Below are 113,073 nucleotides of genomic sequence, written 5' to 3' on the forward strand. Positions count from 1 at the left end.
GTCGGCATCGCTGACCGGCGTCAGATCCGGCTTGGTCGCGACATGCAGGTCGAGCGCCTTGTAGCGATCCATCGTGGTCGAATCCGCGTCGTCAGCCAGAATGTGCGCGAGCCGCAGGTCGTCCGTGTGCGAAGGCATGCCGGAAGGCTACCTGCGATGGGCTCACGGTGGACGTGCGGTCCGGGGTGCGGCGGGGAGGCTACCCGCGATGGGCTCACCATGAGCGCGCGGTCCGGCGTACGGAGGGACGGCCGGTTACGGGCCCGAGCCGCGCCCGGCAGGCTGCGGCGCGCAACTGCCGGTCGGTGGGCCGACCTGCACCACTGATCAAGCACCCGTGACGAGCGCGTTCCACGCTCAGGGCGCCGCCCGAGTTCGGCTGTTCGGCGGGTTGATCAGTGGTGCATGTCGGAGCCGGGCGCGGCGGTGCACCGACTCCGAGTGGTCGCCGGCCACTAGGCTGATTGAACCGTTCTGGGTGGTTGAACGTGCAGTTAGTGTCAGTTCACTACGGCCGGGCCACGGGAGGCGTCATGTTCGAGCGCTTTGGGGATCTTCCTCTGCATGTGTTGGTGATCCATGCGGCCGTGGTGGTGCTGCCGGTGGCGGCGCTGACCGCGATCGTGTTCGCGCTGGTCCCGAAGTGGCGCTGGCTGCTGCGCTGGCCGGCGCTGCTGCTCGGCCTCGGCGGGCTCGTGGTCGCGTTCGTCGCGAAGGAGAGCGGCGAGGCGTTCCTCGCGGCGATCCCGGAGCTGGAGCCCGCGGTGAAGCTGCACCAGGATCGCGGCGACCTGCTGTTCTGGTTCGTGGTCGGCTTCGCGGTGCTGGTGGTGCTCGCGTTCGTACTGCTGGCCGGGCCGTCCGCGCTGGCGAGCGGAAAGGGCGCCAAGGCAACGAAGAGCCAGCCACTCGAGTGGGTGCTGAGCGCCGCGGTGGTTGTGGTCGGCGTACTGGTCATCTACCAGACGATCCGCACCGGCGACGCCGGCGCGAAGGCGGTCTGGGACGGACAACTCCCGCCGAAGTAGTCAGCCCTCCGACTGCCCGGCTTTCCAGTAGCCGCCGAAGTAGTGCGGCTTGCTGTCCCAGCCGAGCGTGCCGGTGAGATGCCGGCGGATGTCGCGCACGATGCTGGTCTCACCCGCCACCCACGCGTACGGCGTACCGTCCGGCAGGTCGGCGGAGCGGACCGCGTCGGCGAGCCCGCCGCCGACGCACCATTCGACCTTCACCTGCGCGGCGGTCTCGAACTCGCGCACGTCCTCCGCGTGCGGCACCTGAATGAACACTCGCGCCACCGCCACCGCCTCCGCGGGCAGCGCCGAGATGATCGACGCGAGCGCCGGCACCGCGGTGTCGTCCCCAACCAGCAACTGCCAGTCGGGCCTGCGCGGCATGTACTGGTAGGCCTTCGGGTTGTCGCCGATCTCCGGCCCGATGATCCCGAGCCGGCTCCCCGGCGCGGCCGACAACGCCCACGCCGCCGCCGGGCCCGCGTCCCCGTGCAGCGCGAACTCGATGTCGATCTCCTCGCCGCGCTGCGCCCGGATCGTGAACGTCCGCATCACCGGCCGCACGTCGTCGGCCATCTCGCGGTAGACGCCGTACCAGTCCTCCGCAGGCGGAAGCACAGGCTCGGCCTGCCCCGGCTGCGCGAGCAGGATCTTGATCCGCTGATCGAACCCACCGGTCTCCAACGTCGAGCACCCGGCCAGCGTCACCGTCAGAAACGACGGGCTGGTACGCCGTACGCCGGTCACGGTCCCCATCACCACGGTGGGCATCAGACCGCCTCGAGCGCGAGAACGGACTGGAGGTCAGCCTGGTCGGCGCCCGCTGTCAGCGGCGGACGCGTCGACGTCCTGTCGTGGATCGGCTCACTGCGCATACTCCAATCGTAGCCTTAGGTAAGGCTAGCCTCACAAGCGCTGTCCCAGTCGGCGGCGGGACCTCCAGCTGCAGCCCGGCTCGGGGCAGGCATCAGGTCGGGCCGGGGGCCGTCGCGGCTGCTCAGGTCGGGTCGGGGCGACCCTCTCGGCTGGCGAGGAGGCGGCGGAAGGAGGCGACGCGTTCGGCGTCCACGCGGCCTTCGGCGACCGCCTCGTCGAGGCCGCAGCCAGGGTCGGACTCGGAGTGGCCGCAGGCGCGGGGGCAGTTGGCGGTTTCGTCGGCGAGGTCGGGGAAGGCGTGGATGAGCTGGTCCGGTTCGACGTGGGCGAGGCCGAACGAGCGGATGCCGGGGGTGTCGACGATCCAGCCGCCCTCGGGGAGGCGGAGGAGGAGGGCGCTCGTCGAGGTGTGGCGGCCGCGGCCGGTGTTGTCGTTGACGACGCCGATCGCGCGGTTGGTGCCGGGGACCAGCGCGTTGACGAGGGTCGACTTGCCGACGCCTGAGTGGCCGACCATCACGCTCGTGCGGTCGCGGAGTTGTTCGTTGAGGTCGTCGAGGTTCCCGCCCTGCTGCGTCGCGACGGACTCGACACCGAGCGGCCGGTACGTCGAGAGCAGGGGCTCGGGATCGGCGAGGTCGGTCTTGGTCAGGCAGAGCAGCGGGCGCATGCCGGCGTCGTACGCCGCGACGAGGAAGCGGTCGATCAACCGCGTGCGCGGCTCCGGGTTGGCGACCGCGACGACGATCACCAGTTGGTCGGCGTTCGCGACGAGCGGGCGCTCGACCGGGTCGTCGTCGTCCGCTGATCTGCGCAGCAGGGTTGTCCGGGGGAGGACCTCGACGATCCGCGCCAGCGTGCCCTCGGCGCCGCTCGAGTCGCCGTCGAGCTTGACCCGGTCGCCGACGATCACACCCTTTCGCCCGAGCTGCCGCGCCTTCATCGCGGTCACCACGCGGTCGCCCTCACCGACCCAGGTGGTGTACCGCCCGCGATCACGCGTGATCACGAACCCGGTCACCGCGTCCTCGTAGGCCGGCCGATCCTTCGTCCGCGGCCGAGTCCGCCGCTTCGGCCGGTCGTACTTGGCCTCCTCGTCGTACCGCGACATCAGCAGCTCACCTGTGCAGAAGAACGCATCAGGCGACCAAGCCCGACCACAGCTCGGGGAACTCCGGCAAGGTCTTCGCGGTTGTTGCGATGTTTTCGATCTCGATGCCTTCTACGGCGAGGCCTAGTACCGCGGCGGCGTGGGCCATGCGGTGGTCGTTGTAGGTGGCGAAGACGCCGCCGTGCAAGGGCTTCGGGCGGAACTCGAGGCCGTCGGGGGTTTGGGAGACGTCGCCGCCGAGGGCGTTGAACTCGGTTTCTAGGGCGGCGAGGCGGTCGGTTTCGTGGTTGCGGAGGTGGGCGATGCCTCGGAAGTAGGAGGGGCCGTCGGCGAGGGCGGCGATGGCGGCGAGGACGGGGGAGAGTTCGCCTACTTCGCTGAGGTCGAGGTCGACTGCGGAGATGTGGCCGGTGCCGCGGACGGTGAGGTCGCCGTCGGACAAGGTGACCTCGGCGCCGAAGCGGGAGAGGAGGTCGGGGAGTTGACCGCCGGGCTGGGTTGTCGATGTCGGCCAGTTGGTGACTGTGACCGTGCCGCCGGTGACGACCGCCGCGGCCAGGAACGGGGCGGCGTTGGAGAGGTCGGGCTCGATGGCCGTGTCGAGGGCGCGGATCGGGCCGGGGGCAACGATCCAGCGGTTGGGTTCGGAGTCGTCGACGGTGACGCCGCGTTCGCGGAGCATGGCGATCGACATGTCCAGGTGCGGCTGGGACGGGACAGGCTTGCCGTCGTGGCGCAGGTCGACGCCCTCGTTGTAGCGCGCGCCGGCGAGCAGCAGGGCGGAGACGAACTGCGACGAGCCGGAGGCGTCGAGGGTGACCTCGCCGCCGCGGACCGAGCCCGAGCCGTTCACGGCGTACGGCATCCGGCCGGTGCCGTGGTCGTCGATCTCGACGCCGAGCGTGCGCAGCGCGCCGAGGATGACGTTCATCGGGCGCTCCCGCGCGTACGGGTCGCCGTCGAAGGAGACGATGCCGTCGGCGAGCGCGGCGACCGGCGGGACGAAGCGCATCACCGTCCCGGCAAGGCCGCAGTCGACGGACGCCGGGCCCTTCAGCGATCCCGGGGTCACCGTGACCAGGCCGTCGTGCTCGGTGATGCCGACGCCGAGCGAGACCAGGGCGGCCTTCATCAGCGCGGTGTCCCGGGCGGCGAGCAGGCCGGAGAGGGTGGAGGGCCCGTCCGCGAGCGCGGCCAGGATCAGCGCGCGGTTGCTGATCGACTTCGATCCGGGCACGGTGACCCGGCCGTTGACAGCCCCGGCCGGGCGCGGTGCCGGCCAGCCCTCTGACGTCCCCATTGCACTCCTCAAGCGAATTCCGATGTCGCTCAAGAGCCTAGGGCATGGCCACCGAACGCCGTCGCGCTCTGTCCACAGGTCGCCCGGACAGCAGAAAACCGGCCCCCGGAAGAAGATCCGGAGGCCGGTTGTCCACAGGTTCTAGATGAACGGCAGCTCGGCGCGCGCGGTCTGTGCAGCGAGCTTCGCCTCGCGGCGGGCCGTCTTCGCCAGCTGCTTGGTCTCGCGCTTCGCGAGCTTCGCGCCGCGCTTGGTCTCCCGCTTGGCCGCCTTCGCGCCGTGCGACGCACGCCAGACCAGCCCGGGCTGACCCTCGGTGTCGACCGCCGCGAGCAGCAGCCCGCCGAACAGCCCGAGGTTCTTCATGAACTGGACCCGCTGCACCTGCTTGGCCTGCTTGTCCTTCTCCAGCCAGAACGGGTGCCCGGCCATCGTCGTCGGCACCAGCGAAGCAGCCAGTACGGCGGCGCCGACGCGCCGCCCCCTGCCGCTGGCCAGCGCGAGCCCGCCGAGGACCTGGACCGCGCCGTTCAGCCGGACGAGGTTCGCTGTCGTGTCAGGGATCCGGTCGCCGACCTGCGGCGGCGCGACCCGCTTGGCCAGCGGCACCAGGCGGTCCGTCACCGGCTGCGCCTTCGGAACCAGCGGCTCCGGGTTGCGCACCTGGTTGGCGCCCTGCACGACGAAGATGATGGACAGCAACGGCCTGGCCAGTGCGCGCACGACAGTCATGGCTCCTTCTTACATCGTCCGGCAAACCGATCTGGGCACCAGGTACCCGTGTGTCTCCGGCTCAACCCCTCAGACCGGGCAGCCGTCCGGGCCGCAGGTCGCGTCGTCGGTGCTGCCGGGGGCGGTGATCAGCGTCACCGGCTTGCGGTCGGCGGCCGCGCGCCGCAGGGCTTCCTGGAAGACCTCGGTCGGCTGGGCGCCGCTGACGCCGTACTTGTCGTCGATCACGAAGAACGGGACGCCGTTGGCGCCGTACGCGAGGGCCTGGGCCTGGTCGGCGGCCACCTCCTGCTCGTACGCCGTACTGGCGAGGACCGCGGCGACGCGGTCGGCGGGGAGGCCGCACTCGGTGGCGAGGGCGGTCAGCGTCGCGTGGTCGCCGACCGGGAGGCCGTCGGTGAAGTAGGCCTTCAGCAGGCGCTCGTTGAGGCGGGCCTGGGTGTCGGCCGGGACCTCGCCGGAGGCGCCGAGCTCGCGGGCCAGGTGGAGCAGGCGGTGCGCGTCGACGGTGTTCGCGGACTTGGCGATGCTGAAATCGAAGTCGAGTCCGTGCTCGCGGGCGACGGTGGTGACGTGCTCGTTGGCCTGGAGGCCCCACTCGCGACCGCGGCCGTACTTCTCGCCGAGGCGGGTGGCGAGGTCGCGGGGGTCGTCGTTGGTGGCGTCGGGGTCGAGTTGGAAGCTGTGGAAGACCACCTCGGCCTGCTCGCCGGAGGCGGTCAGGGCCTCTTCGAGCCGGCGCTTGCCGATGTAGCACCAGGGGCAGACGACATCGGACCAGACATCAATACGCATAAAGAGTTTCAAGAGCTGTGGTGGGGGTTCTATTCCCACAGCAGAGGAGCAGGTGCCGAGTGGCACCTGCTCCTCTGGTGATTTTCAGCGGGCAGCGCGTTCGATCAGGTTCGTCACCTTCTCCGGCTGGGACAGTGCGACCAGGTGGGAGGCGTTGACCTCGACGATGGTCGCCTTCGCGCGCTTGGCCATGAAGCGTTCGCCGGCCGGCGGGATCGCCTTGTCGCCGGTCGCGACGACCGCGTACTTCGGGAGGTTCGCCGGGGCCGACTTCGCGACCGTCTCGCCGAAGACCGAGGCCGAGACCGGGCGCTGGGACGCACCGAGCAGGGCGGCCTGCTTGCGGGGGAGGTCCGCGGCGAAGACCTGGCGGAAGGACTCGGGCTTCATGACCAGGTCGGCGCCGCCGGCGTACGTGATCGTGTTGGTGGTGTCCGGGCCGATCTCGCTGCCGGGGTACTTCGCGGTCAGGTCGCCGAGGTTCTCGCCGGCCTGCGGGATGTACGCCGCGACGTAGACCAGCGACTTGACGCCGGGGGCGCCGGCGAGCTGGGTGATCAGCGCGCCGCCGTACGAGTGGCCGACGAGCACCTTCGGGCCGGGGATGCCGGCCAGGACGCCGGTCAGGTACGTCGTGTCGGTCGCGATGCTGCGCAGCGGGACCGCCGGTACGACGACCTGGTAGCCGTCGCGCTGGAGGCGCTCGGACACCTCGTTCCAGCTGGAGCCGTCGGCGAAGGCGCCGTGGATCAGGACGACGGTCGGCTTCGGGGTGGTGTGGTGGGCGGGGCCGGCGGCGGCAGTGGTGACGCCGGCGGTCAGGAGGGCGGCGGAGGCGACACCGGCGACGGTGGCGAGGAAGCGGCGACGGGTGCTCACTTGTCCGCACCTGCCTCGACCGCGCTCGCGACGAACTCGGCGACGGCCAGCGGCTGCGAGACCGCGACCGCGTGCGAACCGTCGACCTCGGTCACCTTGGCGCCGATCCGCTCGGCCATCCCGCGCTGGGCCACCGGCGGGATCGCGTTGTCGGCGGTCGCGACCAGGTAGTAGCTCGGCAGCCGCTTCCAGCTCGCCGGGCCCGACTTCTCCTCGAAGGCCGAGGCCGCGATCGGCCGCTGCGAGCGACCCATCACCAGCGCCTGACCGGCCGGTACGTCGGCCGCGAAGATGTGCTGGAACTTGTCCAGGTCGATCCCGAGGTAGGTCTGCTCACCGAACTGGTGCGGTACCAGCGAGGCGCCGAAGTCGTTGGCCGGGTAGTTGGCGAGGTGCTCGAGGATGCCCTCGTTCTCCTCCAGCGCGAACGCGGTCACGTAGACCAGGGCGACGACGTTGTCGGCGTCGTTGGCCGCGGAGGTGATCACCGCGCCGCCGTAGGAGTGGCCGACCAGGACGACCGGGCCGTCGATCTCGCGGGCCAGCGCCGCGACCTTGGCGCCGTCGGCGGCCGCTCCGGCCAGGTCGTTCGGTACGGCGATCGCCGTGATGCCGCGGTTCTCCAGCTCGGCGATCACGCCGGCCCAGCTGCCACCGTCGGCGAAGGCTCCGTGCACCAGCAGCGCGGTGGGGTTCTTCTCGCTCATCTCTCGTCCTCGGTTCTCGTTCGCGGTTTTCGTTGTGCCCCTAGAAAACCGCTCCGGGGCGGTTCGCCGGATCGACCGAAAACAGGAACTTCACCACCCCCAGGCCAGGCTCAGGCCGGGGTGGTGCACCCAAAACTCATGCGTTCGGGGGAGCGCTGAACCGCTGGAGGACCAGACGGGTGAGCTGGACGCGTGAGTTCACGTCGAGCTTGCTGAAGACGTTGCGCAGGTGGGTGCCGACGGTGCTGGCCGACAGCACGAGCTCCTCGGCGGCGGACCGGTTGGTGTGGCCGTCCGCGACGAGCAGCGCGACCTTGCGCTCCATCGGCGTCAGCGCCTCCCAGCCGGACTCCGGCCTGGTCGGTACGGCGGACCAGCGGCGTCGCCGTACGCCCGCTGCTTGCAGAACAGCCTGCACCGGTACGGCGAGCGCTGTGGCGCCCAGCTGGGTGTAGGAGTCGAGCGCACGCTCCAGCGCGGCGATGGCGGTACTACGGTCGCCGTGCTCCAGCTCGACTCGCCCGTGGAGCTCGTCAGCGGCTGCTGCGAGGAGGCGGCGGTCGCTGGTGCGCAGGTCGTCGGCTGCGCTGGCCAGGGCGGTCAGGTCTCGGTCGCTGGCCGCGGCCACGAGTGTGGCCGCACTGGTGGCGGGCGTAGCCGCTGCCTGCTCGGCCAGGAGCCCAGCGACTGTCTGCGCGGCGACCGGCGCCGAGGCGCCAAGTGAGACCGTTGCAGCGCGGACCAGCAACTCCAGCCGGAGCGGGTGATCCAGGGGAGTGGTGAGCAGCCGTGAGGCTGCAGAAGCGTCGCCATCGGCCAGTGCGAGCAGGGCTCGGACTGGTTCGTCCGGGACCTTGCGGGCAGCCGCTAGATCACTCTGGAGCACAGCGATCAGCGCGAGGACCTGTCGGGCCATCGGCTCGACCGACGGCTCGTGGAACTCAGCGGACCAGCGGAGACTGGCTCGGGCCGCTTCGCCCGCCGCCGGGAGGTTGCCGACAGCAAGCTCCAGCTGGGCCCGCAGCAGGGCGACCTGTGGTGCCAGCCAGGAGTCACCGGGCAGGCCTTCGGAGAGCCGCTGGAGAGCGGCGGCTGGTTCGCCTGCGTGGGCACGGCTGAACAGCTCCGCCAGCTCGACCCGCACGGCTGGTGGCGCACCGACAGAGTCACCGGCGGTTGAGCGGGCGACGGCGTACGCCTGCGCGGCCTCGGAGAAGCGGCCTGCGGCTGCTGCCTGCTCGGCTCTGGCGAGCTGGAGGACAGCCGATGCCACAAGGTCATCTGTCGGGAACGGCTCGGCTGCCCCGGCCAGTACTTGGTAGGCCGTCAGGCGGTCGGCCAGCGGGCTCGATGCTCCGGGAACGGTGAGGCGAGAGGGGTCGAGCGCGCCCGTGGCCCACTCGTGCGGAGCGAGCAGCAGCCTGACTCGCGCTGTCAGCTCCGGTGTGATCGGGCCCTGGTACAGCGCGGTCCCACCGACCAGGTCGTCGGCGAAGGCCCGTGCCGCGTCGTACTGACGGGCGACCAGCAGGATCTCGACCACGTCCGCGCCGACCTCGCCGCGGATCGCCTGGTCGACCGGAGTCAGCTCGAACGTCTCCTGAATCACCGACATCGCGGTGATCGACATGGTGCTGAGCAGGTCTCGCGCAGCCGTGCGGAGCGTGCTGATCGCGCTCAGGTCGCCCACAGCGGCCGTCGCCAGGATGTGGGGCGCCGCGGCGGACGCGCCCTGCTCGGTCAACAGCAGCTGGTCAGCCACCGCCGAGTGCAGCGCCCGCTGGGCCGACGGCGGCACATCAGCCAGTACGGCGGCCCGCAGCAGCTCGTGCCGGAAGGTCAGGTGGGCGCCGCTGTCCGCCAGCAGCCCAGCACGGATCGCCTCGTCCAACGGCTCGGCCAGGCGCGCGACACCCTCACCCATCAGCGCAGCGACGTCCTCCAGCCGGAACTCGCTGCCGAACACAGCAGCAGTTCGCAGCAACGACCTGGAGAGCTCAGTAGTGCCAGCGGTCCGTCGGCGAACGCCCTCGACGAGCCCGGCGGGCAGCGGGCCCTGCGGCGACTCATCCGCCAGGTAGAGGCCTGCGACAACCTGCTCGACCAGGAACGGGACGCCCTGGGCGCCTCCGAGCCGCACGGTCAGCGCAGCATCGACCGGCTGGTTCAACCGATCAGCAGCGATCTGCAGCACCGCCTCGGTGTCCAGCGGAGCCAGCTGCACCAGATGCACCGGCAGCTGATCGCCCAGCGCATCGACAAGCTGGTCGGTCACCCCACCCGGCGCCGGACGCGTGGCCAGCAGCCACATCACCCGCCGGTCAGCCAGCCGCGACACCACCACCCGCAGTACGAACCCGGTCAGCGGGTCCGACCACTGCGCATCGTCCAGCACCACCAGCGCGGCCGTCCCTGCGAGCCGCTGACCGATGAGGTCGGCCAGCCGTTCAGCCAGCCACAGCGGCTGCGTGTTGAGCGCAGCCAGCTCCAGGAAGTGCTCGGTCCCGATCAGCGGCTCCTTGCCGGCCCGCAGCGCCGGAGCAAGCGAGGCCAGCGGACTGATGTTGTCCGTCTGGTGCGCCGTCGCCGTAGCGACGAGCATCCCGTGCCGCTCAGCCTGTTCGACCGCCGCATGCAGCAGCGCCGACTTCCCGATGCCCGGCTCGCCGGTCACCACCGTCAGCGAAGCAGCACCCTGATCCGCCGCGCGCATTGCCTCCAGCAACCGGCCCAACTCAGCCGAGCGCCCACGCAGCGGATCCATGGCCACTTTGTACCACTAGGCGCAGCGGCGAACAGCCAGCAACGCATAGACCCGCGCGCAGTGCAGCACCTCGGCCAGCGCCACGTGCTCGTCCGTCGCGTGGGCTACCCGGACGTCACCAGGCCCGTACTGCAACGTCGGTACGCCGGCAGCGGCGTACTGGCGCAGGTCCGACCCGTACGGCCCGCCGCGGACCTCAGCAGCACCAGCACCCGTGTCCGCGATCGCCTGCAGCGTGTCGGCGAGCAGCGGGTCGCCCTCCGGCAGCAGCCCCGAGGCGAACACCCCGCCGGGCCAGCTGACCTTCACCGGGTGGTCCCGCAGCCAGTAGTCCTTCTCGCACGCCGCAGCAACAGCCTCCTCGAACGCAGCGCGCGCCTCCTCGACCGGCTCACCCAGCCGTACGCCGTACCGGCCCTCGGCCACCAGTTGGTCGGGCACTGTGCTCGCCCAGTCGCCGGAGCTCACCCGGCCGATCGACAGCGGGTTGGCCAGGTCCAGGTGCGCCAGCAGCGGATGCGGCTCTCGGTTGCGCAAAGCCTCGAGCTCGCGCAGCGCGGCGTGCACGGGCTCGAACTTCTCGATCGCGCTCACGCCGCGGGTCCGGGTCGAGCCGTGCGTGGCCAGCCCGGCGACCTCCAGCCGGAAGGTGAGCGAGCCGGCGTTCGCGGGGATCACCGTGCCGGCGGTCGGCTCCGCGATCAGGCAGGCCGCGCCGGTGTGCCCGCGGCGCAGCGTCGCGAACGTGCCGAGGCCGCCGTCCTCCTCGCCGACCACCGTGTGCACGGCCAGCGGGCGCCGCAGCTCGATGCCTGAGGCAACAACCGCGCGGACCGCACCGAGGATCGCCGCGATCCCGGCCTTCATGTCGCAGGTGCCGCGGCCCCACATGATCCCGTCCGTGACGCGGGCGGAGTACGGGTCACCGTCGGGCCAGAGCGCGAGGTCACCCGGCGGTACGACGTCGACGTGCCCGTTGAAGATCAGTCCTGATGTCCCGTCGCCGAGCGTCCCGACGCAGCCCCAGGCGTCGGTGCGCGCAACCTCCATCCCGGGGAACGCGGGATCACCGACAATCGCCGGCAGGTCGAACTGCCAGTGGTCGACCGTCATTCCGAGCGTGCTCAGCCGCCCGGCCACCCACTCCTGGGCCACGTTCTCCTCGGCGGTCCCGTCGACACTCGGGATCTGCACCAGTTCGCGCAGCTCTTCGACGATCAGGTCGTCGTCCAGTGCCGCCAGCACGGCCCGCTCCACGTCAGCACTCATGGCGCACATCATGCACCGGCACGTCGCCCATCACCTCTCAAGTACCAGCCACCTTTCGGGGGTCGGGACTTGAGAGGTAGGGGGCGACGTGGCTTTCAAGTACCAGCCACCTGTCGGGGGCTGGTACTTGAGACGGGCGTGCGCTAACTCACGGCGTCAACCGGTGCAGGTCGCGCGGGAACAGCGTGACCTCCCGGACGTTCTCCGCGCCGGTCAGCCGCGCGACGAACCGCTCCAGCCCGATCGCGAACCCGCCGTGCGGCGGCATGCCGTGCTTGAACGCCTGCAAGTACGAGCTGTACGCCGGCGCCTCGGCCGACTCGCCTCTGGCCTCCAGCGCCGCCACGTAGTCGCTGTAGCGGTGCAGCCGCTGCCCACCGGTGACCAGCTCCACGCCGCGGAACAGCAGGTCGAAGGAGTTCGACCAGGTCGGGTCCGACGGCTGCGGGTGCGTGTAGAACGGCCGCTTCACCATCGGGTAGCCCTCGACGGCCACGAAGTCGCTGCCGTGCTCCCGCAGCGCCCACTCGCCCAGTGCCCGCTCGTCGGCCGGCGACAGGTCCGGCTCGCCCGGGTCGGCCCCAGCCAGCTTCAGCGCCTCCGAGAAGTGCAGCACCGGTACGTCGACCGGGATCTCCGGCAGCTCGACGCCGAGCCGTTCCAGCGCCGTACCGGCTCTGGAACCGACAGCAGCGAGCATGCCTGCCACTACCTCGCGCAGCACCGCCAGCACGTCGCGGTGGTCGTTGATGAACCCCAGCTCCGCGTCCAGCGACACGTACTCCGCCAGGTGCCGCACTGTGTCGTGCGGCTCGGCCCGGAACACCGGACCGACCTCGTAGACCCGCTCGAAGACACCGACCATCGTCTGCTTGTAGAACTGCGGCGACTGCGCCAGGTACGCCGGACCGCCGAAGTAGTCGAGCGCGAACACGTTCGCGCCGGACTCGGTCGCCGTACCGACGATCTTCGGCGTCTGGATCTCCGTGAAGTCCAGCCCGTCCAGCGTGCTCCGGAAGCCGTGCAGCGCAGCTGCGGCGACCTCCCAGCCGGCCCGGACCGCCGGGTGCCGCAGCGCGACCGGCGCGTTGTCCAGCACGACCGGCAGCCCTGCGCCGACCGCCGGACGCCACAGCTCGATCGGCGGCGTACGGGCCGGTTCGGTCAGCGGGACGATCACCGGGTCGACCAGCTCGGCCCCACCGGGCGCCTGCGGGTTGGCGGCGACCGTACCGGTCACCTGGACGACGGTCTCCTCGCTGAGCTCGTCCAGCTGCTCCTGAGCGCCCTTGAGCACGATCTGGGCCAGGCCGGAGCGGTCCCGCAGGACCAGGAAGCTGACCGCGGCCAGCCGTCGTCTTCGGTGCACCCAGCCGGCCACCGTGACGGTCTGGCCCACTGCTGAGGGGATCTCGTGGTTGAGAATGCGCATCGCTGTTTTCACCTCCGTCGGATTGCTCGAACCCCGGAGGTGTGGGCGAAGGGGACTCGCGGTGCCACCACACCTTCACCGAGCGATGCTCGGCCTCTTGCTACGCATTCGCTCAGGAGTGTCTTCACGGCCGGGCCTGTACGTCGCCTTCGCAGCTACCGGCGACTCTCTCCAGCACAGGTGTCCGGCGCTACTCGGTTCCGTCAGCGCGAACATCCACCAGCCTAGGGCGCACCAGGCACAGCGCCAAACCTGTTCAGCGCTTGCCGTGCCCGGTCGGCGGGATCTGCGCCGTGTCAGTGTCGTACCGGCCCGGGGTGGTCGCCTTGACGGTGATCTGGTTCTTCACGCCGCCGCCGGGCCAGGCGGCCCACTCGGTGTTCAGCGCCTTGGTGTAGTTGTCCGTGGAGCAGGTGGCCTGCCGGACGTCGGTCGAGCGCGAGCAAGTCCAGCCCTTGGCGATGTAGGTGACCAGGCTGACGTTCCGGCCCCAGGTGATGTCCAGCGTGACCGGACCGGTCGTCCCGCTCAGGTCGAGGAACCTGTTGTAGACGAACGGGTTCGGGTCGTTGTGCGGGTCCGGGGTGAGGATGCGCAGCAGCGACTCGTCCATCCGGACCGGTGCCAGCGTCTCGGAGTCGGTGTCGTGCAGCAGACCGGCCGTCGCCGTCACCGTGTACGTCCGGGCCGCAACAGAGCCACCGGCCGGTACGGCGAAGTCGGCGGGCAGCGGAGCCGGCTTGGTCGGCGTCGTCGACGTACAGGTCCTGGCGGCCTGGTTGCACTTCCAGCCGGCCGGGCTGGCGGCCAGCGGCCATTCCAGCGAGGCGCCGTACGTCAGCTTGAGCGTGACGCCGGTCCGGTCGGTGCCGGGGGCCACGGTGATCGTGCGGAAGTAGCGGTCCGGGTCGGTCTTGCGGACGGCCAGCTTCAGCAGGTTCTCGTCGAGGCGCGGGGGAGCGGTCAGCGTCGCGGAGTCGTCGTCGTACAGGCGACCGGACTTGCCGGAGACGGTGAACGTGCGGTCGGCGACCGAGCCGCCGGTGGGCTCGGTGAACGTCATCGGGAGCACCGGCGGCGCCGCCGGATCGACAGCCGTGCAGCTGCCGCTCTTGCCGTCGGCGGCCTTGGTGCAGGTCCAGCCCGCCGGGCTCCCGGTCAGCGGCCACTGCAGGGCGTTGCCGTACTTGATGCCGATGACCACAGGGTTCGTGTTGTTCGCCGGGACCTTGATGGCCACGGTGGCGCGCAGCCCGGCCTCCCGCTCGGCGCCGCTGCGCGCCCACGGCCCGTACGCCGCTGGGCTGCCGCCACCCAACGCCGCGCCGCCGCGCGCCGGGCCGCCCGTCGACGGGCTACCGCCGCCGGTGGGCAGGCTGATCGTCAGCAGGCCCTCGTCGAGGATCGGTGTGGTCGGCGACGGCGGTGTCGGCACCGGGGTCGTCGGGGCGCTGGTGGGTGCGCTCGTCGGCGCAGTGGTCGGCTCTGCCTGAGTCGGCTCGGGCTGGCTCGGCTCCGGTTGCGTCGGCTGGGTGGCCGGCGGCTTCTGCGTCGGCGGCTTCGCTGACGGCGGCACCGGTGGTGGCGGGGGCGCCTGCGTGGGCTGCTGCGACGGCGGCTGGTCGATCGCTGCCGGAGGCGCCTCGCCACCGGTCAGCGCGAGCGCGGCCATCACCGCTGCCGCCACGACCACGACAGCTCCGCCGGCGCTGAGCGCCGTACGGGTGCTGTTCTCGGTGGCCTTCTGCCACCCGGTGACGAAGAAGCCGACCAGCCCGACCTTCACGCCGGAAGCAGCGGCCAGGTAGCCAAGGCCCGCCGTGCCCAGCAGGGCCGGAGCGAGCAGCGCCGGCAGCGCGCTGTTGACCTCGACCAGCTCGAGGTAGACCGCGGTGCACTTGGCGCACTCGTCCAGGTGCTCGCGGACGTTCCGGTTCTCGCGCTTGGTCAGGCCGCCACGGACGTAGGCGCCCAGGCGCTCGGTGGTCCAGCGGCAGCGGTCTCCGGCGACGTCGGCCAGGTGCTGCTGCAGGTACGCCTGCCGGAGGCCCTCACGAGCCCGGTACGCCAGGGCGGAGACGCCGTTGGCGGTCAGGCCGAGCAGGGGAGCGATCGCCGCGGGCTTCTCGCCCTCGACCTCGGTGTGCCACAGCACGGCCTGCCAGCGCTCCGGCAGCGAGGCGAACGCCTTCGCCGCCGCGCCGCTCTCGAAACCGGTCACCGTCGGGTCGTCGAACCCCTGCGGTTCCCGCTCGTACGCCGCGATGTCGTCGGTCGAGGTGACCTTGCGCCCGGCCCGGATCCGGTCCACGTGCACCCGGCGGACGGTCGTCAGCAGGTAGGCGCGGAAGGAGACGTCCGGGCCGCCGCCGTTGCGCAGGGCATCGAGCACCTTCGCGAACGCGTCACTGGCCAGGTCGTCGGCGTCGTTGGCCGGGACCAGCTGCCGGGCCATCCGCTCGGCGGCCTGGTGGTGCCGGGCGAACAGCTCGCCGTACGCCTCGAGGTCGCCCGAACGCACGCGCGCGATCAGCTCCGCGTCGCTCGGCACTTCCTCCATCGAGGCTCTCCCCCTGCTGTCATCGAGTCGTCACAGTCTGTCACAAGTTGCCGAGGACAAGACTCCTCTGATTGACGACCGCGGCCAGTCAGAGGTTACGGAAAAAAATCTCTGAAATCTGCGTCATGAACCCGTCATCACGCTGTCTCTCCCTCAGAACGACGCTTCCGGCCACCTGGTCGGGAGGCTGAAAGGGCTGCGTGAAGGAGGGTCATGTCGCTGTACGCGGACATCCGCCGGCGGTTCGACTCGCTGCGCGGCCCGAACCTGGCGGGGTCGCTCGCCCGGGACCGGCCGGAAGCGTCGTCAGCAGCGCAACCGTGCGGAAGGAGGGAGCCGCACGGCACAGCTGGTTTCGACCGGAGTGCCTACCTCGCGATCGCCGAGGCGCTCCAGGACGGAGCCGACGTCGTGCCTGCGAGTGACGAGGTCGGCCGCCAGCTGGCGGCCGACGGAGTCTCGCTGCTCGAGGCACTTGATGGACTGAGTGCGTTGTACCGCTCGATCGCCGGGGGCGAGCCGGCTTTCGCCGCGGTACGCGCACTCAGTTCCAGCTGGGCCGAAGCGTCACTCATCTACCTGCACTCGCTGAGTTGCGAGGACCCGCTGACCGGGCTGTCCAGCCTGGCCCACCTGCGGTCCCGGCTCGGCGAGATCTACCGGGAGGCCGATCTCCGTGGAACTTCCGTACCGGCGACCCACGCACTGGTGGTGGTCGAGCCGCTCAACCCGCCCGGCACCACGCCGTTCGACCGCGAGCTCCGGCTCGTCGACGTCGCGGAGTGCCTCCGGATCGTGTTCGCGGGCGGTGACGTACTGGGTCGCCTCGGCTCACACCGCGCGGCGGCGCTCGTCGATCGCGAGCCGAACCTGCCGGACCAGGTCGCGACGGTCCGAGCCCTGATCACCCAGTGGCGGCTCGACACCGACGAGCCGCAGCTGGCCCGGATCTGGATCGAGGGACTGCCGGCCTCCGACGCGATGGCCGTGCGGCTGCTGGACGAACTGACCCGGCGCTAGAGCTTGCGCCCGGACGTCTACAGGGGGATGCCCGGGCGCGACAAGCAGGCGGTGGATCGCCGATCACGGGGTCGGCGATCCACCGCCGCTGTGCGTTGCGTCGTACGGCGAACTGTCGGTGGCTGTCGCTAGGCTGATCTGCATGTGTGGCCGTTACGCGAGCAGCCGGGACCCCTCCGACCTGGTGGTCGAGTTCGAGATCGCCGCGGGCAACGTGAAGGAGTCCGTGCAGGAGCTGCCGGACAACTACAACGTCGCGCCGACCGACCCGGTGATCGCCGTGGTCGAGCGGAAGAACCGTGAGCAGCCCGACCAGGTGGTCCGCAAGCTGACCACGGTCAAGTGGGGCCTGGTCCCGTCCTGGGCCAAGGACACCTCGATCGGCAGCCGGCTGATCAACGCCCGGATGGAGACGGTCGCCGAGAAGCCCGCCTTCAAGAAGGCGTTCGCGACCCGGCGCTGCCTGCTGCCCGCCGACGGGTACTACGAGTGGTACGAGACCGAGCAGAAGAAGAACGGCAAGCCGGTCAAGCAGCCGTACTTCATCCGTCCCGCGGACGGCGGCGTCCTGGCGATGGCCGGGCTGTACGAGATCTGGCGCGACAAGTCGGTCGCCGACGCCGACTCCGACGCCGCCTGGCTGTGGACGTGCACTGTGTTGACCACGTCGGCCACCGACGACCTCGGCCAGATCCACGACCGGATGCCGCTGCTGGTCGAGAAGGACCGGTACGACGCCTGGCTCGACCCGCTGTCCTCCGATCCCGACGACCTGCTGGAGCTGCTGGTCCCGGCGGCCCCCGGCCGGCTCGAGGCGTACGCCGTGTCGAAGGCGGTCAGCTCGGTGAAGAACAACGGCCCGCACCTGGTCGACCCGCTGCCCCCGGACGGCGAGGACCCGGCGGACAAGCCTGGCCCGCCGACCCAGGCCGAGGACAATCCGCTGTTCTGAGCTGTGTGGGTGACCGGTCAGCGGCCCTTCCAATGACAGGATGGGCCCGTGACCGACGAACGGATTGTGGCGACGCCGCACGGTGAGGCGCGGATCGTGGCGCACCGGGCCCGGCGGCCGGTGGCGACCTTGGCGCTCGGTCACGGCGCCGGGGGTGGCATCGAGGCCGGTGACCTGGCCGCGCTGGCGGCCCGGCTGCCGAAGCAGGACATCAACGTGTTCCTGATCGAGCAGCCCTGGCGGCGGGCCGGGCGCAAGCTCGCGCCGGCGCCGAAGATCCTCGACGAGGCCTGGGTCGCGATCATCGGCCAGCTCCGGATCCGGACGCCGCTGGTGCTCGGCGGCCGGTCGGCCGGGGCGCGAGTGGCCTGCCGTACGGCGACGGGGCTGGGGGCGTCCGGCGTACTGGCGCTGTCGTTCCCGCTGCACCCGCCGGGCAAGCCGGACAGGTCGCGGGTCGACGAGCTCCAGGCGGCGGGGCTGCCGACGCTGGTCGTCCAGGGGGAGAAGGACCCGTTCGGGACGCCCGAGGAGTTCCCGCCGCTGACCGAGATGGCCGTCGTACCGGACGCCGACCACAGCTTCAAGGTGCCGAAACGGGCCGAGCTGAGCCAGCAGGAGTCGTACGAAGTCCTGGTCGAAGCGGTCTTCGAATGGGTGTCGCGCGAAGTCTCCGGCTAGCGCCGGCCGGGCGGGAATGAGCCCGTCGCGGGGTGTGTTCTACCAGACATGACGGTTACGAGCCTGGACAGAGCACCGAGTTCTGGGGTCGCCCCGGTATTCTCGATAGTGATGCCGACATCGACGACCACCGAGACTCCCGAGCAGCGGACCGAGCGCTTCGAGCGCGAGGCGCTGCCTTTCCTCGACCAGATGTACGCCGCGGCGATGCGGATGACCCGTAATCCGTCCGACGCGGAGGACCTGGTCCAGGACACCTTCGCGAAGGCGTACAGCTCCTTCCACCAGTTCACGCCCGGGACCAACCTGAAGGCGTGGCTGTACCGGATCCTGACCAACACCTTCATCAACGGCTACCGCAAGCGACAGCGTCAGCCCACGCAGTCGCCGACCGAGGAGATCGAGGACTGGCAGCTCACCGCCGCCGAGTCGCACACTCCTGGCGGGCTGAAGTCGGCCGAGGCGGTCGCCCTCGAGCACCTGCCCGACTCCGACATCAAGTCGGCCCTGCAGTCGATCCCGGAGGACTTCCGGCTGGCGGTCTACCTGGCCGACGTCGAGGGCTTTGCCTACAAGGAGATCGCCGACATCATGGGGACTCCGGTCGGCACCGTGATGTCACGGCTGCACCGCGGCCGGCGCCAGCTGCGCGAGCTGCTGGCCGACTACGCCCGCGACCGCGGCCTGATCCCCGCGACCGACGCGAAGACCGAGGAGGAGTCGTGAGCTGCGGCGAGCACCACGACGTCGACTGCAGCGAGATCCTGCAGCGCGTGTACGTCTTCATCGACAACGAGCTCGAAGACGCCAGCAGCGACGAGATCCGCACCCACCTGGAAGAGTGCGCCCCCTGCCTCGACCAGTACGACCTCGAACGCTGCATCAAGAAACTCGTCCACCGCTCCTGCGGCGACGACCAGGCACCGGACGCGTTGCGGGCCAAGATCCTGCTGCGGCTGACCGAGGTCCGCGTCGAAACCACCACCACGGACTGACCTTCAGGCCCGCGCCGAAACGACGACGCCGGACTGACCTTCAGGTCTGCATCACCCCCGACCGCGCCACCCTCAGGGTGCCGCGGTCGCGGCGTCTCCGGGGACAGGGCGCGACTCGAGGTCGCGGGCGTTCCCGTGGACCGGCGGGCGACTCGGGTCAGCCGCCTCGACCGGTGCCGGCGGCTCGACCTCCCGGGGATCGGGGTGCTCGGCCAGCAACGTCAGCGCGACCGCGGCGTCGCCGGCCGAGTGTGAGTGCAGCAAGTCGGCTGCCTCGCGCCAGTGGTTGCGGGCAGCGGCGAGATCTCCGACTGTTTGCTCGACCTTGCCGAGCTCGATCAGCGCCTCGCCTTCACGCTGGCTGCTGTCGATCGCCCGGCCGAGCTCCGCGGCCCTCAGGGCGTGGTCGCGCGCCGTCGCCAGGTCACCCGTCACCCGGTACAGAGCAGCCAGCTCGTGGTGGCACTCGGACAGGCCGTTCTTGTCCTGGACCTGCTGGAACGTCGCGAGCGCCTCGGTCATGAACTCGATCGCCGGCCCGGGCAGCCCGGCCTTCCGGTAGGACTGGGCCGCGATCTGGTAGCGCCGCCCCAGCGAGCGCAGGTTCCCGGACATCTTGGCCAGCGCGATCGACCGGTTGAAGGCGCGTTCGGCCCGGACGGTGTCGCCCGCTCGGTTGTAGAGGTTGGCGAGCGCAACGTAGCTGATGCCTTCGACGGTCTGGTCGCCGATCTCCTGACTCAGTCGCAGCGCCTGCTCGGCCCGCTCCACCGCCTCGTCCAGCCGGCCGAGCCGCTCCAGGACGTGGCTGAGCGAGCTGGCGCACCGAGCCTGACCGGCCGCGTCGCCGATCGCGCGGAACATCTCCTGGCTCGCTCTCAGATGAACGAGCGCCTGCTCGAGCGCTCCGCGTTCGGCGTTCGGGATGGCCAGGTCGTGCTCCAGCCAGGCCGCGAGGTGCGGGTCGCTGCCGAGACGGTCCGCGAGGTCCCGCGCGACGGAGTAGAACAGCCGCATCTCGATCCACTTCGCATGCGTCTCCAGGAACCCGAACAACGCCAGCGTGAGCTCGGGGACGTAGTGCTGCAGCTCCGGTGTCCGGTGGGCCTGGTGGAGCGCTCCGGAGATGTTCGGCCACTCGGCCTCGACCAGCTGCAGATCGTCGATCCCCGCGCCGGCCTCCACGACAGCCGGAACCTGGACCGTCGCGGCCCGCATCCGGCCCTTGTGCGGATGGGTGAACTGCTGACTGCGCCAAGCGAGCTCGGTGTAGTAGGTCAGCACCCGAGCCAGCGCCTCGATCCGGGTCGGTTCGGTCAGCCGTCGTCCCGAACTCTCCCGGGCGTAGGCCTGGATCAGGTCGTGCATCCGGTAGTGGCCCGGCGCGGTCGACTCGAGCAGGTTGAGGTCGACCAGCCGCTCCAGCATCTCCTCGGTGTGCTGATCGCTCTCGCCGAGCAGGCTGGCGGCCGTGGTCGTGACGAGCTCGGTGCCGTCCGGGAGGCCCAGGAAGTCCAGCGCCTCGGCCGCCTGTCGCTCGACGAGCTGGTCGCTGCCGGCCAGGAACTCCACCGACGCCGCGATGTTCGACCGTACGCCGGTGTGGCCGGACCCGAGCTCGTCGAGCCGGCGGCGACCGTCCTGCAGCTGGTTCTTCACGTGCTCGACCGGCCAGCCCGGTCGCGCGGCCAGGCGGGCGCCGATCAAGCGCACCGCGAGCGGCAGCCGGCCGGTGAGGCGAGCGATCGCTTTCGCCGACGGCCCCTCGGCGGCGACCCGGGACTCCCCGGCGATCCGGCCCAGCAAAGCGACCGAGTCGGCCTCCGACAACGGGGACAGGCGGATCTGGCGGAAACCTGGGAGCGTCGTCAGGCTCCGGCGGCTGGTGACGATCACCGCGGCCCCCGGTGCCCCCGGCAACAGTGACCGGACCTGGGCGGCACCGGTCGCGTTGTCGAGCAGGACCAGGATCCGGAGCCCGGCCAGCCGCGAGCGGTACAGCGCCGCGGACTCCTCCACGCCGTCCGGGATCGACTGTCCGTCGACGCCGAGCGAGCGCAGCAGCTGGGCCAGGGCCTCGATCGGCCGGACGGGATCGCCTGGCCCGTAGCCGCGCAGATCGAGGTAGAGGTGGCCGTCGGGGTACAGGCCGGCGGTGAGGTGGGCGGCGTGCACCGCCAGCGACGTCTTGCCGACCCCGCCCATCCCGGTCACCGCGACCGTACGCACCGTGCCGATGGTGACGTCGTCGGTCAGAGCGGAGACCAGCGCCTCGACCTCGGCCGGACGGCCGGTGAAGTCGGCCAGCGTCGGCGGGAGCTGGCGAGGTGGCGGCACGGTGTCGCTGCTCGGCGGCCGGGCCGGCGTGACGGCCGGTTCGCGTGATCCCCGGGCCGCGTCGGTGAGCAGGGTCGCCGCGTCGGCATCGAGCCCGAGCGCTCCGGCGAGAGCCTGCAGAGTGCTGATCCGGGGACGCTTGCGGGTCCCGCGCTCCAGCAGGCTGACGGCCTGCTCGCTCAGCCCGGCCTTCTCGGCGAGCGCGCCCTGGGTGAGGCCGGCGGCGATCCGGAAGTCGCGCAGCAGCTCGCCGAGCGTGGTCTCGGGTGCCACGTCCGTCCACCTCCCCGTACGTCCGATGGTCCGCGGTATACAACCGCGATCGACAGACCCCACTGTAGGAGTCCGCACCGACGGTGCGCCGAGGTTGTCCACAGGCACGGAATCAGAACGGGAAGACTCGGACGCGACGACAAACAGCTGTTTGAATTATAGCGTTCAGTAGTCGCGGGCAGACGCTCCGAATACAAGACCTCTTTTATTGGTGGTCTTGTCGAAACATGTGACCAAATTGCAAAGACCCCGGAAATTGTCCCGGGGTCCTCGCTGTCCGTAGCTGCCTGAACTCAGGCGTTCGGGCGCTTACCGTGGTTCGCGCCCTTCTTCTTGCGTGCGCGGCGCTTGCGGCCGGTCTTGCCCATCTGAAGCCTCCTTGTAACAACTGCAAAGAGTCACAGTCTCTCATACCACACAGGTTCCCGAGCACGGTGCGGCGAGTCAGGCGCTGCCCTACAGTGTTTCGCGGCGCGCCTGATGAGCAAACTTATGACTAGTCAGCGATGTGCTGTCTGCCCCCTGTGCCCTGCTGGTTGCGGGGCCAAGACGCAAATTGCTGGTTGGAGGTGACTGGGCATGATCGGTAGTGACGGCTGGGAGTGGTGAAGGATAAGGTTCGCGAGTGAACAGCCGCTGGCCGCTCCGACTCACGGTGGCGTTCAGTGCTGGCGTCGCCGCCGTGGTGCTCGTGATCGCGCTGGTTCATGCCAGGCCGGACGTCCCGACGGTGACCTTGGGCCTTCTGCTGCTGGTCGGCGTGCTGCTCCGGTCCCGGGTCGGGCCGGTCCGAGCTTCGCTGGACTACGTTGTTCACATCGCTTTGTTCCTGCTGTCCGGTCCTGCCGCGGCCGTGGTGGTCTCGGTGTTGCTGCCGTTGACGCAGGATCGTCGGCTCCCGCTGATGCGACGGGTGTTCAACGGCGCGCAGGCTGTGCTCTGCGCGACCGCTGCCGCCGGTGTCTACGTCGGGATGGGCGGGGTCCGCAAAGCTGAGGTGCTGGAGTCACCTGGGCGTGCGCTGATCGCGGCGACGGCCGCGATCATCGCCTGGCTGGCGGCGAACGCGCTGCTGATGTGCTTGGTGCTCTGGCTCGATCACGGCGCGACGTCGCCGCTCACCTTCCTGCGGAAGGTCGCCGCGCCCACGGTGCTTCCCCTGACGGGGTACGGGTTGCTCGGGGTGCTGCTCGCGGTGGTCTGGATCGGCGGGCTCGGCGTCGGCGCGATCCTGCTGGTCGTCGTACCGCTGCTGGTCGCGCGCTGGACCCTGTCGCTGTACCAGGCCGAGCGGGACGCCCAGGCCGCGACGATGCGGGCGTTCATCCAGGTCATCGAGACCAAGGACCTCTACACCCGTGGCCACTCCGAACGGGTCAGCACCGGCGTCGGCATGCTCGGCCGGCATCTCAAGCTCGGCGAGGACCGGCAGCAGGCCCTCGAGCACGCCGGGCTGCTGCACGACGTCGGCAAGGTCGGCGTACCGACCAGGATCATCCAGAAGCCCGGCCGGCTGGAGGACTTCGAGATGGACGCGATCCGGCTCCACCCCGCGCGGGGTGTCGAGCTGATCGGCAGCATCCCCTTCCTGGAGGAAGTGAAGTCGGCCGTGCTGCACCACCACGAGAAGTACGACGGCACCGGGTACCCGGCCGGCCTGAGCGGCGAGAACATCCCGTACTTCGCCCGGATCATCGGCATCGTCGACGCGTTCGACAGCCTGACCTCGACCCGCTCGTACCGGCCCGCGCGCAGCATCGAGGAGACCCTCGAGATCCTGCACGCCGACCGGTTCTCGCACTTCGACCCGCACCTGGTCGCGGACTTCATCCAGGTGATCCGGACCGAGGGCTGGATGGCGGCCGCCGCCGACCAGCCCGCGCCGGACGGCACCGTCAAGGCCGGGATCGACCACGACGACCTCAGCCTGGGCACCAGCGGTGGCGCCTCCGGCTCGGCCGCGGGACCGACGGAGTCGTGATGACCGATCCCGAGACGAGCGTCCCACGGCTGGTCGGCAGCGGCTTCGTGATCCTGCTGGCCGGCGCGGTCCTCGGTGTCTCCGCGCTGGGTGTGACGATTCGCAACGGCATCACCGAATGGCAGTACGCGCTGGCGTTCGGTGTCCTGATCGCGGTCGGCGAGATGGTCCAGTTCCGGGTCGACAGCAGCCGGAACCGCGCGCCGATCGCCACCAGCGCCGCCCTCGGGTACGCGCTGCTCCGGCCGCCGGAGGTCGGTCTTCCCCCGGACGTCGCGCAGGTGGTGGCGGTGACCGGGCTGGCCACGCTGGCCGGCGTCGTACCGCGGATGTTCGTGGGCCTGCGCTGGGATCTCGCGGTGTCCTGCCGCCGGGTCCTCTCGGTGGCCTGCGCGGCGGCGGTGTTCACGGCCGTCGTACCAGGGGATCTGTACTGGAGCGGCTCCGCGACTCATGCGGTCGCGCTGACCGGGGCGATGCTGCTCGGCGTTCTGGCGGCCGCGACCGTCGACGCGCTGATCGGTGCGGGGCAGGCGACCGAGACCCTCAACCAGCCCTTTCCCTCGGCGCTGCGCGACGAGGTCGTGATGGCCGCGCGGATCGGGATGGCGATGGGCATCAGCGCGATCCTGCTGGCGATCGGGACCTCGCTGATCGGGCTGTGGGGTCTGCCGCTCGTGGTTGTCCCGCTGCTGCTGACGCAGTTCGCGTTCCGCCGTTTCGCCTCCGCGCGGCGGACCTACCGTGCGACGGTCCGGTCGATGGCCCGCAGTACCGAGATCGCCGGTTTCAGCAGCCCCGGCCAGAACGCCAGGACGGCCAGTGTCGCGGTGGCGATCGGCAACGACCTCGGGCTGCGTCCCGACCGGATGGAAGCCCTCGAGTACGCCGCCCTGCTGTCCGGTGTCGGTCAGCTCGCGCTCGCCGATCCCAGCCCGGGCGGCGCGTCGCTGCTGCGGAACCGCGCCGAGCGCCAGCAGGCGGCGGAGATCGGGGCCTCGGTGATCGAGCGGTCCGGCGTCCTGGATCACGTCGCCGAGATCGTGCGGCACTCCAGCGACCCTTACCGGCAAGGCCGGGCGAACAACTCGCAGATCCCCGTCGAGAGCGGGATCGTCAACGTCGCCTTGGCTTACGAGCAGCTGGTCGGCGAGGGGTCGGGGCAGTCGCCGGAGAAGGCGATGGAGTCGATCGGGCTGGGGATCGGGGCGGAGTACGACCCGGTGGTGGTGGAGTCACTGCGCCGGGTGGTCGGGCGCGGGTTCCGCTTCTAGTTCGGCCCACGAAGGGGCACGGTCGGCCGGGACGCGGCCGGTGCCGCCGAGGCCGGCGTACAGGAGGAGGCCGGCGCCGGCGGCGATCAGGACGTCGCCGGGGCTGACGGCCTGGCCGAGCCAGGGGAGGGCGACCGGTACGACGTCGCCGAGCCAGGGGAGCAGGGTCCGCGCGTCGGCGAGCTCGTGGCGAGGGTCGACGACGAAGGTCGTCAGGCCTGCCTGGCCGAGCGCTTCGCGGGAGACCGGCATCGCACCGTTCAGTACGACGACCAGCGCGTTCGCCGTGAAGCCCAGCGCCAGCAGGGCGACGCCGGGGTGGCGCAGGTTCTGGCGCAGGAAGACCGCGATGCAGACGGCCGAGCCGATGAGGCCGACCGGGTACGCGATGCCGCCGGTGACCGAGCCGAGGAGCTGGCCGGTGGCTGCTGCGGCCAGCCAGTGCAGGCCGGCCAGGCTGCTGTCGGCCAGGCGAACGAGCCGGCCGCCGGTGAGCAACGCCGCTCCCGCGGCCAGCACCATGACGAGCAGGACCAGCAGCACCCTCGCGATTCTGCCCCGCCGGTTGCCCGGATCCGGGCAACATGACACTCCTGAGCGTGTCGACATAACCGCAAAGCGTGACGGGCGGTCCCTCCGAGGAGGAACCGCCCGCCGGAAAAGCCAACCAGGTCAGGGTTTCGCGGTCGCGCCACCCTCGTCGAGCAGCTCGTCCAGGTCCTTCACGCCCGGGTCCCCGGCGTCGGCCGTGTAGTCGGTGCGGTGCGTCGAGTCGGTGCCCTCGGCCACCTTCAGCGCCCGCAGGACGACCGTCAGCACGAGCACGACGACCAGGTTCAGCCCGAACGCCGTCAGGCCGATGTAGACCTTGGTGTCGGTGAACGGGATCATCGCCAGCGAACCGCCGAAGTGCTTGCCGGTCGCCGGGTTCACCACGTTGTACGCCGTGATGGTGCCCCAGACCATGCCGACCGCCCAGCCGGCCAGCAGCGCCCACCGGTGGAACCACCGGGTGAACAGGCCGACCACGATCGCCGGGAAGGTCTGCAGGATCCAGATCCCGCCGAGCAGCTGCAGGTTCAGCGAGATCGTCTTGTCCATCCCGAGCACGAACACCAGCGCGCCGAACTTCACCAGCAGCGAGGCGAGCTTGGAGACCTTGGCCTCCTGGGCCGGTGTCGCGTCCGGCTTCAGGAAGTCGCGGTAGATGTTGCGGGTGAACAGGTTCGCCGCCGCGATCGACATGATCGCCGCCGGCACCAGCGCACCGACCGCGATCGCCGCGAACGCGATCCCGGCGAACCAGGCCGGGAACTCCTGGTCGAACAGCCGCGGGATCGCCAGCTGCGGGTTGGCCAGGCCGTCCAGGCCCTTGATGTCGACGTTCGCCTTGATCGCCATGAAGCCGAGCAGCGCGAGCAGGCCGAGCAGCAGCGAGTACGCCGGCAGGATCGCGGCGTTGCGGCGTACGACGTTGCGGTTCTTCGTCGACAGCACCGCGGTCACCGAGTGCGGGTACATGAACAGGGCCATCGCCGAACCGAGCGCCAGCGTCCAGTACGACGAGTAGCCGGCCTCGCCCGGGATGAACGCGCCGATCGGCTGCCCGGTGGTCGGCGACGGCGTCTGCATCTTGGTCTGGGCGGCGTCGAAGATGCTGTCCCAGCCGCCGAGCTGGCCCGGCAGGTAGAGGATCGCGGCGCCGATCACCAGGTAGATCAGGCCGTCCTTGACGAACGCGATCATCGCCGGCGCCCGCAGGCCCGAGGAGTACGTGTACGCCGCCAGCACCGCGAACGCGATCAGCAGCGGCAGGTCCTTGGCCAGCAGGTTGTCGCCGCCGAGGCCCATCACCTCGAAGACGGCCTGCATGCCGACCAGCTGCAGCGCGATGTAGGGCATCGTGGCCAGGATGCCGGTCACTGCCACCGCGAGCGACAGTCCCCGGCTTCCGTAGCGGCCACCGACGAAGTCGGCCGGGGTCACGTAGCCGTTGCGGTGCGAGACCGACCACAACCGGGACATGAACACGAAGATGATCGGGTAAACCACGATCGTGTAGGGCACCGCGAAGAAGCCGCTGATCGCACCCGTCGCGTACATCGCGGCAGGCACCGCGACGAACGTGTACGCCGTGTAGAGGTCGCCACCGAGCAGGAACCAGGTGATGAAGGTGCCGAAGCCCCGCCCACCCAGGCCCCACTCGTCCAGGCTGTCCAGCTCACCGGTCTTGCGCCAGCGGGCCGCCATGAACCCCATCACGGTGACCGCGACGAAGATCACCACGACGATGATCAGCTGGACCCAGTCGACGTGCTTCACCGGTCGCCCTCCTTGACCGCGCCCAGACCCTCGGCGGCGCGTCGTTTCTTTTCCTCACCGGTCACCAGCCAGTACGCGATGCTCACCGTGATCGCGGAGATGAACACCCAGAGCAGCTGGTACCAGTAGAAGAACGGAAAACCCCACAACCGGGGTTCGTCCTTGGCATAGGTGGAGACCAGGAGAGGAACCACGACTGAGGCCGCCAGCAGAACGCCGGCGATCCAGTACGCGGGTCTCACCGCGGACAGCTTGGACACAGCAACCTCCTCGGGGACACAGGCTGGCGCAACGGTGAACGCTACCGTTCGCTGATGGAACGCGACTAGACGTAGGGGGACACTGATGGACAACGAAACCGCCTGGCGGGTCCGCAGCGTCGTGCTGTCCACCCTGTTCCTGCTGGTCGTTGCCGTACCGCTCTATCCCGAGCTGTTCGGGCTGGACGAGGTGACGCCGTTCCCGCAGCTGGTCGCCTTCCGTCCGCAGCTGCTCGGGCTGGTCCTCGTCCTGGCCCTCCTGATGCTCGTACGCCGAAGCTGGCGGCTCGCGTCGGCCCTGGTCGTGCTGCTGGTGCTGACCGGTGCCGCGCTGACCGCGCCGCGGGCGATCTCCGACCCGAAGCCGCCCGAACCGGGATCACGGGCGCTCACCGTGATGGTCGCGAACGTGCTCGGCGGCGGCGCCGACCCGGAGGAGGTCGGCAAGCTGATCCGCTCCCAGCGGCCCGACCTGGTGTCGTTGCCCGAGGCACAGGTCGACGTCCGCGAGCAGATCCAGCAGCAGCTCGACGGGCTCGGTTACCACGGGTACACGGTGCAGGCGAACGCCGCACCGGAGAGCGCGACCAGCGTGCTGGTGGCGAGCTCGCTCGGCAAGGTCGCCTTCACCGCCGACACCCTCGACCCCGGCCGGGTGAACGCCGTGGTGCCGAACGGTGCCGCGCCCGAGGGCAAGCCGGCGCTCGACAAGGCGGGCGTCGTGCAGCAGACGACGACCCGGTTCGGGCACATCGTCGTCACCGGCGGGACGCTCGGCAAGCTGCGGCTGATCGCCTACCACGGCTACCCGCCGCTGCCGTCCGAGATGAGCACCTGGAAGCAGGACCTCGTCGTACTGCGGAAGTGGTGCTCGTCCGACGCACCGACGATCGTCGCCGGGGACTTCAACGCGACCACCGACCACGCGGACTTCCGGGACGCGCTCGGCAAGAACTGCCGCAGCGTCGGCCCGGCCGTGGGGGAGGGACTGCAGGGGACCTGGCCCGCCGACCGGCCGGTGTTCGCGCGGACGCAGATCGACCACGTCGTGGCCGGCGTCGGGGTGGAGCCGAGCCGGTTCAAGACGTACGAGATCGACGGCACCGACCACCGCGCGGTGATCGCGACGGTCGCCGTACTCCGCTAGTGCCCCGCGTCGGAAGTTCTGTTGCGCTACCGGCGCCCAGGCACGCACCTCGCGGCAGCGGAGGAACGGCCACGATGGAAAACATCGAGGCCGCCCCTCCGCCACCGCGAGGCACGCACCTGGACACCGCTATCGCTAACACAACTTCCGACGCGGGGCACTAACTGCTGCTCGGCGCCGGCCGGTAGATGTACGGCTGCGAGGCGCGGACCGCCTCGGTGACCATCAGCAGCAGGTCCGCGCGAGACTCGATCGGGCGGCCGAACAGGTCGTCGTCGCCCGGGATCGGGAAGCCCTTCACGCCGATCGCGAGCTGACTGAGCAGCACGTGCAGCACGCCGCGGGCGTTGAACACGTTCGGCGTCGGCCACTCCGGCAGCGTCTCGTGCATCATCGGCTGCTGCGCCGCCGTCGCCGCGACCGGCTTCAGCCAGCGCTCCAGTTCGTCGCTGGTCAGCATGTTGCGGTGCAGGATCGTCATCACCGCGTGCGCGACCCGGTCGTGCTCCTCGTGCACCCAGCGGTACTGGGTGTCCTTGACGATCCGGTCGGCCAGTACGTCGAGCAGCGCGCGCAGGACGCCGGCGTCGCAGTGCCGGGAACGCGCCAGCGCGCCGATCGCGTCGGCTCCGTGCGCCACCGTGTGTGCCCAGCCCGAGTCCGGGACGAAGCCGCGCAGGTCCCGCTCACGCAGCAGCCAGGTCGCCAGCCGGTCGCCCCAGCGCATCACGACCTCGTCGTGGACCAGGAACTCCGCGTTGTCGCGGTGGATCACCTCGGCCAGCGTCAGCGCCGTGAACGAGCGCCGGAACACCGTGTCGGTGCCGTCCTCGCCGAGCCCGTAGTTCAGCCCGGCGCAGAGCCCGTCACCGAAACCGGGCAGCAGGTCGTCGTACACGCCACGCTCGAGCCAGGTGGCCAGCGTAGGGTACGCGAGGGCGTCGCGGATCTGCGGGTTCGTACTGGCCAGGCCCCGGACCAGCTCCTCGGTGAGGTCGCTCAGCCCACGGTCGTGCGGGACCGCATAGTCCGCGGCCATCACGTCCTGCCAGTACGACGTCGACTCCACCAAAACATCCTTTCACTCGAACCGTGGTTCGGCACAGATCAATCAACACCCAATGCGCGAATCTGTCGAGCCGGGTGCTACGACTACGCTCAGGTGGGTGCCCTCCCTGAGCGACGTGGCCCGTAACCACACCACCCTGGACTCCGCCGACCTCGACCGGCTGCAGCTGCTGGTCTCGGACTGGCAGATGCTCGCCGACCTGTCCTTCGCGGACCTGGTGCTCTGGCTGCCCGACACCGAGGGCCTCGGCTTCTGGGCCGGTGCGCAGATGCGGCCGACCACCGGGCCGACGGCGTACCTGGACGACATCGTCGGCAGCTTCATCCCGCGCGACCGGCGGCCGCTGCTCGACCAGGCCTACGACGGCGGCCGGATCTGCCGCGAAGGCGACCCCGAGTGGCGCGACGACGTCCCGGTGCGGGTCGAGACGATCCCGGTCCGGCGCGGCGACCGGGTGATCGCGGTGATCGCCCGCAACACCAACCTGCTCGGCGTCCGGACGCCGTCCCGGCTCGAGATCGCCTACCTGCAGAGCGCGACCGACCTGGCCCGGATGATCACCGACGGCATCTTCCCGTACGGCGGGGAGCGGCTGCTGTCCACCACGCCCCGGGTCGGGGACGGGTGCATCCGGGTCGATCGGCACGGAATGGTGACGTTCGCCAGCCCCAATGCGTTGTCGGCGTACCGGCGGATGGGACTCGTCACCGATCTGGTCGGGAGCCGGCTCAAGGACGTGACCGGGGAGCTGCTGCACACCGGGCACAAGGTCGACGACGTGCTCGCGTCGGTGCTGACCGGGCGGGCCGCCAAGGAGCTCGAGATCGAGAACGCGGACGCGACGCTGTTCCTGCGCGCGATCCCGCTGCGGGCCGCCGGCGAGCATGTGGGTGCGCTGATCCTGCTCCGGGACGTGACCGAGCTGCGGAGCCGGGAGCGGGAGCTGGTCACCAAGGAGGCGACCATCCGGGAGATTCACCATCGTGTGAAGAACAACTTGCAGACCGTCGCCGCGTTACTCCGGATGCAGGGACGGCGGATCACGGTGCCGGAGGGACAGGCGGCGCTGGCGGAGGCTGTGCGGCGGGTGGGGTCCATTGCGATCGTGCACGAGACGTTGTCGGAGTCGTTCGACGAGCACGTCGACTTCGACGATGTGGCTGATCGGGTGGCGGCGATGGTGGCTGATGTGTCGACTGTCGCTACGGCGGTGTCGATCCGGCGGGCGGGGTCTTTTGGGGTGCTCGACTCCGAAGTGGCGACTCCGCTGGCGATGGTGCTGACGGAGTTGATGCAGAACTCGGTTGAGCATGCTTTCGGGTTGCGTGAGGGGGAGGAAGTCACGGGGACGATCGAGCTCGAGGCGAATCGGTCGGTGGGGCGGTTGCATGTGGTCATCACGGACGACGGCAAGGGGTTGCCGGAGGGGTTCGACTCGGAGACCTCGGGGAATCTCGGGTTGTCGATCGTGCGGACGCTGGTGCTGGGGGAGCTGGACGGGACGCTCGAGTTCCACGGTCGACGCGGTGGACCGGGGACGACTGTGGTGCTGGATCTGCCGATCAAAGACTGAGGCGGCGGAGGGACCGGCTGGGGTTGGGGTTGCTTGTACGGCGTCCGCCGGGGCCGGGGTTGCTTGTCGGCTGAGCGGCTGGGGTTGGCGTACGTAGGGCGGGTGCGGGTGGTTCCAGCCTCGCGGCGCCGGCTGCGGGTTGGCGGTTGGGTGCGGGTAGGTGCCACCTGTGTCCTTCTCGCCTGCTTCCGCCGACTGTCAGGTACAGGCACGCTGTTGGGCGAGAAGTCAGCAGGCGTCACCTTGGGGTGGGTCTTTGCCCTCGTCACCTTTGGCTTCGGGGGTGGGCGGTGGTGGTTGCTGTTGTTTTGTCTGTTCGTTGGTTGTGAACAACCGTGGGGGACTTCAACTGTTGGTGGTGACCCATGGTTCTTCGCAGCCAGCGTGGGGGCCTGGGGCAACGGGGAAATCAAAAGGCCCCGCGGATCCCGCGGGGCCCCATCGTGTTGCTGCGTCAGGCGGTGCGGATGCGGGCCCGGGCGTTGCGGCGCTTCAGCGCACGACGCTCGTCCTCGCTCAGGCCGCCCCAGACACCGTGGTCCTGGCCGGCTTCCAGTGCCCAGGCCAGGCACTGCTCACGCACGTCGCAACGGCGGCACACCTGCTTGGCCTCCTCGATCTGCATGATCGCGGGCCCGGTGTTGCCGATGGGGAAGAACAGTTCCGGGTCCTCATCGAGGCAAACGGCCCGGTGGCGCCAATCCATGGCGAATCCCATCTCTCTCGGTAGTCGAATTACGCTGAAGGCTGGTCTGTGCCCGATCAGCGTGGAAGTAATCGCACGGGGGTGGTGCGAAGCGTTGTGAACGTTTTCACGAACGACACCATGTTCCCAATCTCGCGCTGGCGAAACAAGGGTTATGGACTTGTCGATCCGATCACAACGCTTCCTTTACGTTCCGAACCGGTGCAGAGCGGACCGCCCCGTCCGTTATCCGAACGCGGGGCCTGAGCTGCGATCACCCGTTCACTGCAAGTAACCGATCGAACAGCCTCGGGGTTACGCAAAACCTGGAATCCCTGTGGGGAAAGGCTCTCCGACCCTTCGCCGCACCTGGGGCAGGGGTGGGCCCAGGTACGTCGTGCCCAGCGCCGGACCGCTCCTCACAGCGGTCCGCCGGGGCTTCGAGTTGCCCAGCGACGGACGTTCCGTCGTACTGGCAGGCACACCAGTACGCCCGAACCTCCGCCGCGTAGGCTTGCGGTGTGCCGACCGATTCCTCCACAGCCGCACCGCGTCCGCTCAAGTTAGCCGCGGCTGTGGTCGCTGCGGAAGGGCTCGTGGTCGCCGTTCTCGGATTTGCCGAAGCGTTAACGCTCGACTCCGGACGGTTGGGGCTCGGCCTGACCACCACGGTGTTCCTGATCGCGTACGGGGGCGGCCTGCTGCTGATCGCCCGCGGGCTGTTCCGCGCGTCGACGTGGAGCCGCGGCCCGGCGGTCTTCACCCAGCTGATCCAGGTCCTGATGGCCTACAGCTTCTGGGGCGGCTCGACCCGCCCGGTCTCGGTCGTCCTGGCACTGGCGGCGGTCGGTGTACTGCTCGCGATCTTCCAGAAGGCCTCCACCGAGGCCCTCAAGGACGACCCGGCCCGCGACCACCCGCCAGTGCTCTAGAACTCCTATTCCTTGAGCAAGCCTGCCCTCAGCTCGGTCAGCGTCCGGGCGAGCAGCCGCGACACGTGCATCTGCGAGATGCCGATCTCCTCGGCGATCTGCGACTGGGTCATGCCCCGGAAGAACCGCAGCGTCAGGATCCGCTTCTCGCGGGTGTCGAGCTGGGCCAGCAGCGGCTTCAGGGACTCCCGGTACTCGACGCTCTCCAGCGCCTCGTCCTCGCCGCCGAGCCCGTCCAGCACCGTCGTCGCATCGGCCTCGTTCTGGTCCGGCGCGTCCAGCGACAGCGTGTTGTACGCGTTCGCCGACTCCAGCCCTTCGATCACCAGGTCCGGCGCCAGCTCCAGCCGCGTCGACAGCTCCGCGACCGTGGGCGCCCGGCCGAGCTCCTGGGTCAGCTCCGCGGTCGCCGCGGTCAGCGACAGCCGCAGCTCCTGCAGCCGGCGCGGCACCCGGATCGCCCAGCCCTTGTCGCGGAAGTAGCGCTTGATCTCGCCGAGGATCGTCGGGGTCGCGTACGTCGAGAACTCGACGCCGCGCTCCAGGTCGAACCGGTCGACGGCCTTGATCAGCCCGATCGTCGCGACCTGCACCAGGTCGTCGTACGGTTCACCGCGGTTGCGGAACCGGCGGGCCAGGTGCTCGACCAGCGGCATGTGCAGGGCGACCAGGCCGTCGCGGGCCAGGGTGTGCGCGGGGTCGCCGGCCGGCGCGGCCCCGAGGGCGGCGAACAGCTCGGCGGTCCGGGTGCGCAGGTCGGTGCTGGGTTCCTGGGGTTCGCCCAGGGATCGCTCGTCGGTCACGCCTTCTCCGCGGCGGTGGCGGTCGCCGTCACGGTGATGGTCAGCCGGCCGTCGACGGTCTCCGCGGCGGCCGACTCCACCAGCGCGGTCAGCACGGTCCACCCGAACGAGTCGGTGTCCGGCATCCACCCGGCCGGCACGACGGCCGACGTCCGGACGGTGATCTGTGGCGGGTCGATCGCGAAGACGCACTCCAGCTCGCCGTCGGTGGCCTGCGGGAGCAGCAGCGAGCAGGCCTCGTCGACGGCGATCCGCAGGTCGTCGATCGCGTCGACGGTGAAGTCGTTGCGGGCGGCGAGGTTCCCGACCACCGAGCGCGGTACGGCGATGTAGGCGCTGTCGGCCGGGATGCTGAGGCGGACCTCGGCGGCCTGTCCGGTGTTGCTCACTGCTGCCTCCCTGGCGGGCTGATCTCTGGGCGGGTCGGCCCACACCGCGTACATCTTCCCCGCTGCGGCCCGGCAATGCACAACCGCCCCCGATCGATCTGGGTTGCCCTGACATATTGCGCGTAGATGTCGAGCATGCTGGGATACCGAGCAATATCACGCACTTCTTCTCGCCCCGCCCGACGACAGGAGTTCACCGTGGATCCCACCAGCTCACGCCGGACCGTGCTTGGCGCCGGAGTCGCCGGCGTCCTGGCCGCCGCCGGCGCCGCCGGACCGGCCGCCGCCTCCGGCGCCTTCGGCGCATCGGCCGCCGCCAACGCATCCGGTACGACGGCCGGCCAGTCCACCCGGGCCGCCGCCGCCGAGCGCCGGTCCAACCAGCGCTCGATGGTCGACGTCCCCTTCGCCGAGCACGAGACGGTCCGGATCGGCCTGATCGGTCTCGGCAACCGCGGCGCCGGCATGCTGACCGGCTGGGCGGCCGTGCCCGGCGCGGTCGTCACCGCCGTCTGCGACATCCGCGCCGACCGGGCCAAAGCGGCCGGTGACAAGCTCGTCCAGCTCGGCAAACCGCGCCCGACCGAGTACGGCGGCTCGGCGTCGGCGTACAAGGATCTGGTCCGCAGCAGCGACGTGGACCTCGTCTACATCGCCACGCCCTGGGAGTTCCACTACGAGCAGGGCAAGGCCGCGCTGCTCGGCGGCAAGCACGTCGGGGTCGAGCTGCCGATCGCGACCGAGCTCAAGCAGCTCTGGGACCTGGTCGACACCTCCGAGCGGACCCGCCGGCACCTGTGGCTGATGGAGAACTGCAGCTACGGCCGCAACGAGCTCGCGATGCTGAAGATGGCCCACGAGGGCCTTTTCGGTGAGATCACCAACGGGCACGGCGGCTACCTGCACGACCTGCGGGAGCTGCTGTTCAGCGACACCTACTACACCGACGCGTGGCGGCGGAAGTGGCACACCCGCAGTACGGCGAGCTTCTACGCGATGCACGGCCTGGCCCCGATCGCGGCGGCGATGGACATCAACCGCGGCGACCGGATGACCACGCTGCGCGCCACCGCGACCGCGCCGCGCGGCCTGGCCGACTACCGCGAGCGCAACATCCCGCGCTCGCACCCGTCCTGGAACGAGACGTACGTCAACGGCGACCTGGTCACCTGTCTGATCGACACCGCCAAGGGACGGGTGATCCGGGCCGAGCACGACGTCAGCTCGCCGCGCCCGTACAGCCGGATCAACAGCCTGGCCGGCAGCCGCGGCATCTTCGAGGACTACGTCCCGGTCGGCAGCACCGGCGGCCGGGTGTACCTGGAGCCCGACCACGGCGGCCACAGCTGGCGCGACTTCGCGCCGTACCGGCAGGAGTTCGACCACTGGCTGTGGAAGAAGATCGGCGACGACGCCGAGAACAACGGCGGCCACGGCGGGATGGACTACGTGCTCCAGTGGCGGATCGTGCAGCAGATGCGCGCCGGCCTGGTGCCCGACATCGACGTGTACGACTCGGCCGCCTGGTGCGCACCGGTGCCACTGAGCGTGGAGTCCCTGAAGCGCGACGGACGCCCGGTCAACGTACCGGACTTCACCCGCGGCCGCTGGTCGGAGCTACGGCTCGGGCTGGACTCCCGCGAGACCGACATGCCCCCGGTCGGCTGAGCACGAAAGGACGAGGACGATAAAGCCAAGCTGTCCGGTACGCCGTTGCCGAACCTCGCGGCGGCCTTCAACAACGTCGGGGTCACCAACGAATCCACCCCGGCGCCCGGCGACTTCGACGGCGAGGGCAACAGCTTCGCGGCGCAGCGCCTGGCGGCGGCCGGGGTGACGCCAGGCTCGACCGTGAGCGCGCTCGGCGCGACGCTGACGTGGCCGGACGCCCAGCTGGGCACGAAGGACAACGCGGCCGGCGGCGGTCAGACCGTCCAGTTCGCGGGCCAAGGGCAACGACTCGTGCTGCTCGGCTCCGGCTCCAGCCAGGCCGCGGTCGGCACGGTGACGATCTGGTACGCCGACGGTACGTCGTCCACCGGCTCGTTCGGGTTCCCCAACTGGTCGTTCCAGGACGCCGGCGCGCACGGCGCGACCCAGGTGATCGGCGTGCCCGGCCGCAACACCCCGGGCGGCTACGCCAACGCGGAGTACCAGTACCGCGTGTTCGCCAACTCGGTTCCGCTCGACCCGGCCAAGACCGTTGAGCTGATCACGCTGCCGTCGACCGGCAGCCTGCACGTGTTCGCGGCGGCCGTCGCCTGAACGTACGAACGGCCGGTCCCCTGGGCAGGGGACCGGCCGTTCGTCGTACGAGGAACTACGTCGGCTCGACGTGGGTCGGGTTCAGCACCCGGCGCAGGAAGTCCTGCGTGCGGGGCTGCTGCGGGTTGCCGATCACGTCGCCGGGTGGGCCCTGCTCGACGATCACGCCGCCGTCCATGAACACCACGCGGTCGGCCACCTCGCGGGCGAAGGCCATCTCGTGGGTGACCACCAGCATCGTCATCCCGTCCAGGGCGAGCTTGCGCATCACCGTCAGGACGTCGCCGACCAGCTCCGGGTCGAGCGCCGAGGTCGGCTCGTCGAACAGCATCAGGGCCGGGTCCATCGACAGCGCCCGCGCGATCGCGACCCGCTGCTGCTGACCGCCGGACAGCTGCGCCGGGTAGGCCGTCACCTTGTCGTCCAGGCCGACCCGGGACAGGTTGGCCCGGGCGATCTGGTCGGCCTCGGACGCCTTGCGCTTCAGCACGGTCGTCTGCGCGACCGTGCAGTTGGCCAGCACCGACAGGTGCGGGAACAGGTTGAACTGCTGGAACACCATCCCGATCTGCTGCCGGGCGGCGTCCAGGTGGCAGTCCCGGTCGGTGATGTCCTCACCGCGGACGATCACCTGACCCTCCTGCGGGACCTCGAGCAGGTTGACGCAGCGCAGCAGCGTCGACTTGCCCGAGCCCGACGGGCCGATCACGCAGACCACTTCACCCTGCTCGACGGTGAAGTCGATCCCGCGCAGGACGTGGTTGCTGCCGAAGGACTTGTGCAGGTTCTTGATCTCGACCAGTGCCATCAGCGGGCCCTCGCAGCCTTGGCTTCGAGCCGGCGGACCAGGATGCCCAGCGGCAGTGTGATGACCAGGTAGCAGAAGCCGCACGTGACCAGCGGGGTCAGGTTGGAGTACGTGTTGGCCAGGTCGCGGCCGAACCCGGTCAGCTCGAACGCCGAGGCGCTGGTCCCGATGATGAACACCAGCGACGAGTCCTTGACCAGCAGGATCAGGTCGTTGGTCAGCGGCGGCAGCACGATCCGGAACGCCTGCGGCAGCACGATCTTCCGGGTCGCGAGGCCGGCCGGCATGCCGAGTGACCGGGCCGCCTCCAGCTGCCCCTTCGGGACCGCCTGGATACCGGCCCGGATCACCTCGGCCATGTATGCCGCGGCGACGATGCCGAGCGCGAGCCAGACCACGCCGTACGGGTCGAACGGGATGGTCATCCCCTCGAAGGCCAGCGGCAGCAGGCTGAACGCGATGAACACCACGATCGCCGGCAGACCCCGGAAGAACTCGATGTACGCCGTCGCGATCCACCGGTACGGGCCGACGCTGGACAGCCGCATCAGCGCCAGCAGCGTGCCGCCGAGCAGACCGATCACGAACGCGCCGGCGGTGTACTCCAGCGTCTTCACCAGCGCGGTCAGCAGACCGTCGGCGAAGGCCGACTTGATGTACTCGGGCTTGAAGAAGACGCTGGCGATCTGGCCCCAGTCCGCGGAGAACGCCGCGACCAGGACCAGCACCACCAGGACGGCGTACTGGATGTAGCGGGAGCGCTGAGCCCGCTGCCGCGGACTCAGGCCCTTACGGACGACCGTGTCGTTGGGCGCGCTCACTTCTTCGGCTCAACCCCGAACCACTTCTTGTAGATCTCGTTGTACTTGCCGTCGGTCTGGGCGGTCTTCAGCAGCGCGTTGAACTTCTCCACCAGCTTCGGGCCGCTGCCGTCCTTGAGCGCGCCGAAGCCGTACTGCTCGCCGGTGTCGAACTCGGCCGCGACCGCGGTGTCCGGGTTCTCCTTGACGAAGTCGTACAGCACGCCGTTGTCGTTGATCCCGGCGTCGACGCGGCCGGACTTGACGTTGTTCTCCTGCAGTGCGAGGTCGTTGAACACGACCACCTCGAAGCCGATCTTCTTCGACTGCTCGGTGGCGAAGTCCTTACCGGTGGTGTCGGCCTGGACCCCGACCTTCTTGCCCTTCAGGTCCTCCAGCGACTTGTACGGCGCGTCCTTCTTCACCAGCAGCACCTGGGTGGCGTCCATGTACGGGTCGGTGATGCTGATCGCGGCCTTGCGCGAGTCGGTGATCGTCATCGCGCCCATGCCGACGTCGCACTTCTTGGCCTGGAACGCGGCGCCCGAGGTGACCTGGGCCCACTCGATGTTGACCACTTCCTGCTCCAGCCCGAGGTCCTGGGCCAGCAGGTCGAGCAGATCGACGTCGAACCCGACCACCTTGGTGCCGTCCTTGTACTGGAACGGCTTGTACGGCAGGTGCGTGCAGATGGTCAGCTTGCCCGGCTTGACCAGGGTGATCCCGGCGGCCGCGGCCTTGTCCTCGCTACCACCGCTGCCCGAGTCGTCGCTGCCACAGGCGGTGAGCGCGAGGGCGAGCGCGGCGACCGTGGCGGTGGCGGCCGCTGCACGACGTTTGCGGAGGGTGGAGACGATGTTCATCGCGAATACTCCTCGACACTGGTTGTGATCGTCCTGCCGGACGTTACCGGTCAGGATTCCCGCATCCTGACACAGCAGGCAGCGCGCTGTCGGCCGGTAACCGGGGCCGAGACTCGATCGTCACCGCGCCGTTGCCGTGTGGGGGGCCTCACAGATCAGACCAGTGCGGCCTGTGGTTTACTCGTTGCGACGGGTGACCCCCTGGCCACGGCGGTGTTCGACGCACCCTTTCCGAACCGCCACTTGTTGATCACGCTCCGCACACGCCTGCCCGCTGTCCGCCGGGCTGATGAAGGGTCTCCTGATGGTTGCCGAAGCCGTTCCGTCCGAAACTCCCGCCTCCGACCGGTACGCCGGTGACCCGGTCTTCGAGCTGCACCGCGGCGGCAAGATCGAGGTGACCTCGTCGATCCAGGTCCGCGACGCCGACGACCTGTCGATGGCCTACACGCCGGGCGTGGCGCGGGTCTGCACCGCGATCGCCGAGGACCCGGCGCTGGTCCGCACGTACACGTGGAAGTCGAACGTGGTCGCGGTGGTGACCGACGGCACCGCCGTCCTGGGCCTGGGCGACATCGGCCCGGCCGCGGCGCTGCCGGTGATGGAGGGCAAGGCGCTGCTGTTCAAGGAGTTCGGTGGCGTCGACTCGGTGCCGATCGCGCTCGACTGCACCGACGTCGACGAGTTCGTCGACACGGTCGCCCGGATGGCGCCGACGTTCGGCGGCATCAACCTGGAGGACATCTCCGCCCCGCGCTGCTTCGAGATCGAGCGCCGGCTGAAGGAGCGGCTGGACATCCCGGTCTTCCACGACGACCAGCACGGTACGGCGGTCGTCGTACTGGCTGCGCTGCGGAACGCGCTGCGGGTGACGGGGAAGTCGATCTCGGACATCCGGGTGGTGATCTCGGGCGCCGGTGCTGCCGGCGTCGCCTGTGCGCGGATCCTGCTGCAGGCCGGGGTCGGCGACCTCGCGGTCGTCGACAGCAAGGGTGTCCTGCACGAGGACCGCGCCGACCTGTCACCGGTGAAGCTGTCGCTGGCCCGTGACACCAACACCGCTCAGCTCTCCGGGCGCCTGGCCGACGCCCTGGACGGCGCCGACGTCTTCGTGGGCGTCTCCGGCGGGACCGTCCCCGAGGACGCGCTGGCCCGGATGGCGCCGGGCGCGATGATCTTCGCCCTCGCCAACCCGAACCCCGAGGTCCACCCCGACCTCGCCCACCGCTACGCCGCCGTCGTCGCGACCGGGCGTTCGGACTTCCCGAACCAGATCAACAACGTGCTCGCCTTCCCCGGGATCTTCCGGGGCGCCTTCGACGCGGGCGCGACGCGGATCACCGAGGGCATGAAGCTGGCCGCGGCCGAGGCCCTCGCGGACCTGATCGCGCCGGAGGATCTGCGCGCGGACTACATCATCCCGTCGCCGTTCGACGAGCGCGTGGCGCCGGCGGTCGCGAAGGCGGTCGCCGAAGCGGCCCACCGCGAAGGCGTCGCCCGCAGCTGACGTACTCACTGCTGGTTCTCCACCCGGGATAAGGTCTGTCGGGTGGAGAACCGGCGTGCGATCGAGTGGTCCGAGGCGGCCTGGCTGAACGCTCCTGAGGGGGTGCTTGCTGATGGCAACGACCTGGTGGTGTCGGCGCGGGAGGGGAGCGACTTCTGGCGGACGACCAGCTACGGGTTCGTGCACGACGACGGGCACGCGCTGCTGACCGAGTTCCCCCAGGACACGGCGATCGAGGTCGGCTTCGTCGCCGCGTTCGAGGAGCTGTACGACCAGGCGGGGATCCTCGTCCGGGTGGACGAGGAGAACTGGATCAAGGCCGGCGTCGAGTTCACCGACGGGGCTCCTCAGCTGGGCGCTGTGGTGACGCGCGGGGTCTCCGACTGGTCGATGGCGCCGGTCGCCGAGTGGGCCGGGCGTGAGGTGACGATCCGCGTGAGCCGCTCGGGTGACGCGGTGACCGTCCGGGCGCGCGTCGACGACGAGCCGTGGCGCATGGTCCGGCTGGCGCCTCTGGACCCGGGAGCCGAAGCCACCGCGGGACCCATGTGCTGCGCGCCGACCCGGAGTGGGCTGAAGGTGCGCTTCACGTCGTACGCCGTCACCGAGGCGGACGCCGGCCTGCACTGAGCCGGTGACGTTGCTAACTGACGGGCACGGGACCAGCGCCTAGGGTGGGCTCATGCTTGCTGCCTATGCCGCCAAGTTCAACGCCGACGACCCGGTGTCCGCGCTCGAGGTCGGGGAGCGGCCGGAGCCGGTGGCGCAGGACGGGTGGGTGACGGTCGACGTGAAGGCGTCGGCGCTGAACCACCACGACCTGTGGTCGCTGAAGGGGGTCGGGCTGGCGGAGAAGAGTCTGCCGATGATCCTCGGGTGCGACGCGGCGGGGATCGACCAGGACGGCAATGAGGTCGTCGTGCACGCGGTGATCTCCGACCCGGCGTGGAAGGGCGACGAGACGCTCGACCCGAAGCGGTCGTTGCTGAGCGAGCGGTACCAGGGGACGCTGGCCGAGAAGGTCGTCGTCCCGGCGCACAACGTCGTACCGAAGCCGGCTGGGTTGAGCTTCGAGCAGGCTGCTTGTCTGCCGACGGCGTGGCTGACGGCGTACCGGATGCTCTTCACGCAGTCGGGACTGAAGCCGGGTGACACCGTGCTCGTGCAGGGCGCGGGCGGTGGCGTCGCGACCTCGCTGATCACGCTGGCGCGCGCGGCCGGGATCCGGGTGTGGGCGACCAGCCGGGACGAGGGGAAGCGGGCGAAGGCGCTGGAGATCGGCGCGCACGACGTGTTCGAGTCGGGCGCGCGGCTGCCCGAGCGGGTCGACGCGGTGATGGAGACCGTCGGTGAGGCGACGTGGTCGCACTCGCTGAAGTCGCTGAAGCAGGGCGGCACGGTGGTGATCTCGGGCGCGACGTCGGGGCAGGCGCCGAAGTCGGCCGAGCTGAACCGGATCTTCTTCCTGCAGCTGCGGATCCAGGGCTCGACGATGGGAACGCGGCAGGAGCTCGCGGAGCTCGTGCAGTTCATGGCGAACGCCGGGATCTCGCCGCACATCGACACGACGCTTCCGCTGGCCGACGCGCGGACCGGTTTCGCGAAGATGAACGACGGCGACGTCTTCGGCAAGATCGTTTTCACTGTCTAGATGAGCGCGGCGAGCTTCTCGCGCGCCGACGCGGCGCGGGTCGAGATCCGGCGGGCTGAGATCGGCGACGCCGAGGCCGGCGCGTGGTGTCACCTGTTGTGCTGGCAGGAGGCGTACGGCGAGCTACTGGACCCCCAGCGGTTGAAGGAGAAGACGGACCCGGCGGGGATCGGGCGGCGGACCGAACGGTGGATCGGTGCGATCGAGGCGGGCGTTGTCCGTTGGCTGGCCTTCAACCCGGGCCAGGACGTGCCGATTCAGGACCGGGTGATCGGGTTTTCGTCGCCAGGTCCAGGTCGCGATCCCGATGCTCCGACACCACTGGAGCTGTACTCCGTGTACGCCCGGCAGGCCTGGTGGGGGAGCGGGCTCGGGCAGCGGCTGCTCGACGTCGCGATCGGCCGGGAGGCGGCGAGTCTCTGGCTGCTCGAGGGCAACGACCGCGCGCTGGCCTTCTACCGGCGCAACGGGTTCGTCGAGGACGGTGCGCGGGAGGACGAGGAGTTCTTCGGCGTCCCCGAGATCCGGATGGTTCGATCCGCGCAGGAGCCCTTGCCTAATAAGCCAACCAGCATGTTACATTGAGGATGTAACGATGCCGGGAGGTGCTTCATGCACGACACGGACGACACCGCACGACGCCTGCTCGCCTCGGCGGCGCAGCTGTCCCGCGATCCGGAGACCGAGATCGACTGGGACGCGCCGGTCGGCGACGACTACGGCCTGAGCCCGGAGTGGAGCACGCTCTACGCGACGCCGTACTGGGACGAGCTGACCGAGGCGCAGCGCCGCGAGCTGACCAGGCACGAAGCGGCCTCGGTCGCCTCGACCGGGATCTGGTTCGAGCTGATCCTGCAGCAGATGATCCTGCGCGACGTGTACGACGAGAGCCCGGCCAGCGCGGAGTTCCAGTGGGCGCTGACCGAGATCGCCGACGAGTGCCGGCACTCGATCATGTTCGCGAAGGCGTCCGGCCGGCTGGTCGACGCCCGCTACCGGCCGGGGCTGCCGGCGCGCGAGCTCGGGCGCGGTTTCAAGACCGTCGCCACCGGCGCCACGGCGTACGCCGCGATCCTGGTCGCCGAGGAAGTCCTCGACGTGATGCAGCGCGACTGGATGCGGGACCGCCGGGTCGCGCCGCTGGTCCGCACGGTGAACCACATCCATGTCGTCGAGGAGTCGCGGCACATGGTGTTCGCGCGGGAGGAGACCCGGGAGCGGATCGCCGCGGCCGGGCCGGTCCGGCGCTGGATCAGCGCGCTGGTGATCGCGCTCGCGGCGGACATGATCGTCAGCAGCATGGTCAGCCCGGCGGTGTACCGGAACGTGGGCCTCGATGTCGGGAAAGCTGTCACGCTGGCCCGCGGCAACCAGCACCACCGGTCGCTGCTGCGGACGAGCTGCTCGAACTTGATGGACTTCCTGGCCGAGGTCGGCTTGCTGACGCCGGCCGCGCGGCGGGTGTACCGGCGGACCGGGCTGCTCTGAGATGACCTACGCGATCAGCGGCGAGTGCTGCTCGGACGCGAGCTGCGTCGCGGTCTGCCCGATGAACTGCATCCACCCGTCGCCGGGGGAGCCGGGCTTCGGGACGACCGACGGGCTGTACGTCGACCCGCGAGCCTGCATCGACTGCGGGGCCTGCGCCGACATCTGCCCGGTCGACGCGGCCAAGCCCGCGGACCGCTCGGCGCCGGTCGACGTACAGCTGAACGCGTCGTACTACCGCGAACGCCCGCCGCTCGACGGCCTCGACCTCGACACCTGGGAGCCGCCGCGCTTCGACCCTTGGTCGAACGGCCCGCGCCGGGTCGCGGTGGTCGGCGCCGGGCCGGCGGGGATGTACGCGACACGGGAGCTGCTGCAGCGCAGTACGGCGGAGATCACGCTGTTCGACCGTCTGCCGGTGGTCGGCGGCCTCGCGCGGTACGGCGTCGCGCCCGATCACCCGCTGACGAAGCAGATCGTCGAGACGTTCGAGCGGATCGCCGCGCACCCTCGCGTGCACTGGCGCCCCGGTACGTCGGTGACGGTGGCCGAGCTCGAGGGCCGGTACGACGCGGTGGTGCACGCGTCGGGGTCGTCCGAGAGCCGGCGGCTCGGCCTCCCGGGCGAGCTGACCGCGGACGGGATCGTTGCCTGGTACAACGGGCGCCCGGGGGCGCGGCGGCCTGAGCTGAAGGGGCCCCGGGCCATCGTCGTCGGCAACGGCAATGTCGCCCTCGACCTCGCTCGCCTGTTGCCCACCCTCCCCGGCACCGGCATCACCGAGGTGCTGGTCCTGGGTCGCCGGGGACCGGAAGCTGCCGCCTACACCGCTTCGGCGTACCGGGAAGTCGAAGGCAGGAAGGAGATCGTCTTCCGGTACGGCGTGACGCCGGCCGGCTGGGACGAGCGCGGCCTGACCACCGCCACCGGCGAACTGATCCCCGCCGGCACCTTGGTCTCGGCGATCGGCTTCACCGGCCGGCCGATCGAAGGACTGCCCTTCGACGAGACGCTGGGCGTCGTGCCGAACGTCGGCGGCGCGGTCGTCGGCCGGCCCGGCCACTTCGTCACCGGCTGGATCAAGCGCGGCGCCCAGGGCGGAATCGGCGTGAACAAGGCGTGCGCGCAGGAGACCGTGCGCACCCTGCTGACCGTCGGCGTACCGCAGCCGGCGTAGCACGGGATACCGCCGCTGGGCGATGCCTCGACCCAGGGCGGCTCGGCACCATCGGCTGGTATGAAACCATTCCGAAGAACCGCAGCAGCACTGCTTTGCCTGACCGTTCTCGGCGCGTTCGCCCCACCCGCCGAGGCCGCGACCGAGCTGGTCCGGATCGACACCGGACTGCTCCACGGCCGGACGACGCCGACCGGTCTCCAGGTCTTCGAGGGCATCCCGTACGCCGCCCCGCCGACCGGCACCCTGCGCTGGTCCGCACCCCGCCCGCCCACGGCCTGGTCCGGCGTTCGCGACGCGACGCGGCCGGGCCCGATCTGTCCGCAGGCCGGATGGTCCGCCGGCGGCCCGACCGTCGACGGTGCCGAGGACTGCCTGACCCTCAACGTCTGGACCCCGCCACGCGCTGAGCTGCGCGGCGGCGCGCCGGTGCTGCTGTTCCTGCACGGCGGCGGGTTCACCAGCGGTGCCGGGTCGCTGTACGACCCTTCCGAGATGGTTGCGCGGGGCAACATCGTGGTGACCGTCAACTACCGCCTCGGCGCGCTCGGATTCCTCCGCCACCCGGGGATGCGCGACCGCGCCGCCGGGAACTTCGGGCTGGCCGACCAGCAGCAGGCGCTGCGCTGGGTCCAGCGCAACGCCCGCGCGTTCGGCGGTGACCCGCGCCGGGTGACGCTGTGGGGCGAGTCGGCCGGAGCGTTCAGTGTGTGCGCGCAGCTCGTTTCCCCGCAGGCGCGTGGGCTGTTCGCGCGGGCGATCGTGCAGAGTGCGCCCTGCGTGAACGACCTGCTGCCGGCGCGCACCGCGGAGCTCCGGGCGGTGCAGACCGCGGCCGGGGTCGGCTGCTCCGATCCGCGGACCGCCGTGGATTGTTTGCGGGCCAAACCGTTTCAGCAGCTCACCGGACTCGGGGACGACAGCAGCCTGGACCGCCGGACCACCGACCGGTCCTGGCTGCCCACGGTCGGCACCAGCGTGCTGCCGTTTCAGCCGCGGGTGGCGCACCTGGCCGGGCTCGCGGCCGCCGTACCGGTTCTGCAGGGCGGCACCAAGGACGAGATGCGGTCCTTCGTCGGAAGCCGGTACGACGAAGCGGGGCGGCCGGTCACCGCCGAGCAGTACCCGCAGATCGTCCACTACCTGTACGGCGACGCCACCGCGAAGGTCCTTGCCGCGTACCCGGCGGCGGCGCATCCGACGCCGAGCCTCGCCCTCGCGCAGGTGCTGACCGACGAAGGACTCCTGCTCGGCGCCTGCTCACAGCTCCGGGCGAACGACCTGATGCGCCGCCGCGCGCCGGTCTACGCGTACGAGTTCGCCGAACCGCGGACGCCGCGGCCGGGGGAGTTCCCGTACGGGGCGCACCACGGCGTCGAGATGCCGTACTTCTTCGCGAGCACCGACCCCGGCCCGTGGCAGCCGCCGCCGCTCACCCCCGCGCAGCGCGAGCTGTCCGGACGGCTGCTCGACCAGTGGTCGGCGTTCGCGCGCGGCGGCGATCCCGGCTGGGCGCCGTACCGGCGGGACGTCGTCCGGTCGGTCGGCGTCGCGTCGACCGGCCCGGTGAACCTGCGCGGCACGCACCACTGCGACCTGTGGGACAAGGTGTCAGCGGCACCGATGTGACACCGCGCGGCGCCGACGTTTCACGTTGGAAACATCGGCGTCGCACCGGGGCAACGAGCCGGGCGCAAGCTGATCGGGTCCGCGGGAAACCCCCGCGGATCCGGTCCGCCCGACCGGACGACGAGCAGGAGGGCCCATGAGGCCGACCTTGACGGTGATCGCCGACCCCGCCGACCGCTGGATGTCGAAGGCCGCGTGCGTCGGCATGTCCCCGGCGTACGACGAGACCGCCACCCAGTGGGAGCAACGCAAAGCCCAGGCGATCTGCCTGACCACCTGCCCGGTCCTCGAGGAGTGCCGCGCCTGGGCCCGCCGAATTAAGTTCACCGGCACCGCGGCCGGCGAGAAGTTCCTCGACGGCCGCCGCCGGGGCCGCCCCGGCCCCGCCGATCGTCGCCGCACGCCGGACCAGCAAGCCAGCTGACAGCACGAGGGCCCGCGGACGCATCCGCGGGCCCTCGGCAACGCTCAGACCCCGACGAGCTCGTCCGTGCGCTCCTCGGCGGTCTTCTTCGTGCGGCGGAACGGGTCGGTGAGGACCGGGATGATCTCGCGGCGGTGGTGAACGAACGCGGCGATCGCCAGTACGGCGTACACGCCGGAGATGACGTAGCGACCGGTCTGGCCCGGGACGGCGAACTGGACGGCGAAGAGCGCGAGCAGCGTCCACGCCGCCCAGCGCGGGAAGCGCAGGGCCAGCAGGATCGCGATGCCCAGCATCGTCTGCGTTGCCGTCAGCAAGAACTCCTCGACCTGGCGGCCGTCCAGGTGCAGCGCGGCGGGGCCGCCGCCGAGGCCGTAGGCGATCGGGAGGCTGCCGATCAGCAGGGTCCACTGGTTCACCTTGGCGGAGATCAGCAGGCCGAGCGCCGCGGCGCCCTTGCCGCGCCAGGCGAACAGGAGGGCGACGATGAACTCGGGGGCCTCCGACGCCAGCGGCGCGAGCCACTGGACCAGGAGGAACTGGTCGATGCCCAGCGCGTGCCCGCCCTCGACGAGCGAGTCGGCGAACGGTTCGGCGGAGAACAGGATGATCGTCGCGGCCGCCACGAACATGGTGATGACCGTGATCCGGCGCTGCACCTTCGGCAGGCCGCCGATCCGCGCGGCCGGGCCGACCAGGTCGGGCTCGTCGCCGTGCTCGCTCGCCGCGGCGCGCCACAGGTAGTACGCGAAGAAAGCGAGCAGCGCGATGCCGAGGACCAGGTGGATCTGGCCGGTCAGCGGGATGATGAACGCGACCACGCCGGCGATCAGCAGGAAGCCGAGCTCACGCTTGTAGCCCGAGTCGAGCACAAGCGCCTTGACGGTCCGCCCGCTGCGCTTGCTGGCGACGTACAGGCTGACCAGGACGACGCTGGACCAGCCGAGGCCGAGCAGGAGCCGGTTCGAGCCGGTCATGTTGGCGGCGGCGTACTGGACGTACTCCGGGTTGCTGCCGGCGGTGTGGGCGAAGTAGAGGTCCACCGCGTACTCCGGGAGCACGGCGATCACCGCGAGCAGCGCGATCGCGAGCCCGCCGGAGATGTCCATCTCGGCGGCCTCCGCGGCCCAGGCCAGCACGAACGACGCGGCGACGACGCCGAGGCCGAAGACCAGGATGCCGAGCGGGGCGAACGGGTGGGTGCCGGTCAGCCGCAGGACGACCGCGGGGATCGCCACGGCGAGAAGGAGCAGTACGGGGCGGAAAGCTCTTGCCATGCCTCCAGGCTGCCATCGTTTCGATACTTTCGCAATTGCGAAAGTGTGAGACCGTGCTCACCCTCGGCCTGCCGACTCCCCAGGACCCGCTCGACCGGTCACAATGACCGCGAGATGACGACCTTCCCCGAACCGACGAAGGCGCAGCTGGAGTCCGCCGCCGGCACCTTCGCGATGCTGTCCGCCCCCGTCCGGCTGCATCTGGTCTCACTGGCCGCCCAGGGCGAGTACGACGTCGGCACGCTCGCCGACCGCGTCGGCGTCAGCATCGCCACCGCCAGCCAGCACCTCGGCAAACTCCGCCTGGCCGGCATCATCACCGCCCGCCGCGAGGGCCGCCGCCACATCTACACCGTCGACGACCCGCACGTGCTGAACCTGGTCGACCAGATCTTCGAACACATCGCCCCGGACGGCTCACTCGCGCCGGACCCACCACGGAGAACCCGGCCGCCGCACGCCGACTGAGTCCACAGAGTGGATCGGCGGCGCGGCCGGGAATAGCGGACGCCGGCGGGCAGTTGCTGATGGCTGGCGACAGCGACGTCGCGCCCTGTTGGCCTGCCGATTTTCGAGGAACCCATGGCGATCTCCGATCCTCCGATCACGTCCGCCGATTCCATCCAGCAGCAGCCGGTGATTCGTCCGCTCGGGCGGATCAGGCTGGTCCTGACGCTCGGGTTCATCGTGGCGCTGGGCCCGTTGACCATCGACATGTACCTCCCGGCGCTGCCGACCATCACCACCGATCTCGCCGCCTCCGAGACGGCGATCCAGTTCACCCTGACCGGCACCTTCGCGGGCCTCGCGCTCGGGCAACTGCTGGTGGGCCCGCTGTCCGACACTGTCGGGCGGCGACTGCCGTTGATCGCTGGCGCAGGCCTGCACGTGCTCGCCTCCGTGCTCTGCGCGATCTCGCCGAACGTCGAGACGCTCTCGGTCTTCCGGATCCTGCAGGGCGTCGGTGCCGCCGCCGGGTCCGTGGTCGCGCTGGCGATCGTCCGCGACCTGTACGTCGGCCGCGCGGCCGCCACGCTGTTGTCGAGACTGATGCTGGTGATCGGCGTCGCCCCCGTGTTCGCCCCCACCGTCGGCGGCGCCCTGCTGGTAGTGCTGCCGTGGCAGGGCGTGTTCGGCGTACTGGCCGTGCTCGGTGTCGCGCTGATGCTGCTGGTGACGTTCACTCTGCCGGAGACGCTGCCGAAGGCCGGCCGCCGCCCGTTCGGCCTGGCGCAGATCGCTGGTACGGCGGGCCAGCTGGTCCGCGACCGCGTCTTCGTCGGCCTCACCCTCGTCGCCGGCCTCGCGATGACCGGCGTGTTCGGGTACGTCGCGGGAGCGTCGTTCGTGTTCCAGGAGCAGTTCGGTGTCAGCAGCCAGACCTTCGGGCTGCTGTTCGGTGTCGGCGGGCTCCTGCTCGTCGCCGCGACCCAGCTCAACCCGGTGCTGCTGAAGCGCTGGGAGCCCGAGCAGGTGCTCACCGCAGGTGCGGTCCTCGCAGCACTGGCCGGCGTAGCGCTGCTGCTCACTGCCACGCTCAGCCTGGGCGGTCTGATCGGCATCCTCATCCCGGTCTGGGCAGCGCTGTTCGCCGCCAGCCTGGCGCTGCCGAACGCGCCCGCCCTGGCGCTGTCCCGCCACGGCGAAGCAGCCGGTACGGCGGCCGCCCTGCTGGGCGCTGTGCAGTTCGGGATCGGCGCGATCGCCGCACCGCTGGTCGGTGCCCTCGGCACCGACGCGGTAGCGATGGCCGTAGTCATGTCGGCCGGTCTGGCGCTCTCCCTGATCACCCTGCTCGCAGTGGTCAGGCCCTGGCAGCCCGGCGTACAGGCGACCACCACCGAGCCGGTAGTGGTCGTCCACTGAGCTAGAGCACGTGGCGCAGGTACTGCTCGGGGTGCTGCAGGTAGGCGCGCCAGTTCTGCACCAGCTGCAAGTCTTCCCACTCCGTACGACGGATGCCCCACTCGCCGACCTCCAGGATCGTCGCCCCGGGGAGGGCGGCGATCACGGGGGAGTGGGTCGCGCACAGCACCTGTGACTTGGTATCGGCGAGCTGCTTCAGGACGCCGACCACCGCGAGGCTCGACGAGAAGGACAGCGCCGACTCCGGCTCGTCCAGGCAGTAGAAGCCGCGGCGGGTGAAGCGGGACTCGATCAGGGTCAGGAAGCTCTCGCCGTGGCTCATCCGGTGGAATGCGATGTCGCCGTGGTTGTTCGGGTTGTCCTCCAGGTAGGAGTAGAACCCGTGCATCGTCTCCGCGCGCAGGAAGAACCCGGCCCGGGCGGCACCCGCGCCGCGGGTCAGCTGGATCTCCTCCGACAGCGGTGACTCGGTGACGCGCGTGGTCAGCCGCGCGCCCGTCGAGCCGCCCTCCGGCGACATCCCGAACGCGACCGCGATCGCCTCGACCAGCGTCGACTTCCCGGCGCCGTTCTCACCGACCAGGAACGTCACCCCCGGCCCGAGGTCCAGCCCGTCGGCCAGCACCTGCCGGACGGCGGGAATCGTGTGCGGCCACTCCCCGGACGCACGAATGCCCTCCGCCGCGGCAACCCGTCGTACGGGATGGTCGGCGAAGGGCATTCGCTCACACTACAAAACGACTAGTCGTCCTCGTCGTCCAACCGCGCGAGCCAGGTGGCGAACCGCTCGATCGGCGTCTCGAACTCGGGGTTCAGGTCGACGAACTCACGCAGCCGCTCGGCCACCCAGGCCAGCGAGACATCCTCCTCGCCGCGCCGGCCCTCGAGCTCCTCGATCCCTCGGTCGGTGAAGTACACGTCAGCTGAACGCCTGCTTCAGCAGCGTCTGCTGCTCGGCCTGGTGCGCGCCCATCGAGCCCACCGACGTCGCCGACATGGCCGGCCGGGACACCCGGTAGAACGGCTTGCCGCCCAGGTGCTCGGTCAGGTTCAGCGCCATGAACGGCCACGGGCCCTGGTTGGCCGGCTCGTCCTGCACCCAGCGGACCTCGGTCGCGTTCGGGTACTTCGCGAGCTCGGCCTTGATCTCCTCGGCCGGCAGCGGGTAGAGCTGCTCGACCCGGATCACCGCGGTGCTGATCTTGTCGGTCTCGGTCTTCTTGCGCTCCGCGAACAGGTCGTACGCGATCCGGCCGGACGACAGGATCACCCGGTCGACGGTGGCCGAGGCGGCCTCGGCCTCCGCGTCCCCGAGCACCGGACGGAACGTGCCGCTGGTCAGCTCCTCCGGCTGCGACACCGCTTCCTTGCGCCGCAGCAGCTGCTTCGGCGTGAAGACGATCAGCGGGTTGTGCTCCTCGCCGAGGGTGTGCCGGCGCAGCAGGTGGAAGTACGACGCCGGCGTCGACGGCTGCGCGACGGTCATCGCGTTCTCGGCGCACAGCGCCATGAACCGCTCGATCCGCGCCGAGGAGTGGTCCGGGCCCTGGCCCTCGTAGCCGTGCGGCAGCAGCAGCACGACCCCGGACTTCTGGCCCCACTTCGCCTCACCGGCCGAGATGTACTCGTCGATGATCGACTGGGCGCCGTTCACGAAGTCACCGAACTGCGCCTCCCACAGGGTCAGCGCGTCCGGCCGGGCCACCGAGTAGCCGTACTCGAAGCCGAGCGCGGCGTACTCGCTGAGCAGCGAGTCGTAGACGTAGAAGTTCGCCTGCTCCTCGTCCAGGTTCTGCAGCGGGACGTGGTCCTGGCCGTTGACCCGGTCGATGACGGCCGCGAACCGCTGCACGAAGGTGCCGCGGCGGCTGTCCTGACCGGCGAGCCGGACCGGGCGGCCGGCCAGCAGCAGCGAACCGAACGCCGTCATCTCCGCGCTGGCCCAGTCGACCGGGCCCTGCGTGATCGCGGCGGCGCGACGCTGCAGCTGCGGCATCACCTTCGGGTGCGCGGTGAAGCCCTCCGGCAGCGTGGTGTACGCGTCGGCGATCTTCTTCAGCACCTCGGGCGTGGTCGCGGTCGCGTCCGGGCCCTCCGGCTTGTCCGGGTAGACCGGGACGGTGACGTACGGCGCCGGGGTGTCCGGCTGGCTCTTCGCCTCGCGGACCTCGGTGAACACGCGCTCCAGCCGCTGCTGGAAGTCGCGCATCGCCTGCTCGGCCTCCTCGACGGTGATGTCGCCACGGCCGATCAGGGCCTCGGTGTAGAGCTTGCGCACCGAACGCTTCTGCTCGATCAGGTCGTACATCAGCGGCTGCGTGAACGACGGGTCGTCGCCCTCGTTGTGACCGCGGCGGCGGTAGCAGACCAGGTCGATGACGACGTCCTTGTTGAACGCCTGCCGGTACTCGAAGGCCAGGTCGGCGACCCGGACACAGGCCTCGGGGTCGTCGCCGTTCACGTGGAAGATCGGCGCCTGGACCATCCGGGCCACGTCGGTGCAGTACATCGACGAGCGCGACGAGGCCGGCGAGGTGGTGAAGCCGACCTGGTTGTTGACGATCACGTGGATGGTGCCACCGGTGCGGTACCCGCGCAGCTGCGACAGGTTCAGCGTCTCGGCCACGACGCCCTGGCCGGCGAAGGCCGCGTCACCGTGGACGAGGACCGGCAGCACCGGGAACGCGGCGCCCTGGTCGAGGATGTCCTGCTTGGCCCGGACGATGCCCTCGAGGACCGGGTCGACGGTCTCCAGGTGCGACGGGTTGGCCGCCACCGACACCTTGATCTTGTCGCCGAACTCGCTGACGAACTCGCCCTCGGCGCCCAGGTGGTACTTGACGTCACCGGAGCCCTGGACCGTGCGCGGGTCGATGTTGCCGTCGAACTCGCGGAAGATCTGCCCGTACGACTTGCCGACGATGTTGGCCAGCACGTTCAGCCGGCCGCGGTGCGCCATCCCGATCACGACCTCGTCGAGGCCGGCGCCGGCGGCCTCCTCGCAGATCTCGTCGAGCAGCGGGATGGTGGTCTCGCCACCCTCCAGCGAGAACCGCTTCTGGCCGACGTACTTGGTCTGCAGGAAGGTCTCGAACGCCTCGGCCTCGTTCAGCTTGGCCAGGATCCGCAACTGCTCCTCGCGCGGCGGCTTGGTGTGCGGCCGCTCGATCCGCTCCTGCAGCCACTTGCGCTGCTCGGGGTCCTGGATGTGCATGTACTCGATGCCGGTGGTCCGGCAGTACGAGTCCCGCAGGATGCCGAGGATCTCGCGCAGCTTCATGAACCGGCGGTCGGTCGCCGCACCGAACGAGCCGGTGGCGAACTCGCGGTCCAGGTCCCACAGGGTCAGGCCGTGGGTCGCGACGTCGAGGTCGGGATGGCTGCGCTGCTTGTACTCCAGCGGGTCGGTGTCGGCCATGATGTGGCCGCGCACGCGGTAGGCGTGGATCAGCTCCAGGATCCGGGCCTGCTTGCTGATGTCCTCCTCGTGGCTGTGCGGGAGGTCGGCGGCCCAGCGGATCGGCTCGTACGGGATCCGCAGGCTCTGGAAGATCTCGTCGTAGAACCCCTCGGCACCGAGCAGCAGCTGGTGCAGGCGGCGCAGGAACTCACCCGACTGGGCGCCCTGGATGATCCGGTGGTCGTACGTCGAGGTCAGCGTCATCACCTTGCTGACCGCGAGCTTGGCCATCGTCTCCTCGGCCGCACCCTGGTACTCGGTCGGGTACTCCATCGCGCCGACGCCGATGATCGTGCCCTGGCCGCTCATCAGCCGCGGCACCGAGTGCTGGGTCCCGATCGTGCCCGGATTGGTCAGGCTGATCGTGGTGCCCTGGAAGTCCGGCAGCGCGAGCTTGTTGTCGCGGGCCCGGCGGACGATGTCCTCGTAGGCCATCCAGAACTCGGCGAACGTCATCGTCTCGGTCGCCTTGATCGACGGCACCAGCAGCTGCCGGGTGCCGTCGGGCTTCTGCATGTCGATGGCCAGGCCGAGGTTGATGTGCTCGGGCTGGACCAGCGTCGGCTTGCCCTCGGTCTCGTCGTACGACGCGTTCATCTCCGGCAGCGTCTTGAGCGCCTTGACCAGCGCCCAGCCGACCAGGTGGGTGAACGAGATCTTGCCACCACGAGCGCGCTTGAGGTGGTTGTTGATGACGATCCGGTTGTCGATCAGCAGCTTGACCGGGACCTGGCGGACGCTGGTCGCGGTCGGGACCTGGAGGCTGATCTCCATGTTCTGGGCCGTCCGGGCCGGGGCACCGCGCAGGATCTTGCGCTCCGCGTCCGCGCTGGTGGCGGGTGCGGGCTTGGGCTGCGCGCTGGGCGGTTGGTTCACCGTTCCTCCGGTCGGGGCGCCGCCGGCCGCGGGCGCGGTCTGCTGCTGGGCCGCTGCTGCGGGCTTGGTCTGGGCTGGCTGGGACTGGTTCTGCGCCGCCGTCGTCGCGGCGGGCGCGGCCGGGGCCGGCGTCGTCGCGGCGGCCTGCGCGGCCGGCTTGCTGGCGGCCGGCGCGGTCGCCGCCGTACCGCGGCCGGCGGCCTCCGGGGTCTTGTTGTCGGACACCGCATCGGGTCGGGGAGCGTCGGCCGGGGCGGTGTTCACCGGCTTCGCGTCACCCGGGGTGTAGTCCTTGAAGAAGTCCAGCCACGCGGGATCCACCGACTTGGGATCCTGCTGGTACTTCTCGTACATCTCGTCGACCAGCCATTCGTTCGCTCCGAAGGCTGCAAGGGGATTTGTGTCTGATGGCTCGGTGGCCACTGGGCAGTTCGCCTCTTCCGATTGCGGGTCCGGTACCACTGTTATGACTACAGGAGTTATGGGGTGCTCCCGAGCCAAGGCTAATAGCACCGGCAACCGATCTACAGCCCGGGACCACCGGACCAGTGTGTCGAGTGGTTGCGCCACGGCGAGTTGATCGATCGAGCCCTGGAACACTGTGGATTCGGGTGTTTCAGCGTCGTTGCCCCCGGCCCCGCTCCCGGTGCCGCCGTCGCGGGTCGGTGGGACTGCCGGAGACGTTGCAGAGGTGGGGTTCCAGGCGTGGCTCGGGGCTGTTCCGGAGTACCGGCTACGCCTGGGCGTGCACAGTATGCAACTGCGCGGACGCCGGTCGTGATGACCGGCTGTGCACAGAAGTGTGGCCAACGTCACGCAGCGGATCAGTCCAGTTCTCAGCGATTGGCCAGCCGCCGGACCAGTTTCAGGCCCGACCAGGTGGCGTCGACCGCGCACACCTTCACGTCCACCACGCCGAGCGGCAGCGCGAGCTCGCGGACGCCGTTCTCGTCCAGGTCCGTCGGTACGCCGGACGAGCGCTTCGGCCAGGCCACCCAGATCATCCCGTTCGTGGCGGTCTTGGCGAGGAGCTGGGGGAGGCGTTGCGCGAGCCGCTTGCGGTCCGCGCAGAAGGTGAGCGTGAGGTCCAGCTCGGCGCGGCCCGGGCGGGTCAGCGGGGTGACGCCGCCGGGCAGACCCTCGATCACGAAGCCCTCCGGCGCGCGGTCGAGCAGTACGGCGTACCCGGGCTCGATCCCGAGCTTGGCCGCCAGCGGTTTGCCGGAGTAGCCAGTCACCACGGTTCGAGGATACGAGCGGGTGGGCGACCTCGGCGGCATACTGATCCGATGGCGCTGACGGACGAGGCGATCGTCAAGATCAAGGAGATGATCACCTCCGGCGAGCTGGGCCCGGGCGACCGGCTGCCCAAGGAGGCGGATCTGGCTGCCCGGCTCGGCCTGTCGCGGAACTCGCTGCGCGAGGCGGTCAAGGCGCTGACGCTGGTCAACGTGCTCGACGTCCGGCACGGCGACGGCACCTACGTGACCAGCCTGACCTCCGCGCACCTGCTCGACGCGCTCAGCTTCATGGTCGACCTGCACCGCGACGACTCGGTCCTGCAGTTCTTCGAGGTACGCCGGTTGCTCGAGCCCGGGGTCGCCGCGCTGGCGGCCGCGCGGATCACTGGTGAGCAGCTGACGGCGCTGAGGTTGCTGACGAGTGATCTGTCGCCTGGCGCCGAGGTCGACGAGTTGGTGGCGAACGATCTGCGCTTCCACCGGGGGATCGCTGAGGCGACAGGCAACGCGGTCGTCTGCTCGCTGCTGGACGGGGTGTCGGGCGCTACTCAGCGGGCGCGGATCTGGCGAGGTGTCACCCAGGCCGGCGCCGTCGAGCGGACGCTGGCCGAGCACACCGCGATCCTCGACGCGCTCGAGCAGCGCGACGCGGAGGCCGCGCGGGCGTGGATGACCGCCCATATCGCCGGCGTCGAAAGCTGGCTCCGCAAAGCACCGTAGCTCCGGGGCGTCGGCCGCTCTGACCCCACTCCCCTCCGCCCCTTCGGGTGCTTAATCCGTTGCAGTGGCGGCGCGAAGGCCGTTAGCGTTGGGGTGTCTTGTCGTCCACGTCAGGGGTGCGGGTTGTCGTACTGAGATCTCTCTTCAGCAGCGGTTGATCGCCACCGGTCGGTGCGCGGTCTCGTTCGAGATCTCGGAGTACACCCTGATGACTGCCTCTTTGACGTGCAACGACCTCTACTTCGCCTGGCCCGACGGTGACGTGCTGTTCGACGGGCTGACGTTCGCGGCCGGTCCGGCGCGCTCGGGTCTGGTCGGCCGCAACGGCGCCGGCAAGTCCACGCTGCTGCGGCTGATCGCCGGGCGGCTCACCCCGCAGCGCGGCGCGATCCGCGTCAGTGGCGAGCTGGCCTACCTCCCGCAGGACCTCACCCTCGACACCTCGCTGCGCGTCGACGCGGCGCTCGGGATCGCCGACGTCCGTACGGCGATCGCCGCGATCGAGTCCGGCGACGCCTCCGACGCCAACTTCGCCCGCGTCGGCGACGACTGGGACGTCGAGGAACGCGCCGAGGCGATGCTCGGCAAGCTCGGCCTCGGCGCGATCGGCCTCGACCGCTCGGTCGGCGAGCTGTCCGGCGGCGAGACGATCCTGCTCGGCCTCGCCGCCGAGCTGCTGAGGCGGCCCGGCGTCCTGCTGCTCGACGAACCCACCAACAACCTCGACCTGCGCGCCCGGCGGCACCTGTACGACGCGGTCGACGCGTTCCGCGGCGCCCTGCTCGTGGTCAGCCACGACCGCGAACTGCTCGACCGCGTCGACCAGATCGGCGAGCTCCGCAAGGGCGACCTGACCTGGTACGGAGGCAACCTCACGGCGTACGAGGAAGCCGTCGCCGTCGAGCAGGAGGCCGCCGAACGGATGATGCGCGTTGCCGAGTCCGACCTGCGACGGCAGAAGCGCGAGCTGATCGAGGCACGCACGAAGATCGAGCGCCGCCAGGCAGGCGGGCGGCGGGCCTTCGAGAGCGGCAGCGTGTCGAAGATGGCCGCGGGCGCGATGAAACGGTCGTCGCAGGTGTCCGCGGGCAAGCACCTCGGCATGCACGGCGACCGCATCGAGGCGGCGCAGGACGCGCTGGCCGAAGCCGAACTGAAGATCCACGACGACGACCACATCCGCGTCGACCTCCCCGCCACGGCCGTTCCCGCGGGCCGCATCGTGCTGCGCCTCGACGACCTCGTCCTCCGCACCGGCCTGCACGTGTCGCTGGAGATCCGGGGCCCCGAACGCATCGCCCTGGTCGGCCCGAACGGCGCCGGCAAGTCCACCCTGCTCCACGCCGTCACGTCCGCGGACCTGCCGTTGGTCCCCGCCCGCCTCCTGCCCCAACGCCTGGACCTCCTCCAGGACGACCTCTCGATCGCCGACAACCTGGCGATCCTTGCCCCCGGCACCGACAACAACGACCGCCGCGCCCGCCTGGCCCGCTTCCTCTTCCGCGGCCGCGCGGCCGATCAACCCGTCCACACCCTCTCCGGCGGCGAACGCTTCCGAGCCACCCTCGCCGCCCTGCTCCTGGCCGAGCCGCCCCCACAACTCCTGATGCTCGACGAACCCACCAACAACCTCGACCTCGCCAGCACAGCCCAACTCCAGGACGCCCTGTCGTCGTACCAGGGCGCACTGGTGGTCGCCAGCCACGACCTCCCGTTCCTGAGAAGCCTGTCGATCACCCGCTGGCTGTCCATCGAAGACAACCAGCTCCAAGAGATCGAGGCCCTCTGATGAGAAGAGCCGGCAGCCTCCACTGCATCCGGCGGGATCCTGCTCAGGCGCCTCCCCGGGCGACCAGCAAAGCTCCGGCGCGGCGGCGGACTGATCCGTGGCCGGTCATTCCGCATCCGCATTACTCCCACCGGGGACCGCGCTAGCTTCCTCCGTTGTGCTCGAACAGCACCCACTCCAGGTCGGCCGCCTTCTCCAACTTTAAGTCGGCCGACCACTGGTGGAGCGCTTCGACGTACGCGCGGTACCGCTTCGCTCGGCGGTGGGACCCGGCGAGATCGATCGTGCTTCGCTTGAGCGTCTTGTTGAGCGTGCGGAAGACCCGGTCGTCGAGGATCAGCGGCTGCCAGCTGCGGCCCTCCGTGACTCCCGCGAAGGCGAACCACTTGGTGAAGAACGACCGCCCGACCCTGGGCAGGTTCCACGCGCGGTAGACGTTCTCGAGCGATCCGTCGGCGAGTTCTTGGATCGCTCGGAGGTCGAGCGCCGTCCGACGCAGCACCGCGTGCGCCCGCGCGGGGTCGGCGATCGCCTCGCGGGTGTTGTAAAGCCCGCGTCCGCTGTTCGCGTTCCCCCAGGCCATCACCAGGACGAAGGCCTGCAGGACCTGCAGTTCGTTGTCGGGATCCATCGCCGCGCAGGCTGCGTGGACCTCAGGTCTGCCGATCTTTCGCTGGTCGCCGTCGGCAGTCCCCGCGGTGGTCAGCAGGCCGGCGTACTCCGGGTTAGCCGGCAAGTACCTCGCCCAGGTCGCCGGTCGGATCTCGACCGGCTTCTGCTCACGCCGATTCATTGCGACGAGGGCTGCCAAGCCGTCCGGCTGCTGCATGTTCCGCTCTGACATGCACGGGAACCTATGCCGGTGCCGCCCCGAGGTACAGGGCTCGGACGAGGCTCGGGCCGGAACCCGTCGGCGACGAAGTCCGCGCCGGCACCTGCAGACCAAGTCGCGCTGGACCAGGCCCGTTCCGCGTGACCGGCCTGGCCCCTCGCGCTTTTAAGATCTGGGAGATCGGTCGCGGGGACCGACCTGGGCGAAGGAGTCGCATGTCTGGTCCTCAGTACCCTTCGCCGCAGGGGCAGCCTCCGCAGCAGTGGGGACCGGGCGGGCAGAATCCGCAGCAACCGGGGCCGCCGCAGTATGGGCCGCCGGGACAGCCGCAGTACGGGGCCGCCGGGCAGCAGCCGTACGGCGGCGCGCCGGGCCAGGCGCAGTACGGGCCGGGTGGGCAGCAGCCGTCGTACGGCCCGCCTGGGCAGCAGCCTCCGTACGGCCCGCCTGGGCAGCAGCCGCAGTACGGGCCTCCGGGGCAGCAACCGCCGTACGGGCCGCCGCCTCAGCAGTGGGGGACGCCGCCGGGGCAGCAGCAGTTTGGGTGGGGGCCGATGCCTGCGCCGCCGAAGAAGCGGCGGGGGGCTGGGATCGTGGTGCTGGCTGTGGTCGGTGGGTTGGCGGTTCTCGCGGCCGTGGTGATCGGGGTGGGGTTCTCGCTCGCGGGGAAGGCCGACTCGTCGGCGACTCCGCCGGTGGCTCAGCCGACGTACGAGCCGACGGCGGACGAGCCTGAGGTGCCGACGGCAACGAACGCGCCGCCGACCACCAGGCCGACGGCGACCAGGCCGACCGCGACGAAGCCGACGCAGAAGCCGCCGCCGCGGCTCACGCCGTACCAGATCGCGGCGACGAACAAGCTGTACCGGACCGGGACGCAGGCCTCGGTCGGCTGCCGGGAGTCGCGGGCCGGGCTCGGGAACCAGGCTGCCTCGCTGGCGTACTACCGCTCGATGCGAGCCTGCATGGATCGCGCTTGGCGGCGCCAGGTGACCGCGGCCGGGTACCAGTTCCGGCCGCCGGGGCTGATCTCGATTGCCACCAACGGGAGCTCGCCGTGCGGCACCGCCGTGCAGGCACTGGCGTTCTACTGCCCGACGAACCACACCATGTACATGAAGGCCGACCTGGACATCCAGTACTGGCGGCAGTCGCAGACGTTCAGCCGGGCGGTCGGGTCGCACGCGGCGGCGCACGAGTACGGTCACGCGGTGCAGGAGCTGACCGGGATCCTGCGGGCGCAGCGGCGCATGGCCTACGACGCGCCGACCCGCGCGGCCGCGCTGGAGACGGAGCGCCGGCTCGAGCTCCAGGCGTCCTGCTTCGGCAACCTGTTCCTCGGCGCCAACAAGAACAGCTACCCGATCCGCGGCGCACTGCGCACCCAGTGGCTGTACGTCGTCAACAACACCGGCGACCGGGCCGACACGGGCGCGCGCGACCACGGCAGCACCCGTAACCACGGCGCCTGGTCCAGGCGGGCGTTCGACCGCCCGAACCTGGCGCTGTGCAACACGTTCACCGCACCGTCGTCCTCGGTGAGCTGACCGCCGTACGCCGTAAACCGCAACCCGTCAGCTCGGCGTCGGCGCGTCCTCCCGCAGCAGCCCGGCCGACTTCAGATCCGACCAGAACGCCGCAGGCACCTCCACCCGCGACAACGCCGCGTTGGCGTGCACCTCCGCCGCCGACCGGCACCCGACAGCGATCCCCGCAACCGCAGGGTGGAACAACGGAAACGCCAGCGCCGCGGACGGCAGCGTGATCCCGTGCGCCTCGCAGACGTCGGCGAGCTGGTTGGCCTTGTCGATCAGCGGTTGTGCGGCGGGCGCGTAGTTGAAGGTCGCGTCGGACGACGGCCGCGGCTGCGCCATCAGGCCGGAGTTGAAGACGCCGACGGCGATCACCTGGGTGTCGTTGTCGAGGCAGGCCGGGAGGATGTCGTCGAGCCCGTCGGGGTCGATCAGCGTGTAGCGCCCGGCCAGCATGATCACGTCGACGTCGACCTCGCGGACGAAACGCGTGAGCATCGCCGACTGGTTCATCCCGGACCCGATCGCGCCGATCACGCCCTGCTCGCGCAGCTCGATCAGCGTCGGGAAGGCGGTCGCGACGGCTTCCTCGTAGTGGTCGTCCGGGTCGTGCACGAACACGATGTCGAGCCGGTCGGTGCCGATCCGGCGCAGCGAGTCCTCGATGCTCGCGAGAACGCCGTCGCGGCTGAAGTCCCAGCGCCGGCGCCGCTTCGAGGTGACGGCGAAACCCTCGCCGTCGGCCTCGTCGCTGTCGGCCTCGTAGATGATTCGGCCGACCTTGCTGGACAGCGTGTACTCATCGCGCGGCTTCCCGGCCAGGCCGGCGCCGAGGCGTTCCTCGGCGAGGCCGAGGCCGTAGTGCGGCGCGGTGTCGTAGAACCGCCAGCCCTCCTCCCAGGCCGCCTCGATGGTCGCCTTCGCGTCGTCGTCCGAGATCGGCGTGAACAGCCCGGCCAGCGGCGCACCGCCCAGACCGATCCGCAGGTCCGTGGGGAAGATCTTCACAGGCAGGTCACCTTTCGGACGGGAGCCAGACAGACAGTACGCCGATCAGCCGCGCCGGCGCGCCGGGGCGCGTGGCGCCGATCAGTTCCGCACCGCGGGCAGCCGCAGGTTCTGCATGCCGCCGTCCACCGCCAGCGCCGTACCGGTGGTCGACCCCGACAACGGACTCGCCAAGTACACGATCGCCTGCGCGACCTCGTCGGCCGACACCAGCCGCCCCATCGGCTGCCGGGCCTCCAGCGCCGCCCGCTCCGCCTCCGGGTCGGTCGCGGAGTCGAGCAGCCGCCCGACCCACGGCGTGTCCGCCGTACCGGGGTTCACGCAGTTCACCCGCACGCCCTCGCGCACGTGATCCGCGGCCATCGCCATCGTGAGCGCCAGCACCGCGCCCTTGCTCGCGCTGTAGACCGCGCGGTTCGGCAGCCCGGCCGTGGCAGCGATCGAGCACGTGTTGACGATCGCCGCCGCCGACGACCGCCGCAGGTACGGCAGCACCGCCCGTGTCACCCGCGCGATCCCGACCACGTTCACGTCGAGGACCCGGTGCCACTCCTCGTCGTCGTTCGCGGTGACGTTGCCCTGGGCACCGATTCCGGCGTTGTTGACCAGGATGTCGATGCCGCCCAGCCGCAGCGCCGCCGAGGCGACCGCGTCCCGGACCGACTGGTCGTCGGTGACGTCCGCGGCGATCCCGTTCAGCGGGGCCGCGACGTCGGGTTTGATATCGAAGACCACCACCTCGGCGCCGCGCGCGGCCAGCTGGGTCGCGGCGGCCAGGCCGATGCCCGACGCGCCACCGGTGACCACGGCCTTGAGGCCGGCGAAATCCGTCACTTCGACTGCTCCTTCGATTCGGTCCACACCACACCCTGCGGGAAGCGGAAGTCGCGCAACGTTTCTGCCGACATCTCCGCGCTGTACCCGGCCCGGACCGGCGCGACGTAGTGCCCCGCCTCGATCACCACCGGGTCGAGAAAGTGCTCGTGCAGGTGGTCGACGTACTCGATCACCCGCTGGTCCGTACTACCACTGACCGCGACCAGGTCGAACATCGACAGGTGCTGGACGAGCTCGCAGAGCCCGACCCCGCCCGCGTGCGGGCAGACCGGGATCCCGAACTTCGCGGCCAGCAGCAGGATCGCGATGTTCTCGTTCACGCCCGCGACGCGCGCGGAGTCGATCTGCAGGAACTCCAGCGACCCGGCCTGCAGCAGCTGCTTGAAGACGACCCGGTTCTGCACGTGCTCGCCGGTGGCGACCCGGATCGGCGCGATCCCCCGCGCGATCGCGGCGTGCCCGAGGATGTCGTCGGGACTGGTCGGCTCCTCGACCCACCACACGTCGTACGGCGCCAGCGCCTTGACCCAGGCGATCGCGTCGGCGACGTCCCAGCGCTGGTTCGCGTCGATCGCGATCCGCACGTCCGGGCCGACGGCCTCGCGGGCCAGTCGCATCCGGCGGACGTCGTCGTCGAGGTCGGCGCCGACCTTCAGCTTGATCTGGGTGAACCCGTCGGCGACCGCCTCGCGGCACAGCCGGACCAGCTTCTCGTCGTCGTACCCGAGCCAGCCGGGCGTCGTCGTGTACGCCGGGTAGCCGCGCTCGCGGAGCAGCTCCTCGCGCTCGGCGCGGCCCGGTTCGGCCTTGCGCAGGATCTCCAGCGCCTCGTCGCGGGTGAGCGCGTCGGTCAGGTACCGGAAGTCGACCAGGTCGACGATCTGCTCCGGGGTCAGGTCGGCCAGCAGCTTCCACAACGGGACGCCGGCCCGCTTGGCGGCCAGGTCCCAGACCGCGTTCACGACCGCGCCGATCGCCATGTGCATGACGCCCTTCTCCGGGCCCAGCCAGCGCAGCTGCGAGTCGTGCACGAGCGACTTCCAGAACCCGCCGAGGTCGTTCAGCGTCGCGTCGACGTCGAGCCCGACGACGTGGTCGCGGAGCGCCTCGATGGCCGCGGTCTGGACGTCGTTGCCGCGGCCGATGGTGAACGCGAAGCCGTGCCCCTCCAGCCCGTCCCCGGCGTCGGTGCGCACGATCAGGTACGCCGCGGAGTAGTCCGGGTCGGCGTTCATCGCGTCGGAGCCGTCCAGGTCCCGCGAGGTGGGGAAGCGGACGTCGTACGTCTCGAACTCGGTGAAGCGCGGCATAGAGGACCCGTTCTTTGGTGCGGAGGCGGAACGCAGGGACTGCTTGTCAGAGATCCTATAGGATATGTGGCATCGCCGTCACGGGTTTCGGGAAGCGCTTCACAGCGAACGGCTAGAGTCGTCGCCGTGGCGGACCAGGTGGCGGGGGCGGGCGTGCTGCGACTCGGCCGGCGGGAGTTCGGGCCGGGGCAGTTCGCGGTGATGGCGATCGTGAACCGGACACCGGACTCGTTCTACGACCAGGGCGCGACCTTCGCCACCGACAAGGCCTACGAGGCGATCGCGCAGGCCGTCGCCGACGGCGCCGACCTGGTCGACATCGGCGGCGTCAAGGCCGGGTACGGCGAACCGGTCAGCGAGACCGAGGAGCTGCGCCGGACCGTCGACTTCGTCGCCGGGATCCGTGCTCGCCATCCTGACCTGGTGATCAGCGTCGACACCTACCGCAGCGGCGTCGCGCGCCGCGTCGGCGAGGCCGGCGCGGACCTGATCAACGACACCTGGGCCGGCTCCGACCCCGAGATGCCCGCGGCCGCGGCCGCGAGCGGCGCGGGACTGGTCTGCAGCCACGTCGGCGGGCTCACCCCTCGCACCGACCCGCACCGGATGGCGTACGACGACGTGGTCGCCGACGTGATCCGGACGACGACCGCGCTCGCCGACCGGGCGGTCGCGGAAGGCGTCCGGCGCGACGGGCTGGTGATCGACCCGACCCATGACTTCGGCAAGAACACGTTGCAGTCGCTCGAGCTCACCCGTCGCCTGGACGAGCTGGTCGCGACCGGCTGGCCGGTGCTGGTCGCGGTGTCGAACAAGGACTTCATCGGCGAGACCCTGGAGCTGCCGCCGGGTCGGCGGGGGACCGGTACGACGGCCGCGCTGACCGTGTCGGCCTGGCTCGGCGCCCGGCTGTTCCGCGTGCACGACGTACCGGCGGCTCGGCAAGCCCTCGACCTCGTCGCCGTCCTCAAGGGCGCGAAACAACCTGCCGGCACCCGAAGGAGCCTCGCCTGATGCGCAAGCTGTCCGAGCTCACCGAGGCGGAGGTGCTGGCGGCGTACCAGGTGGAGGACCGGTCGGTCCCGCACCTGCGCAGCAACTTCGTGACCACGCTCGACGGCGCGGTCGAGATCGACGGCAAGTCGAAGGCGCTCAGCGGCGCCTCCGACCAGGAGGTGTTCGGCAAGCTCCGGATGCTCAGCGACGTGATCCTCGTCGGTGCCGGGACGGTCCGCGACGAGCACTACAACGCGCTGCGGCTCGGCGCCGAGCGCCGGGCCTGGCGGCTCGAGCACGGCCTCGCGGAGAATCCGACGCTCGCCCTGGTCTCGTCGCGGCTCGACCTGGACCCGAAGGCCCGCTACCTCGCCGACGCCCCGGTGCGGCCGATCATCTTCACCAACCCGGCCTCCCCGGTCGAGGCGCGCGAGGCGCTGGCCGAGGTCGCCGACGTGGTGGTGTGCGGGCACGCGGGTGTCGACCTGCACGAGGTCGTCGGAACGCTGGTCGAGCGCGGGCTGCCGCAGATCCTCACCGAGGGCGGACCACACCTGCAGGGTGCGCTGACCGAGGCCGACCTGATCGACGAGATGTGCTTGTCGCTGGCACCGATGCTGGCCGGCCCTGGCTCCGGCCGGATCACCGCCGGTCCAGCAGCGACCAGTACTCGCGGCTACGTGCTGCACTCAGCGCTGGCCGGCGACGACGGGTACCTCTTCTTCCGCTACCTTCGCGAGGCCTGACATGCCAGTAATAAGTGCAGCCGTCTGCCCGCACCCGCCGCTGCTCGTTCCCGAGATCGCCACCGGCGCTGCCGCCGACCTGGACGACCTGCGCGCGGCCTGCCTCACCGCACTCACCCCGCTGGCCGCAGCGGACCGCCTGGTCGTCGTCGGCTCCGGCCCTTCGGCCCTGTACGCCGCCGACGCGGCCGGCAGCCTCACGCCGTACGGCGTGCCGTTCCAGGTGGGCGCTGGTACGCCGACGCTGCCGCTGTCCCTGACGATCGGCGCCTGGCTGCTCAACCAGTCCAAGGCCGCCGACGTCCCGCGCAGCTACTACGCCGTCGCGTCTGACGAGACGCCTGCCAACTGTCTCGCGCTGGGCAAGCAGTTGGCCGACAGCAGCGACCGCGTGGCGCTGCTGGTCATGGGCGACGGCTCAGCTCGCCGCAGCGAGCACTCGCCCGTCCACCTCCACCCGCGCGCTGAGCTGTTCGACAGCACGGTCGCCGCAGCGTTCCAGCTGGCGGACACCACTACGCTCGCGGCGTTGGACCCAGACCTGGCTGCCGAGCTCCACGCTGCCGGCCGGGCGGCCTGGCAGGTCCTGGCAGCAACCAGTGGTCTGACCGGCAACCTGCTGTACCACGCAGCGCCGTACGGCGTCGGCTACCTCGTCGCTTCCTGGACCTGATCCACTGGCACGGGCGCCCAGCGTGGCTCGGTAGCGGCCAGGTCCTCGTGGCCGCCGGCGCGCAGCTGGTCGGCCAGCTCGACGCGGGCGGCTCTGACGGCAGCTACTGCCTCGTCGGCCGTCGGGTACGGGCCTGACCAGTTGCAGACGGCGTCCCCGGCGTACCAGTCTCCAGCGGACGACTGCCGGACGTGGGAAGCGGCCAGACGGTCAGCGGGGAACGAGTCGCCGCGGTCGGCGGCCAGCTGGATCACCGCGTCGACAGCGACGACCTCAGCGGTCAGGTCGAGCTTGGGCTGGAGGCGGACGGCGTCGGTGAGGACGAACTCGTAGCCGTCGGGTGCCAGCGCGCTGAGCCAGTCGAAGGCCTCCAGCGCGGTCTGCCGGAGCAGCTCCGCGTTGGCCGGGTCAGCGAGCGTGTGGACGCCGACCAGGCGGGTGTGGGTGGGCCGCAGCTCGTTCTGCCAGAGCCGGACCTGCAGCTCCGCTCGCCCGTCGAGGCGACGGCCGAGGATGCGCGCCAGGCCGACGACGTCGAAGTTCAGCTCGTCCGGCGTCCGCCGCCGCCCGGGCTCCAGCGGTGCCCCGACCGCCGTACCGGAAGTTGTCCAAGGCCCCACATGCCACCGCTCGAGGACTGTCACGGCACCGAGGCTAGCTCCTGGTCGAGGTTAGGCTGGCCTTATGACCTACACCGCGAGCCGCCTCGCGGACCTGCTCGACGGGGAGCTGGAGTGGCTGTCGGTCCGGGCCGCGGACCAGGTGCCTGGCCCGGAGTGGATCCACTGCGGCGCCCTGCTCCAGGACCAGTTGGCCGGCGCTGACCCGACGCACGGGTGGCGGAAGGTGCTTGAGGACGAGTACGCGGCGGAGTACGCGATCCAGCCTCCGGTCCGGGTCGCCGCGATGTTCGTGCTGATGTGGTACGTCTCGGTGCCGTCCATCATCGCCGGGCTGTCCACAGCGCTGACCGGTGTCTCGCCGGACGTGTCACCGGACGCGCTGGCCTTCCGGAAGCACCCGACCGCCCACTACCCGCTGGAGGTCGCCCTGCTGTCGCAGCGGGTCGTCACGACGCAGGAGGCCGTGGAACAGGTCGAGAGCCACACCAGGGCGTTCACGGACAGCTACCAGCCAGGGGTCAAGCTGAGCTCTCGCCAGCGGCTCGGGGCGATCAGCGACGAGCTGCGGGCCGCCGTACAGATGCCTGAGGAGGCCCTGCACGCGGTCGCTGCTGCGGAGGCGTTCCGGCTCGACCTGTCCCAGACGATGCGGACGTCGTGCTGCTTCGTCTACGCGCTGCCGAACACGAACCCGTGCAGCACCTGCCCGCGGATTTCCGGCGTGAAACAGCCGATCTGAAGGCGGATCGGCGAAAACTGTCGGTGCCACCAGGCACGCTGGACGGCATGAATTCCTTCCACTCGCCGGTTCTGACGTCATCGAGAGGTAACTCGCTATCGGTTGTTCCTGCCGGTGGCCGGGGTTAGGTTCGCTGACGTGACGGAGCCAGGTTCTTCCCCGGCGACGACCACTCCGATCGGCTCCCGGGCCGAAGCGGAGGGTTACGTCGCGATGGTGTGCTTCAAGCACGGCCCTCCGCAGCTGCACGGTGTCGAGCTGGAGTGGACGGTGCATCACGCGGACGACCCGCACCGGCCGCTCGACGCCGGACAACTCGGCAAGGCCCTGGGCGTGCACGCGCCCCCCACCCTGGTCAGGGGCAGCCCGCAGCTGCCACTCGGCCGGGGTTCTCTGGTCACGGTGGAGCCGGGTGGCCAGGTGGAGATCTCCGGCCCCGCCTCGGCCTCGGTGCCCAGGCTGATCGAGGACACCGCCGCCGACGCGGCGGAACTCACCCAACTGCTCAGCGCCGCCGGGCTCGTTCCCGGCGACCACGGCCTGGACGCCTTCCGGCCACCCCGCCGCATCCTGACCGTCCCCCGGTACGCCGCGATGGAGCGCGCCTTCGCGCAGCTCGGTCCGCACGGCCCCCGGATGATGTGCAGCACCGCCGGCCTCCAGGTCTGCCTCGACGCCGGCGAGCCCGGCCAGGCGGCCCTGCGCTGGCGCGCCCTGCACGACATCGGCCCGGCGATGGTCGCCCTGTTCGCCAACTCGCGGCAGCGCACCGGCAGCGACACCGGCTGGGCGTCGGCGCGTACCGAGGCGACCTTCGGCACCTGCGCGCCGTTCACCGAACCACCACCGCTCGACGAGGACCCGGCAGCAGCCTGGGCCCGGACGGCGATGGAGGCGCCGGTGCTCTGCCTGCGGCGCGGCGACTCCTGGGAGGCGCCACCCGGCCTGACCTTCGGGGCCTGGGCCGACGGCGCGCTGCCCGGCGACAGACCGACGTACGACGACCTCGACTACCACCTGTCCACTCTGTTCCCACCTGTCCGCCCGCGCGGGTACCTCGAGGTCAGGTACCTGGACGCCCAGCAGGGCGACGGCTGGATCGCGCCGACGCTGCTGCTGATCGCCCTGATGTCCGACCAAGCGGTCACCGACCAGGCGCTGGCCGCTGCCGCTCCGGCGGCGGGCCGCTGGTTCCCGGCCGCGCGGGAGGGGCTGGACGACAAGCCCGTGCTCCAGGCCGCCCGTGACCTGGTCGAGCTGGGCAGCCGGGCGCTGGAGCGGACCGGCGTACCGCAGGAACTGACAGAGCACGTCGCAACCCGGCTGCACTGCATCGTCGACGACACCCACAGAAGGCGAGCCTCATGAACCACCAACTGTCCGACCTGTCCCCGGAGCAGCTCCGGGCCTTCGTCGCCGGGCAGCTCGAGCGCTCCCGCGCCCGGACCGTCCAGCTGACCGACGCGGTCGACACCGACGACCTGATCCGCCAGCACTCCAAGCTGATGTCCCCGCTGGTCTGGGACTACGCCCACATCGGCAACCAGGAGGAGCTCTGGCTGGTCCGCGACGTCGGTGGCCGTGACCCGGTCCGGCAGGACATCGACGAGCTGTACGACGCGTTCATGCACGCCCGCGCCGACCGGCCCTCGCTGCCGCTGCTGAACCCGACCGAGACGAAGTCGTACGTCGTGGAGGTGCGCGACAAGGTGATGGACGTGCTCGACCACGTGAGGTTCGACGGCGGCCGCGAGCTGGTCAACGACGGCTTCGCCTTCGGGATGATCGTCCAGCACGAGCAGCAGCACGACGAGACGATGCTCGCCACGCACCAGCTGCGCACCGGTTCGCCGGTGCTGGACGCGCCGGCGCCGCCTGCTGGGCGGCGGCTGCCGGCCGGTGAGGTGTACGTGCCGGGCGGGGTGTTCGAGATGGGCACGTCGATCGAGCCGTGGGCGCTCGACAACGAGCGGCCGGCGCACGCCGTACAGGTTGCGCCGTACGTGATCGACACGGTGCCGGTGAGCAACGGGGACTACCTGCGCTTCGTGCTCGACGGTGGGTACGAGCGTGAGCAGCACTGGTCGGCGGCCGGGTGGGCGCATGTGCAGAAGGCGTCGCTGGTCGCGCCGCGGTTCTGGGAGGTCGTCGACGGCAACTGGATGCGGACCCGCTTCGGGCACCGCGAGCCGCTGCCGCTGGACGAGCCGGTGATCCACGTCTGCTTCTACGAGGCCGAGGCGTACGCGAAGTGGGCCGGCAAGCGGCTGCCGACCGAGGAGGAGTGGGAGTTCGCGGCGCGGTTCGACCCGGAGTCGGGGCGGACGCGGCGGTTCCCGTGGGGTGACGAGACGCCTGGTCCGCAGCACGCGAACCTCGGGCAGCGGCACCTGCGGCCGGCGCCGGTCGGGGCGTACCCGGCGGGTGCGTCGCCGCTGGGCGTCGAGCAGCTGATCGGCGACTGCTGGGAGTGGACGTCGAGCGACTTCACGCCGTACCCGGGCTTCCGGGCCTTCCCGTACGACGAGTACTCGCTGGTCTTCTTCGGGCCGGACTACAAGATCCTCCGCGGCGGTTCGTTCGGCACCGACGAGGTCGTTGCCCGCAGCACCTTCCGGAACTGGGACTACCCGATCCGGCGACAGATCTTCGCGGGCTTCCGGTGCGCCCGTGACCCGCAACCGTCGGACCGCCCCTGATGTGCCGCCACCTGGCCTACCTCGGGCCATCGGTCTCACTGGCATCGCTCGTCCTCGACCCACCGCACTCGCTGTACAAGCAGAGCTGGGCGCCGAACGACATGCGCGGTGGGGGATCGGTGAACGCCGATGGCTTCGGGGTTGGTTGGTACGTCGACGGTCAGGCTGTCAGGTACCGGAGGAGTGTGCCGATCTGGGCGGACGAGAACCTCCCGGGTCTCACCCGAAGCATCTCCTCCGGTGCCGTCATCGCTGCCGTGCGCAACGGGACCACCGGGATGCCTTTGGGTGAAGGCGCGGCGGCGCCCTTCCAGCACGGCCAATGGTTCTTCAGCCACAACGGCCTGATCCGCGACTGGCCCGGCTCGGTGGCGAAGCTCGCCGAGGGCCTGCCCGTCACCGACCTGCTGACCCTCGACGCCCCGGTCGACTCCGCGCTGCTCTGGGCGCTGATCGTCGACCGCCTCGACCGCGGCCCGGCCGAGGCGGTGGCGTCCGTCGTACAGGACGTCGAAGCCGCCGCGCCCGGATCGCGGCTGAACATCCTGCTCACCGACGGCGAGCAGCTCGTCGCGACCACCTGGACGCATGCCCTCTGGGTACGACAGACCGACGACTCCGTGACCGTCAGCTCGGAGCCGTGGACCGACGACCCCGGCTGGCGCGAACTCCCCGACCGCACCCTGCTCACCGCGACCCGGTACGCCTGCTCCACCACCTCGATGGAAGGACGACAGTGACCCTGATCGACGTTCATCTGACCCCGGACTACACCTCCCGCGCCCTGAAGGAGGACGTCCGGGCCGGACTGACCGCGGACCCGAAGTGGCTGGCGCCGAAGTGGTTCTACGACGCCCGCGGCAGCGAGCTCTTCGAACAGATCACCCGCCTGCCCGAGTACTACCCGACCCGCGCCGAGCGCGAGATCCTGACCGCCCGCGCCGCCGAGATCGCCGAGCTCACCGGCGCTCACACCCTGGTCGAGCTCGGCTCCGGTTCCTCGGAGAAGACCCGGCTGCTGCTCGACGGCCTGACCAAGCACGGCACCCTGAACACGTTCGTCCCGCTCGACGTCTCCGAGACCGCGCTCCGCGAGGCGGCCGCGGCGATCAACGCCGACTACCCGGCGCTGACCGTGCACGGCGTGGTCGGCGACTTCACCGCCCACCTCGACAAACTCCCCGGCGAGGCCCCGCGCGTGGTCGCGTTCCTCGGCGGCACGATCGGCAACCTGCTCCCGACCGAGCGCGAGACCTTCTACACCTCGGTCCGCGAGGTCCTCGAACCAGGCGAGTGGCTGCTGCTCGGCACCGACCTGGTGAAGAACCCGGCGACGCTCGTCGCGGCGTACGACGACAGCGCGGGCGTCACCGGTGAGTTCAACAAGAACGTCCTCCGCGTCCTCAACCGCCAGCTCGGCGCCGACTTCGACGTCGACGCCTTCAGCCACGTCGCCGTCTGGGACCCCGAGAACGAGTGGATCGAGATGCACCTGCGCGCCGACCGCGCGATGCGCGTCCTGATCCCGGAGATCCGCCTCGAGGTCGACTTCGCCGAAGGCGAGGAGCTCAGCACCGAGATCTCCGCCAAGTTCCACCGCCACGGCGTCGAAGCCGAGCTCGACAAAGCCGGCTTCACCCCCGGCGCCTGGTGGACCGACACCGAGGACCGCTTCGCCCTCTCCCTCTGGCAAGCCGTCTAGCACGCCGGAAGGCCCGGCCGGGTGCTCCCGGCCGGGCCCGCCCGCGCAACCTCACGCCTACGCCGGGTCCGCGCGCGCTCGGCCCAGACCCCAGCGCCTACGCCGGGTCCGCGTTCTGCCAGTCCTCGCCGACGCAGCCTTCGTCGTACTCCCACCAGCCGTCCCGAACCCCGCGCTCCAGCACCCCCTTGACCACTGCGAGCTCCGCCTCCGGTGGCACGTTCAGCGAGACCATCCCGAAGCGCTCGATCCCCTCGCCGTCCACGCCCAGATCGGCGAACGCGTCCAGCACCGCCTGGCGGCTGCCGGCCAACGGACCGGCGCGGAACGGGATCACGCGGATGGTGCAGTTCCCCGACCACTCCAGCCTCTCCGTCGCCCACAGCACCCCTTCGTCGTCCGGGCGGACCCGGAAGATGTCGTCCGCGGCGACGTTCATAGCGAACCACGGGTTGTTGTCGAGCCGCACCCTGTCTTCGCCCACCGGTACCGCCCACAGGCCCTCGCTGCTCGCGGGCGGCCAGCCGTCCTCGTCGGGCTCGAGCTCGAAGCGGACCTTCACGTGCTGCACGTCGTCGGCGGTCATCCCGGAATCATCACAGCTTGCCGGGGATCGTCGTCAGCGGGCCGGGCGGCAATTTACTGTCGGGTGCCGATGCCTTGCCGTGAGAGGGAAGCTGACCCTGTGACCGAGCCGTTTCCGCGTAGTCCGGATGCCAAGCCGCCGACGATGATCGATGTGGCCCGGCGGGCCGGGGTCGGGCTGGGGACCGTGTCGCGGGTGGTGAACGGCGGTGCGGGCGTCCGGGCCGAGACTGCTGAGCGGGTTCGGGTCGCGATCGGGGAGCTCGGGTTTCAGCGCAACGAAGTCGCCCGGGCGCTGCGGCCGGGGAAGAAGTCGTCGAGTCTCGCGCTGGTGCTCGGCGACCTGACCAACCCGTTCTTCGCGACGATCGCCAAGGCGTCGTTGGAGGTTGCCGGGCAGTCCGGGTTCGCGGTCGTGCTCGGCAGCGTCGACGAGGACCCGGAGGGGGAGAAGCGGGCGATCCAGGAGCTGATCGGGCGGCAGGTCGCCGGGCTGATGATCGTGCCGGACCAGAGCGACCACTCGTTCCTGACCGCGGCCGGCGTACCGGTGGTGTTCGTGGACCGGCCGGCGCACGGGATCGAGGCCGACATCGTGATGGTCGACAACGAGGCCGGCGGCAAGGTGGCGACCGATCACCTGCTCGGGCAGGGGCATCGCCGGGTCGCGATCCTGCTGGCGCCGTCGTACTACACGACCGGGCGGCGGTTGCGCGGCTACCGGCGGGCGCATCGCGAAGCGGGCGTGACGGTCGACGAGTCGCTGGTCGTGCAGCTGCCGGAGGGAACCGCGGAGGCGGCCGAGAAGGCGACGCGCGAGCTGATGAGTCAGCCGGAGCCGCCGACGGCGCTGTTCGCGTCGACGAACTTCGTCACCGAGGGCGTACTGCGCGGGCTGGGGGAGAACAGCGTGCCCGCGGTGGTCGGCTTCGACGACTTCCGGATGGCCGACATGCTGCCGACCCCGGTGACGGTCGTTGCCTCCGACATCGCCGAGCTCGGCCGTACGGCGGCGCGCCTGCTGCTCGCGCGCGCGGACGGCACCGAGACGCGCCCGCCGCAGCGGATCGTCGTGCCCGTCACGCTCATCCAGCGCGGGTCGGGGGAGCGGTCACCCCGATAGTGCGGACGCCCACCACTGATCAACCGTCGCCGACCACGGCGTGTCGGGCCGACACGCCGGTTCTGCGCGAGGTTGGACAGTGGTGGGTGTCCGCGCCCGGTCGGAGGGGCGGGTGCGACCGGGCGCTTGGGCCAAGGCGGGCTGGCAGTTCCTGCGCGGAACTCCCCAGGCGCCGCCCTAGAAGTTCGGCCAGGCCCAGCCGAGGTACGAGCTGAAGTACGGCAGCTTGGCCAGCCCGATCTTGCCGCCGACGCTCGTCGCCCAGAAGTACCCGTCCCCGCGCGCCACCCCGACGTGCCCGTACGGCGCCGCCAGGTCCCAGAACACCAGCGCACCCTTCGGCGGGTTCAGATCACCCCGGTGCGCGGCCCCGCGCGCCACGGCGTCGTTCCAGTTCGCCTTGGCCGAGGCGTAGATCGCGGTCTTGCCGTACGAGTTCTCGGCCGCCTTCTCGCAGTACCCCTGGTACGCCGTCGAGCCGTTCCGCGACGAGTACCACGCGATCGCCTTGTCGGCGCGCGGGTTGCTCGTGCACAGCGGCGCGACCAGCCCGCTGCTGCCGGTGTTCACGTACGCGTCGGAGATGAACCCCTTGCCCGGGACGTGGTCCCAGACCAGGCTGCGGCCGAACTTGCCGGTCACCGGTTCGCCGTAGATCTGGCAGTCGATCTGGACCGTCCCGTTGGGCTGGGTACCGACCGCGCCGAAGGTCGTGGCGTTGCCGGAGCGGATGGTCACGCCGGTCCCGCTGTCGGTGACGACGGTCCCGGTCGCGGCGTGGGCGGGCATCGTGGCGCCGAAGACGGCGGCACCGCCGAGCAGGGTGGTCAGGGTGAGCCGGGCGGTGATGCGCAGGAGGGCGGTACGCATGGTTGCTCCTTTTCGGTTGCGAGGTAGCGCGCTGGTACTGATTCACAGAGAATCAGAGCGTTACGGTGTTGTCGCAGTGGGCAACGATCGGAGAAGCACGGTGAGGCCAGCCCAGGTTCGCTCCCTGATCGGCAGCCGGATGCGCGAGTTGCGGGAGGCGGCCGGCGTCCCGCTGACGCGGGCGGCCGGCCTGTCCGGGTGGGACAAGGGCCACCTGTCCCGGGTCGAGCGCGGGCACACCAAGCCGAGCCGCCAGCTGATCGAGTGGTACGACGAACAGTTCGGCGCCGACAGCTCCCTGGTGAACCAGCTCGACGAGCTCGACGCCGCCGTCCGGGCCGGCAAGGACGTCTCGCAGCGCGACCAGCGCCGGCACGTCCAGCCCGTCATCCTGGGCGGATCGGTCCCGGTCGATCACCACCCCGAGGACCGCGCGGAGCTGGTCGGCGAGAGCGTGCCGGACGGGACCCGGGTGGTGCGGGACCAGAAGTTCGAGAAGACCTGGGAGATCCGCAACAGCGGCGAACGCCCGTGGCGGGACCGCTGGCTGACCCGGCAGGGTGCCGCGGCGACGCCGGGCTGGATGCGGTCGCCACGGTCGGCGCGGCTGCCGGACGCCGTACCGGGACAGATCGTGACGGTCCGGATGCAGCTGCAGGCGCCGTCGCAGGCCGGCGCCTCCACGGCGTACTTCAAGATCACCGACGAGGCCGGACGGCTCTACTACCCGGGGCTGGAGTCGCCGCCGATCTACTGCACGATCCACAGCGTCTACGAGCTGTGATGCGGGTTTGCCCTTGATTGCGTTCTCACACCTGGTAACTGTCACGTCAGGCGAATTAGGTTGCCCTATTCCTGTCCGCCTGGAACAACGGGAGTCTGAGCGTGTTCACACCCCGGAAGATCGCGGTGGCCACAGCCACCGCCGCGGCGCTGGTCCTTCCGCTGCTGACGGCCACCACGGCCGCGGCGGCGCCGAAGCCGACCGACCCGCCGACGCCGGCCATTCCGCAGCAGTACCTGGACCAGCCGGTGCAGTGGTCGGTCTGCGCGTTCGACGCGCAGATCAAGGCGCTCTACCCAGCCGCCCCGACCACGAACTGCGCCAAGGTGAAGGTCCCGATGGACTGGGCCAACCCGACCGCGCACCCCGACGTCGAGATCGCCATCTCGTACAGCAAGGCAACCGGTACGTCGAAGGGCCTGATGGCCTCCAACCCCGGCGGTCCGGGCGGTGCCGGCCTGACGCTGAGCGCGGCGCTGGCCACCGACAAGCCGCAGCTGTTCAGCGACTTCGACCTGGTCGGCTTCGACCCGCGCGGATTCGGCCAGAGCACGCCGCTGCAGTGCATCACCACGGCCGAGAAGCTGAACGCGCTGCCGGTGACGCCCGACTACAAGGAGCGCACCAAGCTCACCCACAAGGTCGAGGTCGCCGAGGCGAAGCTGCAGGCCGAGGCCTGCGCGGCGACCGAGTTCGGCCAGTTCGTGAGCAGCCAGCAGACCGTGTACGACATGGAGTTCATCCGGGCGCTGCTCAAGGCCCGGCAGCTGAACTTCATCGGGTACAGCTACGGCACCTGGCTGGCCGGCTGGTACGCCGACACCTACCCGAGCCGGGTGGGCCGGTTCGTGCTCGACTCGAACATGGACTGGACCCACACCCAGTGGGACAACATCAACTTCGACCCGTTCTCCGGGCAGCGCCGCCGCGACACCCAGCTGTTCCCGTGGATCGCCCGGCACGCCGACCAGATCACCGGCCTGGGCAAGACCCCGGCGCAGGTACTGGCGAAGTACAACGGCATCCGCGCGTCGCTGGTGACGCTGGTCAAGGCCGGTGAGAGCGACGTCCGGGGCGACGGTCTGGACGGCAACATCTACAGCGCGATCTACGGCAACGTCCGGTTCATCCGGGCCACGATGGACATCCTGGTCCACGACGAGTTCGTCAAGGACCCGGACGCCGGCACGGTCACCGTCCAGCACGTCGACCGCGCCTGGGCCCGGCTCGCGCCGGAGCTGCAGGCCTTCGACACCCTCGCCGCGATCAGGGCCCGGTACGGCGTGAGCGCCGCGGCGCTGACCACGGCCGGTGTGGCGGCCGCCCAGGCCGACACGGTGAAGTCGGTGCTCGCCGACGCCCGAGAGACCGCGGCGCGGGCGACCTCCGGCGACCAGCCGGTGAACCTCGGCGCGATCGGGACCACGGTCCGGTGCAACGACACCGCCTGGAACACGGACCCGAACTTCTACCTGAAGGAAGCCGACCGGATGGCCAAGAAGTACACCTTCTTCGGCTACATGAACGGCGTCCCGATGTGCGCGTTCTGGAAGTACGCCCCGCAGGACCGCAAGCTGGACCTGAAGGGTGCGCCCCGGATGCTGATCGTCCAGGGCGAGCTCGACCCGGCGACGGCGTACGAGGGTTCGCTGCGCACGCACAACGACACCAAGCAGGTGACCCGCTTCGTCGCGATCGACGACGAGGGCCAGCACGGTCAGTACATCGGCTCGGCGTCGGCGTGCGCCGAGGCGATCGGTGACCGGTTCGTGTTCGGTGGCGAGCTGCCGGGCAAGGACCAGGTCTGCGGCACCAGCCCGCTGCCGGCCGAGCTGTCGGTCTACCCGGTCAAGGGCCCGGTCGACGGCAAGGCGGTCCCGCTGCCGAAGTCGAAGGCCGGCTCGGTGAAGGTGAGCCCGCTGCTGCAGCAGACGCTCGACATGGTGGCGGCCAGCACGCTGCGCTAGGCGCCGCTGTGAGAGGCCCCGGCGATACGTCGCCGGGGCCTTTCGCGTTCAGTACTGCGCGTCGTACTCGGCGTCCAGTTCGGCCTTGTACTTGACCCAGCGCTCGCTCAGCCCGTCCACCTCGGCCTGGATGAAGGCCAGGAAGCCGAGTGTCGAGCTGACCCGCCGGTGCGCGGGGCTGCCCGGCTCGAGCTCGTTGATCAGCTGGCCGAGGATGTCCTCCCAGCGCGGCAGGAAGCGGTCCTGGCGCATCATCGACTCGTACCAGAAGTCGTCCTGGACGACGTACACGTCGCGGCGGCTGCCCGGCTCGCGCTCGCGGGAGGCCAGCCGCATCTGCAGCAGGTACCGGACCGCGCCGGAGATCGCCGCCGGACTGGCCTGCAGCTGCTCGCTCAGCTCGGCCGACGTCAGCCGGCCGTCCTCGCTGGACAGGATGGCGGCGAAGGCCCGGGCCGACATCCGCGGCCAGCCGGTGTCGGCCAGCAGGTTGCCGAAGCCCTCGGCGTACCGCTGGACCGCCTCGTCGTCTCGTTGTGCGCTCACCGCCCCATCATCTCCTCTCGGTCCCCGAAATCCCTGACGTGTGAGAGAAACGTTAGGAACATTCACAAATTTCTGAATGAAGTGTAGCGTCTGAACCATGACTTCAGCCATCACGGTCTCCGGACTGCACAAGTCGTACGGCGTGACGCACGCCCTCGACGGTCTCGACCTCGACGTCGCGACCGGTGAGGTGCACGGATTCCTCGGCCCGAACGGCGCGGGGAAGTCCACCACGATCCGCGTTCTGCTCGGACTGCTGCGCGGGGACTCCGGCGACGTGTCGCTGCTCGGTGGCGACCCCTGGCGCGACGCGGCGGCCCTGCACCGGCGGCTGGCCTACGTGCCGGGCGACGTGAACCTGTGGCCGAACCTGACCGGCGGCGAGGTGATCGACCTGCTCGGCCGGCTGCGTGGGGGACTCGACCCGAAGAAGCGCGACGAGCTGCTGCGCCGCTTCGACCTCGACCCGACCAAGAAGGGCGGCACGTACTCCAAGGGCAACCGGCAGAAGGTCGCGCTGGTCGCCGCGCTCGCCTCCGACGTCGAGCTGTTGATCCTGGACGAGCCGACCTCGGGCCTGGACCCGCTGATGGAGGAGGTGTTCCGCCAGTGCATCGAGGAGGAGCGCCACCGGGACCGGACCGTGCTGCTGTCCAGTCACATCCTGTCCGAGGTCGAGGCGCTCTGCGACCGGATCAGCATCATCCGCAAGGGCAAGGTGGTCGAGACCGGCACCCTGGCCGACCTGCGGCACCTGACCCGGACCTCGATCCAGGCCGAGCTGTCGGCCTCCCCGAACGGCATCGCTTCGTTGCCCGGGGTCCACAATCTCGATGTCGAGGGCAACCGGGTCCGTTGCGAGGTCGACACCGCGCAGCTCGACGGCCTGATGAAGCAGCTCGCCGCGAGCGGGATCAAGAGCCTGGTCGCGCAGCCGCCGACGCTGGAGGAGCTGTTCCTGCGCCACTACGAGGACGAGACTCCGGAGCTGGTGGACGCGCGATGAACGACTTCGTCGGTACGTCGACCCTGGTGCGGCTCGCGTTACGCCGCGACCGGGTCCTGATCCCCTTGTGGGTGGTCGTTTTCGCGGTCACCGCGGCCGGTTCGGCGGCGGCGTCGATCGAGGTGTTCCCCGACGTACAGTCCCGGGTGGACGCCGCGAACACGACCAACGCCTCGCCCGCGCTGCTCTCGCTGTACGGCCGGATCTTCGACCCGACCTCGCTGGGCGAGGTGTCGCTGTTCAAGCTGATCAACTTCGGCGCCCTGCTGGTCGGGTTGCTCGCGGCGATCATCGTCAACCGGCACACCCGCGGCGAGGAGGAGACCGGCCGCCTCGAGCTGCTCAGCGCCGGCGTCCTCGGCCGGTACGCCGCCCTGACCGCCGCGCTGATCGTTGCCTCCGGCACCGTCATCGCGCTCGGCCTGGTCAGCGCGCTCGGGCTGATCGGCGCCGGCCTCCCGGCGGTGGGTTCGTTCGCCTTCGGGTTGACCTGGATCGCGGCCGGCCTGGCGTTCGCCGGGGTGAGCGCCTTGGTCGTCCAGCTCACCGAGAACGCCCGGACCGCGACCGGCCTGACGGCCGTCGTACTGGGGATCGCGTACGTACTGCGCGCGATCGGCGACTCGTCGGCCGGCGCCGAGTGGGTGTCCTGGCTGTCGCCGATCGGCTGGACCCAGCAGATCCGCCCGTACGCCGGCGACCGGTTCGTCGTCGCGCTGCTGCCGATCGCGCTCACCGCCGTACTGGTGGCCGCTGCCATCGCCCTCCTGCGTCGCCGCGACATCGGCGCCGGGCTGGTCCGCCCGCGTCCCGGCCCGCCGGTCGCCGCCCGCTCGCTGCGCTCGCCGCTCGCTCTGGCCTGGCGCCTGCAGCGCGGAGCGCTCTACGGCTGGTCGGCCGCGTTCCTGCTGCTCGGCCTGATCGTCGGCAACATCGCCAGCAACGTCGACGGTTTCGTCACCAGCGACAGCGCCAAGGACCTGGTCCAGAAACTCGGCGGCGTCGACGGCATCACCGACGCCTTCCTCGCCACCGAAACCGGGATGCTCGGCCTCCTCGCCAGCGCCTTCGGCATCCAGGCCGCCCTCCGGCTCCGCTCCGAGGAAACCAGCCTCCGCGCCGAACCCCTCCTCGCCACCGGCATCACCCGCACCCGCTGGCTCTCCAGCCACGTCCTCATCGCCCTCGCCGGCACCACCGCCCTGGCGGTCCTCGGCGGCATCGGCACCGGCATCTCCAGCGGCGCCGAACTCGGCAACATGAGCCACCAACTCCCACGCCTGCTAGCCGCCTCCCTCGTCCAACTCCCCGCCACCTGGCTCGTCACCGCCATCGTCGTCCTCCTCTTCGGAGCCCTACCCCGCCTGGTCACCGCCGCCTGGTTCCTCTACGGCGCCTTCCTCCTCGTCGGCGAGTTCGGCTCACTCTTCAACCTCCCCGAACCCGTCCAGAACCTCAGCCCCTACGCCCACACCCCCCGCCTCCCCGGCGGCGACTTCACCGCCACCCCGGTGATCTGGCTTCTGGCGATCACCGCCGCCCTCACCCTGGCCGGCTACGCAACCTTCCGGCGCCGCGACATCGGCTGACGGACGCGCACCACTCACCAACCTCCGCTGACGGGCCTGCTGCCGCGGACCCTGAGCGGCGCGACGCCGAGCCGGCGCCGGTTGGTGAGTGGTGGAGGTCCGCCGCGCAGCCCGCCCGCGGGTCCGCGCGGGCGGGCTGTCTACGATCGGCGGGTGGAATCGGTGCTGAGTGGGCGGTCGGTCGGGTTCGGGCAGTTCTGGACCGAGCGGCACCTGTGTGTGTTGAGCACGGTGCGCAAGGACGGGACGGTGCACTCGACGCCGGTGGGGGTGACTCTCGACCTCGAGGCCGGGATCGCGCGGGTGATCTGCAGCGGGGAGTCGCACAAGGCGCGGCTGATCCGGGCGGCGGGCGCCGAGGGCGCGGCGGTGTCGGTGACGCAGGTTGACGGCCGGACGTGGTCGTCGCTGGAGGGGCGCGCGGCGGTGAACGACGACCCGGCGGCGGTTGCCGATGCCGAGCGTCGGTACGCCGCGCGGTACAAGCAGCCGCGGGTGAATCCGCTGCGCGTCGTCGTCGAGATCGACGTGACGAAGGTGCTGGGGAATGCCTGACCTGACCGTTGTCGGGGTCGGCGCCGACGGGTGGGACGGGTTGTCACCGAGAGCGCGACAGGCGGTCGAAGCCGCCGAGGTGGTGATGGGGAGCGCGCGCCAGCTCGCGCTCGTGCCGGACGGCGCCGAGAAAGTCGCCTGGCCGTCGCCATTGTCGGAGTCGCTGCCGGGCCTGCTGGCGACGTACCAGGACAAGAAGATCTGCGTCCTGGCCAGCGGTGACCCGACCTTCCACGGCATCGGTACGACGCTCACCCGCCTGCTCGGGCCGGTGCACGTGATTCCGCACCCGTCGAGCGTCTCGCTCGCCTGCGCGCGGCTCGGCTGGCCGCAGGACCAGGTCGAGGTGATCAGCCTGGTCGGGCACCCGCTCGAGCTGGTCCACCCGCACGTTCAGCCGGGTCGGAGGCTAGTCGTCCTGAGCTGGGGCGCCCACACGCCGGCCGAGGTCGCGCAGTTGCTGACCGAGCGCGGGTACGGCGGCTCGCAGTTCACCGTCCTGGAGCAGCTCGGTGGCGCCGGCGAGACGGTCACGACCAGCGCCGCCCGCGACTGGCAAAACACGGTCGACGCGCTCAACGTCATCGGCATCGAGTGCCGCCCGGACCCCGACGCCAAACTCCTGTCGACGAGCCCCGGCCTGCCCGACGACGCGTACGAGAGCGACGGCCAGCTCACCAAGCGCGAGGTCCGCGCCGTCACGCTCTCCCGCCTCGCGCCGGTGCCCGGCCAGCTGCTCTGGGACGTCGGCGGCGGCGCGGGCAGCATCGCGATCGAGTGGGCCAGGCACCACCCGAGCTGCCGCGCGGTGGCGATCGAGCGCGACCCCGATCGCGCCAAGCGCCTCGACCGCAACGCGGCCGGCCTCGGCGTCGTCGTCCGGACCACAGTCGGCGCTGCTCCCCAAGCACTGCAGGATCTGGAGAGCCCCGACGCGATCTTCGTCGGCGGTGGCGGCACCAAGCCCGGCGTCGTCGAAACCTGCTGGGAAGCCCTCCGACCCGGCGGCCGCCTGGTGATGAACGGCGTCACCCTGGAGACCGAGTCCCTGATCGCCCGCTGGTACGCCGAGCTCGGCGGCGAGCTGGTCCGCCTGTCGGTCCAGCGCGCCTCGCCGGTCGGCGGGATGACCGGCTGGCGCCCGGCGATGCCTGTGACGATCTGGAGCGTGACCAAGTGACCGTGCACTTCATCGGCGCCGGCCCGGGCGCGGCCGACCTGATCACCGTCCGCGGCCGCGACCTGATCGCGAGCTCCCCGGTCTGCCTGTACGCCGGTGCGCTGGTCCCCGTCGAGCTGCTCGACCACTGCCCGCCCGGCGCCCGCAAGGTCGACACGGCCAACCTCGATCTCGACCAGATCCTCGCCGAGCTGGCCGCCGCGCACGAGCAGGGCCTCGAGGTCGCGCGCCTGCACTCCGGCGACCCGTCGGTGTTCTCCGCGATGGCCGAGCAGATGCGCCGGCTCGACGCGCTCGACATCCCGTACGACGTGACGCCCGGCGTCCCGGCGTACGCGGCGGCGGCCGCGACGCTCGGCCGCGAGCTGACCGTGCCCGAAATCGGTCAGACGGTGATCCTGACCCGTGTCGGCGGGCGGGCGTCGGCGATGCCGGCCGGCGAAGACCTGGCGACGCTTGGCGCGAGCCGCGCCACGATGGTGTTGCACCTGGCCGTCCAGCAGATCGAACGACTCGTCGAGGAGCTGACCCCGAACTACGGCGCCGACTGCCCGGTCGCGGTCGTCGCCCGCGCGAGCCGGCCCGACGAGCTGATCCTGCGCGGCACGCTCGCGGACATCGCCGCGCAGGTCAACGAGGCCGGCGTACGCCGTACCGCCGTCGTCATCGTCGGCGAGACCCTTGCCGCCAGCAACTTCCGCGACAGCCACCTGTATTCGACGACGCGTGACCGCTAGCTAGTCGATCCAGACCACGATGCCGGTCAGCCCGTGCAGCACACTGGCGATCCCGGCGCGGAGCGCGCGACCGGCCCGCTCGGGGGTGAACGTCGTCGCGTCGTACGTCGACGACATCCCGAGCCCCTCGCCGCGGAACGCGGCGCCGGTCCAGTCGGCCGCGGTCACGTTGTGTGTCGGCTCGGCCACCTCGGCGCCGAGCACCAGGAACTGCTGGTCGAGATGGTTCGCCGTGAACAGCGCCAGCGGGTCGATCAAGCTGTTGCCCGCGACAACGATCAGGTCGGCCTTCAGGGCCAGCGCCCGGTCCATCGCGTCGACGTGCTTGGCCGGGTCGTGGTCCTGGACGGTCTTCAGGCTGACCTTCTCGGCCGCGGCCCAGGAGGTCACCGCGTCGGTCAGGACCTTCGTCTGCGGGTCGTCGCCGGCGGTCAGCAGGACCACCCGGTAGCCCTCCGAGGGGTGTACGCCGTCCCAGGACCCGGGGCGCGGCGAGATCGTTGCCTCCGGCGTCGGTGTCGCCTGCGGGTCGACGAATCCGTTGCCCAGAGCACCGACCGGTGCGGGCGCCACCCGCGGCGCGGCCCAGTCGTCGTGCGTCCCGCAGGAGGTCAGAACCGCCGCCAGCACGATCGTCGCGGCAAGTCGCGAACGCAATGATCCTCCCCGAACAGACAGCACATCAAGGACTTTCTACCGCACGACCCAGCCCGATCGGGCCTCGGTCGTGAGGTGTTCGCCATCAGTTCATTTTTCAAGTGCACGGTGCGAACGACCAGAGAGAAGGCCTCATGTTCCTCCGTATCCCTGTGCGTTCCGTAGTCGGCACGCTCCTGCTCGCCGTCGCCGGACTCGCAGTCGCCGCCCCGATCGCCGCGGCGCACGGCTTCAGCTCCGTCGTGTACGTCGACGTCACCGCACCCGAGCGCGGTCACGTCCGTGCCGAGCTCGGCCTCGAGTACGACCTGCTGGTCGTCTCGGCCGCCGACGCCGACGCCGAGAAGGACGACGCGCTGTTCCGCGCGGGCACCGCCGCGTTCGACGCGCAGGACCCCGACGCGATGGCGGCCGCTCTGACCGCGCACACCCAGTCGGTCAACGCCTACGTGGGCAAGCGGTTCACCGTCGCCGCGGACGGCCAGGCCTGCACGCCGACGCAGGACGGTGACTACACGATGACCGAGCGCGACGGAGCGCCGTACACGGTGCTCGTGCTCGACTACGCGTGTCCTGAGCCGGCCGACGAGCACGAGATCCGCAGCGAGCTGTTCCCGGACAGCGAGACGTACGTCAAGGACACGAAGACGATCCTGACCTACGACCTCGACCTGAAGTCGGGCAGCGCCGCGCTGGACAAGGAGCACCGGTCGTTCTCGACCCACCAGTCGACGGCGGAGCGGTTCTGGGAGTTCTTCCGGCTCGGCGCCGAGCACCTGCTGACCGGGATCGACCACATCCTGTTCCTGCTCGCGCTGATCGCCGGATCGCGCCGGCTGCGCGAGGTCGTGCTGGCCGCGACGTCGTTCACCGTGGCGCACTCGGTCACCTTCGTGCTCGCCGCGCTCGGGCTGGTCAAGGTGCCGGCGTCGTTCGTGGAGCCGGTGATCGCGCTGTCGATCGCCGTCGTCGCGGGCTGGCATCTTTGGCGCCTCAGGCAACGAGGTCTGCACGCCGGTGAGCTGGAGTCGGTTCGCAACCGCCACTTCAGCCTGGACCGCGCGGGCTGGACCCGGCTCGGCGTGGTGTTCTGCTTCGGGCTCGTGCACGGCCTCGGCTTCGCGAGCGCGCTCGGCATCGACGCCGCGTGGTCGTGGCAGCTGCTGTGGTCGCTGCTGGTCTTCAACGTCGGTCTGGAGACCGTGCAGCTGACGATCATCGCGCTGGTCTTCCCGGTGCTCGCGCTGCTGCGGCGCAAGACGCCGATCACCGCACTCTGGGTGACCGGCGTGATCTCCGGCGGGGTCGCCGTGACCGGGTTGTTCTGGTTCGTGCAGCGGATCGCATTTTGATTGAACCCGAATATTTTGATGGTGAGGAAACGGTTGTTCACCGCCGGTCCACCCACCGCGAGGAAGTTGTCGTTGCAACTACTTCTCGTACCTGAAACGGACGGAACATCGATGAAGTTCAACCAGTGGAAGCAGGTCCGCCCCCGCGGAGCTGCTGGCCGCCGTCTGGCCCTGGCCGCGGTGGCGATGGTGGGGGTTTCCACAGTCTTCGCCGGCGGTCTGGCGACCGCGACGGCGGCCAAGAAGCCGGTCGACGGCGAGCCGGTCGTGGTCTCGCGCGTCGTGCTCGGCGTCGGCGCCAAGGAGAACCAGCGAGTGCTGAGCTGGTACGCGTCGACCAACGCGGGCACGCTCGTGCAGGTCGTCCCGGCCAACCAGCTGAAGAAGGGCGAGTTCCCGAAGAACCCGATCTCCTTCCCGGCGACCGTGTCGCCGAACACCGTCAACGGCGGCTACAACGCGCACGCGACGATCGACGGGCTGAAGCAGCGGGAGAAGTACGCGTACCGGATCGGCAACGCCGGCCACTGGTCGCCGACGTACACCTTCCAGACGCAGGACTTCAAGGGCGACTTCAGCTTCCTGTTCTTCGGCGACCCGCAGATCGGGTCGTCCGGTGACACCGCACTGGACGGTGCCGGCTGGGCCGACACCCTCAAGGTGGCGACCGCCGCCAACCCGAAGACCGAGCTGCTGGTCTCCGGCGGCGACCAGGTCGAGTCCGCGAACGTCGAGTCGCAGTGGGACGCCTTCCTCGGCTCCGACGTGCTGCGCAAGTACCCGTGGGCCGCGACCATCGGCAACCACGACGTCGGCGGCAAGGCCTACGAGCAGCACTTCTGGACGCCGAACACCGACCGCTCGACGCCGTACTACAACGGCGACGCTGCGACCCGCTCCGGCGGTGACTACTGGTACATGTACAAGGGCGTGCTGTTCATCGACCTGAACAGCAACGCGATCGCCAACGCCTCGGACGCCGCGCACATCGGCTACGTGACCCAGGTGATCAACAAGTACGGCGCCAAGGCCAAGTACACCGTGCTGGTCTACCACCACGCGATCTACTCGCCGGCCTCGCACGCCAACGACGGTGACAACCAGGTGCGTCGTCAGGACTTCCCGACCGCGTTCTCCAACCTGGGCGTCGACCTGGTGCTGTCCGGTCACGACCACAGCTACTCGCGCAGCTACCAGATCAAGAACGGCAAGAAGGCCGACAAGAAGGAGCTGCCGGGCCAGACCAAGGTCACCCAGGGCCCGGGCGGCGTGCTCTACGTGACGGCCAACTCGGCGTCGGGTTCGAAGTACTACGACCTGACCAAGCCCGACGTCACCAAGGACCCGAACTACGGTCCGGACCCGCTGAACCCGAACAGCCACTGGGCGAACTCGGTCGAGAACCAGGAGCACGTCCGGACCTACGTCCGGGTGCAGGTCACCGACGACAAGCTGGTCGTCGAGAACCTGCGCAGCGGCACCTGCGCCGCCCCGAACGCGGCCGTCGAGCGCGGCAACGTCGACTGGTGCGGCCCGAACAGCGGCGCCTCGCCGGCCCAGCCGGTCGGCTCGGTCGTCGACAAGGTTGCCGTCACCACCTACAAGGGTGGCAAGGGCAACAACAAGCTTGCCGCCGACACCAACTGGCTGCGCTGAGCAGCTGATCCGGGGGTGGGGCGAGCGGGGGCTCGCTCCACCCTTCTGTTCTCGATTCCAAGGACTGCACCGATGCGCTCGATCCGTTTCCTGGCCGCCGCCGTGATCGCTCTGGCCGGCCTGTCCGTCGTCCCCGCGTACGCCGCCGACGCGCCCTGGAGCGTGCAGCCGGCCGACAACGCGTTCGGCCCGGACCGGCTGAACTACACCTACACCGTCCAGCCGGGCGACAAGGTCGACGACGGGCTGCTGGTCGTCAACCGGGGCAAGGATCCGCTCGAGCTCGACGTGTACGCCGCCGACGGGTTCACCGCTGAGTCGGGTCAGCTGGATCTGCGGGCCAAGGGGGAGAAGGCGACGAGCGTGGGCGCCTGGGTGCGGGCAGGGGTGGGGCACCTGTCGATCGCGGCCGGGAAGTCGGCGTCAGTGCCGTTCACGATGACGGTTCCGGCGGATGCGGCGCCGGGGGATCACATCGGCGGGATCGTCACGTCGCTCGCGAGCGCCGGCGAGCAGCGGATGGGAGTGCGGATCCAGGTGCGGGTCGGTGGGGAGCTGAAGCCGCAGCTGAGCGTCAGCGACGTACGGGTGAAGCCTTCGCTCGTCGGGGGTGATGCGACCGTCAGCTACACCGTGCACAACACGGGGAACGCGACGGTGTCGGCGCGGCAGACGGCTTCGCTGGCCGGGCCGTTCGGGCAGCTGAAGGCCACGTCGGCCGATGTCGCCGACTCACCGGCGCTGCTGCCGGGGGACAAGTGGAACGCGACTGTTGCGGTCAAGGGGGTCGCAGCCGTCGTACCGCTGAGCGCGGACGTCACCGTCGTACCGCTGCTCACCGATGCCGCGGGGTCGACCTCGGAGCTCGCCGCTGTGGACGCCGGGGCGCATGCTCGGGTGCTGCCGGTGGTTTTGATCGTGGTGCTGCTCGTGCTGGTGATCGCCGGGCTGATCGTGCGGAAGCGGGTCGCCGCGAGATAGTTGGACCGTGAAGGTCCTGCTGCTCGGCGGTACCGGCGAAGCCCGCCGGCTCGCCGACCTCCTGGTTGCCCAGGACATCGAGGTGGTGTCGTCGCTCGCCGGGCGTACGGCGAACGCTCGACTGCCCGTTGGTGCCGTGCGGCAGGGCGGGTTCGGCGGGGTCGAGGGGCTGGTGCGCTGGCTCGAGGACGAGCGGGTGGATGCGGTGGTCGACGCGACGCATCCCTTCGCGGCGACGATGACTTCGCATGCCGCTGAAGCTGCTGCTCGCACCGGCATCCCGCTTCTGGTCCTGCGTCGGCCCGGCTGGGAATCCCCACCTGATGACTCCTCCAACAAGTGGTACTCGGTCGACTCAGCTGCGGCTGCTGCCGATCTCCTCCCGCAGGTCGGCTCCCGGGTCTTCCTCACCATCGGCCGCCAGGGCCTCGACGCCTTCGCCCGGACCAGCCTCTGGACACTCGCCCGCTGCGTCGACGCACCCGACCCCGCCCCCTCCTGGTGCACGCTTCTGCTGGCCCGCGGCCCGTTCGCGGTGGATGACGAACTGGCGCTCCTCCGCGAGCACCGCATCGACGTCCTCGTCACCAAGGACAGCGGCGGCGACATGACCGCCGCGAAACTCGCCGCCGCCGAGCAGCTCGGCGTACCGGTGATCGTGATCCACCGCCCGCCGCTGCCACCCGGTGTGGACACCGTCGAGACCCTGGACCAGGTCGTCGGCTGGCTGACGGCCCGTCGGTAGACTCCGAAGCCTTATGGGTATCCAGATCGCACCGAGCATCCTGTCCGCGGACTTCTCCAAGCTGGCCGACGAGGCCCGCGCGGTCTCGAACGCCGACTGGCTGCACGTCGACGTGATGGACAACCACTTCGTCCCCAACCTCACCCTCGGCCTCCCGGTCGTCGAGTCCCTGGCCAAGGCCGCCGCCCAGCCGCTCGACTGCCACCTGATGATCGAGGACCCCGACCGCTGGGCCCCCGGCTACGTCGAGGCCGGCGCCAGCAGCGTCACCTTCCACGCCGAAGCCTGCCGCGCCCCGATCCGCACCGCCCGCGAGATCCGCGCCAAGGGCGCCCGCGCCTCGATGGCCCTCAAGCCCGCCACCCCGATCGAGCCCTACGAGGACCTCCTCCCCGAGCTCGACATGATCCTGATCATGACCGTCGAACCCGGCTTCGGCGGCCAGAAGTTCCTCGACGTCTGCCTCCCCAAGATCCGCCGCACCCGAGCCCTGCTCGACAAACACGACCTCGATCTCTGGATCCAGATCGACGGCGGCGTCTCCACCGAAACCATCGAACGCTGCGCCGAGGCGGGCGCCGACGTCTTCGTCGCAGGCTCCGCGGTGTACGCGGCCGACGACCCGAACGCGATGGTCGAAAAGCTCCGCGGCCTGGCCGAAAACGCCGGCTGACCTCGCCGCAGCCAGACGCCTGCCGCAGAACCCACGAGCAGCTGGCCGCCGCGAGGCGCCTGCGGCACAACCCGCGAGCAGCTGGCCGCCGCGAGGCGCCTGCGGCACAACCCGCGAGCAGCTGGCCGCGGAAGGCCGGTGCACCCGCGGGTGCCGACGTGCAGCACTGACCAATCCGGCTGCTGAGGCGTCTGCGCGGGCGTGCTGAGCGTGAGTGGGTGATGCTTCGGCAGGTTGGTCAGTGGTGGGTGTCGGTCGGACATGGTGCCGGTGCCTGGTGATTGGCCGTGGGAGCGGATCCGCAGCACTCAGTAAGTGAGGAGCTCCGGCGTCGGGTGGGGTGGCCTGAGCGTGGGGCCGGCTGGTTGGGATGGTTGGTGAGTGGTGGGCGTTCGGGCTCCGCGGCCCGCAGGAGCCAAGGGCTCCGCCGGTAGGCACCTGCTGGAGCGAGTGCTGCGCCGCCCGCAGGCGCCAAGACAACGCCAGGTGGGCGCCCGCCGAAGTGCTCCGCGGCCTGCCGCTCTGCTATCTCTCGGCCGCCGCGGTGTCAGCCCGGACTGCCTTCCCGGCCGCATGGGCAGGCGGGGCCACCGGGCGGCCCCGGGCAGGCGACCCCGGCGGAGTGAGTGCTCCGCCGCCTCCTGCTTCCGCTTTCTCTCGGCCGCCGCGGTGGTCAGCCCCGGACTGCCTTCCCGGCCGCATGGGCAGGTGGGGACCACCGGGCGTCCGGTCCGGCGGATCGCCCCGGAGTGCGGCTTGGGGTGGGCCGTCGACGTGCAGCACTGATCAACCCCGGTGTTGAGGCGTCCCGCGGGGGGGTGCTGAGTGTGAACGGGTGATGCTTCGGGAGGTTGGACAGTGGTGGGTGTCGGTCGGAGATCGGGACGGTCAGTGGTGAGCGGCGCGAAGAGCGGATCTGCAGCACTCAGTAACCGAGGAGTTCAGGCATTGGGCTGAGTGGAATGAGCGTGGGGGACGGATCACGGCGCGGGTTGGTGAGTGGTGGGCGTTCGGGCTCACCGAGTGCTTGGCGAATGGACCGAGGTGGGTCTGCGAAGATCAGATGCGAGTCGACGGCGAGGAGATGGGCGTGAGCGAGCACAAGCCGGTGGAGAGTTGGCTGACCGACATGGACGGCGTGCTGGTGCATGAGGAGCGGGCGATTCCGGGGGCTTCGGAGTTCATCGCTACGTTGCAGTCGTCGGGGCGGAAGTTTCTGGTGCTGACCAACAACTCGATCTACACGCCGCGGGATCTGCGGGCGCGGCTGCTCGCGGGTGGGATCGACGTGCCGGAGCAGGCGATCTGGACGAGTGCGCTGGCGACGGCGCAGTTTCTCGACGACCAGCGGGCGGGCGGTACGGCGTACGTGATCGGGGAGGCGGGACTGACCACGGCGCTGCACGAGGTCGGGTACGTGCTGACCGATCGCGACCCGGACTACGTGGTGCTGGGGGAGACCCGGACGTACTCGTTCGAGGCGATCACGCGGGCGATCCGGTTGATCGCCGACGGCGCGCGGTTCCTGGCCACCAACCCGGACCCGACCGGGCCGTCGAAGGAAGGGCCGCTGCCCGCGACCGGGTCGGTGGCCGCGCTGATCACGCGGGCGACCGGGGTCGCGCCGTACTTCGTCGGCAAGCCGAACCCGCTGATGATGCGCTCGGCGCTGAACCGGATCGAGGCGCACTCGGAGACCTCGGTGATGATCGGCGACCGGATGGACACCGACATCATCAGCGGGCTCGAAGCCGGGCTGCGCAGCATTCTCGTGCTCACCGGCTCCACCGGCGAGCACGAGGTCGACCGCTTCCCCTACCGCCCGACCCGGATCGTCGAGTCGATCGCGGACGTCGTCCCGCTGATCACGGCGATGGCCTAGAGAACCTGCGACAGGAACTGCCGCAGCCGCGGCGACTCGGCTGCGCCGAACAGCTTCTCCGGCGCGCCCGACTCGACCACCACGCCCTGGTCCATGAACGCGACCTGATCGGCGACCTGCCGCGCGAACCCCATCTCGTGCGTCACGACCACCATCGTCATCCCGGCGCCCGCGAGGTCGGCCATCAGTCCGAGCACGCCCTTGACGAGCTCGGGGTCGAGCGCCGAGGTCGCCTCGTCGAACAGCATCACCTCGGGCTTCATCGCCAGCGCCCGCGCGATCGCGACCCGCTGCTGCTGACCGCCGGACAGGTTCCCGGGCCGCGCCGACGCCCTCTCCTTCAGCCCGACCAGCTCCAGCTGGACCAGCGCCGCCTCGGCGGCGCCCTCCTTGGTCAGCTTCTTGATCTTGCGCAGCGGCAGCGTGATGTTCTCCAGCACGGTCTTGTGCGGGAACAGGTTGAAGTGCTGGAACACCATCCCGATCCGGCGCCGCAGCTCGTCCGGGTCGCTCCGAAGCACGGACTCCCCACCGAGCTTGATGTCACCCGCGGCCGGCTCCAGCAGCCGGTTGGTGGCCCGCAGCAACGTCGACTTGCCCGACCCGGACGGCCCGATCACGCACGCGGTCGACCCGGCCGGTACGGCGAGGTCGACGCCGCGCAGCACCTTGTTGTTGCCAAAGGCAAGCTCGATCCCGGTCAGCTCCAGGCTGGCCGCGGACTCAGCGATGGTCGGCATGGACGAGCTCCTCGACCTCGAGATCGGCGGGACGGCCCTCGCGGAGCCGCTTGTCGAACCAGTTCACCAGGTGGGTCAGCGGGACCGTGATCACCAGGTAGAAGATCCCGGCCAGCAGCAGCGGCGACAGGTTCCCGTTCGTCGCCGCGGCGTCCTGCCCGATCCGGAACAGCTCGCGCTGGCTGGCCAGCAGCCCGAGGAAGTAGACGAGGCTGGACTCCTTGATCAGCGCGATGAACTGGTTCACCAGCGCCGGCAGCACCCGGCGTACGCCCTGCGGGATGATGACCAGCCGCATCCCGGTGCTGTAGCCGAAGCCGAGCGCCCGGGCCGCTTCGAGCTGGCCCTTCTCGACGCTCTGGATGCCGGAGCGGAAGATCTCACCGATGTACGCCGCCGCGATCAGCGACAGCGCGAGGATGCCGAGCGGGTACGGGTTCGGCCCCCACCAGTGCCGGGTGATCGGCGACAGGCCCTGGCCGATCAGCAGGATGGTCAGGATCGCCGGCAGGCCGCGGAAGATGTCGGTGTAGATCTTGGCCGGCCAGCGCAGCCAGAAGTGCCGGGACAACCCCATCACCGCCACGACCATGCCGAGCAGGGTGCCCAGCACGACCGAGGCGGCGGCGAGGATCAGCGTGTTGACCAGCCCGACCTTCAGCATCTCGGGCAGGACGGCCTTCATCGACTCCCAGTCGAGGAAGGTGTCGCCCAGGGTGGACCAGACGTCCATCAGCCGGCGGCGGCCTTCGGAGCGGTGAACTTCACCGTGCCGCTACCGGGCTTGAAGTTCGCCGGTACGGCGCGGCCCGGGTAGTACTGCTCGACCAGCTTGGTCCAGGTGCCGTCGGCAATCACCTCGTCGAGCGCCTTGTCGACCGCCGCGCGCAGCTTGTCGTTGCTCTTGGCCACCGCGAACGCCATCGGCGCGTCGCTGAGCTCCTTGGCGGCCAGGATCACCGTGCCGCCGCCCTGCTCGTTGGCCATCTTCTCGCCGATCTCGGCGGGCGAGACCCAGGCGTCCGCCGTACCGGCCTTGAGCTGGCCGAGCGCGGCGTTGTAGTTCGGGACCCGGACCGGGTCGAGGTTCTTGCCGGTCGCGTAGTCGTCCTGGACGGTGCCCTGGACGACGACCACGCGCTTGCCGGCCAGCTGGTCGAAGCTGGTGATGCCGGAGCTCTTGGTGGTGTTCAGGCCGAGGTAGCCGAAGTCGTAGCCGTTGCTGAACGCAACGGTCTTCTTGCGGGCCTCGGTGACCGTGATCGACGAGCTGCCGAGGTCGTACTGGCCGCCGTTGACCTGGGACAGCAGCGCCGAGAAGTCGGTGCCGACGAACTCGGGCTTCAGGTTCAGCTTGGCCGCGACCGCGGTGATCAGGTCGTTGTCGAACCCGGTGAACTTGCCGTCCTTGACGTAGACGTTCGGCGGCGCGTCGGTGAGTGTGCCGATCCGCAGCGTGCCCTGCTGGAGCAGGCCCAGGTCGGGGCCGGAGGCATCGGATTCGGCGTCGCTGCCGCAGGCCGCGAGCGCGACCGCCAGGGTGATGGCGGTACCGAGAGCGGCGAACTTGCGGAAGGCGCTGATGGCGCGCACGGGTGTCTCCTTGGGAACGAGTGAGCTGGAACGGTGGGGATGACCCACCGAACGACGCTAACGCCGCCCGCGAGGGCGGCATTCCGCCGTGACACCGGATGAGACGGGTCCGGAATGTCTACTCCGAGCGTGGTATATCAGCTCGTACGACGCTCGAAGTGTGCCACAGCGTCATCGGTTCGCCCCGTACCGTAGACCGTCAGCAGCTCGGCGAGCCCCGGCGATGCGACGCGGATCACCTCGGCGGCGCGCTGGATCTCGTCGGCCGAGGCCACCTCGCGGAACAGGTCCTGGATCTGGCGAACCACCGCCCGGGTCGTCAGCGGGCCGGCCGCGGTGCCGCTGACCACCCGCGAGACCGTTGCCCTCGGCGACGAACCGGTGAACGCGCCGGTGGTGTCGCGGACGGTGTCCAGCGCGGTCTCGATCTGGCTGTGGGTGAGCTGCTCGACGCCGGGCCGGGAGGCGAACTCCTCCAGGGTCTGCAGTCGGGCGACCACCGCCGGGTTGCCGATCTTCACCCGCTGCGCGCTCATCAGCTGCGACAGCATCGGCGCGGACAGGCCGATCACCTCGGCGACCTTGGCCTGGGTCAGCCGTAGGGTGCTGCCGATCCGGCGGATCAGGTCACCGAGCGGCTCGCCGTACAGCTCGGTCTGGAGCTGCCGGTTCTCGGCCGTCTGGTCCATCTGTGACCCCTTCTCGTGGTTGCTTGTGCGAAGCATCTTCGCAGTAGCGAACCGAAATGCCAAGTCGCAGGCTGCGGTTGACATTCGCGATAGCAAACTGCAAAGGTGGCTCCGGCCGCAGCACACCACCCCTGGAGGCAACCCGATGACCACCCGACTCCGCCGTCCCGCGGCGCTGGCGCTGCTCGGCGCCGTGCTGCTGAGCAGCTGGACGACGCTGCCGGCGCTCGCCGACCCGGAACCGGGCGACGGCAAGCTTGTGCTGGTGCTCGACTCGTCCGGCTCGATGAAGGAGCCGGCCGGCGACGGGCAGACCAAGATCACCGCCGCCCGGACGGCGCTGACCCGCGTGGTCGGCAAGCTGCCCGAGGAGGCCGCGGTCGGTCTGCGCGTGTACGGCGCGACGGTGTTCAAGCGCAGCCAGCCCGGCGCCTGCACCGACACCCAGCTGACCGTCCCGATCGGGACCGGCAACCGGCCTGCCCTGCGGACCGCGATCGCGAAGTACACGCCGTACGGCGAGACGCCGATCGGCTACGCGCTGCAGGAGGCGGCCAAGGATCTCGGGGCCGAGGGCAAGCGAACCATCGTGCTGGTCTCCGACGGCGAGGCGACCTGCGCGCCGGAGCCGTGCGCGGTCGCCCGCGCGATCGCCAAGCAGGGCATCGACCTGAAGATCGACGTGGTCGGGTTCCGGGTCACCGGCAAGGCCCGCAGCGACCTGCAGTGCGTCGCCCGCGAGGGCCGCGGCGACTACTACGACGCCGACTCGACGACCGACCTCGAGGCGGGCCTCGACCGGCTGTCCACCCGCGCGTTCCGCCCGTTCCGCATCTCCGGTACGCCGGTGCAGGGCGCGCCGCAGCAGGAGGGCGCGCCGGTGCTCACCCCGGGCCTGTACTCCGACACCTTCGGCACCGACCAGACCGCCAAGCACTACCTGATCAAGCGGACGATGACCGGGTCGACGCTGCGCGCCGGGGTCAGCTTCCGGCGCCCGAGCGGCGGCAGCCTGGTGATCCAGGCCGCGACCAAGCTCCGGACGATCGAGGGCGACGACTGCGGCTGGAGCTACCCGCGGGCCTTCGAGGGCGACCAGGGGCTGGCGACCGGGACAGCGTCCAGCTGGCCGAAGTACGCCCATCAGAAGCCGTGCGCCAGCGCGGAGCAGCTCGTCCTGACTGTTGACCCCGGCAAGGACTTCCGGGAGCTCAAGGGCGTGCCGTACGAGCTGCGCGTCGACGAGGAGCCGCCGGTCGCCGAGACGACCGCGCTGCCGGCCGAGGCCGACGACCCGACCTGGGCCTCGATGCCGGGCAGTGCGCCGCGCGACATCGTGCCGGGGTCCAGCTTTCCGGACGCGCCGCTGCTCGAGGCCGGGAGCTACAAGACGACGGTGATGCCGGGTGAGCTGCAGATCTACAAGATCAAGGCGGACTGGGGCCAGCGGATCCAGGCGCAGGTGACGGTGCCGCAGCTTGCCGGGGCGACCGGTGAGGCGGTCAACGGGATCCGGTACCTCGACACGGTGCTGATCTCGCCGACCGGTGAGGACGTGTACGCGGTGTTCGCGAAGAACATGCCGGGAGGGTCCGGGAAGCGCGGTGTGCTGACCAAGCGGGGTGTGGTGCAGGCGATCACCACCAAGGAGATCCGGTACCTGAACCGGGACGGTGCGAACAACCAGGACACGGGGACGTCGACTCCGGGGGAGTACTACCTGGCGGTCTCGCTGACGCGCAAGGCGAAGGATCAGGCCTTCGCGATTCCGATGACGGTCACGGTCGGGCTCGTCGGGACCGCGGGGACGGGGAAGCCTGAGTACACCGACGGCGCGACGCCGGTTGCCGGGGACTCGGTGACGCCTTCCCCGACTCCTTCGGCCGCTGAGAAGACCGAGGCCGGTGGGCTGGTGCCGCCTTCCTCGCCTTCGTCGCCGGATGACGACGGTACGCCGTACGGGCTGATCGGTGGGCTCGGCGGCGGAGCGCTGGTGCTGGTGGCGGTGGGGATCTGGGCGATCGTCCGGCTGCGCAAGCCGGCTGCGCCGCCGCAGTACCCGCCGTACGGGCGCTGATTAGCCGAGCTGGTCGCGGCGGCGGGTGAGGTAGGCGGTCTCGGCGGTGTTGCCCGCGAGGTCGATGGCCTGGGTGTAGGCCTCGCGGGCCTCGCCGCTGCGGCCCAGCCGGCGGAGCAGATCCGCGCGGGTGGCGTGGAAGGCGTGGTAGCTGCCGAGCTTGCCGCCGAGACCGTCGACGATCGCCAGCGCCACGTCCGGGCCGTCCAGCTCACCGATCGCGATCGCACGGTTGAGGGCAACGATCGGGGTCGGGTCGATTCGCATCAGTTGGTTGTACAGGGCAACGATCTGGGACCAGTCGGTGTCCCGGACGTCCGGGGCCGAGGTGTGCACGGCGTTGATCGCGGCAAGGATCTGGTACCGGCCCGGCGGCAGACCGGTGGCCAGCCGCTCGCGGACCAGATGGTGGCCTTCGGCAATCAGATCGCCGTTCCAGGAGCCGCGATCCTGTTCGACGAGAGTGACCAGCTCGCCGGACCCGGAGACGCGGGCGGTCCGGCGGGCCTCGGTCAGCAGCATCAGCGCCAGCAGCCCGGCGACCTCGCCGTCGTCGGGCATCAGGGCGCGGATCAGCCGGGTGAGGCGAATCGCCTCGGCGGTCAGATCCTGGCGGACGGGGTCAGAGTCGGCGGCGGTCGCGAGGTAACCCTCGTTGAAGACCAAAAACAGTACGGCGAGAACGCCGGAGACGCGGCCGGGCAGATCCTCCGCGGCCGGGACGCGGTACGGGATGCGGGCCGCCTTGATCTTGCTCTTCGCGCGAGTGATCCGCTGCCCGACCGCCGACTCCTGCGCCAGGAACGCACGAGCGATCTCCGGGACCGTGAGCCCACCGACCATCCGCAGCGTCAGCGCGACCCGCGCCTCCATCGCGAGCGCCGGATGGCAGCAGGTGAAGATCAGCCGCAGCCGCGGATCGTCGATCGCGCCGAGAGGCTCGGGCGGTACGTCGTACGACATCTGAGCCTCCTTCTGCTTGTCGGCCCGCTTCGTCTCCCGGCGGAGGCGATCGATCGCGCGCCGGTTCGCGGTCGTGGTGAGCCAGGCGCCCGGGTTCGGCGGTACGCCGTCCGCGGGCCACTTCTCGACGGCGACCGCGAAAGCCTCCGCCGTCGCCTCCTCGGCGACATCGAGATCCCCGAACCGCCGAGTCAGCGCAGCGACAACCCGAGCCCACTCCTCGCGGTGGACCTCGGTGATCGCCTGAGCTGCGTCGGTCACAGGAACGGCCGAACCTCCACCCGCCGGTTACAGGCCAGCGACCCCTCAGCCGCCAGCTTCAGCGCCGCGTCCAGGTCGGGCGCCTCGAACACCCAGAACCCCGCGAGAAACTCCTTCGACTCGATGAACGGCCCGTCGGTGAACAAGCTCACGCCGTCCCGGTTGTCGATGACCGTCGCCGCCTCGGGGGCCGCGAGGCCGCCGGCGAAGACCCAGTTCCCGTCGTCTTGTACCCGTTTGTTGAAAGCGGTGATGGCCGCCATCTCGTCGTCGGTGCCGTCGTTCGCCTTGTCATGAATCACGGAGACCAAGTACTGCACGGCGTTCCCTCCTCCAGGCACCGTCTCTTTGGCGCCACTCACCAGTACAACGAACAGCTCCACTCCGATCCGACACGATGCCACAGCTTCAGTGCAGCAGCACCCAAACAGCAGCCGCGAGCAGCCCGAGCGCGCCTACGAGACTCGCGACGGCAACCCACACGAGGACCCGCCGAGAGGAGCGCTGTACGCCGGGAGCCGCCTGCTGTGAAGCCGAGCCGAACGCCCCATGCGTGCCCGAGCGCCGGGCATCGCCCGAGCCCTGGGCGTCACTCGCGCGCGCCGCAGTCGACGCCAAGCCCGGCCCCGCCTCCGCCCAGACCGGGTCGCTCGCCGGGGCCGGCACGTGAGCCGGGCGCGCCGGGCCTGACGCCTGCGCCGCGGGATGGCGCTGGCCCGGCGGGGCTGCGCTCTCCGCGGCGCGTCCGACCGGCGGGCGGACCTCGGCCGCGCGGTCTGCGCTCGACGCCGTGGGGTGGGCTTGGTCCGGCAGGGTCGCGCTCGACGCCGGCGCTGTGGACGATGGGCGCGCCGGGCCTGACGCCTGCACCGCCGGGCGGGCGTCGCTCGGGTGGGATCCAGGCGCCGAGCCCGACGCCGCCTGTGCTGGCGGCGCGGCGCTCGCCGGGGCAGACGAGGGCGGCCCGGGCGAGGCGTCAGGTGGGTGCGACACGTGCGCGGTGTGCGACGGGTGGATGGGGCCCAGCGCCTGCGCCGCGGGGTGGGGCTCGCCCGGGGAAGGCGCTGATGCCGGCGGCTGTGTTGGGTCTGTCCGCTGGGTTGCGGGTGTGGGGTTGGCTTCGGCTGTGGTGTCTGGTGGCGCCGTGGGGGTGGTGCCGGGGGTGGCGAGCGGGCGCACGGGGCCCGTGGGGGTCCACGGGTGGGGGAGCGGGGGGAGTTGGTTGAAGACCTCGGGTGGGTCGGGGGTGGTGGTCCACGGGGTCGCGCCTGGTGGGGGGAGGGCGCCTGAGGCGGCTAGTAGGCGCGCGGCTTCGGTGGCGGTGGTGGGGCGGGCGTCCGGGGACTCGGCGGTGAGGCGGGTGATGAGTTCGGCTAGGGGGCCGGGTGGGGTGGGGATGGGTGGGCGGAGGCCGGTGAGGAGTTCGGTGGCTACGGCGCCGACGGTGTAGAGGTCTTGGCGGGGGTCGGGGTCGGCGCCTTGGAGTTGTTCGGGTGGGAGGTAGCCGGGGGTGCCGAGGATGGTGCTGTGGCGGGTCATTCGGGGTTCGTCGACGAGGCCGGCGATGCCGAAGTCGGAGATGCGGAGGTGGGGGAGGCCGGTGCCGGTGGCTTCCAGGAGCAGGTTGGCGGGTTTGAGGTCGCGGTGGACGACGCCGGCGGCGTGGATCGCGGAGAGGCCGTGCAGGAGCTGGTCGAGCAGGACGGCGACGTACGGCGTCGGGAGCGGGCCGTGGTCGCCCAGGAGGGTTGCGAGGGAGCCGCCGGCGACCAGGTCCATGGCGAAGACGACCTTGTCGTCTTCGGCGGCCCAGCCGTGCGGGGCGACCACGTGGGGGTGCTGGATGCGGAGGGATTGTTCGCGGACGAAGCGCAGCAGCATGCCGGCGTCGTGTTGCCCCAGGACCTTCGCGGCGACGTACTGGTGTTTGCGGAGGTCCCAGGCGCGCCAGACCGAGCCCATGCCGCCGGTGCCGATCAGGTCGATCAGCTGGTACCGCCCTGCTACCGGGTCCACCGGGGAGAAACTACCTGGCTAGGCGTTCAGGTGGAGGGTGCGGGACGGCCAGTGGGTGCGGAGGTGGCGGTCGTGGGTGGCGACGACGACGGTGCGGAGGGTGGAGGTGAGCGCCTGCTCGAGCTCGTCGGCGAGGGTGGGGGAGAGGTGGTTGGTGGGTTCGTCGAGGAGGAGCAGGTCGGGCGGGTCGGCGATGACGAGCGCCAGGGCCAGGCGGCGGCGTTGGCCTACGGAGAGGGTGCCTACGGGTTGGCTGCGTTGGTACGGCGTGAGGAGGCCCAGGGAGCTGAGCGGGATCTGCTCGGCCCGCTCGTTGCCTAGGGCAAGGGTGTAGAGGTGGTCGGGGGTGGCGTCGGGGAAGGTGGTGTCCTGGGTTAGGAGGGCGATGGTGAGCTCGGGATCGCTGGGGACGGCGCCCGGGAGGTGACCGGCGAGGGCGGCGAGCAGGGTGGACTTGCCGGCGCCGTTGGGGCCGGTGACGAGGAGATGGTCGCCGGGGAGGAGGTCGAGCTGGTCGAGGTGGAGGCGGCCGGGAATGTGGAGGTTGCGGAGGGAGAACAGGGGATCGTCAGAAGAAGTCGGGGATTTTGGTTCGGTTGGGCGGAAGTGCAACGGCTCGGGTGGGGGCGGGATCTGCTCGCGGGTGAGGATGGTGAGGCGCCGCGTGGCGGCGCGGGTACGCCGAGCGATCTGGTTCTGGACTCGACCGGTGGTGTGGCCCTGGCCCATCTTCTCGTTGTCGCGCGGGAGGCGACCGGGCGCGATCTGGTGGGCGGTGACCGCGGCCGCCTCGCGGACGGCCGCCAGCTCGGCCTGCTCCTCCACGTACTGATGGCGCCAGCGGGTGAGCGCTGCTCGACGAGCCGACTGGTACGCCGTGTAGTTCCCGCCGAACCGGGTCGGTCCGTCGAGCGCGGGATCCAGATCGAGCAGGTCGGTGCAGACGGCGTCGAGCAGGGCGCGGTCGTGGGTGGCGACCAGGACGACGCCGGGGAGCGCGCGGAGTTGCGTTTCGAGGAAGGCGATCGCGGTGTCGTCGAGGTGGTTGGTCGGCTCGTCCAGCAGCAACGCGCTGGGGCGGCGGATCAGGAGTGCGGCGAGCGCGAGCCGGGCGCGCTGGCCGCCGGAGAGGGTGTCGAGGCGCCGCGTGCGCGCGACGTCGCCGAGGCCGAGGCCTGCGACGACGAGGTCGGCGCGGCGGTCGGCGTCCCAGGCGTCGTGGGCCTCGGCGTACGCCAGTTGCTCGCCGTACGCCGCCAGCAGCTCGGGCGAATCAGGCAGCGCCTCGGCCAGCCGGTCGAGCTCGGCGAGGGCCGCGTGCGCGTCGGCCAGCGCTTCGTCGAGGACGTCGGTGAGCGTGGCAGCGGGGTCGAACGGGAGCTCCTGGGAGAGGTAGCCGAGATCAGGTGGACGCGTGACGCGCCCGCGATCGGGCGCGTCGGCGCCGGCGAGGATGCGCAGCAGGGTGGACTTGCCGGCGCCGTTCTCGCCGATGAGTCCGATCCGCTGACCGGGGGACGCGGTGAGGGAGACACCGTCGAGCACCCGGCGCGCACCGAGCACCCGGACGATGTCTTCGGCAACAAGTGCAGAAAAGGGCATGGGGCAACCATCCGAAGAGCTCCCCTCCCACACTGAGCGCGGGAGGGGAGGGGGCGAGAGGTCAGGCCGACACCGGCGGCGCTGACTCCAGCAGCTGGCCGCCGGTCAGCGTCAGGTGCCGCGTGATCCCCAGTTCCGACAGGAAGCGCTCGTCGTGGCTGACGACCACGAAGGCGCCTTCATAGGCGTTCAGCGCCGACTCCAGCTGCTCCACGCTGACCAGGTCGAGGTTGTTCGTCGGCTCGTCCAGCAGCAGCAGCTGCGGCGCGGGCTCGGCGTACAGCACGCACGCGAGCGTCGCGCGGAGCCGCTCACCCCCGGACAGCACACCCGCCGGCAGATGGATCCGCTGCCCGCGGAACAAGAACCGGGCCAGCAGGTTCATCCGCTGCGCCTCCGGCATCGTCGGCGCGAAGTGGGCCAGGTTCTCCGCGACCGTCCGGTCGAGATCGAGCAGATCCAGACGCTGCGACAGGTAAGCGATCCGCCCGTCAGCACGCTTGACCGAACCGCCGGCCAGCGAGCCCTCGATCCATCGCAGCAGCGTCGACTTCCCGGTCCCGTTCGGCGCCGACAGCGCGATCCGCTCCGGCCCACGGATGTTCAGCGAAACCCCGTCACCAGAGAACAGATCGCGAACGAGCAGACCAGACCCCTCGAAAACAGTCCGCCCGGCAGGCACCGCCGTCCCCGGCAGCTCCAGCGCGAGTCTCGGCTCGTCCCGGCGCGCCCGGCCGGCCTCGTCGAGCTTCGCCTTCGCGTCGCTCAGCCGGTTGGCGTGCGTCGCGTTGGCCTTGGCCGCCGACACCTCCGCCGACCGCTTCATGTTCCCGGCGAAGATCCGCGCCAGCCCGGCGTCCTTCAACCCCTTCTGCGCGTTGCTCGCCCGCCGCTGCGCGCGCTCGCGCGCCTGCTGCATCTCGCGTTTCTCGCGCTTCAGGTCCTGCTCCGCCGACCGGATGTTCTTCTCCGCGACCTCCTGCTCGGCCGCGATCGCCTCCTCGTACGCCGTGAAGTTCCCGCCGTACGAGCGCAGCTCACCGCCTTCCAGCGCGGCGATCCGATCCATCCGGTCGAGCAGCGCGCGGTCATGGCTGACCAGCAGAAGGCAGCCGTTCCAGTTCTCCAGTACGCCGTACAGCTTGCGCCGGGCATCGAGATCGAGGTTGTTGGTCGGCTCGTCAAGCAGCAGGACATCAGGCTGCTTCAGCAGTTGCGCCGCGAGCCCGAGTGAGATCACCTGTCCGCCGGAGAACGTGTTCAGCCGCCGGTCGAGGTCGGCGTCCAGACCAAGCCGCTCGAGCTGCGCGCGGGTGCGTTCCTCGATGTCCCAGTCGTTGCCGACGGCATCGAAATGCTTCGGGTCGACGTCACCGGACTCGATCGCGTTCAGCGCGGCGACGACCGGCGCCACCCCGAGCACCTCGGCGACGGTCAGGTCGCCGACCAGCGGCAGCGACTGCGGCAGGTACCCGAGGACGCCGTCGACGGAGATGCTGCCGCCGGTCGGCGTCAGCTCCCCGGCGATCAGCTTGAGCAGGGTCGACTTGCCGGCGCCGTTCGGCGCGACCAGGCCGGTCCGGCCGGGGCCGACCGCGAAGGACAGGTCGGCGAAGACAGGGGTGTCGTCGGGCCAGGCGAACGACAGCGACGAGCAGACGATGGATGTGTCGGACATGCGGGAGACCTCGCGAAACAGTGAGTACGCCGCCCCGCAGGGCGAGCGGAATGGTCAGGAAACGCCGATCAGGCCACGGCAACGGCGTACGGAACGCCGGCTCGATGGCCTGTCACCTCGGGACTCACCCCGAGATGTCGTCGTCAACTCCAGTACTCACGGTCACATCATAACAAGAAGTAATTTTGCTCTGATGGATTGTGGGGTTGTTCAACAATGTATACGATCGCACCGCCCGAACCACTCAGCAGAAGCGGAGGTAGTGCGGTGCTGGTCCTGATCGGAGTCCTGCTGGTGGTGGTGGGGTTCGCCCTGCGCCTGAATCCCCTGGTCGTGGTCACGGTGGCGGGCATCGCCACCGGGCTGCTCGGCGGCCTGAGTCCCGGAAAGATCCTCAACGAGTTCGGCAACGGCTTCGCCGGGAGCCGCTCGGTGACCCTGTTCATCGTGGTGCTGCCGGTGATCGGGCTGGTCGAGCGGTTCGGGCTGCAGGAGCAGTCCCGGCGGCTGATCGGCAAGCTCACCTTCCTCACCACCGGGCGCCTGCTGGCGGCGTACCAGGTGATCCGGCAGGTGACGGCCGCGGTCGGGCTGATGTCGATCGGCGGGCACGCGCAGACCGTGCGGCCGCTGATCTACCCGATGGCCGAGGGCGCCGCGGAGCGCCGGTACGGGCGGAAGCTGCCCGAGGCGGTCCAGGAGCGGATCAAGGGGCACTCGGCCGGGGTCGACAACGTCGGCGTGTTCTTCGGTGAGGACGTCTTCATCGCGGTCGGCTCGATCCTGCTGATCACCGGGTTCGTCGACTCGACGTACGGGCTGAAGCTGGACGCGCTGCACGTCGCGCTCTGGGCGATCCCGACCGCGATCTGCGCGCTGCTCATCCACGGCGCCCGAATGCTCTACTTCGACCGCCAGCTCGACCGCCTGATGGCGGTCGAGGGCGCGCCGCCGGCGATGAAGAAGAAGGAGGCCGGCCGGTGATCAAGGTCGAGTGGTTCTACTGGCTGTGCGGGCTGATCTTCCTCTTCGGCGCGGTGGTGACGCTGCGCGACACCAGCAACAGCAAGCGGTACGGCAGCGCGGCGTTCTGGGGTCTGCTCGGCGCGTCGTTCGGCTACAGCACCTTCGTGGTGAACAAGACCGCGCCGGCCTGGGTGCTCGGTCTGGTCGTGATCGCGATGACGGTCCTGGTCGGCACCGGCCAGCTCGGCCGCGGTACCGAGGTGTCGACGAGCCTCAGCGAGAAAGTCGCCGCGGCGACCAGGTTCGGCAACAAGCTGTTCGTGCCGCCGCTGGTGATCCCGCTCGGGGCGCTGATCTTCGCGGTCGGGCTGGCCAAGATCAAGGCCGGCGACCAGCCGCTGCTGGAGAAGGGCTCCGAGACGCTGATCGGGCTCGGTGTCTCGGCGGTCGCGGCGGCGATCGTCGGCGTGATCATGCTGCGTCCGCCGTCGGTCCTGACTCCGCTGAAGGAAGGCCACCGGCTGCTCGAGGTGATCGGCTGGGCGGCCGTGCTGCCGCAGATGCTGGCCACGCTCGGCCGGCTGTTCACCGACGCCGGCGTCGGGACGGCGGTCGGCAAGGTCACCACGCACGTACTGCCGGAGGGATCGCTGTTCGGCTCGGTCGTCGTGTACTGCGTGGGGATGGCGCTGTTCACGGTCATCATGGGCAACGCGTTCGCCGCCTTCCCGATCATGACCGCCGCGATCGGCTACCCGGTGCTCGTCCAGACCTTCGACGGCAACCCGGCGACGGTCTTCGCGATCGGCATGCTGGCCGGCTTCTGCGGCACGCTGACCACGCCGATGGCCGCGAACTTCAACCTGGTCCCGGCCGCGCTGCTCGACATGAAGAGCCGGTACGGACCGATCAAGGCCCAGCTGCCGACCGCGATCCCGCTGCTGGTCTGCAACATCTTCCTGATGTACTTCCTCGCCTTCGGAGTCCTGTGATGAGCCAGCGGTACGTCGAGATCGCGCTGCAGAACTTGCGGACCGAGGCGCCGCACCAGCTCGACCACGTCGCCCAGGACACCCGCGGCTACACGGTCAAGGAGCTGCACCCGGCCTTCCACACGTCGTACGACTGGCACAGTTGCGTGCACATGCACTGGCTGCTGGTCAGGTTGTTGCCTGAGGCCACCGACCCGGCGGTGATCCGGGCGGCGCTGGACCGGAACCTGACCGCGGAGGCGCTGGCGGCGGAGGCGGCGTACCTGCGCAGCTCGCCGTCGTTCGAGCGCCCGTACGGCTGGGCGTGGGCGCTGGTGCTGGCCGCGGCCGTTGCCAAGAGCCCCGATGAAGCGGCGCCGAAGTGGTCGGCCGCGATGACGCCGCTGGTCGAGGCGATCGTCGACCTGAGCGTCGAGTGGCTGGAGGGCGCCGCACGGCCGGTCCGCTCGGGCGTCCACTCCAACTCGGCGTTCGCGCTCGCCCTGCTGCTGGAGGCCGCCGAGGCTCTCGGCCAGGACAAGCTGACGCAGGCCGTCCGCGACAAGGCCCGCACCTGGTTCGAGGCCGACAGCGACTACCCGATCGCCTGGGAGCCCAGCGGCGAGGACTTCGTCTCGGCCGCGCTGTGCGAGGCCGACCTCATGCGCCGGGTCCTCACCGAGCACGAGTTCGCCGCCTGGCTGCCCGCCTTCCTCCCGGACCTGTCCGTCCTGAAGCCCGTCCAGGTCCGCTACCCGATCGACGGCCGCCAGGGCCACCTCCAGGGCCTCAACCTCACCCGAGCCTGGCAGCTCGCCGCCCTGACCGACGACGACCGCCAGGTCACCGCCCATCTCGACGCCGCCCTCCCCAGCGTCACCAGCGGCGACTTCAACCACGACCACTGGCTGGCGACGTTCGCCTACCTGGCCCAGGGCGGCGCTCTAGTCGAGTAGGCCCAGGTATCGCAGGTCGGTGATGTACTTGCGGATCAGCTCGGGGGTCACCGGCGGGATCTCGCCGGCGGCGCCGAGGTGGGCTGCTCGGACGGCGGATTCGAAGCGGTTGCTCGGGACGAGGGCGCCGCGCTGGGCCGGCCACGGGTGACGGTAGGCGTGGAGCAGCGGCAGGACCGACGCCTGTCGCTCCCGGTCGGGCAGCGCTTGGAGAGCGGTCTCGAAGCGGTCGAGCCATTCGTCGTACGCCGGGACGCGGGTGATCCGGTGGCCGGCCTCAGTCAGCCAGTCGACGTACTCGTCGAGGCCGATGCCGTCGTCGTGGGGGTTGACGACGTGGAAGGTGGTGAAGCCACCGGGGTCGCGGGCGCCGAGGGTGCTGATGGACTGGGCGACGAAATCGACCGGGAGGCCGTCGTAGTGTGATCGTTGCCGGTGGCCCTCAGCGTCCAGCTGGTAGAAGGATGTCGGTGCGACGCCGGTGGCGACCAGGCTGAGGAGCAGGCGGGCGAACAGGTCGGGGGCGTTGACCTGGCCCTGGTAGCGGTGCTCGGCGAGGATCAGGTCGCTGCGGAAAACCGAGACCGGGAGTCCGAAGCGCTCGTTGGCCTCGCGGAGCAGGACCTCGGCGGCCCACTTGCTGGTGCCGTAGCCGTCGGCGTACTCGTCGAGCAACTTGCGGGCTGGACTGATCGCCCGGATGTCCGCGTCCTCGGTGAAGTCTCCGGGCGCGATCTGCTGGCCGACGGCAACGGTCGAGACGAACACGTACGGCGTGAGCCGGCCGGTCAGCGCGATCCGGATCAGCTCGGCGGTGCCGAGCACGTTCGGGCCGAACAGCTGCTGGTACGGCAGCACATGGTTGACGAGCGCGGCCGAGTCGACGATCAGGTCGACCTCGTCGGCGAGCTGCTGCCAGCGTTCGCCGGTCAGCCCCAGCCAGGGGTCACTCTTGTCACCGGCAACGACTTCGAGCCGGTCGGCCAGCTCGAAGAAGCGTCGAGCGAACGCCGGATCACCGCCGGCGAAGACGCTCTCGAGCCGCGCCCGAGCGTCCGCGTCGTCCTTGCCGCGCACCAGGCAGATCAGCTTCCCGTCGCCACCGGCCAGCCGCTGCAACCACTCCAGCACCAGGAACCGCCCGAGATATCCGGTCGCCCCGGTCAGCAGCACAGTCCGTACGGCGCTCGCCGGCTCAGCCGTCGGTCCAGCGCTCAGCAGCTCAGGCCCGAGGAACTTGTCGAGCGTCAGCTCGCTCGCGGAGACCTCCTGCGACCCCGCGCCGTGCACCGAGGCGAACGACGGCCGCCGCGTGCTCGGGCCGCGCTCGGCGTCGATGTAGTCGGCCAGACCCTGCAGGTCCATCACCGGACTCACCACCACACCGACCGGCAGATCGACGGCGTAGATGTCGTTCAGCAGCTCGACGAAGGTCAGTGCCGACAGCGAGTCGCCGCCCTGGTCGGAGAACCGGGCGCTGGGCTGGAGCGCGTCGCCCGTCGTACCGAGCAGCGCGCTCGCGGCCCGGGTGACGGTTTCGACGGTGGGGAGCTCGGCGCCGTGCTCGCGCAGCTGCTGGATGCTCTCGGCCTGGCCGCTCGACAGCGTCGCGTACAGCTCCTCGAGCCGCGACCGGTAGAACTCGGCCAGGTTCCGCCGGGCGAGTTTGCCGACGCCGGTGAGCAGCCCGTTGTTCCGGCTGAACGGCGTGGTCTCGATCAGGAAGTCCCGCGGCAGCTCGTACGACTGCAGCCCGGCCGTCCTCGCCATCTGCTGGAACGCTTCCGCGATCGCGCTCTTGTCATCGGCGTCCGCGCGCTCGCTGGGGACGACGACCGCGAGCAGGTACGCGCGGGTGCTGTTGCCGTACAGGTAGATCTGGTGGATCAGCGGGTGGTTGCCGAAGATCGCCTCCAGCTTCGAGACCGCGACGAACTCGCCCTGCGACAGTTTCAGCACGGTGTTGCGCCGGTCGACGTACACCAACTGGTCCGGCGCGGGCTCGGCGAAGATGTCGCCGGTGTGGAACCAGCCCTCCTCGTCGGCGACCTCCGCGGTCGTCTCGGGATGCCGGTAGTAGCCGGAGAACGGCAGCCGGACCTTCACCAGCAGCTCGCCACGCGGGTGCGGCCGGTCGGACCCGAAGTACCCGAGCTCCGGTACGTCGATCAGCCGGTAGTCGACCGTCCACGGCCGGCTGACGCGCCCGTTGAAGGTGATCAGGCCGATCTCGGTCATCCCGTAGATGTCGAGCAGGTCCAGGTCGAGCAGCGAGTCCAGCCAGGTCGCGAGCTCGCTGGAGATCGCGGCCGCGGAGGTGACGGCGAGCATCTGCCGGCCGCCGAACATCCGCTGGGTCAGCTCGGCGGTCACCGTCGCCTCCAGGTCGGCCGAGTCGTCCCCGGCGGCCCGGCGGCGCGCGGTCTCGTCCTGGAACTCCTGGTACAGCACGTCCCAGGACCGCGGCACCATCGCGGTCGCGGTCGGCCGCACCAGCGCCAGGTCCTCGAGGAAGCTGGACATGTCGTTCTCCGCCGGGAAGTACGCCGTACCGCCGACCGAGAGCGTGCCGTGCAGGACATGCCGGGCCATCAGGTGGCCCATTGGCAGGTTGTTGAGGGTGATCCACGGCATCCGGCCCGGCACCGGGCGGCTGAGCAGGGGAGCGGTCCGCCAGATCTGGGCGATCTGGTTCTGGGTGAACACCACGCCCTTGGGGGTGCCGGTGCTGCCGGAGGTGTAGAGGATCAGCGCCGGGGCGTCGCCCTCGACGTCGGGGGCGGGCGGCATCGGGTGGTCGGCGCCGGCCGCGATCAGTTCGGCGACGGTCTGTACGGCGACCTGCGTTCCGGCCAGGGCGAACCGGGCGGCGGCCAGGGCGTCGGCGCCGTCGTGGATCTCGGGCCGGTGGTCGAGAACGACCAGCAGCCGGATGGTTGGGTCCTGGTTGGCCAGCTCGACAGCGGCGTCCAGCAGGTCGAGGCCGGCGGCGAGAACCGTCGACTCGGTCTCGGCGACAATCGGCAGCAGCCGGTCCACCGGTACGCCGAGCGGCAGCGACGCGGTGACTGCGCCGAGCGCGGTCGCCGCCAGCTCGACGACCGTGTAGTCGACGCCGGTGAACCCGAGGAAGCTGATCCGGTCACCCGCGCCCAGCGCACCGCCCGAGCCCAGCGCGGCGGCGACCGCCCGCAGGCGCTCCGCGACCTCGCCGTACGTCGCGGAGGTGCTGTACGCCGCCAGCTTGTCGGCCCGATTCCGCCCCGTGGCCGGATCGGTCGACAGCTGGACGGTGCGCTCGGCGAACGCGGGCCGGTCGGCGTACGCGGTCAGTACGACGTCGAGCAGCTCCCGCACCCCGAGGTCCGGTCGCTGGAGCGCCTCCTCGACGGCCGCGTCGGGGAAGGCTGCGGCGAACTGCGGGTCGTCGGCCAGCAGGTCGGCCAGCCGCTGGGTGGTGCGGTCGGCGCGGGATTCGACGGACACGGTGGGGCCTCCGGACCTGGTCGGGGTGGTAGCACTGCCGAGTCTGTCCGGGCCGCATAGGCGTTTGGTATACGGCTGTTCACCCCCAGGCGGCGGTCGCGCGTCCAGGTGATGGAGGCAACAACCCGGGCGTTGGCCGACGGCGTACACTTCAAGGACGAGTGAACCCACTCGCGTGCTCCGGGGTCGGTGTAATTCCGAGCCGGCGGTGACAGTCCGCGACCCGGTCGATGCAGTTCGTCGGCCGGTTGACCTGGTGGAATTCCAGGACCGACGGTGAAAGTCCGGATGGGAGGCGCACGCGATCGGTGTGCGCCGTCCTGCCTGCGCGGCAGTGGCGGAGCGTGCCGGTTGTCACAGACCCCGGAAGTGCGTCCGTGACAACGAGGGACCGTCTGTGAACAACGCCGTGACTGGTTTCGGGCCGGTCGACGTCGCCTGGATGCGGCGCGCGGTCGAGCTCGCCGCGCGCGGGATCGGCAGCACGCACCCCAACCCCGTGGTCGGCTGCGTGATCACCGGCCGCGACGGCCTCCCGGTCGGCGAGGGGTACCACCAGCAGGCCGGTGGGCCGCACGCCGAGGTGAACGCGCTCCGGATGGCCGGCGAGCGCGCCCGCGGCGGGACGGCGTACGTGACGCTGGAGCCCTGCAACCACACCGGCCGGACCGGCCCGTGCGCGGACGCGCTGATCGAGGCCGGGATCGCCCGCGTCGTGTACGCCGTACCGGACCCGAACGCGCAGGCCGCCGGCGGCGCCGCCAAGCTGCGCGGCAAGAACATCCGGGTCGAGCAGGGCGTGCTCCAGGCCGAGGCCGAGGACGTGAACCACGTCTGGCTGCACAGCGTCCGGACCGGCCGCCCGTTCGTGACCTGGAAGTTCGCCACCACGCTCGACGGCCGCAGCGCCGCCAAGGACCGGTCGAGCAAGTGGATCACCGGCGCCGCCGCCCGCGCCGACGTGCACCGCAAGCGCGCCGAGTGCGACGCGATCGCGGTCGGCACCCAGACCGTGCTGGTCGACGACCCGGAGCTGACCGTGCGCGACGAGCACGACCAGCCGCTGCCCCGGCAGCCGCTGCGCGTCGTCGTCGGCGACCGGGAGATCCCGGAGACCGCGCGGGTCCGCAACGACCGGGCGCCGACGCTGCTGCTCCCGACCCACGACCCCGCCGAGGTGCTGAGGCAGCTCGACGACCACCAGATCCGCCACCTGTGGCTCGAGGGCGGGCCGACGCTGGCCGCCGCCTTCCTGCGCGCCGGGCTGGTCGACCAGATCGTCGCGTACGTCGCCCCGGCGCTGCTCGGGTCGGGCTTCTCCGCGGTCGGCGACCTGGGCACGGAATCTATCGACCACCTGCGGCGCTTCACCCTTGCGGACGTCACTCGCCTTGGCGACGACGTCCGGCTCACCCTGACTCCCCTGGGAGGGAAGTAGATGTTCACCGGAATCGTCGAAGAGCTCGGGACCGTCGAGTCGCTCGACCTGCTGGAGGGCGACGCGGCCCGGCTCACCATCCGCGGCCCCAAGGTCACCGAGGACGCCGGTCACGGCGACTCGATCGCGGTCAACGGCTGCTGCCTGACCGTCGTCGAGACCGGTGACGGCACCTTCACCGCCGACGTGATGCGCGAGACGCTGCGCCGGACCAGCCTGGGCGGTGTCGAGAAGGGCTCGACGGTCAACCTGGAGCGCGCTGTCACGGCGCACGAGCGGCTCGGCGGGCACATCGTCCAGGGCCACGTCGACGGCGTCGGCACGATCGCGAGCCGCGAGCCCGCCGAGCACTGGGAGGTCGTCCGGGTGGCGGCCGGCCCGGAGCTGCTCCGGTACGTCGCGGAGAAGGGCTCGATCGCGGTCGACGGGGTCTCGCTGACCGTCACCGACGTCGACGACGCGACCACGACGTTCGGGATCAGCCTGATCCCGACCACGCTGGAGCTGACCGTGCTCGGGCGGAACAAGATCGGCGACACCGTCAACCTCGAGGTCGACGTGATCGCGAAGTACGTCGAGCGGTTGCTGACCGCTCCGAAGAGTGTTGCCGGAGGCAACGAATGATCGACTGGCTGCTGCACGAGCAGGTCACCGTCGCCGGGTCGCCGGTGCTGGTGCGTGAGATCGTCGGGAACGTGTTCGGCCTGGCCAGCGCGCTGTTCGGGATGCGCCGGCTGGTGTCGGCGTGGCCGGTCGGCATCGTCGGCAACGTGCTGCTGTTCACGGTCTTCGTCGGCGGGCTGTTCGACACCCCGCAGGACAAGGACCTCTGGGGCCAGGCCGGCCGCCAGGTCTTCTTCGCGCTGGTCAGCCTGTACGGCTGGTACCGCTGGTACCAGACCCGGCACGGCGGCGCCAAGACCGGTGTCCAGCCGCGCTGGGCGTCGGCCCGGGAGCGGCTGGAGATGCTCGGCGCGGCGGTCGTGCTCTACGCGATCTCGTACTTCGTCCTGCGTGAGCTCGGCTCCTGGGGTCCGCAGTGGGACGCCTGGATCCTGACCGGGTCGATCCTGGCGACGTACGGGATGGCCCGCGGGTTCGTCGAGTTCTGGCTGGTCTGGATCGCCGTCGACGTGGTCGGCGTACCGCTGCTGGTACAGGCCAAGTTCTACCCGTCGGCGGCGATGTACGTGATCTACGGACTGTTCTGCGTGCTCGGCTTCGTGGCCTGGTGGCGGATCGACAAGCGGGAGGCCGTCCCGGCCGCCCCCGAACCAGTGGTGGTGGGTTAGACGATGGGCGAGGTGCTGAAGCTCGACACGATCGAGCACGCGATCGACGAGATCCGGGCCGGGCGCGCGGTGATCGTGGTCGACGACGAGGACCGCGAGAACGAGGGCGACCTGATCTTCGCCGCCTCCAAGGCGACGCCGGAGCTGCTCGCGTTCCTGATCCGGCACAGCTCGGGCGTGGTCTGCGTCCCGATGGAGGGGGCCGAGCTGGACCGGCTCGGCATCCCGCTGATGACCCCGCACAACCGCGAGAAGCTGCGCACGGCGTACACGATCTCGGTGGACGCCCGCGACAACATCGCCACCGGGATCTCCGCGGCCGACCGGGCCAGGACGATCCGGGTGCTGGCCGACTCGGCGTCGGAGCCGTTCGACCTGGTCCAGCCCGGGCACGTGTTCCCGCTGCGGGCGCGCGACGGTGGTGTCCTGGTCCGCCCGGGGCACACCGAGGCGTCGATCGACCTGGCCCGGCTGGCCGGGCTGCGGCCGTCCGCGGTGATCTCCGAGCTGGTCAACGACGACGGCTCGATGAAGCGCGGCGCGGAGCTGCGCGCGTTCGCCGACGAGCACGGCCTGGTGCTGGTCTCGATCGCGGACCTGATCGCCTACCGGCGGCGGACCGAGCGCCAGATCGAGCGGGTCGCGACCACCACCCTGCCCACCCGGTACGGCGACTTCGTTGCCCACGGCTACAAGAACACCGTCGACGGGTCGGAGCAGCTGGCGCTGGTCCGCGGCGAGATCGGGGACGGTCCGACGCTGGTCCGGCTGCACTCGGAGTGCCTGACCGGGGACGTCTTCGGCTCGCTGCGCTGCGACTGCGGCCCGCAGCTCGACGAGGCGATGCGGCAGGTCGCCGCCGAAGGTGGTGTGGTGGTCTACCTGCGTGGTCACGAGGGCCGCGGGATCGGGCTGCTGCACAAGCTCCAGGCCTACGAGTTGCAGGACGCCGGCCGCGACACGGTCGACGCCAACCTGGACCTCGGGCTGCCCGCCGACGCCCGCGACTACGGCACCGGCGCGCAGATCCTGGCCGACCTGGGCATCACCTCGGTGAAGCTGATCACCAACAACCCGGACAAGCTGACCGGCGTCCAGGGCTACGGGATCGACGTGGTCGAGCGCCGCTCGATCGAGATCGACCCGACCGAGCACAACCTGCGCTACCTGCGCACCAAGCGCGACCGGATGGGCCACTACCTGCCCACCGGCACCGACGAGAAGGGACTGTAGATGTCGGGCAGTGGAGCACCCACGATCGAGACGCCGCGGGTGGAGGGCGCCCGGGTCGCGGTGGTCGCCGCGCAGTGGCACCCGAAGGTGACCGACGCGCTGGTGGCCGGCGCCGTGCGCGCGCTCGACGAGTCCGGCGTCACCGACTACACGGTGATCCGGGTGCCGGGGTCGTTCGAGCTGCCGGTGACGGCGCTGCACGCGGCGAAGGCCGGGTACGACGCGGTGGTGGCGCTGGGCGTCGTGATCCGTGGGGACACGCCGCACTTCGAGTACGTCTGCCAGGCCGCGACGAACGGGCTGATGGAGGTCGGGATGAGCACCGGCGTACCGGTCGGGTTCGGGCTGCTGACCTGCGACAACGACCCGCAGGCGCTCGACCGGGCCGGACTGCCGGACTCGCGCGAGGACAAGGGGTACGAGTCGACGCAGGCGGCGCTGGTGACGCTGGCCGCGATCAAGGGTCTCTGAGTCCCGATGGCTGGTTCCTGGACGGCGTCGGCGCTGCCGGTGATCGGGGCGCCGATGGCCGGCGGGGCCACGACGCCTGCGCTG

106 protein-coding genes and 1 riboswitch (2 of these 107 running past the window's edge) are annotated in these 113,073 nt (G+C 70.5%); of the genes, 58 read left to right on the top strand and 48 right to left on the bottom strand.

The genetic code is table 11. The annotated features are described in order from the left end of the window. On the bottom strand, window positions 1–138 hold the beginning of the coding sequence (gene hisN, locus ACZ6Z4_RS30735; protein WP_465572056.1) for a histidinol-phosphatase. 642 nt of this gene lie to the left of the window's left edge; the window shows 138 of its 780 coding nt (coding positions 1–138); the start codon lies at window positions 136–138; the stop codon falls past the left edge of the window. Window positions 139–533: 395 nt separating this feature from the next. Between hisN and ACZ6Z4_RS30740 the strand changes: the two genes are divergently transcribed. Beyond that, a complete protein-coding gene (locus tag ACZ6Z4_RS30740) occupies window positions 534–1,028 on the top strand; it encodes a DUF2231 domain-containing protein (protein WP_465572060.1) in 495 nt (164 codons plus the stop codon). Here the strand turns inward: ACZ6Z4_RS30740 and ACZ6Z4_RS30745 are convergent, their stop codons facing one another. The 11 genes from ACZ6Z4_RS30745 to ACZ6Z4_RS30795 all read right to left on the bottom strand — a co-directional run bounded on the left by ACZ6Z4_RS30745 (window position 1,029) and on the right by ACZ6Z4_RS30795 (window position 15,438). Then, window positions 1,029–1,784, bottom strand: coding sequence for a siderophore-interacting protein (locus tag ACZ6Z4_RS30745; protein ID WP_465572065.1), 756 nt, complete (start codon window positions 1,782–1,784; stop codon window positions 1,029–1,031). A gap of 226 nt (window positions 1,785–2,010) precedes the next feature. Further along, window positions 2,011–3,000, bottom strand: a complete 990-nt coding sequence (gene rsgA, locus ACZ6Z4_RS30750) for a ribosome small subunit-dependent GTPase A (RefSeq protein ID WP_465572069.1) — start codon at window positions 2,998–3,000, stop codon at window positions 2,011–2,013. 28 nt (window positions 3,001–3,028) lie between these two features. Further along, window positions 3,029–4,300: a 3-phosphoshikimate 1-carboxyvinyltransferase gene (gene aroA / locus ACZ6Z4_RS30755; RefSeq protein ID WP_465572071.1), complete on the bottom strand. Its 1,272-nt coding sequence runs from the start codon at window positions 4,298–4,300 to the stop codon at window positions 3,029–3,031. Window positions 4,301–4,441: 141 nt separating this feature from the next. Then, window positions 4,442–5,032, bottom strand: a complete 591-nt coding sequence (locus ACZ6Z4_RS30760) for a DoxX family protein (protein WP_465572073.1) — start codon at window positions 5,030–5,032, stop codon at window positions 4,442–4,444. Between the two features lie 69 nt (window positions 5,033–5,101). Next, window positions 5,102–5,827 carry a DsbA family oxidoreductase gene (locus ACZ6Z4_RS30765; RefSeq protein WP_465572077.1) on the bottom strand — a complete coding sequence of 242 codons (726 nt, stop codon included), beginning with the start codon at window positions 5,825–5,827 and terminating at the stop codon, window positions 5,102–5,104. Between the two features lie 84 nt (window positions 5,828–5,911). Then, the gene (locus ACZ6Z4_RS30770) at window positions 5,912–6,706 is read right to left on the bottom strand and encodes an alpha/beta fold hydrolase (protein WP_465572080.1); all 795 of its coding nucleotides are present in this window, start codon (window positions 6,704–6,706) and stop codon (window positions 5,912–5,914) included. Next, the gene (locus tag ACZ6Z4_RS30775) at window positions 6,703–7,413 is read right to left on the bottom strand and encodes an alpha/beta hydrolase (protein WP_465572083.1); all 711 of its coding nucleotides are present in this window, start codon (window positions 7,411–7,413) and stop codon (window positions 6,703–6,705) included. Before ACZ6Z4_RS30775 ends, ACZ6Z4_RS30770 begins: the two co-directional genes overlap by 4 nt. Before the next feature lie 136 nt (window positions 7,414–7,549). Beyond that, window positions 7,550–10,177: an ATP-binding protein gene (locus ACZ6Z4_RS30780; RefSeq protein WP_465572088.1), complete on the bottom strand. Its 2,628-nt coding sequence runs from the start codon at window positions 10,175–10,177 to the stop codon at window positions 7,550–7,552. Window positions 10,178–10,192: 15 nt separating this feature from the next. Then, on the bottom strand, window positions 10,193–11,446 hold the full coding sequence (locus ACZ6Z4_RS30785; RefSeq protein ID WP_465572093.1) for an ArgE/DapE family deacylase: 1,254 nt from the start codon (window positions 11,444–11,446) through the stop codon (window positions 10,193–10,195). 148 nt (window positions 11,447–11,594) lie between these two features. Next, window positions 11,595–12,878: an aspartate--tRNA(Asn) ligase gene (gene aspS / locus ACZ6Z4_RS30790; RefSeq protein ID WP_465572096.1), complete on the bottom strand. Its 1,284-nt coding sequence runs from the start codon at window positions 12,876–12,878 to the stop codon at window positions 11,595–11,597. Window positions 12,879–13,134: 256 nt separating this feature from the next. Then, window positions 13,135–15,438: a sigma-70 family RNA polymerase sigma factor gene (locus ACZ6Z4_RS30795; protein WP_465572099.1), complete on the bottom strand. Its 2,304-nt coding sequence runs from the start codon at window positions 15,436–15,438 to the stop codon at window positions 13,135–13,137. 213 nt (window positions 15,439–15,651) lie between these two features. On the opposite strand from ACZ6Z4_RS30795, the gene ACZ6Z4_RS30800 reads away from it, so the two are divergent. The 5 genes from ACZ6Z4_RS30800 (at window position 15,652) to rsrA (ending at window position 19,086) form a co-directional block, all read left to right on the top strand. Beyond that, window positions 15,652–16,458: a hypothetical protein gene (locus tag ACZ6Z4_RS30800; RefSeq protein ID WP_465572101.1), complete on the top strand. Its 807-nt coding sequence runs from the start codon at window positions 15,652–15,654 to the stop codon at window positions 16,456–16,458. A gap of 142 nt (window positions 16,459–16,600) precedes the next feature. Further along, on the top strand, window positions 16,601–17,410 hold the full coding sequence (locus ACZ6Z4_RS30805) for an SOS response-associated peptidase (RefSeq protein WP_465572104.1): 810 nt from the start codon (window positions 16,601–16,603) through the stop codon (window positions 17,408–17,410). A 48-nt stretch (window positions 17,411–17,458) separates the two neighbouring features. After that, the gene (locus tag ACZ6Z4_RS30810) at window positions 17,459–18,091 is read left to right on the top strand and encodes an alpha/beta hydrolase family protein (RefSeq protein WP_465572107.1); all 633 of its coding nucleotides are present in this window, start codon (window positions 17,459–17,461) and stop codon (window positions 18,089–18,091) included. A gap of 111 nt (window positions 18,092–18,202) precedes the next feature. After that, window positions 18,203–18,817 carry a sigma-70 family RNA polymerase sigma factor gene (locus tag ACZ6Z4_RS30815; RefSeq protein WP_465572110.1) on the top strand — a complete coding sequence of 205 codons (615 nt, stop codon included), beginning with the start codon at window positions 18,203–18,205 and terminating at the stop codon, window positions 18,815–18,817. After that, window positions 18,814–19,086: a mycothiol system anti-sigma-R factor gene (gene rsrA, locus ACZ6Z4_RS30820; RefSeq protein WP_184796691.1), complete on the top strand. Its 273-nt coding sequence runs from the start codon at window positions 18,814–18,816 to the stop codon at window positions 19,084–19,086. Before ACZ6Z4_RS30815 ends, rsrA begins: the two co-directional genes overlap by 4 nt. A 72-nt stretch (window positions 19,087–19,158) precedes the next feature. Here the strand turns inward: rsrA and ACZ6Z4_RS30825 are convergent, their stop codons facing one another. Together ACZ6Z4_RS30825 and ACZ6Z4_RS30830 are read right to left on the bottom strand one after the other, a co-directional pair. Then, entirely contained in the window at window positions 19,159–21,696 is a 2,538-nt protein-coding gene (locus tag ACZ6Z4_RS30825; protein ID WP_465572117.1) for a helix-turn-helix domain-containing protein, read from the bottom strand. Window positions 21,697–21,989: 293 nt separating this feature from the next. Further along, window positions 21,990–22,064: a 50S ribosomal protein bL37 gene (locus ACZ6Z4_RS30830; RefSeq protein ID WP_369759046.1), complete on the bottom strand. Its 75-nt coding sequence runs from the start codon at window positions 22,062–22,064 to the stop codon at window positions 21,990–21,992. Between the two features lie 257 nt (window positions 22,065–22,321). Here ACZ6Z4_RS30830 and ACZ6Z4_RS30835 point away from each other — a divergent pair, with 257 nt between their 5' ends. Next, on the top strand, window positions 22,322–23,677 hold the full coding sequence (locus ACZ6Z4_RS30835) for an HD-GYP domain-containing protein (RefSeq protein WP_465572123.1): 1,356 nt from the start codon (window positions 22,322–22,324) through the stop codon (window positions 23,675–23,677). After that, window positions 23,677–24,951: an HD-GYP domain-containing protein gene (locus ACZ6Z4_RS30840; RefSeq protein ID WP_465572126.1), complete on the top strand. Its 1,275-nt coding sequence runs from the start codon at window positions 23,677–23,679 to the stop codon at window positions 24,949–24,951. Before ACZ6Z4_RS30835 ends, ACZ6Z4_RS30840 begins: the two co-directional genes overlap by 1 nt. Here the strand turns inward: ACZ6Z4_RS30840 and ACZ6Z4_RS30845 are convergent. The 3 genes from ACZ6Z4_RS30845 to ACZ6Z4_RS30855 form a co-directional block, all read right to left on the bottom strand. Next, window positions 24,913–25,494, bottom strand: coding sequence for a DUF5317 family protein (locus tag ACZ6Z4_RS30845; protein ID WP_465572129.1), 582 nt, complete (start codon window positions 25,492–25,494; stop codon window positions 24,913–24,915). The genes ACZ6Z4_RS30840 and ACZ6Z4_RS30845 overlap by 39 nt on opposite strands. A 129-nt stretch (window positions 25,495–25,623) precedes the next feature. After that, window positions 25,624–27,273, bottom strand: a complete 1,650-nt coding sequence (mctP, locus tag ACZ6Z4_RS30850) for a monocarboxylate uptake permease MctP (RefSeq protein WP_465572132.1) — start codon at window positions 27,271–27,273, stop codon at window positions 25,624–25,626. After that, complete coding sequence (locus ACZ6Z4_RS30855) at window positions 27,270–27,533, bottom strand: DUF3311 domain-containing protein (protein WP_465572135.1); 264 nt, start codon at window positions 27,531–27,533, stop codon at window positions 27,270–27,272. Before ACZ6Z4_RS30855 ends, mctP begins: the two co-directional genes overlap by 4 nt. Window positions 27,534–27,618: 85 nt before the next feature. On the opposite strand from ACZ6Z4_RS30855, the gene ACZ6Z4_RS30860 reads away from it, so the two are divergent. After that, window positions 27,619–28,680 (top strand): endonuclease/exonuclease/phosphatase family protein, encoded by a 1,062-nt coding sequence (locus ACZ6Z4_RS30860; protein ID WP_465572138.1) that lies wholly within the window; start codon window positions 27,619–27,621, stop codon window positions 28,678–28,680. A 160-nt stretch (window positions 28,681–28,840) separates the two neighbouring features. Here the strand turns inward: ACZ6Z4_RS30860 and ACZ6Z4_RS30865 are convergent, their stop codons facing one another. Then, complete coding sequence (locus ACZ6Z4_RS30865; RefSeq protein ID WP_363664905.1) at window positions 28,841–29,749, bottom strand: DUF2785 domain-containing protein; 909 nt, start codon at window positions 29,747–29,749, stop codon at window positions 28,841–28,843. A gap of 97 nt (window positions 29,750–29,846) precedes the next feature. Between ACZ6Z4_RS30865 and ACZ6Z4_RS30870 the strand changes: the two genes are divergently transcribed. Next, window positions 29,847–31,322 carry a sensor histidine kinase gene (locus tag ACZ6Z4_RS30870; protein ID WP_465572145.1) on the top strand — a complete coding sequence of 492 codons (1,476 nt, stop codon included), beginning with the start codon at window positions 29,847–29,849 and terminating at the stop codon, window positions 31,320–31,322. Between the two features lie 454 nt (window positions 31,323–31,776). Here ACZ6Z4_RS30870 and ACZ6Z4_RS30875 read toward each other — a convergent pair whose 3' ends face one another. Beyond that, a complete protein-coding gene (locus tag ACZ6Z4_RS30875) occupies window positions 31,777–32,028 on the bottom strand; it encodes a WhiB family transcriptional regulator (protein WP_012922773.1) in 252 nt (83 codons plus the stop codon). Between the two features lie 500 nt (window positions 32,029–32,528). On the opposite strand from ACZ6Z4_RS30875, the gene ACZ6Z4_RS30880 reads away from it, so the two are divergent. Further along, on the top strand, window positions 32,529–32,939 hold the full coding sequence (locus ACZ6Z4_RS30880; protein WP_465572152.1) for a hypothetical protein: 411 nt from the start codon (window positions 32,529–32,531) through the stop codon (window positions 32,937–32,939). Window positions 32,940–32,944: 5 nt separating this feature from the next. Here the strand turns inward: ACZ6Z4_RS30880 and ACZ6Z4_RS30885 are convergent, their stop codons facing one another. Both ACZ6Z4_RS30885 and ACZ6Z4_RS30890 read right to left on the bottom strand, forming a co-directional pair. Beyond that, window positions 32,945–33,742, bottom strand: coding sequence for an RNA polymerase sigma factor SigF (locus ACZ6Z4_RS30885; RefSeq protein WP_465572155.1), 798 nt, complete (start codon window positions 33,740–33,742; stop codon window positions 32,945–32,947). Next, entirely contained in the window at window positions 33,739–34,131 is a 393-nt protein-coding gene (locus tag ACZ6Z4_RS30890) for an ATP-binding protein (RefSeq protein WP_465572158.1), read from the bottom strand. The genes ACZ6Z4_RS30885 and ACZ6Z4_RS30890 overlap by 4 nt, the downstream gene beginning before the upstream one ends. Window positions 34,132–34,329: 198 nt before the next feature. Between ACZ6Z4_RS30890 and ACZ6Z4_RS30895 the strand changes: the two genes are divergently transcribed. Further along, complete coding sequence (locus ACZ6Z4_RS30895) at window positions 34,330–35,799, top strand: Gfo/Idh/MocA family protein (RefSeq protein ID WP_465572161.1); 1,470 nt, start codon at window positions 34,330–34,332, stop codon at window positions 35,797–35,799. Between the two features lie 45 nt (window positions 35,800–35,844). Further along, the gene (locus ACZ6Z4_RS30900) at window positions 35,845–36,396 is read left to right on the top strand and encodes a hypothetical protein (protein WP_465572164.1); all 552 of its coding nucleotides are present in this window, start codon (window positions 35,845–35,847) and stop codon (window positions 36,394–36,396) included. Between the two features lie 55 nt (window positions 36,397–36,451). Here ACZ6Z4_RS30900 and ACZ6Z4_RS30905 read toward each other — a convergent pair whose 3' ends face one another. From ACZ6Z4_RS30905 to ACZ6Z4_RS30915, 3 genes are read right to left on the bottom strand one after another with little or no spacing between them, the layout of a single operon-like run. After that, complete coding sequence (locus ACZ6Z4_RS30905) at window positions 36,452–37,204, bottom strand: amino acid ABC transporter ATP-binding protein (RefSeq protein WP_363664897.1); 753 nt, start codon at window positions 37,202–37,204, stop codon at window positions 36,452–36,454. Continuing rightward, window positions 37,204–38,025 carry an amino acid ABC transporter permease gene (locus tag ACZ6Z4_RS30910; RefSeq protein ID WP_465572169.1) on the bottom strand — a complete coding sequence of 274 codons (822 nt, stop codon included), beginning with the start codon at window positions 38,023–38,025 and terminating at the stop codon, window positions 37,204–37,206. Before ACZ6Z4_RS30910 ends, ACZ6Z4_RS30905 begins: the two co-directional genes overlap by 1 nt. Continuing rightward, the gene (locus ACZ6Z4_RS30915; protein WP_465572172.1) at window positions 38,022–38,867 is read right to left on the bottom strand and encodes an ABC transporter substrate-binding protein; all 846 of its coding nucleotides are present in this window, start codon (window positions 38,865–38,867) and stop codon (window positions 38,022–38,024) included. The genes ACZ6Z4_RS30910 and ACZ6Z4_RS30915 overlap by 4 nt, the downstream gene beginning before the upstream one ends. A 304-nt stretch (window positions 38,868–39,171) precedes the next feature. Between ACZ6Z4_RS30915 and ACZ6Z4_RS30920 the strand changes: the two genes are divergently transcribed. The 8 genes from ACZ6Z4_RS30920 to ACZ6Z4_RS30955 all read left to right on the top strand — a co-directional run bounded on the left by ACZ6Z4_RS30920 (window position 39,172) and on the right by ACZ6Z4_RS30955 (window position 46,743). After that, window positions 39,172–40,374 (top strand): NAD(P)-dependent malic enzyme, encoded by a 1,203-nt coding sequence (locus tag ACZ6Z4_RS30920; RefSeq protein WP_465572175.1) that lies wholly within the window; start codon window positions 39,172–39,174, stop codon window positions 40,372–40,374. A 42-nt stretch (window positions 40,375–40,416) separates the two neighbouring features. Next, on the top strand, window positions 40,417–41,004 hold the full coding sequence (locus ACZ6Z4_RS30925) for a DUF1349 domain-containing protein (protein WP_465572178.1): 588 nt from the start codon (window positions 40,417–40,419) through the stop codon (window positions 41,002–41,004). A 52-nt stretch (window positions 41,005–41,056) separates the two neighbouring features. Beyond that, window positions 41,057–42,025 (top strand): zinc-binding dehydrogenase, encoded by a 969-nt coding sequence (locus ACZ6Z4_RS30930; RefSeq protein WP_465572181.1) that lies wholly within the window; start codon window positions 41,057–41,059, stop codon window positions 42,023–42,025. Further along, window positions 42,026–42,610, top strand: a complete 585-nt coding sequence (locus ACZ6Z4_RS30935) for a GNAT family N-acetyltransferase (protein WP_465572184.1) — start codon at window positions 42,026–42,028, stop codon at window positions 42,608–42,610. A gap of 27 nt (window positions 42,611–42,637) precedes the next feature. After that, window positions 42,638–43,513: an AurF N-oxygenase family protein gene (locus ACZ6Z4_RS30940; RefSeq protein ID WP_465572188.1), complete on the top strand. Its 876-nt coding sequence runs from the start codon at window positions 42,638–42,640 to the stop codon at window positions 43,511–43,513. A gap of 1 nt (window position 43,514) precedes the next feature. Continuing rightward, the gene (locus ACZ6Z4_RS30945; RefSeq protein WP_465572191.1) at window positions 43,515–44,690 is read left to right on the top strand and encodes an FAD-dependent oxidoreductase; all 1,176 of its coding nucleotides are present in this window, start codon (window positions 43,515–43,517) and stop codon (window positions 44,688–44,690) included. A gap of 60 nt (window positions 44,691–44,750) precedes the next feature. After that, the gene (locus tag ACZ6Z4_RS30950) at window positions 44,751–46,319 is read left to right on the top strand and encodes a carboxylesterase/lipase family protein (protein WP_465572194.1); all 1,569 of its coding nucleotides are present in this window, start codon (window positions 44,751–44,753) and stop codon (window positions 46,317–46,319) included. 136 nt (window positions 46,320–46,455) lie between these two features. Continuing rightward, complete coding sequence (locus ACZ6Z4_RS30955) at window positions 46,456–46,743, top strand: WhiB family transcriptional regulator (RefSeq protein ID WP_465572199.1); 288 nt, start codon at window positions 46,456–46,458, stop codon at window positions 46,741–46,743. Window positions 46,744–46,787: 44 nt separating this feature from the next. Here the strand turns inward: ACZ6Z4_RS30955 and ACZ6Z4_RS30960 are convergent, their stop codons facing one another. Then, a complete protein-coding gene (locus ACZ6Z4_RS30960) occupies window positions 46,788–48,020 on the bottom strand; it encodes a sodium:proton exchanger (protein WP_465572206.1) in 1,233 nt (410 codons plus the stop codon). 114 nt (window positions 48,021–48,134) lie between these two features. Here ACZ6Z4_RS30960 and ACZ6Z4_RS30965 point away from each other — a divergent pair, with 114 nt between their 5' ends. Further along, window positions 48,135–48,488: an ArsR/SmtB family transcription factor gene (locus ACZ6Z4_RS30965; RefSeq protein WP_363664885.1), complete on the top strand. Its 354-nt coding sequence runs from the start codon at window positions 48,135–48,137 to the stop codon at window positions 48,486–48,488. 168 nt (window positions 48,489–48,656) lie between these two features. Further along, a complete protein-coding gene (locus ACZ6Z4_RS30970) occupies window positions 48,657–49,886 on the top strand; it encodes a multidrug effflux MFS transporter (protein WP_465572214.1) in 1,230 nt (409 codons plus the stop codon). A gap of 1 nt (window position 49,887) precedes the next feature. Here ACZ6Z4_RS30970 and ACZ6Z4_RS30975 read toward each other — a convergent pair whose 3' ends face one another. From ACZ6Z4_RS30975 to ACZ6Z4_RS30990, 4 genes are all read right to left on the bottom strand, one after another. Beyond that, the gene (locus tag ACZ6Z4_RS30975; RefSeq protein ID WP_465572217.1) at window positions 49,888–50,607 is read right to left on the bottom strand and encodes an AAA family ATPase; all 720 of its coding nucleotides are present in this window, start codon (window positions 50,605–50,607) and stop codon (window positions 49,888–49,890) included. Window positions 50,608–50,627: 20 nt separating this feature from the next. Next, entirely contained in the window at window positions 50,628–50,804 is a 177-nt protein-coding gene (locus tag ACZ6Z4_RS30980; RefSeq protein ID WP_012922754.1) for a DUF6104 family protein, read from the bottom strand. 1 nt (window position 50,805) lies between these two features. Continuing rightward, window positions 50,806–54,645, bottom strand: a complete 3,840-nt coding sequence (locus ACZ6Z4_RS30985) for a multifunctional oxoglutarate decarboxylase/oxoglutarate dehydrogenase thiamine pyrophosphate-binding subunit/dihydrolipoyllysine-residue succinyltransferase subunit (RefSeq protein WP_465572223.1) — start codon at window positions 54,643–54,645, stop codon at window positions 50,806–50,808. Between the two features lie 413 nt (window positions 54,646–55,058). Next, the gene (locus ACZ6Z4_RS30990) at window positions 55,059–55,463 is read right to left on the bottom strand and encodes a DUF3052 domain-containing protein (RefSeq protein WP_465572226.1); all 405 of its coding nucleotides are present in this window, start codon (window positions 55,461–55,463) and stop codon (window positions 55,059–55,061) included. A 48-nt stretch (window positions 55,464–55,511) separates the two neighbouring features. Here ACZ6Z4_RS30990 and ACZ6Z4_RS30995 point away from each other — a divergent pair, with 48 nt between their 5' ends. Together ACZ6Z4_RS30995 and ACZ6Z4_RS31000 are read left to right on the top strand one after the other, a co-directional pair. Further along, complete coding sequence (locus ACZ6Z4_RS30995) at window positions 55,512–56,183, top strand: FadR/GntR family transcriptional regulator (protein ID WP_363664880.1); 672 nt, start codon at window positions 55,512–55,514, stop codon at window positions 56,181–56,183. A 208-nt stretch (window positions 56,184–56,391) separates the two neighbouring features. Then, the gene (locus ACZ6Z4_RS31000; protein ID WP_465572233.1) at window positions 56,392–57,972 is read left to right on the top strand and encodes an ABC-F family ATP-binding cassette domain-containing protein; all 1,581 of its coding nucleotides are present in this window, start codon (window positions 56,392–56,394) and stop codon (window positions 57,970–57,972) included. Window positions 57,973–58,114: 142 nt separating this feature from the next. On the opposite strand, the gene ACZ6Z4_RS31005 is transcribed toward ACZ6Z4_RS31000, so the two are convergent. Then, window positions 58,115–58,816, bottom strand: coding sequence for an 8-oxoguanine DNA glycosylase OGG fold protein (locus ACZ6Z4_RS31005; RefSeq protein ID WP_465572236.1), 702 nt, complete (start codon window positions 58,814–58,816; stop codon window positions 58,115–58,117). Between the two features lie 203 nt (window positions 58,817–59,019). On the opposite strand from ACZ6Z4_RS31005, the gene ACZ6Z4_RS31010 reads away from it, so the two are divergent. After that, entirely contained in the window at window positions 59,020–60,351 is a 1,332-nt protein-coding gene (locus ACZ6Z4_RS31010; protein ID WP_465572241.1) for a neutral zinc metallopeptidase, read from the top strand. A gap of 27 nt (window positions 60,352–60,378) precedes the next feature. On the opposite strand, the gene ACZ6Z4_RS31015 is transcribed toward ACZ6Z4_RS31010, so the two are convergent. The 3 genes from ACZ6Z4_RS31015 to ACZ6Z4_RS31025 form a co-directional block, all read right to left on the bottom strand. Next, window positions 60,379–61,344, bottom strand: a complete 966-nt coding sequence (locus ACZ6Z4_RS31015) for an aldo/keto reductase (RefSeq protein WP_465572244.1) — start codon at window positions 61,342–61,344, stop codon at window positions 60,379–60,381. An 81-nt stretch (window positions 61,345–61,425) separates the two neighbouring features. Continuing rightward, window positions 61,426–62,178 (bottom strand): SDR family NAD(P)-dependent oxidoreductase, encoded by a 753-nt coding sequence (locus ACZ6Z4_RS31020; RefSeq protein ID WP_465572247.1) that lies wholly within the window; start codon window positions 62,176–62,178, stop codon window positions 61,426–61,428. Next, window positions 62,175–63,491 carry an L-fuconate dehydratase gene (locus tag ACZ6Z4_RS31025; protein WP_465572250.1) on the bottom strand — a complete coding sequence of 439 codons (1,317 nt, stop codon included), beginning with the start codon at window positions 63,489–63,491 and terminating at the stop codon, window positions 62,175–62,177. The genes ACZ6Z4_RS31020 and ACZ6Z4_RS31025 overlap by 4 nt, the downstream gene beginning before the upstream one ends. A 138-nt stretch (window positions 63,492–63,629) precedes the next feature. Between ACZ6Z4_RS31025 and folP the strand changes: the two genes are divergently transcribed. Genes folP through ACZ6Z4_RS31040 form a run of 3 tightly spaced genes read left to right on the top strand, consistent with a single transcriptional unit; the run spans window position 63,630 to window position 65,906 of the window. Continuing rightward, the gene (folP, locus tag ACZ6Z4_RS31030; RefSeq protein WP_465573402.1) at window positions 63,630–64,505 is read left to right on the top strand and encodes a dihydropteroate synthase; all 876 of its coding nucleotides are present in this window, start codon (window positions 63,630–63,632) and stop codon (window positions 64,503–64,505) included. Continuing rightward, window positions 64,505–65,233, top strand: a complete 729-nt coding sequence (locus ACZ6Z4_RS31035; protein WP_465572253.1) for a pyrimidine reductase family protein — start codon at window positions 64,505–64,507, stop codon at window positions 65,231–65,233. The genes folP and ACZ6Z4_RS31035 overlap by 1 nt, the downstream gene beginning before the upstream one ends. Before the next feature lies 1 nt (window position 65,234). Next, window positions 65,235–65,906 carry a class III extradiol dioxygenase subunit B-like domain-containing protein gene (locus tag ACZ6Z4_RS31040; protein ID WP_465572260.1) on the top strand — a complete coding sequence of 224 codons (672 nt, stop codon included), beginning with the start codon at window positions 65,235–65,237 and terminating at the stop codon, window positions 65,904–65,906. On the opposite strand, the gene ACZ6Z4_RS31045 is transcribed toward ACZ6Z4_RS31040, so the two are convergent. After that, window positions 65,882–66,550, bottom strand: coding sequence for a hypothetical protein (locus tag ACZ6Z4_RS31045; RefSeq protein ID WP_465572263.1), 669 nt, complete (start codon window positions 66,548–66,550; stop codon window positions 65,882–65,884). The two genes, ACZ6Z4_RS31040 and ACZ6Z4_RS31045, sit on opposite strands and share 25 nt — an antisense overlap. Before the next feature lie 40 nt (window positions 66,551–66,590). Between ACZ6Z4_RS31045 and ACZ6Z4_RS31050 the strand changes: the two genes are divergently transcribed. From ACZ6Z4_RS31050 to egtD, 5 genes are all read left to right on the top strand, one after another. Continuing rightward, window positions 66,591–67,268 (top strand): (2Fe-2S)-binding protein, encoded by a 678-nt coding sequence (locus tag ACZ6Z4_RS31050; protein ID WP_465572268.1) that lies wholly within the window; start codon window positions 66,591–66,593, stop codon window positions 67,266–67,268. Between the two features lie 138 nt (window positions 67,269–67,406). After that, a complete protein-coding gene (locus ACZ6Z4_RS31055) occupies window positions 67,407–68,636 on the top strand; it encodes a glutamate-cysteine ligase family protein (RefSeq protein ID WP_465572271.1) in 1,230 nt (409 codons plus the stop codon). Next, window positions 68,633–69,967, top strand: a complete 1,335-nt coding sequence (gene egtB / locus ACZ6Z4_RS31060; RefSeq protein ID WP_465572274.1) for an ergothioneine biosynthesis protein EgtB — start codon at window positions 68,633–68,635, stop codon at window positions 69,965–69,967. The genes ACZ6Z4_RS31055 and egtB overlap by 4 nt, the downstream gene beginning before the upstream one ends. Next, window positions 69,967–70,707 carry an ergothioneine biosynthesis protein EgtC gene (gene egtC, locus ACZ6Z4_RS31065; protein ID WP_465572277.1) on the top strand — a complete coding sequence of 247 codons (741 nt, stop codon included), beginning with the start codon at window positions 69,967–69,969 and terminating at the stop codon, window positions 70,705–70,707. The genes egtB and egtC overlap by 1 nt, the downstream gene beginning before the upstream one ends. Then, entirely contained in the window at window positions 70,704–71,669 is a 966-nt protein-coding gene (egtD, locus tag ACZ6Z4_RS31070; protein WP_465572280.1) for an L-histidine N(alpha)-methyltransferase, read from the top strand. The genes egtC and egtD overlap by 4 nt, the downstream gene beginning before the upstream one ends. A gap of 97 nt (window positions 71,670–71,766) precedes the next feature. Here the strand turns inward: egtD and ACZ6Z4_RS31075 are convergent, their stop codons facing one another. Further along, the gene (locus ACZ6Z4_RS31075) at window positions 71,767–72,255 is read right to left on the bottom strand and encodes a DUF4265 domain-containing protein (protein ID WP_465572283.1); all 489 of its coding nucleotides are present in this window, start codon (window positions 72,253–72,255) and stop codon (window positions 71,767–71,769) included. Between the two features lie 99 nt (window positions 72,256–72,354). Here ACZ6Z4_RS31075 and ACZ6Z4_RS31080 point away from each other — a divergent pair, with 99 nt between their 5' ends. Then, window positions 72,355–73,377, top strand: coding sequence for a LacI family DNA-binding transcriptional regulator (locus ACZ6Z4_RS31080; RefSeq protein WP_465572286.1), 1,023 nt, complete (start codon window positions 72,355–72,357; stop codon window positions 73,375–73,377). A 177-nt stretch (window positions 73,378–73,554) separates the two neighbouring features. On the opposite strand, the gene ACZ6Z4_RS31085 is transcribed toward ACZ6Z4_RS31080, so the two are convergent. Beyond that, window positions 73,555–74,247, bottom strand: coding sequence for an SH3 domain-containing protein (locus ACZ6Z4_RS31085; protein ID WP_465572289.1), 693 nt, complete (start codon window positions 74,245–74,247; stop codon window positions 73,555–73,557). A 100-nt stretch (window positions 74,248–74,347) separates the two neighbouring features. On the opposite strand from ACZ6Z4_RS31085, the gene ACZ6Z4_RS31090 reads away from it, so the two are divergent. Both ACZ6Z4_RS31090 and ACZ6Z4_RS31095 read left to right on the top strand, forming a co-directional pair. After that, window positions 74,348–75,031 carry an NBR1-Ig-like domain-containing protein gene (locus ACZ6Z4_RS31090; RefSeq protein WP_363664863.1) on the top strand — a complete coding sequence of 228 codons (684 nt, stop codon included), beginning with the start codon at window positions 74,348–74,350 and terminating at the stop codon, window positions 75,029–75,031. Between the two features lie 101 nt (window positions 75,032–75,132). Next, window positions 75,133–76,998 (top strand): alpha/beta fold hydrolase, encoded by a 1,866-nt coding sequence (locus ACZ6Z4_RS31095; RefSeq protein ID WP_465572297.1) that lies wholly within the window; start codon window positions 75,133–75,135, stop codon window positions 76,996–76,998. Window positions 76,999–77,046: 48 nt separating this feature from the next. Here the strand turns inward: ACZ6Z4_RS31095 and ACZ6Z4_RS31100 are convergent, their stop codons facing one another. Further along, complete coding sequence (locus ACZ6Z4_RS31100) at window positions 77,047–77,544, bottom strand: GbsR/MarR family transcriptional regulator (protein ID WP_465572301.1); 498 nt, start codon at window positions 77,542–77,544, stop codon at window positions 77,047–77,049. Between the two features lie 97 nt (window positions 77,545–77,641). On the opposite strand from ACZ6Z4_RS31100, the gene ACZ6Z4_RS31105 reads away from it, so the two are divergent. The 5 genes from ACZ6Z4_RS31105 to cobM all read left to right on the top strand — a co-directional run bounded on the left by ACZ6Z4_RS31105 (window position 77,642) and on the right by cobM (window position 82,611). Beyond that, a complete protein-coding gene (locus ACZ6Z4_RS31105; protein ID WP_465572306.1) occupies window positions 77,642–78,550 on the top strand; it encodes an ABC transporter ATP-binding protein in 909 nt (302 codons plus the stop codon). Further along, the gene (locus ACZ6Z4_RS31110; RefSeq protein WP_465572312.1) at window positions 78,547–80,139 is read left to right on the top strand and encodes an ABC transporter permease; all 1,593 of its coding nucleotides are present in this window, start codon (window positions 78,547–78,549) and stop codon (window positions 80,137–80,139) included. Before ACZ6Z4_RS31105 ends, ACZ6Z4_RS31110 begins: the two co-directional genes overlap by 4 nt. A 153-nt stretch (window positions 80,140–80,292) precedes the next feature. Next, a complete protein-coding gene (locus tag ACZ6Z4_RS31115) occupies window positions 80,293–80,694 on the top strand; it encodes a TIGR03618 family F420-dependent PPOX class oxidoreductase (protein ID WP_465572315.1) in 402 nt (133 codons plus the stop codon). Then, entirely contained in the window at window positions 80,687–81,874 is a 1,188-nt protein-coding gene (cbiE, locus tag ACZ6Z4_RS31120) for a precorrin-6y C5,15-methyltransferase (decarboxylating) subunit CbiE (protein WP_465572318.1), read from the top strand. Before ACZ6Z4_RS31115 ends, cbiE begins: the two co-directional genes overlap by 8 nt. Continuing rightward, window positions 81,871–82,611, top strand: coding sequence for a precorrin-4 C(11)-methyltransferase (gene cobM, locus ACZ6Z4_RS31125; protein ID WP_465572322.1), 741 nt, complete (start codon window positions 81,871–81,873; stop codon window positions 82,609–82,611). Before cbiE ends, cobM begins: the two co-directional genes overlap by 4 nt. Here cobM and ACZ6Z4_RS31130 read toward each other — a convergent pair whose 3' ends face one another. After that, entirely contained in the window at window positions 82,612–83,268 is a 657-nt protein-coding gene (locus ACZ6Z4_RS31130; RefSeq protein WP_465572328.1) for a type 1 periplasmic-binding domain-containing protein, read from the bottom strand. A 152-nt stretch (window positions 83,269–83,420) separates the two neighbouring features. Here ACZ6Z4_RS31130 and ACZ6Z4_RS31135 point away from each other — a divergent pair, with 152 nt between their 5' ends. From ACZ6Z4_RS31135 to ACZ6Z4_RS31160, 6 genes are all read left to right on the top strand, one after another. Continuing rightward, a complete protein-coding gene (locus ACZ6Z4_RS31135) occupies window positions 83,421–84,620 on the top strand; it encodes a HupE/UreJ family protein (protein WP_465572331.1) in 1,200 nt (399 codons plus the stop codon). 111 nt (window positions 84,621–84,731) lie between these two features. Then, window positions 84,732–86,276 carry a purple acid phosphatase family protein gene (locus tag ACZ6Z4_RS31140; RefSeq protein WP_465572334.1) on the top strand — a complete coding sequence of 515 codons (1,545 nt, stop codon included), beginning with the start codon at window positions 84,732–84,734 and terminating at the stop codon, window positions 86,274–86,276. A gap of 72 nt (window positions 86,277–86,348) precedes the next feature. Then, window positions 86,349–87,257, top strand: a complete 909-nt coding sequence (locus ACZ6Z4_RS31145) for a COG1361 family protein (protein WP_465572338.1) — start codon at window positions 86,349–86,351, stop codon at window positions 87,255–87,257. Between the two features lie 7 nt (window positions 87,258–87,264). Next, window positions 87,265–88,002, top strand: a complete 738-nt coding sequence (locus ACZ6Z4_RS31150; protein WP_465572341.1) for a cobalt-precorrin-6A reductase — start codon at window positions 87,265–87,267, stop codon at window positions 88,000–88,002. 13 nt (window positions 88,003–88,015) lie between these two features. Beyond that, on the top strand, window positions 88,016–88,675 hold the full coding sequence (rpe, locus tag ACZ6Z4_RS31155) for a ribulose-phosphate 3-epimerase (protein ID WP_465572344.1): 660 nt from the start codon (window positions 88,016–88,018) through the stop codon (window positions 88,673–88,675). Between the two features lie 1,063 nt (window positions 88,676–89,738). Further along, window positions 89,739–90,557, top strand: coding sequence for an HAD-IIA family hydrolase (locus ACZ6Z4_RS31160; RefSeq protein WP_465572347.1), 819 nt, complete (start codon window positions 89,739–89,741; stop codon window positions 90,555–90,557). Here ACZ6Z4_RS31160 and ACZ6Z4_RS31165 read toward each other — a convergent pair. The 4 genes from ACZ6Z4_RS31165 to ACZ6Z4_RS31180 form a co-directional block, all read right to left on the bottom strand. Beyond that, window positions 90,554–91,297: an amino acid ABC transporter ATP-binding protein gene (locus ACZ6Z4_RS31165; protein ID WP_465572350.1), complete on the bottom strand. Its 744-nt coding sequence runs from the start codon at window positions 91,295–91,297 to the stop codon at window positions 90,554–90,556. The genes ACZ6Z4_RS31160 and ACZ6Z4_RS31165 overlap by 4 nt on opposite strands. Next, entirely contained in the window at window positions 91,281–92,030 is a 750-nt protein-coding gene (locus tag ACZ6Z4_RS31170) for an amino acid ABC transporter permease (RefSeq protein WP_465572353.1), read from the bottom strand. Before ACZ6Z4_RS31170 ends, ACZ6Z4_RS31165 begins: the two co-directional genes overlap by 17 nt. Beyond that, the gene (locus ACZ6Z4_RS31175) at window positions 92,030–92,890 is read right to left on the bottom strand and encodes a substrate-binding periplasmic protein (protein WP_465572358.1); all 861 of its coding nucleotides are present in this window, start codon (window positions 92,888–92,890) and stop codon (window positions 92,030–92,032) included. Before ACZ6Z4_RS31175 ends, ACZ6Z4_RS31170 begins: the two co-directional genes overlap by 1 nt. 137 nt (window positions 92,891–93,027) lie before the next feature. After that, window positions 93,028–93,579: a helix-turn-helix domain-containing protein gene (locus ACZ6Z4_RS31180; RefSeq protein ID WP_465572362.1), complete on the bottom strand. Its 552-nt coding sequence runs from the start codon at window positions 93,577–93,579 to the stop codon at window positions 93,028–93,030. 145 nt (window positions 93,580–93,724) lie between these two features. Here ACZ6Z4_RS31180 and ACZ6Z4_RS31185 point away from each other — a divergent pair, with 145 nt between their 5' ends. After that, window positions 93,725–95,656 (top strand): vWA domain-containing protein, encoded by a 1,932-nt coding sequence (locus ACZ6Z4_RS31185; RefSeq protein ID WP_465572365.1) that lies wholly within the window; start codon window positions 93,725–93,727, stop codon window positions 95,654–95,656. On the opposite strand, the gene ACZ6Z4_RS31190 is transcribed toward ACZ6Z4_RS31185, so the two are convergent. The 5 genes from ACZ6Z4_RS31190 to ACZ6Z4_RS31210 form a co-directional block, all read right to left on the bottom strand. Beyond that, window positions 95,657–96,880: an RNA polymerase sigma factor gene (locus tag ACZ6Z4_RS31190; RefSeq protein WP_465572368.1), complete on the bottom strand. Its 1,224-nt coding sequence runs from the start codon at window positions 96,878–96,880 to the stop codon at window positions 95,657–95,659. After that, window positions 96,877–97,200: a YciI family protein gene (locus ACZ6Z4_RS31195; RefSeq protein WP_465572371.1), complete on the bottom strand. Its 324-nt coding sequence runs from the start codon at window positions 97,198–97,200 to the stop codon at window positions 96,877–96,879. The genes ACZ6Z4_RS31190 and ACZ6Z4_RS31195 overlap by 4 nt, the downstream gene beginning before the upstream one ends. An 88-nt stretch (window positions 97,201–97,288) precedes the next feature. Further along, window positions 97,289–98,896 carry a serine/threonine-protein kinase gene (locus ACZ6Z4_RS31200; RefSeq protein ID WP_465572374.1) on the bottom strand — a complete coding sequence of 536 codons (1,608 nt, stop codon included), beginning with the start codon at window positions 98,894–98,896 and terminating at the stop codon, window positions 97,289–97,291. An 18-nt stretch (window positions 98,897–98,914) separates the two neighbouring features. After that, entirely contained in the window at window positions 98,915–100,498 is a 1,584-nt protein-coding gene (locus ACZ6Z4_RS31205; protein ID WP_465572377.1) for an ABC-F family ATP-binding cassette domain-containing protein, read from the bottom strand. A gap of 61 nt (window positions 100,499–100,559) precedes the next feature. After that, entirely contained in the window at window positions 100,560–102,176 is a 1,617-nt protein-coding gene (locus ACZ6Z4_RS31210) for an ABC-F family ATP-binding cassette domain-containing protein (protein WP_465572380.1), read from the bottom strand. 267 nt (window positions 102,177–102,443) lie between these two features. Here ACZ6Z4_RS31210 and ACZ6Z4_RS31215 point away from each other — a divergent pair, with 267 nt between their 5' ends. Genes ACZ6Z4_RS31215 through ACZ6Z4_RS31225 form a run of 3 tightly spaced genes read left to right on the top strand, consistent with a single transcriptional unit; the run spans window position 102,444 to window position 105,069 of the window. Continuing rightward, window positions 102,444–103,160, top strand: a complete 717-nt coding sequence (locus ACZ6Z4_RS31215; RefSeq protein WP_465572384.1) for a DUF969 domain-containing protein — start codon at window positions 102,444–102,446, stop codon at window positions 103,158–103,160. Beyond that, window positions 103,157–104,134, top strand: a complete 978-nt coding sequence (locus tag ACZ6Z4_RS31220; RefSeq protein WP_465572387.1) for a DUF979 domain-containing protein — start codon at window positions 103,157–103,159, stop codon at window positions 104,132–104,134. Before ACZ6Z4_RS31215 ends, ACZ6Z4_RS31220 begins: the two co-directional genes overlap by 4 nt. Beyond that, on the top strand, window positions 104,134–105,069 hold the full coding sequence (locus ACZ6Z4_RS31225) for a DUF2891 family protein (protein ID WP_465572390.1): 936 nt from the start codon (window positions 104,134–104,136) through the stop codon (window positions 105,067–105,069). The genes ACZ6Z4_RS31220 and ACZ6Z4_RS31225 overlap by 1 nt, the downstream gene beginning before the upstream one ends. Here the strand turns inward: ACZ6Z4_RS31225 and car are convergent. After that, window positions 105,058–108,555, bottom strand: a complete 3,498-nt coding sequence (gene car / locus ACZ6Z4_RS31230; protein ID WP_465572394.1) for a carboxylic acid reductase — start codon at window positions 108,553–108,555, stop codon at window positions 105,058–105,060. The genes ACZ6Z4_RS31225 and car overlap by 12 nt on opposite strands. 172 nt (window positions 108,556–108,727) lie before the next feature. Continuing rightward, window positions 108,728–108,859: riboswitch (FMN riboswitch) on the top strand. A 138-nt stretch (window positions 108,860–108,997) separates the two neighbouring features. Here car and ribD point away from each other — a divergent pair. The 6 genes in view from ribD to ACZ6Z4_RS31260 are tightly spaced (at most 6 nt apart) and all read left to right on the top strand, a layout consistent with a single transcriptional unit that may run on beyond the window. Continuing rightward, window positions 108,998–109,993 (top strand): bifunctional diaminohydroxyphosphoribosylaminopyrimidine deaminase/5-amino-6-(5-phosphoribosylamino)uracil reductase RibD, encoded by a 996-nt coding sequence (gene ribD, locus ACZ6Z4_RS31235; protein ID WP_465573405.1) that lies wholly within the window; start codon window positions 108,998–109,000, stop codon window positions 109,991–109,993. Beyond that, window positions 109,994–110,617 (top strand): riboflavin synthase, encoded by a 624-nt coding sequence (locus ACZ6Z4_RS31240; RefSeq protein WP_465572397.1) that lies wholly within the window; start codon window positions 109,994–109,996, stop codon window positions 110,615–110,617. Continuing rightward, window positions 110,614–111,285 carry a nicotinamide riboside transporter PnuC gene (gene pnuC / locus ACZ6Z4_RS31245; protein WP_465572402.1) on the top strand — a complete coding sequence of 224 codons (672 nt, stop codon included), beginning with the start codon at window positions 110,614–110,616 and terminating at the stop codon, window positions 111,283–111,285. The genes ACZ6Z4_RS31240 and pnuC overlap by 4 nt, the downstream gene beginning before the upstream one ends. Window positions 111,286–111,288: 3 nt before the next feature. Next, window positions 111,289–112,518, top strand: coding sequence for a bifunctional 3,4-dihydroxy-2-butanone-4-phosphate synthase/GTP cyclohydrolase II (locus ACZ6Z4_RS31250; RefSeq protein WP_465572408.1), 1,230 nt, complete (start codon window positions 111,289–111,291; stop codon window positions 112,516–112,518). After that, a complete protein-coding gene (ribH, locus tag ACZ6Z4_RS31255) occupies window positions 112,519–112,989 on the top strand; it encodes a 6,7-dimethyl-8-ribityllumazine synthase (RefSeq protein WP_465572413.1) in 471 nt (156 codons plus the stop codon). Between the two features lie 6 nt (window positions 112,990–112,995). Continuing rightward, window positions 112,996–113,073 carry the 5' end (the start) of a nitronate monooxygenase gene (locus ACZ6Z4_RS31260; RefSeq protein WP_465572416.1) on the top strand. 939 nt of this gene lie beyond the right edge of the window, so only the first 78 of its 1,017 coding nucleotides appear in the window; the start codon lies at window positions 112,996–112,998; the stop codon falls past the right edge of the window.

The organism is Kribbella sp. NPDC104740 (assembly GCF_055583505.1).

Bases quoted from the DNA above. Each gene is read 5' to 3' on its own strand.
- aspS (WP_465572096.1), bottom strand. From the start codon at position 12,878: ATGCGCATTCTCAACCACGAGATCCCCTCAGCAGTGGGCCAGACCGTC.
- ACZ6Z4_RS30805 (WP_465572104.1), top strand. From the start codon at position 16,601: ATGTGTGGCCGTTACGCGAGCAGCCGGGACCCCTCCGACCTGGTGGTC.
- ACZ6Z4_RS30740 (WP_465572060.1), top strand. From the start codon at position 534: ATGTTCGAGCGCTTTGGGGATCTTCCTCTGCATGTGTTGGTGATCCAT.
- ribH (WP_465572413.1), top strand. From the start codon at position 112,519: ATGTCGGGCAGTGGAGCACCCACGATCGAGACGCCGCGGGTGGAGGGC.
- ACZ6Z4_RS31180 (WP_465572362.1), bottom strand. From the start codon at position 93,579: ATGGACCAGACGGCCGAGAACCGGCAGCTCCAGACCGAGCTGTACGGC.
- ACZ6Z4_RS30760 (WP_465572073.1), bottom strand. From the start codon at position 5,032: ATGACTGTCGTGCGCGCACTGGCCAGGCCGTTGCTGTCCATCATCTTC.
- ACZ6Z4_RS31170 (WP_465572353.1), bottom strand. From the start codon at position 92,030: ATGGACGTCTGGTCCACCCTGGGCGACACCTTCCTCGACTGGGAGTCG.
- ACZ6Z4_RS31165 (WP_465572350.1), bottom strand. From the start codon at position 91,297: ATGCCGACCATCGCTGAGTCCGCGGCCAGCCTGGAGCTGACCGGGATC.
- ACZ6Z4_RS31140 (WP_465572334.1), top strand. From the start codon at position 84,732: ATGAAGTTCAACCAGTGGAAGCAGGTCCGCCCCCGCGGAGCTGCTGGC.
- ACZ6Z4_RS30940 (WP_465572188.1), top strand. From the start codon at position 42,638: ATGCACGACACGGACGACACCGCACGACGCCTGCTCGCCTCGGCGGCG.
- ACZ6Z4_RS30950 (WP_465572194.1), top strand. From the start codon at position 44,751: ATGAAACCATTCCGAAGAACCGCAGCAGCACTGCTTTGCCTGACCGTT.
- egtC (WP_465572277.1), top strand. From the start codon at position 69,967: ATGTGCCGCCACCTGGCCTACCTCGGGCCATCGGTCTCACTGGCATCG.
- ACZ6Z4_RS30965 (WP_363664885.1), top strand. From the start codon at position 48,135: ATGACGACCTTCCCCGAACCGACGAAGGCGCAGCTGGAGTCCGCCGCC.
- ACZ6Z4_RS30915 (WP_465572172.1), bottom strand. From the start codon at position 38,867: ATGAACATCGTCTCCACCCTCCGCAAACGTCGTGCAGCGGCCGCCACC.
- ACZ6Z4_RS31160 (WP_465572347.1), top strand. From the start codon at position 89,739: ATGCGAGTCGACGGCGAGGAGATGGGCGTGAGCGAGCACAAGCCGGTG.
- ACZ6Z4_RS30920 (WP_465572175.1), top strand. From the start codon at position 39,172: ATGGTTGCCGAAGCCGTTCCGTCCGAAACTCCCGCCTCCGACCGGTAC.
- ACZ6Z4_RS31050 (WP_465572268.1), top strand. From the start codon at position 66,591: ATGACCTACACCGCGAGCCGCCTCGCGGACCTGCTCGACGGGGAGCTG.
- ACZ6Z4_RS30800 (WP_465572101.1), top strand. From the start codon at position 15,652: ATGTCGCTGTACGCGGACATCCGCCGGCGGTTCGACTCGCTGCGCGGC.
- ACZ6Z4_RS30975 (WP_465572217.1), bottom strand. From the start codon at position 50,607: ATGCCCTTCGCCGACCATCCCGTACGACGGGTTGCCGCGGCGGAGGGC.
- ACZ6Z4_RS30935 (WP_465572184.1), top strand. From the start codon at position 42,026: ATGAGCGCGGCGAGCTTCTCGCGCGCCGACGCGGCGCGGGTCGAGATC.
- ACZ6Z4_RS31240 (WP_465572397.1), top strand. From the start codon at position 109,994: ATGTTCACCGGAATCGTCGAAGAGCTCGGGACCGTCGAGTCGCTCGAC.
- ACZ6Z4_RS31110 (WP_465572312.1), top strand. From the start codon at position 78,547: ATGAACGACTTCGTCGGTACGTCGACCCTGGTGCGGCTCGCGTTACGC.
- ACZ6Z4_RS31005 (WP_465572236.1), bottom strand. From the start codon at position 58,816: ATGTCAGAGCGGAACATGCAGCAGCCGGACGGCTTGGCAGCCCTCGTC.
- ACZ6Z4_RS31010 (WP_465572241.1), top strand. From the start codon at position 59,020: ATGTCTGGTCCTCAGTACCCTTCGCCGCAGGGGCAGCCTCCGCAGCAG.
- ACZ6Z4_RS31000 (WP_465572233.1), top strand. From the start codon at position 56,392: ATGACTGCCTCTTTGACGTGCAACGACCTCTACTTCGCCTGGCCCGAC.
- ACZ6Z4_RS30960 (WP_465572206.1), bottom strand. From the start codon at position 48,020: ATGGCAAGAGCTTTCCGCCCCGTACTGCTCCTTCTCGCCGTGGCGATC.
- pnuC (WP_465572402.1), top strand. From the start codon at position 110,614: ATGATCGACTGGCTGCTGCACGAGCAGGTCACCGTCGCCGGGTCGCCG.
- ACZ6Z4_RS31085 (WP_465572289.1), bottom strand. From the start codon at position 74,247: ATGCGTACCGCCCTCCTGCGCATCACCGCCCGGCTCACCCTGACCACC.
- ACZ6Z4_RS30840 (WP_465572126.1), top strand. From the start codon at position 23,677: ATGACCGATCCCGAGACGAGCGTCCCACGGCTGGTCGGCAGCGGCTTC.
- egtB (WP_465572274.1), top strand. From the start codon at position 68,633: ATGAACCACCAACTGTCCGACCTGTCCCCGGAGCAGCTCCGGGCCTTC.
- ACZ6Z4_RS30860 (WP_465572138.1), top strand. From the start codon at position 27,619: ATGGACAACGAAACCGCCTGGCGGGTCCGCAGCGTCGTGCTGTCCACC.
- ACZ6Z4_RS30765 (WP_465572077.1), bottom strand. From the start codon at position 5,827: ATGCGTATTGATGTCTGGTCCGATGTCGTCTGCCCCTGGTGCTACATC.
- ACZ6Z4_RS31250 (WP_465572408.1), top strand. From the start codon at position 111,289: ATGGGCGAGGTGCTGAAGCTCGACACGATCGAGCACGCGATCGACGAG.
- ACZ6Z4_RS31205 (WP_465572377.1), bottom strand. From the start codon at position 100,498: ATGCCCTTTTCTGCACTTGTTGCCGAAGACATCGTCCGGGTGCTCGGT.
- ACZ6Z4_RS31035 (WP_465572253.1), top strand. From the start codon at position 64,505: ATGCGCAAGCTGTCCGAGCTCACCGAGGCGGAGGTGCTGGCGGCGTAC.
- ACZ6Z4_RS30930 (WP_465572181.1), top strand. From the start codon at position 41,057: ATGCTTGCTGCCTATGCCGCCAAGTTCAACGCCGACGACCCGGTGTCC.
- ACZ6Z4_RS30815 (WP_465572110.1), top strand. From the start codon at position 18,203: ATGCCGACATCGACGACCACCGAGACTCCCGAGCAGCGGACCGAGCGC.
- ACZ6Z4_RS30775 (WP_465572083.1), bottom strand. From the start codon at position 7,413: ATGAGCGAGAAGAACCCCACCGCGCTGCTGGTGCACGGAGCCTTCGCC.
- cbiE (WP_465572318.1), top strand. From the start codon at position 80,687: ATGCCTGACCTGACCGTTGTCGGGGTCGGCGCCGACGGGTGGGACGGG.
- rsgA (WP_465572069.1), bottom strand. From the start codon at position 3,000: ATGTCGCGGTACGACGAGGAGGCCAAGTACGACCGGCCGAAGCGGCGG.
- ACZ6Z4_RS30995 (WP_363664880.1), top strand. From the start codon at position 55,512: ATGGCGCTGACGGACGAGGCGATCGTCAAGATCAAGGAGATGATCACC.
- ACZ6Z4_RS31105 (WP_465572306.1), top strand. From the start codon at position 77,642: ATGACTTCAGCCATCACGGTCTCCGGACTGCACAAGTCGTACGGCGTG.
- ACZ6Z4_RS30745 (WP_465572065.1), bottom strand. From the start codon at position 1,784: ATGCCCACCGTGGTGATGGGGACCGTGACCGGCGTACGGCGTACCAGC.
- ACZ6Z4_RS31145 (WP_465572338.1), top strand. From the start codon at position 86,349: ATGCGCTCGATCCGTTTCCTGGCCGCCGCCGTGATCGCTCTGGCCGGC.
- ACZ6Z4_RS31185 (WP_465572365.1), top strand. From the start codon at position 93,725: ATGACCACCCGACTCCGCCGTCCCGCGGCGCTGGCGCTGCTCGGCGCC.
- ACZ6Z4_RS31210 (WP_465572380.1), bottom strand. From the start codon at position 102,176: ATGTCCGACACATCCATCGTCTGCTCGTCGCTGTCGTTCGCCTGGCCC.
- ACZ6Z4_RS31025 (WP_465572250.1), bottom strand. From the start codon at position 63,491: ATGCCGCGCTTCACCGAGTTCGAGACGTACGACGTCCGCTTCCCCACC.
- ACZ6Z4_RS31225 (WP_465572390.1), top strand. From the start codon at position 104,134: ATGAGCCAGCGGTACGTCGAGATCGCGCTGCAGAACTTGCGGACCGAG.
- ACZ6Z4_RS30785 (WP_465572093.1), bottom strand. From the start codon at position 11,446: ATGAGTGCTGACGTGGAGCGGGCCGTGCTGGCGGCACTGGACGACGAC.
- ACZ6Z4_RS31040 (WP_465572260.1), top strand. From the start codon at position 65,235: ATGCCAGTAATAAGTGCAGCCGTCTGCCCGCACCCGCCGCTGCTCGTT.
- ACZ6Z4_RS30955 (WP_465572199.1), top strand. From the start codon at position 46,456: ATGAGGCCGACCTTGACGGTGATCGCCGACCCCGCCGACCGCTGGATG.
- ribD (WP_465573405.1), top strand. From the start codon at position 108,998: ATGCGGCGCGCGGTCGAGCTCGCCGCGCGCGGGATCGGCAGCACGCAC.
- rpe (WP_465572344.1), top strand. From the start codon at position 88,016: ATGGGTATCCAGATCGCACCGAGCATCCTGTCCGCGGACTTCTCCAAG.
- ACZ6Z4_RS30795 (WP_465572099.1), bottom strand. From the start codon at position 15,438: ATGGAGGAAGTGCCGAGCGACGCGGAGCTGATCGCGCGCGTGCGTTCG.
- ACZ6Z4_RS30905 (WP_363664897.1), bottom strand. From the start codon at position 37,204: ATGGCACTGGTCGAGATCAAGAACCTGCACAAGTCCTTCGGCAGCAAC.
- ACZ6Z4_RS30945 (WP_465572191.1), top strand. From the start codon at position 43,515: ATGACCTACGCGATCAGCGGCGAGTGCTGCTCGGACGCGAGCTGCGTC.
- ACZ6Z4_RS31075 (WP_465572283.1), bottom strand. From the start codon at position 72,255: ATGACCGCCGACGACGTGCAGCACGTGAAGGTCCGCTTCGAGCTCGAG.
- ACZ6Z4_RS30875 (WP_012922773.1), bottom strand. From the start codon at position 32,028: ATGGATTGGCGCCACCGGGCCGTTTGCCTCGATGAGGACCCGGAACTG.
- aroA (WP_465572071.1), bottom strand. From the start codon at position 4,300: ATGGGGACGTCAGAGGGCTGGCCGGCACCGCGCCCGGCCGGGGCTGTC.
- ACZ6Z4_RS30780 (WP_465572088.1), bottom strand. From the start codon at position 10,177: ATGGATCCGCTGCGTGGGCGCTCGGCTGAGTTGGGCCGGTTGCTGGAG.